The sequence below is a fragment of the Pseudomonas sp. PsB genome (assembly GCF_043658375.1).
In the GTDB taxonomy this organism is placed as follows: Bacteria; Pseudomonadota; Gammaproteobacteria; order Pseudomonadales; family Pseudomonadaceae; genus Aquipseudomonas; species Aquipseudomonas putida_Z.
This window is the reverse complement of sequence record NZ_JBIGLU010000020.1, coordinates 1-97,377: the sequence shown is the minus strand read 5'-3', so window position 1 is coordinate 97,377 and position 97,377 is coordinate 1. Positions and strand designations below refer to the sequence as shown.

The following is a 97,377-nucleotide window of genomic DNA, read 5'->3' as shown; positions in this document are numbered from 1 at the left end:
GCCCGAAACAGATGTAGGAGCAGCCTTGTGCTGCGAAGCGCCGCGCGGGCGGCGCTCGATCTCACAGGCGCTGCAAAACCCAAGGCATACACCTGTCAGCCCAACCCCTCGCTATACCCCTGCGCCATCGCCACCACCACCTTGCGCTTGCCGGTAAACGGCGACCGCGCATGCGCCGCGAGCATGTTGTCCAGCATCAGCACATCGTTTGCCTGCCACGGAAAGCTGATGGTGCATTCGTCCAGCACCCCGCGCACTTCATCGAGCAGCGAATCCTCGATGGTCGTACCGTCGCCGTAGTACACGTTACGCGGCAGGTCCTCTTCCTCGACGATGTCCATCAACGACTCGCGCACTTCTGGCTGCAGGTTCGACACATGGAACAGGTGCGCCTGGTTGAACCACACATCCTCCCCGGTCACCGGGTGGCGCGCCACCACCTGGCAGCGCTGGCGGGTGCGCAATTCGCCGTCATCCTTCCAGATGCACTCGATGGCATGCTCCCGGCAATAGGCCTCGACCTGGCGCGGGTCTTCAGTGTTGAACACCTGCGACCATTCCACATCAAGGCCGTTGCCGTAGTTGCGCACGTACATCAGCCCCTTATCCACCAGCCGCTCACGAATGCGCGCCGGCATGCGCCGGTACACCTCGCGGCTGTCGGCAATCGGCGTCTCGCCACCGGTCTCGGCGGGGATCACGCTGTAGAACCAGATCTTCATCGGCCATTCCAGGGTGTAGGCCTGCTCGTTGTGCAGGGGGATGCTCTGGTGCGCCGGGTACTCGGTGGAGGTGTACACGCCCTTGGTCACGTTGCTGCGCGGGGTGGAGCCAAACTCGTAGTTGAGCAGCGGGTGACCGAAGGAAGCGGCGAACTGGCGGAAAGCTTCGGCACCACCCACCTCGAAGCCGCGAAACAGGATGCCGCCAGCCTGCAGCAGGTGCCGGTCCACCAGCGGCTGCAACTCGGCAAAGGCTTCCAGCAGGTCGATACCCGGCTCCGGCGCGCGCACCAGCAGTGGCAGGTTGCCGCGTGCGGCGTCCAGGGGTTCGATCGCAAAGCTCAGCAGTTCACTCATGTCCGGTCACCTCAGGCCAGGGCCGCATAGGCGGCGAAATCGGGATGTGCGCCATGTCGGCGCCTGACTGAATGAACGAGCGGGCGATGGGGAAATTCACCTGGGCCGCACACACAGGTAAAGCCGGCGCGCGCCGGTTCGTCTGAACGATGTGCACCCTTCTATCGCCCAGGAACCGTACATGACTCGCCAGCTTCTGCTCCTTGCCCTGCTCGCCGTGGCCCCTGCCGCGTGGTCGGCAGAGCCATGCGCCGTGGAAATCCATGGCACCGACCAGATGACCTTCGACAAGGCCGCCATCACCGTGCCCAAGGCCTGCGCCGTGTTCACCGTCACGCTCACCCACCCTGGCGACATGCCGAAGAACGTGATGGGCCACAACTGGGTGCTGAGTACCCAGGCCGACATGCAAGGCGTGCTCGACGACGGCCAGAAAGCCGGCGAGGCACTGGACTACGTGAAGCCCGGCGACACCCGGGTGATCGCCCACACCCGCCTGATCGGCGGCGGTGAAACAGACAGCATCAGCCTCGACGTCCGGTCGCTGAAGGCAGGTACCGCGTACAGCTTCTACTGCTCGTTCCCATTCCACGGCACCTTGATGAAAGGCTCCCTGACCCTAGGCAGCTGACCCCGCCCCCACCTCACCAGCGAGATCACGCTTCATGAAAACCTCCTCCCCCGGGGCCATCCGCGAACTGCTGGGCCTGCTGAAACCCTACCGCCCGGCGGTAATCGTCTCGGTGCTGCTGGGCATGCTCGGCGGCCTGGCCGTGACCGCCCTGCTGGCCACCGTCAACCAGGGCCTGCATGCCGCTGGCGGCATGAGCCAGGGCGTGATCCTGGCCTTCGCCGGCCTGTGCGTGCTGGCCCTGGTCAGCAGCGTGGCGGCCGACAGCGGCACCAACTACGTTGGGCAGAAAGTCATCGCCAGGCTGCGCAAGGACCTCGGCGCCAAGGTGCTGTCAGCGCCGATCGAGCAGATCGAGCGCTACCGCACCCATCGCCTGATCCCGGTGCTGACCCGCGACGTCGACACCATCAGCGACTTTGCCTTCGCCTTCGCCCCGCTGGCCATCTCGCTCACCACCGTGACTGGCTGCATGGCCTACCTGGCCTGGCTGTCGTGGCCGATCTTCCTCATCACCCTGGCGGCCATCGGCATTGGCAGTGGCATTCAATACGTGGCCAGGCAGAAAGGCGTGGCCGGCTTCAACGCCGCCCGCGATGCCGAAGACAACCTGCAGAAGCACTACTCGGCCATCGCCGAGGGCGCCAAGGAGCTGCGCATCGACCGCCGCCGCCGCCACGCCATGCTGACCCGTAACATCCAGGGCACCGCCGACTTCATCGCCAACACCCATATCCGCGCCATCAACATCTTCGTCGCGGCCAAGAGCCTGGGGTCGATGCTGTTCTTCGTGGTCATCGGCCTGACCCTGGCCCTGCAATCGCTATGGCCGAGCAACGACCCGGCGGTGATGAGCGGCTTCGTGCTGGTGCTGCTGTACATGAAAGGCCCGCTGGAAACCTTGATCGGCAACCTGCCTATCCTCGGCCGCGCCCAGGTGGCGTTCCGCCGCATTGCCGACCTGTCCGAGCGCTTCTCCTCGCCCGAGCCGCACCTGCTGCTGGAGCCGCCGGTCAAGCGCGCCGCCCCGGCCAGCGCGCACTTGGAGCTGCACAACGTCGAGTACGCCTACCCGCCGGTGGACGGCAACGAGCCGTTTCGCGTGGGGCCGGTGAACCTGAGCATCGAACCGGGCGAGATCCTGTTCATCGTCGGCGAGAACGGCTGCGGCAAGACTTCGCTGATCAAGCTGCTGCTGGGCCTGTACACCCCGCAACGCGGCGAAGTGCGCCTGAACGGCAAGGCCGTCGGCCCGGAGGGGCTGGATGACTATCGCCAGCTGTTCACCACGGTATTCGCCGACTACTACCTGTTCGACGACCTGCCCGAGCATGAACACAGCCTGCCCAGCGATGCCACACGCTACCTGGAGCGGCTGGAGATCGCCCACAAGGTGAGCGTGCGCGATGGTGCCTTTACCACCACCGACCTGTCGACCGGCCAGCGCAAGCGCCTGGCACTGGTCAATGCCTGGCTGGACGGGCGGCCGGTGCTGGTGTTCGACGAATGGGCAGCGGACCAGGACCCGACCTTCCGCCGGGTGTTCTACACCGAGCTGCTGCCGGACCTGAAGCGTTTGGGCAAGACCATCATCGTGATTTCGCATGATGACCGGTACTTCGATACGGCTGACAAGGTGGTGCACCTTAGCCGGGGGAAAGTGGTGGAGGCGTTGGAGCCGGCTTGAGGCAGCAAAGGGGGGCTGCGCGCCCCCTCATCAACCACAATCTATAATCGCTCTATAGTCTGTCTATAATTCCCTATAAACACCGCCCCTGTCAGATCTATAATGCCTCTATAATCAATCTATAATCGACTATAAATTGAAACGGAGGGGCCGAGATGCCTGAAACTGTCTATCACCGCCCGGCGCTTGCGTCCCGCCTGTCGAAATTGATCCTGCAAGTCGCCGTGGGCAGCGCAGCAAGCTCTGGTGTGTTTCTCGCTGCGCCACGACGTACCGGGAAATCCACCTTTGCCCGCGAAGACCTGCGCCCTGCCCTCGAAACAGCCGGGGCCATTGTGCTGTATGCCGATCTGTGGAAAGACCTGACCAAAGATCCCGGGCAAGTCATCGTAGAAGCGGTGCGTGAGGCGGTCGGGCGTAACGAAGGCTTCATCACGCGGCTGGCAAAGTCATCTGGCATGGAGAAGGTCACTGTCGGCGGCCTGAATTTCAGCGTGGACAAGATCGGGCTGGGGCAAGATGTCGACCTGACCACCGCCCTTGCGGCGCTCTCCGATGAGTCCCGCAAGATCATCGTGCTGATCATCGACGAAGCACAGCATGCAATCACGACCGAGCAAGGAATAGCGGCGCTGTTCGCCCTCAAGGCAGCCAGAGACGAACTCAACAGTTCGAAGCACCATGGCTTGCGCATCGTTTGCACCGGTTCAAACCGGGACAAGCTGGCCATGCTGCGCAACAGCAAGGACCAGGCGTTCTTCGGCGCCTCCATGGTGCAGTTCCCGACCCTGGACCAGGACTTCATCGACTGGCTGTGCGCCAATATCGACCTGCCATGCGCACTCGATACAACGGAGGTGTTTCAGCTCTTCAAGGAAAGCGGCTATCGCCCAGAGCTATTGGGTGCGGCCGCGGATGAAATCCGCTTCGACTTCGGCATTGAACCCGAGGCCATTCCGGCACGCTTCAGAGAGCTTGTTCAGGCACAAGCCAATGACTTGAACGCAAACCTGAAAAAGGTGATCCACAGCCTCACGCCTATCCAGGCTGCGGTTCTACGTGTCATGTGCGCAAAGGGGAACGACTACGCGCCGTTCGAGGCCCCGACCCTGGCACTGTACGCCAAAGCGATGGAACAGGCTGGCGTGGATGCGAGCGAAGTGAAGGCCGAGGTACCGGGGGTGCAGCAAGCGCTTATCGCCTTGCAGGACAAGAATCTGGTCTGGAAAGCATCGCGGGGGGTGTACGCGGTAGATGAACAGGTGATAGTCGATATCGTGCGAGCGGACGGTTTGCTGGAGGGTCTTGCCTGAGTGGTTTGCTGAGAGGGCGCCGGGGGCGCTTTGCGCCCCTATCGCGACACAAGGCCGCTCCTACAGGAGTACGCAATCACCTGTAGGATCGGCCTTGTGTCGCGATGGGCTGCAAGGCAGCCCCAACAGGCAGAAATCAGAACAACCAGTGATACAACAGGTACACCACCACCGCCGCCAGCACCGGCCGCAGCACGCGGTAGGCCTTGGGGTTGGCGCGCTTGAACTGCTTGACCTGGCTACTGATCCGGTTGCTGAAGCGCTTGCTCCAGGCGTAGGCCTGGTTGATCCCGCCCACACGCTCGTCGTCGGTGTTCTGCGGCGCGGTGGCACGGCCGAGGAAGGCGCTGACCTGGCGGTTGATGCGGGTCATCAGTGGGCTGCTCAGCGGGCGTTCGATGTCGCAGAACAGGATCACCCGGGTAACGTCGGTCTCGTTCTTGACCCAGTGCACGTAGGTTTCATCGAACATCACGTCCTCACCGTCACGCCAGGCATATTCCTCGCCATCGACGTAGATGCGGCAAGCATCGGAGTTGGGGGTGGACAGGCCCAGGTGGTAGCGCAGGGAACCGGCGAACGGGTCGCGGTGCGGGTTCAGGTGGCTGCCGCCGGGCAGCAGGGCGAACATCGCGCCCTTGACGTTGGGTATGCTGCTGACCAGCTCGACGGTACGCGGGCAAAGGGTTTCGGCAGAAGGCAACGGTTTGTCGTACCACTTCAGGTAAAAGCGCTTCCAGCCTTTCTTGAAGAACGAACCGAAGCCTGCGTCGTTATCCTTCTCGGCGGCGCGGATGTAGCCCTCGTCGAACAGGCGCATGGCCTCTTCGCGGATTTCCTGCCAGTTGTCCTTCAGCACGTCCAGCTCGGGGAAGCGCTGGCGGTCCAGGTAGGGCTTGGACGGTACGCCGGAAAACAGGTACATCAGGCTGTTATAAGGGGCGAACAGCGCCGAATGGTTGACGAACTGGCGCAACACCGGCAAGCGAGCCTTGCCGCGCAGGTGCACGAACAGCACGCTGCCAAAAAACACCAGCAAGACACCCGCCTTGGCTGCAAAGGAAAAGGTCATGCTTTCACTCCTTGAGGAAGAAACAGGGCTGCGCGCCCTGCACTCCGATAAATCATCCTGCCATCATAAACTGATGCCGCCAGGGTAAAAACAGCCCTGGCAGCAACTCAATCATGAAGATTTTGCAATAAACCAAGCCGCCGAACGTTGCGCGGGATCAGCGGCAAGGCCATTACTGCTGGTTTTCCTGCTCGCTGAACATGTCGCTGAACAGCATGCTCGACAGGTAGCGCTCACCGGAGTCCGGCAGAATCACGACGATGGTCTTGCCCTGCATTTCCGGCTTTTCGGCCAGGCGCACGGCCGCTGCCATCGCCGCACCACAGGAAATGCCACAGAGGATGCCCTCTTCCTGCATCAGGCGGATGGCCATGGCCTTGGACTCTTCGTCGGTCACCGTTTCCACCTGGTCGACGATCGACAGGTCGAGGTTCTTCGGCACAAAGCCTGCGCCGATGCCCTGGATCTTGTGCGGGCTGGGCTTGAGCTCTTCGCCGGCCAGGGTCTGGCTGATCAGCGGCGATGCCACTGGTTCCACCGCCACCGACAGGATCGCCTTGCCCTGCGTATGCTTGATGTAGCGCGAAACACCGGTGATGGTGCCGCCGGTGCCGACGCCCGCCACCAGCACATCGACCGCGCCGTCAGTGTCGTTCCAGATTTCCGGGCCGGTGGTTTTTTCGTGGATCGCCGGGTTGGCCGGGTTTTCGAACTGGCCCGGCAGGAAGTACTGGGCCGGGTCGGAGGCGACGATTTCGTTGGCCTTCTCGATGGCGCCCTTCATGCCCTTGGCCGGGTCGGTCAGCACCAGCTCGGCCCCCAGCGCCTTCAGCACCTTGCGGCGCTCCAGGCTCATGGAGGCGGGCATGGTCAGCATCAGCTTGTAGCCACGGGCGGCGGCGACGAAGGCCAGGCCGATGCCGGTGTTGCCCGAGGTGGGTTCGACGATGGTCATGCCCGGCTTGAGCTTGCCGCTGCTTTCGGCGTCCCAGACCATGTTCGCGCCGATGCGGCATTTGACCGAATAGCCCGGGTTACGCCCTTCGATCTTGGCCAGGATGGTCACGCCGCGCGGGGCAATGCGGTTGATCTGCACCAGCGGCGTGTTACCGATGGAGTGGGCGTTGTCTGCAAAGATACGGCTCATGGCAGGGGTCCTTGGCATGAAAAAAAGCAGGGAAAGACCTCAAGGGTAAGCCCGGGCCGGTGGCCCGTAAAGCCTGTTCGAACTGACGCGGACTCGTTGCGGTCAACCGCATATCCTGCGTTGGAGACACTTCGATGAGAGCCCGTTATCGCTGGCCGCTGATCGGCCTGGCCAGCCTGATCGTGCTGTTGGTGGCGCTGCATCTGGCCCTGCCCTACCTGGTGCGCGACTACCTCAACGACAAACTGGCCGACATGGGCGACTACCGTGGCCAGGTGGCCGATGTGGACCTGGCCTGGTGGCGCGGCGCGTACCAGATCAATGGGCTGAAGATCGTCAAGACCACCGGCAAGGTACCGGTGCCGTTTCTCGACGCGCCGCTGATCGACCTGTCGGTGAGCTGGCACGCCTTGTGGTACGACCGCGCAGTAGTTGCCGAAGTGGTGTTCGACCGGCCGGAGCTCAACTTCGTCGATGGCGGCAACAAACAGAACTCGCAGACCGGTCAGGGCACCGACTGGCGCCAGCAACTGGAAAAACTGCTGCCGATCACCCTTAACGAGGTTCGCATCGACAAAGGCGTGCTGACTTTCCGCAACTTCAACTCCAAGCCACCCGTCAACCTGAAGGCCACTCAGCTCGATGCCAGTATTCGCAACCTCACCAACATCCGTGACGAAAAGGGCCGACGTGATGCCAGCTTTGATGGCACGGCGCTGATCGTAGGCGATGCCAAGGTGGAAAGTCGCGCCACCTTCGACCCGTTCAGCGATTTCGACGACTTCGAGTTCCGCCTGCGCGCCACGGGTATCGAGTTGCGCAAGCTCAACGACTTCGCCAGCGCATACGGCAAGTTCGACTTCAATGCCGGGCACGGCGATGTGGTGATAGAGGCCGAGGCGACCAACGGCCGATTGAATGGGTACATCAAGCCACTGTTGCGGGATGTGGATGTGTTCGACTGGCAGCAGGATGTGCAGGAAAAGGACAAAGGCTTCTTCCGCTCAGTCTGGGAAGCGATGGTGGGCGCGACCGAGACGGTATTGAAGAACCAGCCGAAGAACCAGTTCGCGACCCGGGTAGAGCTCAGCGGTAGCGTGCACAAGCAGGATATCAGCGCCTTCGAGGCGTTTCTGCAGATCCTGCGCAACGGGTTCATTCAGGCGTTCAATGCGCGGTATGAGCGTGACGCGCCGGATTCCGACTAGGATCGAGTGACGGGGCATTCAGGGACTGAATACCTGGTCTGCGTTTCCAGTCGGCGAACCCCGCGTTATAGTCGGTGACAAATCGAAAACAGGTGTTGGGCCTCTTCGCGGGCACGCCCGCTCCCACAGGTACCCCACAGATCCGGAAGTTTGTGCAATTCCTGTGGGAGCGGGCGTGCCCGCGAAGAGGCCCTGACAGGCATACGGCAGAGGACAGACCCATGAAGTTCGAAGGCACCCGCGACTACGTCGCCACAGACGATCTGAAACTGGCGGTAAACGCGGCCATCACCCTCGAACGCCCCTTGCTGGTCAAGGGCGAACCCGGCACCGGCAAGACCATGCTCGCCGAGCAGCTGGCAGCCTCGTTCGGTGCGCGCCTGATCACCTGGCACATCAAGTCCACCACCAAGGCCCACCAGGGCCTCTACGAGTACGACGCGGTCAGCCGCCTGCGTGACTCGCAGCTGGGCGTGGACAAAGTCCACGATGTGCGCAATTACCTGAAAAAGGGCAAGTTGTGGGAGGCCTTCGAGGCCGAGGAACGGGTCATCCTGCTGATCGACGAAATCGACAAGGCTGACATCGAGTTCCCCAACGACCTGCTGCAAGAACTCGACAAGATGGAGTTCTACGTCTACGAAATCGACGAGACCATCAAGGCCAGACAGCGCCCGATCATCATCATCACCTCCAACAACGAAAAGGAGCTGCCGGACGCTTTCCTGCGCCGCTGCTTCTTCCACTACATCGCCTTCCCCGACCGCACCACCCTGCAGCAGATCGTCGACGTGCACTACCCGAACATCAGCCAGTCGCTGGTCAGCGAGGCGCTGGACGTGTTCTTCGACGTGCGCAAGGTACCAGGCCTGAAGAAAAAGCCGTCCACCTCCGAACTGGTCGATTGGCTCAAGCTGCTGATGGCAGACAACATCGGTGAAGCGGTGCTGCGCGAACGCGACCCGACCAAGGCCATTCCACCGCTGGCCGGCGCGCTGGTGAAGAACGAGCAGGACGTACAACTGCTCGAGCGCCTGGCCTTCATGAGCCGGCGCGGCAACCGCTGACAGGAGCCGGGCCATGCTGCTCAACCTGTTCAATGAAATGCGCGCGGCCAAGGTGCCGGTGTCGGTACGCGAACTGCTCGACCTGCACCAGGCCCTGCAAAAGCGCGTGGTGTTCGCCGACATGGACGAGTTCTACTACCTCGCCCGCGCCATCCTGGTGAAGGACGAGCGCCACTTCGACAAGTTCGACCGCGCCTTCGCCGCCTACTTCAAGGGCCTGGAAAACCTCGATCGGCATATCGAGGCGTTGATTCCCGAAGACTGGCTGCGCAAGGAGTTCGAGCGTTCGCTGACCGATGAGGAGCGCGCGCAGATCCAGTCGCTGGGCGGCCTGGACAAGCTGATCGAAGAGTTCAAGAAGCGCCTCGAGGAGCAGAAGGAGCGTCACGCAGGCGGCAACAAGTGGATCGGCACCGGCGGCACCAGCCCGTTCGGCTCGGGCGGCTTCAACCCCGAGGGCATCCGCGTGGGCGAGGCCGGCAAGCGCCAGGGCAAGGCGGTGAAGGTGTGGGACCAGCGCGAATACAAGAACCTGGACGACCAGGTGGAGCTGGGCACGCGCAACATCAAGCTGGCCTTGCGCCGGCTGCGCAAGTTCGCCCGTGAAGGCGCCGCCGAAGAGCTGGACATCGACGGCACCATCGACCACACCGCGCGGGATGCCGGGCTGCTGAACATCCAGATGCGCCCCGAGCGGCGCAACACGGTGAAGCTGCTGTTGCTGTTCGACATCGGTGGCTCGATGGACGCCCACGTCAAGGTCTGCGAAGAACTGTTCTCGGCGTGCAAGACCGAGTTCAAGCACCTGGAGTACTACTACTTCCACAACTTCGTGTACGAGTCGGTGTGGAAGAACAACCTGCGCCGCACCTCGGAGCGCTATTCCACCTTCGACCTGCTGCACAAGTACGGCGATGACTACAAGGTTGTGTTCGTCGGCGACGCGGCCATGGCGCCCTACGAGATTACCCAGCCGGGTGGCAGCGTGGAGCACTGGAACGAAGAGGCCGGGTATGTGTGGATGCAGCGTTTCATGGAAAAATTCAGGAAGATCATCTGGATCAACCCGTACCCGAAGCAGGCCTGGGACTACACCGCATCGACCCACCTGGTGCGGGACTTGATCGAGGACAAGATGTACCCGCTGACCTTGCAGGGGTTGGAGGAAGGGATGCGCTATCTATCCAAGTAAGTATGGGGCCGCTTTGCGGCCCTATCGCGACACAAGGCCGCTCCTACAGGAGATCGCGTAACCTTGTAGGAGCGGCCTTGTGTCGCGATAGGGCTGCAAGGCAGCCCCAAAAATCTCAATGCCAACGCGCACCGTAAGCCTGCTGCTCCCGCCACGCCTCATCCTGCACCACCGCCCGGAACCGCACCACCGCCCCCGGCATGCACTGCGCCAGTTGCGCCAGCGCCAACGGCGTCAATGCCCCCAGCCGCGGATAGCCGCCAATGGTCTGCCGGTCATTGAGCAACACGATCGGCTGCCCATCCGGCGGCACCTGCACCGCCCCCAGCGGAATCCCCTCGGAAATCATCGGTGCGCCCTGGTAGACCAACTGCGGCCCCAGCAGGCGGATGCCCATGCGGTCGGCACGGCTGTCCAGCGTCCACTCGCGGTTGAACGCCTCGAACAGGCTGGTACCGCTGAAGTCACCGATCTGTGCGCCGATCACCAGGTCAAGCACAGGCTTTTGTGCGTACTGTGGCCGCAGCGCTGCCGGTACCTCACGCAAGGCCGCTGAAGCGCTGGAAAATGCCAGCAGCTGGCCTTTGCCGAGCGCAGAGCCCTGGCCATCGATACCGCCCAGTTCCTCCCGCACGACCGTGGCACGGCTGCCCAGCACATCCTCGCCCAGGAAGCCGCCAGGTGCTGCCAGGTAGGCCCGCACGCCCTGCTTCGGCTGCTTCAGGGTCAACCGCTGCCCCTTGACCAACGCAAAGCTGCGCCAGGGCGCCAGCGGCTGATCATCGACCCGCGCATCCAGGTCGGCACCGGCCAGGGCCAGCACACAATCCTGCTCTGCGACCACACAGAAACCACCTAGCGCCACCTCGACCACCGGCGCCGCCAACGGGTTGCCCAGCAGCCAGTTGGCCCAGTGCATCGCCACCCAGTCCAGCGCCCCGCCCTGGGTCACGCCCAGGTGGCGTACGCCGAAGCGCCCGGCATCCTGCAACTGGCACAGCGGCGTACTGGCCTCGATCTTCAACTGCTTCATGCTTGTGCCTCCACATCACCGCCCAACACCACGAACTCGCTGCGCGAAACCGGCACGAAGCGCACCCGGTCACCGGGTTGCAACAGGCTGTAGCCCTCGCGTTCACGGTCGAACAGGCGCACCGGGGTACGCCCGATCAGGTTCCAACCCCCCGGCGATACCGCCGGATAGGCCGCCGTCTGGCGCTCGGCAATGCCGACGCTGCCGGCCGCCACGCGCTTGCGCGGGGTGCTAAGGCGCGGGCTGGCCAGGCGTTCGTCCACCAGGCCCATGAAGCCGAAACCGGGGGCGAAACCCAGGGCGAACACCGGGTACTCGCGCTCGCTGTGCAAACGGATCACCTCTGCTTCACTCAAGCCACTGCGGGCCGCCAACACCGGCAGCTCCGGGCCGACGCTGGCGTCGTACCACACCGGGATCTCATGGCGGCGGCCACCGCTGCCCGTGTCTGGCTGCAAGCCCTCCAGCGCACGGATGATCAGTGCCCTCGCCTCACCCGGTGGCAGGTCGAACTGCACCATCAGCGTGGTGTAGGACGGCACCAGGTCCAGCAAGTGCTCGCCGAACGCTGCACGCAGGCGCTGGCTGGCGGCAAGCATCCACGGCATGTTGCCCTCGTCGATCGAATCAAACAGGCGCACCATCAGGCTGTCGATGGCCACAACTTCAATACGCGGCTTCATCGCGACTCCAGGGCATCGAGGGCCTGGCGAATCTGCCGCACTGCCGCAACCGAACTGTCGTTGTCGCCGTGTACGCACAGGGTGCTGGCCGCCAGCCTCAACGCACTGCCATCGTCCGCCACCAGCGTGTCGCCACGGGCCAGGCGCACGGCCTGCTCCACCACCAGCGCCGGGTCGTGGTGCACCGCGCCGGGCAGGCGCCGCGACACCAGGTGCCCACTGGCGGTGTAGGCGCGGTCGGCGAATGCTTCGAACCACAGCGGCACGCCAATCTCATCACCCAGGGCCTGGGCGGCGCGGTTGTCGGCGGTGGCCATCAGCATCAGCGGCAGGCCGCCGCCATAGGCCGCCACTGCCTCCAGTACGGTACGCAGCTTGAGCGGGTCGGCCATCATGTCGTTGTACAGCGCGCCATGGGGTTTCACGTAGGCCACGCGGCCGCCCAACACTTTGCAGATGCCGTCCAGCGCACCGATCTGGTAATGCAGCAGGTCGCGGATTTCCTCCGGGCTGCAGGCCATGGAGCGGCGGCCGAAGCCGACCAGGTCCGGGTAGGCCGGGTGCGCGCCGATGGTCACGCCGTGCTCCAGCGCCAGGGCCACGGTGCGGCGCATGATGCTGGGGTCGCCGGCGTGGTAGCCGCAGGCGATGTTGGCGCAATCGATGTAGGGCATGACTTCGGCATCCAGGCCCATGCGCCAGCTGCCGAAACTCTCGCCCATGTCGCAATTGAGTAGCAGGCGTTCCACCGCACGGCCTCCGTTGTCGTTGTTCATATGCCTACCTTAACGCGCCTGCAGCTGTTTGCCGCGGGTTTCCGGCAGGCTCAGCGCCGCCACGATCACCACCCCGTAGGACACGGCGGAGAACACGCCGATACCCAGGCCCAGCGGTACCTTCTGGCCGAGCACGCCGATCAGCAGCGGGAACAGTGCCGCGATAACCTTGCCGATGTTGTAGCAGAAGCCCTGCCCCGAACCGCGGATACGCGTGGGGAACAGTTCGGTGAGGAACGCGCCCATGCCGCTGAAGATGCCCGAGGCGAAGAAGCCCAGCGGGAAGCCCAGCCACAGCATCACGCCGTCGCTGACCTGCATTTGCGTGTACAGCAGCACGATGACGAACGAGCCCACGGCGAACAGGATGAAGTTCTTCTTGCGCCCCAGCAGGTCGGACAGGTACGCACTGACCACATAGCCGACGTAGGAGCCGACGATCACCATGGCCAGGTAGCCACCGGTGCCCAGCACGCTCAGGCCGCGCTCGTTCTTGAGGAAGGTCGGCAGCCACGAGGTAATGGCGTAGTAGCCGCCCAGCGCGCCGGTGGTCAGCAGGGACGCACGCACGGTGGTCCAGAGCATGCCCGGGGCGAAGATCTCGTAGAACTGCGCAGGTGCCTCGGCGTTTTCCACCGCCTTGGCCTCGCGGTATACCTCGGGGTCCTTGACCAGGCGGCGGACGAAGATCACGAAGATCGCCGGTACCAGGCCCAGCAGGAACAGCGCGCGCCAGGCCTGCTCTGTCGGCAGCCAGGAGAACAGCAGCGCGTAGAGGATGGCGGTGAGGCCCCAGCCAAGCGCCCAGCCGGACTGCACCATGCCCACCGCCTTGCCACGGTCCTGGGCGCGGATCACCTCGCCAATCAGCACCGCGCCGGCGGTCCACTCACCGCCAAAGCCGAAGCCCATCAGGGTACGGGCGATCAGCAGCTGTTCGTAGTTCTGGGCGAAGCCGCAGAGGAAGGTGAAGAAGGCAAACCACACCACCGTCAGTTGCAGGGTGCGCACGCGGCCAATGCGGTCGGAGAGAATGCCGGCCACCCAGCCACCCACGGCCGAGGCGATCAAGGTGCTGGTGTGGATCAACCCGGCTTCGGTGGTGGTGATGCCCCACAGCATGATCAGCGTCGGAATGACGAAGCTGAGCATCTGTGTGTCCATGCCATCCAGGCCGTAGCCGATCTTGCAGCTCCAGAACGTCCGGCGCTGCTGTGAGTCGATGTCGCGATACCAGGCGAAAGGCCCGGACGAAGATGGGGAACTGACCTGCTGCTGCACGCCGGTGGGGTTCATGCTTGCCTCGGCTTGTTGGTATTGTTTTATGGGCGACAATGAGTCGCGGCCTGGCTGCCATTGTTCAGAGGCCGCGCCATTTGCGTCCAACGAGAAAAACCGCCGGTCTGGAACAAGAAAAACTGATCATGAACCTTCGCTTCCTCGAAACCTTCGTCTGGGTCGCCCGGCTCAAGAGCTTTCGCCTGACCGCGGAAAAGCTGTTCACCACCCAGGCCTCGGTGTCCAGCCGCATTGCCGCGCTGGAGGCTGACCTGGGCGTTAAGCTGCTGCTGCGCGACTCACGCGGCGTCAGCCTGACCCCGGAGGGCGGCAAGGTACTGGAATATGCCGAGCGCATGCTGGAAACCGCCAAGGCCATGAAACAGTCGCTGGACAGCGACCGGGCCAAGGTCGGGCGCATCCGTATCGGGGTGATGGACACGGTGATCCACACCTGGATGAGCGCGCTGGTGGCGGAGCTGACCGAGCGTTACCCGCAGGTGGAAATCGAACTGGTGGCCGACACTGCACTGAACCTTCGCGAGCAATTGCAGAAGGGCTTTCTCGACGTGATCCTGCAGACCGACCTGCTGCGCGAGCAGTCGATCCGCAGCCTGGACCTGGCGCGCTACCCGATGGGTTGGGTGGTGGCCGCCGGCTCGCACCAGCACCGCGACTACGCCTCACTGGCCGAGCTTGGGCGTGAGCGCATCATCACCTTCTCGAAGAACTCGCGGCCGCACCAGGAAGTGCTGAGCCTGCTGCTGAGTACCGGGGCCGAAACGCCGCGGCTGAACTGCGTGAACTCGGTGGCGGCGATTACCCGGCTGTTGCGCGACGGGTTTGGCATTGGTGCGTTGCCGCCGGCGCTGGTGGATGCCGAGTTGAGCCGGGGTGAACTGGTATTACTGCAGGGGCTGCAACCGCCGCCGAGCCTGGAGCTGGTGGTGGCCTGGCAGACCGGGGTGGCGTTGGTGGATGAAGTGGTCGGGGTTTGCCGGCAGGTGCTGGAGAGGTATGCGCGGGATGTGGGTGGGCAGCGGATCGTGTTGGTCTGACTGAATACCTTTTCACCTGCTGACTCACTTTTGAACGACTGGCGCAGCCCCTGTAGGAGCGGCCTTGTGTCGCGAAAGGGCTGCAGAGCAGCCCCAGCAATTAGTGCAGCGCTGCAGAACCCTGTGGCCGCTTTGCGGCCATTTCGCGACACAAGGCCGCTCCTACAAGGACCGCGTCGCTCGGGCAAATCGAATCAGCTCAGCGCCAGCTCTCTTTCACCGCCCCACGCCGCCCGCCCAGGATCACCCAGCCAATCGCCAGCAACAGGCTCTCGACCACGAAGGCCAGCACAAACCCTGCACCAAGCCCCCAGCCAATCGCCTCGGGCACCAGCAGGATCTGGTAGCTGTAGCCATTGAGGGTTTCTTCGCGCAACTGCGGGTCGGCCTGTACCAGCACGTGCCAGGTACGCTGCGCCCATGGCGCTTGCAGCGCCTGCCATTCGTTTTCCAGCAGTTCGTTGCGGATCATCAGGCTTTCGATGCTGTTGGCATCACTGTTGAACACCGGGTCGTCGCTGCTGCGGTAATGCCGCAGCAGCGCCTGCAGGTCACCATTGAAGAAGCGTTCGGCGGTCTGCCGGAAGCCGTCGAGCGCCTCGCGTGATTCGAACAGGTGCGCCTCGACCCGTTGGCTGTAGTCCTTCACCAGCCCCGGGACCTGGATACCGGCCAGCAGGCCGAAGGTAAACAACAGCAACCGCAGGTAACTTCTGAACATGCCGCGTCCTTAGCTTTGGCCGTGCGCCACGCACTCGCCGTGCCGCCACAGGGCCCACTGACCCGGCTCATAGCGCTGCCAGGTCTCGTTCTCGGTCAAGGCCTCGGTGGCGATCACCGTGACCACGTCGTTAGGGGTGGTTTCGGTGTGAAAATCGACGATCAGGTCGACATCCTTCAACCGCGCCGCACCAAAAGGTGCCCGGCGGGTAATGTGCACCAGCTTGGTCGAACAGAAGCAGAACAGCCAGTCGCCGTCGCTAAGCATGCAGTTGAACACGCCCTGGCCGCGGTAGCCGGCACAGGCTTCGACCAGCACCGGCAGCAGCTGTTCCACCGGCACGGGCTCGGGGAAGGCGCTGCGGATGCGGTTGAGCAGGTCGCAGAAGGCCGCCTCGCTGTCGGTATCGCCCACCGGCCGGTAGAAACTGGCCTGGCCCTTGAAGTCGCCCAGCTGGCCATTGTGCGCGAAGCACCAGTTGCGGCCCCACATCTCCCGCACGAACGGGTGGGTGTTGGACAGGCACACCTTGCCCACGTTGGCCTGGCGGATGTGGCCGATGACCACTTCGCTCTTGATCGGGTAACGCTGCACCAGGTTGGCCACTTCCGACTCGCTGCTCGCGGCCGGGTCCTGGAACAGGCGCAGGCCACGGCCTTCGTAGAAGCCGATGCCCCAGCCGTCACGGTGCGGGCCGGTACGGCCGCCGCGCTGCATCAGGCCGGTGAAGCTGAAGACGATGTCGGTGGGGACGTTGGCACTCATGCCCAGCAGTTCGCACATAGGCGTGTCTCCGCTTACAGACGGGGCTCGACCCGGCCGCCGCCTCGGGAGACGGCTGGGGCGGCAGGGGGTGGCGCATCACGGTAACGGTCGCGGCGCTCTGCGGCCAGCGGGCCCTGGGCGCCAAGCTGGTCATCTTCGGCAGCCTGGCGCTGGGCAGCGGCCTCGGCCTGCGCGCGGCGCTCGCGGGCGCGCTTTTCCAGCGGCAAGCGCAGCAGTACGAAAAGGAAATACAGGGAAAACGCGCCCATGCCGTACATGGCGAAGTCGGATACCGCGCGCCAGGCGTTGTTGCCGACCTTGAAGGCGACATCCAGGGCGGTGATGGCAATGGCCGGGGCAAAACTGTCCTTGACCGGGTCGACGATGGTCGGGGTCAGCAGCAGCACCGCCAGCACCACCCGTAGCGGTTCGCGCAGCCAGCGCCACATCCAGCCGGTGAGCTTGAAGCCCACCATCAGGCAGCCCAGGGCGGCAACGGCGTAAAGGCCCCAGGCGAGGGTGTAGTCGTTCTCGGTCATGGTGTTCGTGCAAGCCAGGCAAAGAGATGCCTATGATAAACACTTTTCCGGGCGCAGACAGCGTTTGCCTGTACCGGCCTCTTCGCGGGTAAACCCGCTCCCACAGGATCACCACAGATCTTGAAACTGTGCAGTGCCTGTGGCTCTCACAGGAACACCACAGTTCTTGAAAGCTGTGCGGTCCCTGTGGGAGCGGGCAAGCCCGCGAAGAGGCCGGCACAGGCAACCCCAATCAAGAGATCCTCAATGCCAACCAAGCCCCAACCCCCGATTGCCCACCAGGCCCAGGCCAGCGACCCGTACGCCTGGCTGCAACAGCGTGACACCCCCGAGGTGCTTGCCTACCTGCAGGCCGAGAACGCCTACCAGGAAGCCTGCCTGGCCGACCAGGCGCCGCTGCGCGAACAACTGTTCGAAGAGATCAAGGGCCGCATCCTGGAAACCGACCTGTCGCTGCCGGCGCCCTGGGGCCCCTACCTGTACTACACCCGTACCACCGCGGGCGACGAGTACCCGCGCCACTACCGCTGCCCGCGTCCGGCCGACGACTCCAACACGGTCGATGAAAGCCAGGAGCAACTACTGCTCGACCCCAACGCCCTGGCCAATGGCGGCTTCCTGTCCCTCGGCGCGTTCAACGTCAGCCCCGACCACCGCCTGCTGGCCTACAGCCTGGACACCAGCGGCGACGAAATCTTCACCCTGTACGTGAAGGACCTGGCCAGTGGCAGCGTCACTACCCTGCCCTTCGACGACTGCGACGGCAGCCTGACCTGGGCCAACGACAGCCAGACGCTGTTCTTCGCCGAACTGGACGACACCCACCGCCCGTGGCGCCTGCGTCGCCACACCCTGGGCAACGAAGGCGCGCAGACCGTGTTCGAGGAGCCCGACGGGCGCTTCTTCCTGCACTGCTACCGCACCAGCTCCGAACGCCAGCTGGTGCTGCTGCTCAACAGCAAGACCACCAGCGAAGCCTGGGTACTGGACGCGGAAACCCCGCAGGCACCGTTCACCTGCCTGGCGCCACGGGTCGAAGGCCACGAGTACTTCCCCGACCACGGCCAGCTCGACGGCCAGTGGCGCTGGTTCATCCGCACCAACCAGGACGGCATCAACTTCGCCTTGTACCACGCCCCGGTCGCACCGGTGCCCAGCCGTGAGCAATGGCAGGTGCTGGTAGCGCACCGCGACGCGATCATGCTCGAAGGCCTCAGCCTGAATGCCGGCGCGCTGACCCTGAGCCTGCGCGAAGGCGGCCTGCCGATCATCGAGGTACGCCCGCAGGGCCTGGCGGCCTACCGCGTCGAACTGCCCGACGCGGCCTACAGCCTGTACGTGCAGGACAGCCTGGAGTTCGCCAGCCCACGCCTGCGCCTGCGCCTGCGCTACGAAGCACTCAACCGCCCGGCCCAGGTACGCCAGCTGGAGCTGGCCAGCGGTGCCCAGGCGGTGCTCAAGCAAACCCCGGTGCTGGGGCCGTTCGATGCCGACGACTATGTCAGCGAGCGCCTGTGGGCTACCGCAGCGGACGGCACCCGGGTGCCGATCAGCCTGGTGCGCCGCCGCCAGGACCTGGGCCAGACCGTGCCGCTGTACCTGTATGGCTACGGCGCCTATGGCGAAAGCCTCGACCCGTGGTTCTCGCACGCGCGCCTGAGCCTGCTGGAGCGCGGCGTGGCCTTTGCCATCGCCCATGTGCGTGGCGGCGGCGAACTGGGCGAAGCCTGGTACCGCGCCGGCAAGCAGGAGCACAAGCACAACACCTTCAGCGACTTCATCGCCTGTGCCGAGCACCTGATCGCCGAGGGTGTCACGGCTGCCGACCGCCTGGCCATCAGTGGCGGCAGCGCCGGTGGCCTGCTGATGGGCGCGGTGCTCAACCTGCGCCCCGAGCTGTTCCGCTGTGCGATTGCCGAAGTGCCGTTCGTCGACGTGCTCAACACCATGCTCGACCCCGAGCTGCCGCTGACCGTGACCGAGTACGACGAATGGGGCAACCCTGAGGAACCGGAGGTGTATGAGCGGATCAAGGCCTACGCACCATACGAGAACGTGAAGCCACAGGCCTACCCGGCGATGCTGGTAGTGGCGGGCTACAACGACAGCCGCGTGCAGTACTGGGAAGCGGCCAAGTGGGTGGCGCGGCTGCGTACGCACAAGACCGACGACAACCTGCTGCTGCTCAAGACCGAGATGGGGGCTGGGCATGGCGGGATGAGCGGGCGGTATCAGGGGCTCAAGGATGTGGCCTTGGAATATGCGTTCGTGTTTGGTGAGCTAGGTATCGTTTGAGAAAGCTGGGGGCGCTTTGCGCCCCTTTCGCGACACAAGGCCGCTCCTACAGGGATAGCGCATGTCCTGAATCCTGCGCGATCCCTGTAGGAGCGGCCTTGTGTCGCGATGGGCTGCAAAGCAGCCCCAAAATCCCAAAGCCAACACGGCCCTCTAAGTCAATCATCCTGCACCGCCGGCTTCGGCGGGTCCTGGCGCAACCCCGGCAATGGCTGGTCCTTCGGCGGCCCGGGCACCGGCATCGGCGGCAACAGTGGCGCCCCCGGCTGGCTGTCATAGGCCTTGGGCGGCGTACTCGGGGTAATCTGCGGATATGGCGTAGGCGTAGGGGTACCCGGTGCACCGGGCACCGGCGTGCTCAACCGGGGTGGCGTGCTGGCAGCTTCGGCCATGGGCAGGCCGGCGAACAACAGCACAACGAGGATCGCGCGAAACATCAGCAACCTCCTGTCGGGAACCTTCCTACAGGCTACGCCTAAATCACGGCTTTCGCCTGTCCGCCTGCCCCGCAAGCGCGCTAGACTCAATGCATAACCGTCATTTGCCTGATCAGAACAAAGGAAACACCATGAGCTCCACCTCTTCCGCCGCCGCCACCGCGCGCCTGGACCGCATCCTGGCCGATGCCAAGCGCGACAAGGAAATGGGTTACCGCGACAAGGCCCTGAAAATGTACCCGCACGTCTGCGGCCGCTGCGCCCGCGAGTTCTCCGGCAAGCGCCTGAGCGAGCTGACCGTGCACCACCGCGACCACAACCACGACAACAACCCGCAGGACGGCTCCAACTGGGAGCTGCTGTGCCTGTACTGCCACGACAACGAGCACTCGCGCTACACCGACCAGCAGTACTTCAGCGAAGGCTCCACCAGCACCCCGAGCATCGCCAAGGCCACCCACAACCCGTTCGCCGGGCTGGCGGGCATGCTGAAGAAAGACTGACCATCGATTCGCCCCCCGCTGCTACCGGGCAGCCCGTATAATCGCGCTTTTTTTCGCGAAGGGCCCCGGTACGTGGCAAACAAACGATACAGCTGCATCGGCCTGTTCAACCCCAAGTCGGCAGAAAACGTCGGCTCGGTGATGCGCGCCGCGGGTTGCTACGGCGTCAATTCGGTGTTCTACACCGGCAAACGCTACGAGCGTGCCCGTGACTTCGTCACCGACACCAAGCGCGTGCACTACGACATCCCGCTGATCGGCATCGACGACCTGCAGCGCATCATCCCGCTGGGCTGCACGCCGGTGGCTGTGGAATTGGTGGAAGGCGCGCGGCCATTGCCGGAATACACCCACCCGGACCGGGCCATCTACATCTTCGGGCCGGAAGACGGCAGCCTCAGTGCCGATGTGCGGGCGTGGTGCGAAGAGACCATCTACATTCCGACCGAGGGCTGCATGAACCTGGCAGCGACGGTGAATGTGGTGCTGTATGACCGCATGGCCAAGGGGCTGAATACCCGTTCGGGGCCCAAGTTCAAGTAATAAAAAAGCCGCCACTGCGGCAGCAGGACCGGCCCTTTCGCGGGTAAACCCGCTCCCACAGACTGTGCATTCGCTGTGGGAGCGGGTTTACCCGCGAAGAGGCCGGCACTGACAACACAGGGCGGCCAGGTGCCGAACTCCGTCAGAACAGCACCGGTCTTGCTCAGGTCACGAAGCGTTGATCCAGATGGTCTTCAGCTCCGTATACTGGTCATGGGCCCAGATGGACTTGTCGCGCCCACCGAAGCCGGACTCCTTGTAGCCACCGAACGGCGTGGTGACATCCCCTTCGCCGAAGCAGTTGACCGTAACCACGCCCGCGCGGATTTCACGCGACAGGCGCAGCGCATTGCGCAGGCTGCCGGTGTAGGCCGAGGCCGCCAGGCCGTAGACGGTGTCGTTGGCCAGCTCGATCGCCTCGTCGATGGTCTCGAAGCTGGTCACGCTCAGCACCGGGCCGAAGATTTCCTCGACGAACAGCTTGTTGTCGCGGCCAACGTTGTCGACGATGGTCGGCTGCACGAACACGCCGTCCTCGGTCTCGCCACCCTGGACGATACTGAGCTTGTGCTCGGCGGCGTATTCCAGGTACGACTTGACCTTCTCGAAGTGCGACTTGCTGACCATGGCGCCCAGGCGGTTGTCCGGGTCCAGCGGGTCGCCCAGCTTCCAGTCCTTCAGGTGCTTGGCGATCAGGCCCAGCAGCTGGTCCTTCACGTCCTTGTGCACGATCAGGCGCGAAGAAGCGGAGCAGTTTTCGCCCATGTTCCAGAACGCACCGGCGGTGACGAACTGGGCCACTTCGTCCAGGTCCTCGCAGTCGTTCATGACCACGGCCGGGTTCTTGCCACCCAGCTCCAGGACGATGCGCTTGAGGTTGGACTCGGCGGCGTACTTCAGGAACAGGCGGCCGGTGTCGGTGGAGCCGGTGAAGCTGACCATCGGGATGTCCATGTGGCGGCCAATGGCCTCGCCCACTTCACGGCCACCGCCAGGTACCAGATTGAACACGCCTGCAGGAATACCCGCCTCATGGGCCAGTTCGGCCACGCGCAGGGCGCTGAGGGTGGTTTCCTTGGCTGGCTTGACCACGATCGAGCAACCGGCGGCCAGCGACGGGGCAATCTTCCAGGCCAGCATCAGCAGCGGGAAGTTCCACGGCAGTACCAGGCCGACCACGCCGATGGCCTCGCGCACCACCATGGTCACGGCGGCATTGCCGGTCGGGGCCGTGGCGTCGTAGATCTTGTCGATCAGCTCGGCGTGCCAGCGGATGGTGTGGATGGTTTCCGGCACGTCGACGTTCTGGCACTCGCTGACCGGCTTGCCGCTGTCCAGCGCTTCCAGCACGGCCAGTTCATGGGCGTTGTCTTCCAGCAGCTGGGCGAACTTCAGCAGCACGTGCTTGCGGTCGTTCGGCTGCATCTTCGACCAGGTGCCCTGTTCGAACACGCGCTTGGCGGCGGCCACGGCCACGTTCACGTCGTTGACATCGCAGGCGGCGACTTCGGCCAGCTGCTTGCCGGTGGCCGGGTTGGTGGTGACGAAGGTGTTGCCCGAGATGGCATCGCGGAACTCACCGTCGATGAACGCCTGGGTACGCAGTTGCAGTTCGGCGGCGAGGGCCGCGTATTGTTCCTTGCTCAGCAAATCGGCCATTTTCAAGCACCTCCGGTGATCTGTGCGATGTTGCGCTTGAGTTCAGTGACCACGCGCTGCAGTTCCTGCTTCTCGGCCGCATCCAGGTCATACAGCGGCTTGCGTACGCCACCGGTGCTCAGGCCATTGAGGGCGCAGCCGTACTTGATCGACTGGACGAACTTGCCGCCTTCGAGGAAGTCCATCAGCGGCATCATGGCGCCCATGATCTTGCGGCCTTTGTCGAAGTCCTTCTCGATCACACAGGCCTCGTACAGGGCCACGTGCTCGCGCGGGATGAAGTTGGAGCCGGCGCAGACCCAGCTCTTGGCACCCCAGGCAAAGAACTCCAGGGCCTGGTCGTCCCAGCCGCACGACAGCTGGATGTTCGGGCGCTGGATAGCCAGGCGGTGCAACTGGCCCATGTCACCGGAGCTTTCCTTGATGGCGACGATGTTCTTCACGTCGGCCACGGCGTCGAAGAACTCTTCGCCCATGCTCACGCTCATGCGGCCCGGGTAGTTGTAGAGCATGATCGGCAGGCCGGCGGCAGCGTCGACAGCTTTGACGTGCAGGGCGATTTCCTGCTGGGTCGGCAGTGCGTACGGCGGGGTGCCCACCAGCAGTGCATCGGCCTTGATTTCCTTGGCGTGCTGGGCGAAAGCCACGGCGTCTTCGGTGCGGATGCCACCGGTGCCGACGATCAGTGGCAGGCGGCCGGCCAGCACGTCCTTGGCCTGGGCGGCCAGGTCGATGCGCTCCTGGGTGGTGTGGGCGTAGTACTCGCCGGTGGAGCCACCAATGATGACGCCGTGGATTTTCGACTCGACCAGGTATTCGAGGACCTCGGCGAACGCCGCCTTGTCGATCGAGCCGTCCGCAGCCAGCGGAGTGATTGCCGGGGTGTAGATGCCTTCGAATTTCACGGTAGGTTCTCCAGTGCGTTGCTCAGTGTTGTAAAGGCCGCAGCGGATCGACGCTGCGGCGGGTCGTCATGAATTCAGCTCAGCGAAGCCGCTTGTTGCAGGTTGAGCGAGCGGGTTTCCGGGGCCAGGGCAACGGAGAAGGCCAGGCCGACGAAGGTCACCGCGGCGGCGGCATACATGGTGGCGCCGATGCCATAGCTATCGAGGGCGATGGGCACCAGCCAGGTGCCGACCGCGGCACCGACCCGCGACATCGAGGTGCCCACACCAACGGCACCGGCACGGATTTCGGTAGGGAACAGTTCGTTGGGGTACACCAGCTGCAACACCTGGGCGCCACCGATGAACAAGGCGTAGGCGCCGAACAGGGCGAGGATCAGCATCTCGTTGCCGTTGCTGAAAGCGCCCAGGCCCAGCAACGCCAGCCCCGACCAGAAGAAGCTGTGCAGCAGCGTGGTGCGGCGGCCGATGGTGTTCAGCAGGCGGGTGCCGATGATGCAACCGACCACGAACAGGCAGGTGATGGCGACCGAGCCGATGGCGGCCCAGTCCCCTTTCAGGTTCAGTGCACCCAACACTTTCGGAGCGAAGGCGTAGACGGCGAACACCGGGATCACCGAGCAGGTCCAGAACATGGTGACGAACAGCATGCGCTTGCCGTAGCCGGAGTGCAGCAGGCTGAGGAACGACAGCTTGCGGGTCTTGGGCTCTTCCGGCAGGTTCTTCAGCGAGAAATCTCTGCCGTAGACGCGCTTGATCACCTGCTCGGCTTCGGCCGAACGGCCTTTGCTGATCAGCCAGCGCGGCGATTCGGGGGTGCCTATACGGATCGCGAACAGCAGCGCGCCGATCACCGAGGCACTGGCCAGCACCAGGCGCCAGGCATCGTCGCCACCGTGGCGCAGGATCGCTTCACCGACCATGTAGGCGCAGGCGGCACCGGCGAACCACAGCACGGTCAGGGTGGCCAGGCGTGGGCCACGGTTCTTCTTGGGCAGGAACTCCACCAGCAGCGAGGTGGCCACCGGGTATTCGATGCCCACCGCGATGCCGATGGCGAAGCGCAGCAGGAACAGGACCATCGCCGATTCCACCCAGAACTGCGCGATCGAGGCCAGGATGAACAGGGTCGGGCCGACGAAGAACACGCGCTTGCGGCCGAAGCGGTCGGTCAACCAGCCGCCGAAGAAGCCACCGAAGAAAATGCCGATCAGCGCCGAAGCGGCGATCATGCCCTGCCAGAAACTGGTCAGGTTGAGGCCTGCCGACATCTGCACCATGGCAACGCCGATGATGCTCAATACATAGCCATCGACGAACGAGCCGCCACCGGAACGCAGGGTCAGCAACTGGTGAAAGTTGTTGATCGGTACATCTTCAATCGAAACATTTGGACTTGTCATTGTTGTTCCTGCCACTTCTGTTACATGCACATATTCAAGGCGAGCGTGCCCGCGAAACTGAAAACAGCGTTCAGCCCCGGGTGACCGGCCTGTTGGCCGATCATCAATTTCGGGCAAAGGGTGCCCGTGCCGGCTAAATCGCCACCGGCATCAAGTGTTCAAAGTTGCAACGCCGTCAGCGGTCAGCTTTCTTTGCCAGCGCGGAACTGCCCCCACATCAGGTTGGCGTTCAAGCCCAGGGAAACCAAGGGCTGCGGCGGGTTTGCACAAGGCCCGGGAGCGTTGAGCAAGAACTCGATCAGTTCGTTCTTGTCGCCGGCCAGCCAGTCGGCCAGCAACTTGCCGGTGACAGTGCCACGGGTAACACCCAGGCCGTTGCAGCACAGTGCGCCGACAACATTGGGCGCCAACTTGCCAAAGAACCCCATGTGGTTGCGCGACAGTGCCAGTGCACCGCCCCAGGTATATTCGAAGTTCACCCCGGGCAGCATCGGGAAACGCCGGGCGAACGATTCGCGGTGGCGCTGGACGAAGCGGTCCAGGTATTTGCGGTTGCTGCGCCCGTCGGGGTTGTAGCTGAAGCTGTTGCGGATCAGCAGGCGGTTGTCGACGGTGCGGCGCATGGTGGTGCCGAACGGGTCGGCCGGGATCACGCCCCAGTAGGGTTTGCCGCCCAGGCGCGCCTGCTCTTCCTCGGTCAGCGGGCGGGTGATGCTGCCGTAGGTGAACACCGGCAGCATGCGGCCCTTGAGGAAGCCGAAGCTCATGCCGAAGGCGTTGGTGGTGAGCACCAGCTTGTCGGCGGTGATCGAACCGTTGGCATGACGCAGCACTACCTTGTCGCCGTAGTCGACCTCGGTGATGGGCGTGCGTTCATACAGCGAAACGTTGGACGGCAGGCTGTCGGCCAGGCCTTTGACCAGCGCCGACGGCTGCAGCAGGGCGGTGCCGGGGGTGAACAGGCCCTTGCGGTAGAAATGCGTGCCGATGTGCTCGGGCAGGTCGCGGCCTTCGATCACTTCGTAGGGCTGGCCGAGCTTGTCCAGGCCGCGGCGGTAGGCATCCAGCACGGCGATGCCGCGGTCTTCGACGGCCGCCTGGTACTTGCCGCAGTGGCGGAACTGGCACTCGATATCGTAGCGCTCGATCAGCTCCTTGATGTAGGACTGGCCACCCAGGTTGAGCTTGAGGATGGTCTTGGCGATGTCGATGTCGCCGATGTAGTCCTCGGCGCCGATGTCGTGCGGCAGGTCGATGGCAAAGCCGGCGTTGCGCCCGGAGGTGCCAAAGCCGACCTCCTGGGCCTCGATCAGCACGATCTCGTCGTCCGGGAAGTTCGTTGCCAGCTGCCGTGCGGCAGCCAGGCCGGTGAAACCGGCGCCGACCACCACCCAGCGCGCCTGGCTGTGGCCACTGTGGGCCGGCCTTGGCGTGCGGGGCTTGCTCAGGTGATACCAGCCACAGGTGGCATCATCGGCAGGTAACGAACTAATTCTTGTCATGTCACTAACCTGGTTCTTGTTGTCGACGGGTGGTCAGCGCCAGTTGCCTGACCTTGGTAACTCATATCTGAATCGGTACATCCAGCCCTTGCGGCGCGGCGTACTCGGCCATGCGCCGGCGCGACAGCTCGAAGTGCTCGCGCACCAGCTGGCCGGCAGCTTGCGGGTCGCGGCGCTCGATGGCCTGGATCATCTGCTCGTGCTGCTCGCAGGCGATCTCGAGGTCGTGCTGCATGTCATCGGTGGTCGGGTGGCGGTAGAAAATCTTGCCCAGCCGGGTGTGGTCGATCAGCAGGCGACGCAGGCTTGGCAGCAGGTAGTCGTTGTGCGCCATCTTGCCGATTTCCAGGTGGAAGGCGTCGTTGTAGAGCACACGGTTTTCCACGTCGCGCTCTTCGATGGCCTGGCGGAACAGGGCCTGGATACCTTTGAGCACTTCGATCTCGGCGGCGCTGGCATAGGTGGCGGCCAGCTGGGTGGTGGCGATGTAGATCAGCGGGGCGGCGACGAAGAAGCTGTGCAGCGACTCGTGGTTCATGGCAGCGACACGTGGCGCGCGGTTGGCTTCCAGTTCGATGTAGCCTTCGGCGGCGATCTGGCGCAGCAGCTCACGCACTGGCGGGCGCGACAGGCCGAACTCGTCGCACAGGGCCAGTTCATCCACCACCGCGCCCGGGGCCAGTTCCATGCTGAGGATCCGGCGGCGCAGCGCTTCGGCAAGGACGGCCTTGCGGTCCTGCGGCACTTCTGCACTGAGTGGTTGGACGGTGGCTTTCATGGCGGCCTTCTTTGTTGTCATAGAGCTGTGTCTACTATTTGTATAACGACTATAGGGCACTGTTAGACAATATGTCTACAGCATTTTCGATGAACGGTGAAATCTGTCTGGGCCTTTGTTTTCAGGGGGTCCAGCGGGTTCAGGGGTGAGATTAAACACCCCTTGGGGCTGCATTGCCAAACCGGGCAGAAAATTATCCAGATCAGACAAATGGGCAAAATTTGCCGGCCCTTTCGCGGGTAAACCCGCTCCCACAGGATCACCACAGGACCTGAGCACAGTGGTACCCCTGTGGGAGCGGGTTTACCCGCGAAAGGGCCGGCACAAACAAAAAAGCCACCTGCAGGCAGGTGGCTCTCTTCCATTCATACAAATCCCTTCACGCGGTTGCCAAGGCCTCCCGCCGCGCATGCCGCTTGCTGGTAATCACCCCCAGCACCAGGATCACCAGGGCCAGCGCCAGGGTCAGCGATACCTCCATGCGGTGCTTGGGCATGACGAACATGGTGCCGAGGGCAAAGATGATGAAACCGATCACTGCATAGGTCAGCCATGGGTACAGCCACATGCGGAAGGCAATCTCGACATTCTGCCGCTGCAGGATGGCGCGCATGCGCAGTTGCGAGAAGGCAATCGCCAGGTACACCAGCAACGCGATCGACCCGGAACTGGCCAGCAGGAAGGCAAACACCTCGGCCGGGGCAAAGTAGTTGACGATCGTCGCCAGCATGCCGATCAGCGTGCTGCCGATCACCGCCGCACGTGGTACGCCCACCTTCGAGGTGCGCTGGATGAAGCCTGGCGCATCACCGCGCTTGCTCAGCGAGTAGAGCATCCGCGACGAAATGTAGATCGACGAGTTCAGGCAACTGGCCACCGCCACCAGTACCACGATGTCCACCAGCTGCTTGGCGTAAGGAATGTTCATGACTTCCAGCGCTCGCTGGTACGAACCTTGTACCGGCAGCAGCGGGTCGTTCCACGCCACCACAGAGATGATCACGAAGATCGACAGCAGGTAGAACACGCTGATGCGCCAGATCACCGAACGGGTGGCCTTGGCGATGTTGCGCGCCGGGTCTTTCGATTCGGAGGCGGCGATGGTGACCGCTTCGGTGCCCAGGTAGCTGAACATGGTGGTCAGCAAGGCGCCGATGATCGCGGTCCAGCCATTGGGCATGAAGCCGCCCTGCTGCTCCAGCAGAAGTGGCAGGCCACTGACTTCACGCCCCGGCAATACGCCGGCCAGGGCTGCGGCGCCGAGGGCGATGAAGGCGACGATGGCGATGACCTTGAGCATGGCGAACCAGAACTCGAACTCGCCGTACTTGGCCACGCTGAACAGGTTGGTGGCGGTCAGCAGCACGGTCATGCTCAGGGCGAAGAACCAGGCATCGATGTGCGGGAACCAGTTGTTGAGCACCACGCCGGCGGCAATGGCTTCGATGGGAATCACCAGCACCCAGAACCACCAGTACAGCCAGCCGATGGTAAAGCCGGCCCAGCGGCCGATGGCGCGGTCTGCGTAGGTGGAGAACGAGCCGGTATCGGGGCTGGCGACGGCCATTTCCCCGAGCATGCGCATCACCAGCACCACCAGCGCGCCGGCCAGTGCATAGGCGACGATGGCTGAAGGGCCGGCCGCCGCAATGGCGTGCCCGGAGCCGATGAACAACCCGGCACCGATCACCCCGGCGATGGAGAGCATGGTCACATGGCGTTGCTTGAAGCCTTGCGCCAGCTGATTGCTGGCGCCACTCGCGCTTGTCGTTGTCATCCTGATCCCTGCTTTTGTTTTCTTTGTGGGGGGGACGTGAAGCTCCTGGATCGAAACCCAGCGTGGATGAGCTTCGCGCCCGGTCACGGTACGCCAGCGAGGGGGCGGTCAAGTTGCCTGGATCCGCCACGGACTTGACCATAAGTGACATCGGCTCCTTTGAAAGGTGCATGGCAGAGCCTTCTATGCGACAGGGGATGTCGTTCGGCATACCGAGTGAACGATGACGGCGGCCAGCGGGTCAGCTGCTTACACTTCACGAGGAGGCCTTGCCATGCTCGATATCCATTCCGCGACGGCATCGTCGCAGCACAATGTTCATGGGCTGGAACGGGTCAGCTCGCTGGCCGGGGGGGCGCTGATGTTCAGCAAGGGGATGCGCCATGGCGGCCTGGTCGGCTTGCTGCAGATGGTGGTGGGAGGTTTGGCGGTGGCCCGCGGGGTCAGCGGGCATTGTTCGACCAAGGCCTGGTGGCAGCGGCATCGCCAGGAATACCAGCGGCTGCGTGCGGACATCGAGCGCAGTGCGGAGGAGCTGGAGGCGTTGCGGGCCAGTGCCGACGCGGCGACGCAGGGGGTGACGGTGACCGGGAAGGATCCGTTGGCTGGCAGTTGAGTTTTGCACTGCCTGTGCCGGCCTCTTCGCGGGTGAACCCGCTCCCACAGGGACGGCGCCGTCTTGAGGGCAGTACATTACCTGTAGGAGCAGCCTTGTGCTGCGAAAGGGCCAGTATGATCAAAGAGGGTCTGCGGCTGTAATTGCCTCTTCGCAGCACAAGGCTCCTCCTGCAGGGCAACGAGAAACCTGTGGGAGCGGGTTCACCCGCGAAGAGGCCGGTACGGGCGAAAGAGGTGCTCAGCGCAACGCCTTGCTCTGCAACACCTCGGAGCGCCGCCCCAGCACGTTCTCGCTGATCTGTATGAAGTCTTCGGTGCTGACGCTGGGCAGGCGCATCAGCCCGCGCGCCACATCGTCCAGCGAGCGTTTGGCCTGGGTGTGGATGCGGATTTCCTTGTCCAGCGCCTGCAGCAACATCACCCCCCGCGCCACTTGCGCCGGGGTGGCATGCTCGCCCTTGAGCCGGGTGACCTTGGCGCCCTGCTTGCTCAGGCGCGCCTGCCAGGCCTGGTAACGGTCGTCACTCACCCCGCCCGAGCGGCGCAGCAACTCGCTGGCGTAGTAGTCGGTCAGGCTTTCCACCAGCCAGTCACTGCCGTCACGCCCATGGATCTGCGCAAACAGTTGCACCACTTCGCGCAGCAACGGGCTGCTGCCGTTCTCGCTGACCATAGGCCGGGCACTGTGCAGGTACAACGAGCCCTGCGCGGCCATCGCCCCGCGCCACATGCCGTCGCGGGCACCGACCAACAGCAGCTTCGGCGGGTTGCGCGGGAACACCGCCTGCAATTGCGGCCAGACAAAGGTCAGCAAGGTCAGGTTGTCCATGCGCCGCATACCCTGCCCCACCGGTGCGGCCACGGTGACGTCGGTTTCGCCCAGGCGGGCGCGGCGGCTACCCAAGTCGCCGGCGAGCATCCAGCCGGTGGGGCGGTCGAACAGGCGCGAAACGTTGTCGATGCGGAACTTGTCCTTGCCGATGCGCGGCCAGGAAGTCTCGATGCTCTTCCAGCCTTCGGGCAGGTCGAACGCCAGCCGCGCCACCAGCTCGGTGCCATCCTGCTGGTCGAGGCGCGCAGGCGGTACCAGCTGGTCGCCGAGGAACAGCGCCCAATGCGGGGTGATGCGCGACGAATAGGCGCCGCTGCCGCGTTTCTGGTCCAGTTGCACGCGGTAGCTGAGGCTGGTCTTGCCGGCCGCCGGTTGCCACACGCCGCGCTGGCCCTGCAGTTGCCATTGGCCATCAGCCTGGAAGCCGCTGTAGGCGCCGGCCTTGCCCAGGTCGAAGTCCAGGCTGCGCACGGCACTGCCTTCGGCCAAGGTGAGGCGGACCTCCGCCTGGCCACTGGCCGGCAACAGGCGCACCTGGTAGTCGAGGTCGACCTTTTTCGCCCAGGCCGGCGAACTGGCCATCAGGCCAAACAGCAACAACAGCTGGCAACGCATACAGAAACTCCTTGTTTCCCCGTGGCAGCGGGCCGCGCCGGTCAGCTGGCGCGGAAGATCAGGTGGTCTTCCCAGTCGTCTTCGTGCACATCGTGTTCACTGAGCATGCGCCCCGACTGGGAAATGCGCTGTTCATGGACCTGCTGGCGATCGCCGCAGACCAGGTGGTGCCAGGCCGGCAGGTCCTTGCCCTCACTGACCAGGCGGTAGCCGCAGGTGCTCGGCAGCCACTTGAACTGGTCGGCCTTGCCCGGGGTGAGCTGGATGCAGTCAGGTACCTGGGCGAAGCGGTTGGGGTAATCGCTGCACTGGCAGGTGTGCAGATCCAGCAGTTTGCAGGCGATGCGCGTGTAATAGACGCTGTTGTCGTCCTCGTCCTCGAGCTTTTGCAGGCAGCACAGGCCGCAGCCGTCGCACAGCGACTCCCACTCTTGCGGGCTGAGTTGTTCGAGGGTCTTGCGCCGCCAGAACGGTGCGTTTTCAGCGATCATGACACGGGTTTCCTGCATTCATCTTGGGGCCACGGCGCGCGGCGGCGCCAGTCTAGAGCCTGGCCTTCGGCAAAGCCAGACCGCTTGTCAGTCGCGACGCGACGCAGTAGCGTGCGCGTTTCCCGTCCTTTTGCAGGAGCCGCCATGAGCGCCAACCCCCGCATTGCCGATTACGCCATCAACGAGCAATTCATCAACCGCTGGTCGCCACGTGCCTTCACCGCCGAGCCGATCAGCGAAGAAACCCTGCTGAGCTTCCTCGAAGCCGCACGCTGGGCACCGTCGGCGTACAACTCGCAGCCTTGGCGCTTCCTGTATGCCCGCCGCGACACGCCGAACTGGGAGCGCTACCTGAACCTGCTGGTGCCGTTCAACCGCAGCTGGGCGCAACAGGCTTCGGCGCTGGTGCTGGTCATTTCCAAGACCACCTTCGCGGCACCCGGCGCCACTGAAGAAAAGCCGGCGCTGTGGCACACCTTCGACACCGGTTCCGCCTGGGGGCACCTGGCCCTGCAAGCCAGCATCAGCGGCTGGCACACCCATGGCATGGCCGGCTTCGACCAGGAACTGGCGCGTCAGGAGTTGAAGGTTCCGGAAGGCTACGTGCTGCATGCCATGGTGGCGATTGGCAAGCTGGGTGACAAGGCCAGCCTGGACGAAGCCCTGCAGGCGCGTGAAGTACCGAGCCCGCGCAAGCCACTGAGCGAGCTGGCTGCCGAGGGTGATTTCAGCCTGTAAGCCTTGCATTGGCTGTACCGGCCTCTTCGCAGCACAAGGCTGCTCCTACAGCAAAGTGAAAAACCTGTAGGAGCAGCCTTGTGCTGCGAAGAGGCCGGTACAGGCACTATAAAATCAATAGCCCCGGGCGAAGTCCACTTCACCTCGCAACCCCTGCCCCGCCTCATACGCCCGCACATTCTCGACAAACAACCGCACCATCGCCGCCGGCGAGGTGGGCGCCGAGCTGTGCCCGGTCAGCAGCAAGCCCCACGCCGTCCAGAACGGGTGTTGCCTGGGCAACGGCTCCTGCCGGCAGACATCGATCACCGCCCCCGCCAGGTGCCCTTCCTTCAGCGCCTCGACCAGGTCAGCGTCGACCACCGCCGCCCCACGCCCGGCATTGATGAACAGCGCCGTGGGCTGGAAGCACTTGAACAGTGCCGCGTCATACAGGTCGTGGGTTGCCGGGGTATCCGGCAGCAGGTTGAGTACGTAATCGACCTGACTCACCAGGCGCGGCAGGTCGGCCAGCGCCGCTACCTCGACGAACGGCGCCTGCTCGCGGGCGCTGCTGGCAACGCCATACAGCACCACGCCAAACGCCTGCAGGAACTCGGCCACCCGCTGGCCAATGTCGCCAGTGCCGACGATCAGCACCTTGCGCCCTTCCAGGGTCCGCCCCGGGCGGTCGTCCCAACGACGCTCGACCTGGCTGACCAGCCGCGACAGCACCTCGCGCTCATGGCCGAGCATGTAGGTGAGCATGTACTCGGCCATCACCTGGCCAAAGATGCCCACGGCGCGGGTCAGGCGATAGTCGCGCGGCAGGCCCTCGGCCAGCAGCGGGGTGATACCGGCCCAGGTGGACTGCATCCAGCCCGGCTTGTGGCCCTGGCGCAACAGGCTTGCCAGCAGGTCCGGCTGGCCCAGCCACACCGGGCACTGTGGCGCCTGGCGTGCCAGTTCGGCGGAGTCGCCGCTGGTCAGGACTTCCAGCTCAGGCGCGGCTGCGCGCAAGATCTCGGCGTATCGAGCATGATCATGCTCAGCAATCAGTACTCGCATGATCAGGCAGGGTCGTTACGGCGCAGCAACTCTTCGGGCAGGTGCTCGATGTAGTCGTCTTCCGGCGGCGGCATCTGCAGGTGGTAACCCTGGTTGTCGAGGTTTTCCAGCACCTTGGCGATATCCTCGCGGGCCAGCTTGCGCTCGGGGGTAAGCACCAGGTCGAAGGCGTGCACGGGGGTGCCGAAGAACGGCAGCAGGCCTTCGGGCACGCGCTCCAGGCCGTCGGCCTTGAGCACGTACAGGTACATTTCGTTCTTGCGGGGGCTCTTGTAGATAGAGCAAATGCGTTTCATCGGGTCTCTCCGGCGCCTGCCAGGCTGTCCAGCAGGGCCTGGCCCATGCGCTCACGGCGCCAGCCGCGCAGCGAATCGGGCAATTGATAGGGGCCATTGGGGTAGCCGCTCTTGAGCAGCGCTTCCAGGGCTTTTTTGCGCAGCATCAGCTCGGGGGCAATGCCCAGGCGCTCACCTTCGGCCTGGCCGATGGCACGCAGCTGCTTGAGGATACCTGCGGCCTCGATCGGCAAAGGCTCGGGCAAGGCCTGTGGCCATTGCTCGGCTGGCAGGCTGGCGGCACGCTTGATCAGCTGGATGAGGAACTCACCGTCCTGACGAATGGTGCGCGGATGCATCTCGTCGATCTTGGCCAGCGCCGACAGGTTGCTCGGCTGGCTCTTGGCCATCGGCCACAGCGAGTGCTCCTTGAGGATGCGATTGCGCGGTACGTCGCGGTTGCGCGCTTCACGCTCGCGCCAGGCACACAGCTCACGCAGCACTGCCAGTTGCTGGGGGGCCAGCTTCCAGGCCAGCTTGACGTCGCGGTACAGGCTTTCGGGCTCGACTTCGCGGCGCAATGCAGCCACCAGCTCGGCGCCGTCCTCCAGCACCCAGGCGTACTTGTCGTCACTCAGGCGCGGGCGCAACACGGTGAACAGCTCGGCCAAGTGCACGGCATCCTCGGCGGCATAGCTGACCTGGGTTTCCGAGAGCGGGCGCTGCAGCCAGTCGGAGCGGGTTTCGCCCTTGGGCAGGTCGATACCCAGCACATCCTGCACCAGGCGCGAATAACCCATGGAGAACCCCAGGTTCAGATAACCGGCCGCCAGTTGGGTGTCGAACAGCGGCTGTGGCAGCTTGCCGGTCAGGCGCAGCAGCACTTCGAGGTCTTCGCTGCAGGCGTGCAGCACCTTGACCACACCGCTGTCATCCAGCAGTTCGGCCAGGGGTTGCCAGTTGCCGATCAGCAACGGATCGATCAGGAAGGCACGCTGGCCATCGCCGATCTGGATAAGCCCGGCTTTCGGGTAGAAGGTGTCGACCCGCATGAATTCGGTGTCGACGGCGACAAAGGGCAGCTGATGCCAGTCGCGGCAGTGTTCGGCCAGGCTCTGGTCGTCACGGATCCAGTGTATTTCGATGGCCACGAGGCTCTCCCACTAACATTGGCGCGCAGTATATACGGCGCGGGCACTGCTGGTGAAACCTGCGCCATCCCTGGAATAGATAAACGGTGCTGCACCGGCGCGTTTTTTTTGTAGGAGCAGCCTTGTGCTGCGAAAGGGCCGGAGCACTGATCATGGTGCTGTATTGGCTGTACCGGCCCCTTCGCAGCACAAGGCTGCTCCTACAGTGCCCGCGTGCAGTCAGACTCAGCGCTTGGCCGCCAGCCACGGCCGGCAGCTGGCGAACATGTCCAGCGATTGCTGGTAGACCTCGGTACGCACCTGCAACAGGCCGAGCATCGAGTGGAACAGGTTGTCCTGCGACAGCGGCGCATCGCTGAGCTTGGCCAGGCAATCGGTGTCGACGCCGAAGTCCTCCTTGTAGCTGTCGGAGAACCAGGTCAGCAACGGCACATGCTTCTGCTGCTCGGGGGCGATGGCGTAAGGCGTGCCGTGCAGGAACAGGTTGTACTCACCCAGCGACTCGCCATGGTCGGACAGGTAGATCATCGCCGTGTCGACCTTGTCCTGCTTGCTGCGCAGGGTATCGATCAGCGAGGCCAGCACCTTGTCGGTATAGGCCAGGGTGTTGTCGTAGCCGTTGACGATTTCCTGTTCGCTGCACTGGTCCAGCGCGTTGCTCTGGCACACCGGGGCAAAGCGCTGGTCGGCGCCGGGGTAGCGCTTGAAGTATTCAGGCCCGTGGCTGCCCATCTGGTGCAGCACCAGCACGGTGTCCTTGTCGAGGTTGTCGATCAGCTCACCCAGGCCCTGCAGCAGGATCTGGTCATGGCATTCACCATCAGCGCACAACTGCGGGTCCTGGAGTTTGCTGACATCGATGAACTGCACGCGGTCGCAGGTACCCTTGCAGCCCGATTGATTGTCACGCCACTGCACCGCCAGGCCGGTCCGCTGGAGGATGTCCAGCAACCCTTCGCGGTTCTTCGCCACGCGGGCATCGTAGTCCTTGCGCTTCATGCCAGAGAACATGCACGGCACCGAAACGGCGGTTTCCGTGCCGCAGGAGTGAACATCGGAGAACGCCAGCAGGCCCTGCTCCCTGGCAAGGTTCGGTGTGGTATCGCGGTTGTAGCCGAGCACGCCGAAGTGATCTGCCCGCGCACTTTCACCCACCACCAGCACAGTCAGCGACTTGCGTTCATGCTTTTGCCAGGCAGCGTCACGCTTGGCATCTTCGCCGTAATGCTGGAAGGGCCGTGATGCGGTACCGACGCGCTCGCTGACATAACCGATGGAGGCACCCACGATATTGCTGGGGGTGAGCATCAGGCGCAGTTCGTGGTGGTTGCGAAACAGCGACGAAAGGCCCTGGTAGTTGACCAGTGCCACCGAGCCCAGGGCCACCACGCAGGCACCGCCAACCACCAGCTTGCCGAGCAGTTCACGGTGCCAGGCGCGATAGGCGATCGGCGCCTTCCACAACAGCAGCGAAGGCACTACACCGAGGCCCAGGATATACAAGGCAAACTTCAACGAAAGCAGGTCACGCACTTCCGCCACGTTGGTTTCCGCAATATTGCGGAACATGCCCGCGTCAATGAGTACGCCGTACTGGTTCATGAAGTAAGCCACACCCGCGCCACTCATGAACAACACGATAAGTATTGGCTTCAATACATAACGGAAGGCGAACAACGTAAGGATCAGGTTGAACGCGAACAGCATCAGCACGGCAAACGCCAGGCTCAGCCAAAGCCCCGGCAAACCGGGCGGCACGACCTGTTCGAGATGCTGCCAGAGGAAGACATTGAAGCCTATCAGCAGGTAAAGGCTGGCCAGCAGCGTGACCCATTCAGTCCGCAGGGATTTGAAGTTGAGCATCAGTGTTCGCAATCAAGAGTGATTATCAGCCCGAGGGCCTGCGCGGCACCGGGGAAACTTGGCTGAACTCTAGAAAGCGTGCCATCAATATTTTGTGAAAAAGACGCCAACAAATTCGTGAGCAGGCGCCTTTTCTACATTAAAAGAAGTTCATTCAGCGCTTGTTCAGCCTGGCAGGCGTGCCTTGGCATACGGCTCGCGGTCGATGTCCAGCACTTCCACGCACAGCTGGATGTCCAGCCCAGGTTGCTTGGGGATGGCCTCACGCAGCACATCCAGCAGGCTGCCGGACAGTTGCTTCTTCACCTCGGGCGAGCGCCCGCTGAGGATGGCCAGGCGCACATGGGCAAAGGCACGCTCGCCGGGCGCAGTGCCCACTCGATAGTGCTCGAAGGCTTCGGCGCGGCTTTTGATATCGGCCTCGTCGGCGAACTGGCCACTGCCGACCAGGGCATGGTTCAGGCGCAGCAGCAGGACGTCGACATTCAGCTCACTCAGGTTGTCGCTGTATTCGAGGTTCAGGTGAGGCATGGCGCAGGTTCCGGGTCACGGGGGAGATGCGACAGCCTACCCCAGTCCCCTACCTGCGCAAAGACGACTATCCTCAAAGGTCAGAACCATCCGCCAACCCCCGACAGAGGTGAAGAAATGCCAGTTCCGCATGATCTGCTCGCTGACCTGCACGTTACCGCTGATGCATTCCAGGCGCTCATGGACAAGGACCAGACGCTGCACTCACTGCACAAGGAATACAACGCAAAAGACAAAGAGGTGGTCGCTGCCGAAGGCAACGGCACCAACGACGAAACCGTCAACCGCCTGCGCAAGGAGCGCTTGCTGATCAAGGACAAGATCGAACGGATCATTCATCCGCCCAAATCCTGATAGATACCACAGGTCTGCACGGCCCTTGTAGGAGCGGCCTTGTGTCGCGATGGGCTGCGCAGCAGCCCCGAAAATCTCGACATAGACATAGATTTTGGGGCTGCTGCGCAGCCCATCGCGACACAAGGCCGCTCCTACAACCGCATCATCACGAGCCAGCAGCCGCAGCCTTCAGCGCCCCATCCAGGTCCTCGACCAGGTCACGGTAATCCTCGATCCCCACCGACAACCGCAGCAGGTTCTCGCTGATGCCCATCACGCCCTTCTGCTCCGGGCTCAGCGAGCAGTGCGACATGCTCCAGGAGTGGTTGATCATGCTTTCCACCCCGCCCAGCGAGTCGGCCAGCACGAAGATCTGCAGCGCCTCCACCAGGCGGTTTAGCGCGACCCGGTCGCCCTTGACCTTCATCGCCACTACCGCCCCGCCACTGCGCATCTGCCGTTTGCACAACTCATGTTGCGGGTGGCTTTCCAGCCCCGGGTAATACACCTGCTCGATCTGCGCGTGGCTTTCGAGGAAGCGTGCCACCTGCAGGGCATTGGCACACTGGCGCTCCATGCGCACATCCAGGGTCTTCAGACCGCGCAGGGCCAGGTAGCAGTCGAACGGCCCCTGCACCGCGCCAATCGCCATGCTGATGCGGCGCAGGCGCGCCAACAGCGCATCATTGGCAGCTACGACCACGCCACCGGTGAGGTCGGAGTGGCCGCCGATGTACTTGCTGGCCGAGTGCATCACCAGGTCCACGCCCAGGGTGATCGGGCGCTGGTTCCACGGCGAGCAGAAGGTGTTGTCGATGCAAGTGAGGATGCCCCGTGCCTTGGCCAGGTCGCACACCGCCTTGATGTCGACCAGGTGCAGCAACGGGTTGGTCGGCGATTCGATCCAGATCAGCTGGGTTTCCGGCTTGATGGCGGCGGCCACCGCCTCGAGGTCGTTGAGGTCGACGTAGGTGGTGGTCAGGCCCGAGGTGCGGCTGCGGTAGTCTTCCATGATGCGGAAGGTACCGCCGTACACGCCGTTCATCACCACCACGTGGGCATCCTTGGGCAGCAACTCCAGCACGGTGGCGGTGGCGTTCACACCCGAGGCGCAGGCGACCGCGCCAACGCCCTCTTCCAGGGCGGCGACACAGGTTTCATAGGCATGCCGGGTGGGGTTGCCGACGCGGCTGTAGGAGTATTCCGGCTTGTCGTCCAGGCTGCGCTTGGTGAACGAGCTGGCGGTGACGATCGCCGGGAAAATAGCGTTATCGGCGACGCTGAACTGCTCACCGGCGTGAATGGTACGGGTGGCGAAATTGCGCGGCTTGTCGGACATGGTCAGGCCCATTGGCAGAGTGAAAGCTGCAACTATCGCACAACCCAAATCTTCTAGCCTTGGGGTAATCTGTGAAATATTTTTCTCCACGGCCCACGCGCGATATGGACAGCTTCGACCAGCACATTCTCACCCTGCTTCAGCGCGACGCCTCGATCTCGCTCAAGGACCTGGCCGAGGCCGTCAACCTCTCCACCACGCCGTGCTGGAAGCGGGTCAGGCGCCTGGAAGAAGACGGCTACATTGTCGGCCGTGTCGCCCTGCTCGACCCGGAACGGCTGGGGCTGGGGCTGACGGTGTTCGTCCAGCTCAAGACCCAGCGCCACGACAGCGCCTGGCTGGAGCAGTTTGCCGCGACCGTGACCGGGTTCGAGGAAGTGATGGAGTTCTACCGCATGTCGGGGGACTGGGATTACATGCTGCGGGTGGTGGTGGGGGATATTGCGGCGTATGACCGGTTTTATAAAAAGCTGATCACCAGTACTGATGGGCTGTCGAACATCACTTCCAGTTTTGCCATGGAGCAGATGAAGTACACCACGGCCTACCCGGTGCATCGTTCCTGATCGGTGCTGGATTCTTCGCGGGCTTGCCCGCTCCCACAGGAGTACCACAGGTGCTGAAAACTGTGGGGTCCCTGTGGGAGCGGGCAAGCCCGCGAAGAGGCCAGCACAGGCAACCGATCAATCCGCGGCAAGCACCGCCGCAATCCGGTTCCCCGCCTTGGCTTTCTCGACCTTGATCGCCACGAACTTCGAGGTCGGGGTATAGGTCCCCTCGCCATAGCTTTCCAGCGGCACCAGCGGGTTGGTCTCCGGGTAATAGGCCGCCGCCTGCCCCTCGGGCACGTCATAAGCCACCAGGCGAAAGCCCGAGACCCGCCGCTCCACGCCATCCTCCCACAGCGACACCAGGTCCACATGCTCGCCCGGCTCGAAGCCCATCCGGCGGATGTCCACCTCGTTGACGAACACCACTTCACGCAGGCCAAACACCCCGCGATAACGGTCGTCCAGGCCATACAGGGTGGTGTTGTACTGGTCGTGCGAGCGCAGGGTCTGCAGGATCAGGTCGGGCTTGTCACCGCGCGCCAGCACCTTGGCATTCACCAGTTGCTCCGGCAGCTGGTGCGGGCTGAAGCGCGCCTTGCCTGTGGCCGTGCGCCAGGTACGGTCGGCGGCATTGTTGCCCAGGTGGAAGCCGCCCGGGTGCTGCAGGCGCTCGTTGAAATCGGCAAAGCCGGGGATCACATCGGCAATCATGCTGCGGATACGGCCATAGTCGGCAACTGCGTATTCCCAGTCGATCGGCTGCTTGCCCAGGGTCGCCTGGGCCATGCCGGCGATGATCCACGGCTCCGAGCGCAGGTGCGGCGAGCGCGGGCGCAGCTGGCCGTGGGAGATGTGTACCATGCTGAAGGTGTCCTCCACGGTCACGCCTTGCGGCCCGCTGGCCTGCATGTCGATTTCGGTACGGCCCAGGCACGGCAGGATCAACGCATCGCGGCCGGTGACCAGGTGCGAGCGGTTGAGCTTGGTGGAAATCTGCACGGTCAGCGCGCAATTGCGCATGGCCGCATGAGTGCGCGGCGTATCCGGCGTGGCTTGGGCAAAGTTGCCACCCAGGCCGATGAACACCTTGGCCCGTCCCTCTTCCATGGCCTTGATAGCCAGCACGGCGTTATGCCCGTGGGCACGCGGCACGCGGAACCGGAAGCGTTTTTCGATGGCATCGAGCAGGGCCGCCCCGGGCTTCTCGTCGATGCCCATGGTGCGGTCGCCCTGCACGTTGCTGTGACCGCGCACCGGTGACAGGCCGGCACCGGGCTTGCCGACGTTGCCGCGCAGCAGCTGCAGGTTGACGATTTCCTGAACGGTCGGCACCGAGTGGCGATGCTGGGTGACGCCCATGGCCCAGCACATGATTACCCGTTCGGCCTTGCGGTACATGCGCGCGGCCAGTTCGATCTCGGCCTGGGTCAGGCCCGATTGCTCGACGATGTGCGCCCAGGGCGTGGCATCCACGGTTTCCAGGTATGCGTCGATGCCACTGGTGTGCTCGGCGATGAAGGCATGGTCGAACACCGCCGGTTCGCCATTGGCCTGGGCTTCGCGTTCCCACTGCAGCAGGTACTTGGCAATGCCACGCATCACTGCCATGTCACCGCCCAAGGCCGGGCGGAAGTAGGCCGTATTGGTTGGTTCGGAGCCATTGCTGAGCATCTCGAACGGGTGCTGGGGGTGCTGGAAGCGCTCCAGGCCGCGCTCCTTGAGCGGGTTGAAGCAGACCACCTGGGCACCACGCTTCACCGCTTCACGCAGCGGTTCGAGCATGCGCGGGTGGTTGGTGCCGGGGTTCTGGCCGATGACGAAGATGGCATCGGCCAGTTCCAGGTCGTGGAACACCACGGTGCCCTTGCCCACGCCGAGGGTTTCCGACATGCCCACGCCGCTGGCTTCATGGCACATGTTCGAGCAGTCGGGGAAGTTGTTGGTGCCGTAGGCGCGGACGAACAGCTGGTAGAGGAACGCCGCCTCGTTGCTGGCCCGGCCCGAGGTGTAGAACTCGGCCTGGTCGGGCGATTCGAGTGCGCGCAAGTGTTGCGCAACCAGCGCAAAGGCTTCTTCCCAGCTGGTTTCGACATAGTGGTCGGTGGCCGCGTCGTAGCGCATCGGGTGGGTCAGGCGGCCCTGGTACTCCAGCCAGTAGTCGGTCTGCTCGGCCAGCGCACTGACGCTGTACCTGGCGAAGAATGCCGGGTCCACCGAGCGGCCGGTGGCTTCCCAGTTGACCGCCTTGGCGCCGTTCTCGCAGAACTTGACCATGTCGTTTTCCGGCGACTCGCCCCAGGCGCAGCCTGGGCAGTCGAAGCCGCCGTTCTGGTTGGTCTTGAGCATGGCCCGCAGGTTCTTGAAGGCATTGTCGCTGCCCAGCCAGCTCTTGGTCACGCTCTTGAGCGCCCCCCAGCCGGCGGCGGCGCCCTTGTAGTCCCTGATGTGTTGGTCCTGGCTCATGCGATGAATCCTCACGCTTCGATGCTTTTTTTCAGCCTATGGAGCGTGGGGTAGAGCCGTCCAATCGAAAGATCTTACGGGGTGATAGGTGGTATCGATCACGGGTATTTTCTGAAGACGTGTTGGGCTGCCAGGTGCTTGCCACAGTATCTTCAGCGCCTATGAGATCGAGCGCCGCCCGCGCGGCGCTTCGCGGCACAAGGCCGCTCCCACATTTGTTTCGGGCCAGTCACTCCTGTGGGGGCACCTCTGTCCGCCTTGTTTGTTCCATTCGATATCGAACGGTACGCCACTGGACCCGATCAATCTCCAGCCATGCACCAAAGCTGCAACCCACCTGGCACAGTAATAACTGGCCCGAAACAAATGTGGGAGCGGGCCTTGTGCCGCGAAGCGCCGCGCGGGCGGCGCTCGATCTGATAGGCACTGAAAATGCTGCGCCAAGTGATAGAGGCCATCGATCAATCGGTCGGACAAAGCAATTTGACGGCCCTGCGCCCAAGTTATAGCTTGAATCGAGTCCCTACCCATTCGAGCGCGAACGTGGAACAGAACAGCCGGGCCCTGATCGACGGCTTCAACCGGAAAATCGACTACCTGCGGATGTCGGTCACCGACCGCTGCGACTTCCGTTGCGTGTACTGCATGGCCGAAGACATGCAGTTCCTGCCGCGCCAGCAAATCCTCAGCCTCGAGGAACTGTTCCAGGTGGCCGAGCGCTTCGTCGCCCTCGGCACCCGCAAGATCCGCCTGACCGGCGGCGAGCCGCTGGTGCGCCAGGGCATCGTCGACCTGTGCGGGCGCATCGCCGCCCTACCCGGCCTGCGCGAATTGTGCCTGACCAGCAACGGCTCGCAACTCGGGCGCCTGGCCCAGCCGCTGTTCGACGCCGGGGTCACGCGCCTGAACATCAGCCTCGACAGCCTGGACGCCGAGCGCTTCAAGCAACTGACCCGCACCGGCGACCTGCACCAGGTCATCGCCGGCATCGACGCCGCCCGCCAGGCCGGCTTCAAGCGCACCAAGCTCAACTGCGTGGTCCTCAAGGGCCGCAACGATCATGAACTGGTCGACCTGGTACGCTTTGCCATCGACCGCGAGCTGGACATCACCTTCATCGAAGAAATGCCCTTGGGCGTGATCAGCGAACATGAACGCGGCGAGTCGTTCTGCTCCAGCGATGAAGTACGTGCGCTGCTGGCCGAGCAGTTCACCCTGGTCGAATCGACCGAGTCGTCCCAGGGCCCGGCCCGCTACTGGCGCCTGGCCGAAGCCGCCAACACTCGGGTCGGCTTCATTTCGCCACACAGCCACAACTTCTGCGCCACCTGCAACCGCGTACGCCTCACCGTCGAAGGCCGCCTGCTGCTGTGCCTGGGCAATGAACACTCGGTAGACCTGAAGCAGGTGCTGCGCGCCCACCCCGGCAACCCCGAACGCCTGGAAAAGGCCATTCGTGACTCGCTGCACCTCAAGCCCTACCGCCATCATTTCGAAGTCGGTGGCGACGTGCAGATTCTGCGCTTCATGAACATGACCGGCGGCTAGGCAGCCGTCTCTGGATTTCCATGATCGTCCACCCCACCCCCGATGTGCTGCGTGTGCTGTTCACCCTCAAGGGTTCGATCGTCAAACGCATTGCCCTGCGCTGCCTGACGGTCACCCTGCTGGCCGCACTGATCGTGTTGGTCGAGCGGCATTTCCCGGCGTTTTTCTACCCGGTCAGCGCCACCCCGTTCACCTTGCTGGGCCTGTCGCTGTCGATTTTCATGAGTTTTCGCAACAACGCCTGCTATGACCGCTGGTGGGAGGGGCGCAAGGCCTGGGGCAAGCTGATCATCGAAACCCGTTCGTTCGTGCGCGAAAGCCTGGTGATTACCGACAAAACCCTGCGTGCCGAACTGTTGCGCAGCCTGTGCGGCTTTGCCCATGCGCTGAATGCACGGCTGCGCAGCGAGGACGAACTGACCGCCGCCCGGCCCTGGCTGGCCCGGCCCGAAGCGATCAGCCCGCACAACGTGTGCGACGCCATCCTGCGCGAAATCGGCGGGCACTGCTCGCGGCTGGCAACACAGCAGCAGATCAGTGACTGGCGCTACAGCCTGCTGGAGCAGCGGCTGGTGGGCCTGACCGAAGTGCAGGCCACCTGCGAGCGGATCAAGGGCACACCGTTGCCGTTCCCCTACACGCTGTTGCTGCACCGCACCATCTACATCTTCTGCCTGCTGCTGCCGTTTGCCCTGGCCGAGCCGCTGGGCTGGCTGGCGCCGCTGTTCACCACCATCGTGGGGTACACATTCTTCGGGCTGGACGCGATTGGCAACGAACTGGAAGACCCATTCGGGCGCGATGAGAACGACCTGCCGACCGATGCCATGGTGCGGACCGTGGAGCGCGATGTGCTGGCGGGGTTGGGGGAACAACAGCTACCGCCGGCGTTGTTGCCGGTGGACCATGTATTGAGCTGACTGAATGCAGTGGCCTGTGCCGGCCCTTTCGCGGGTAAACCCGCTCCCACAGGGCCCCCACAGGTTTCGAACCCTGCGCGGTACCTGTGGGAGCGGGTTTACCCGCGAAGAGGCCGGTACAGGAGAAAACTCAACCCCGGCTTGCACAGGCCTCGATCGGTTTCAGGTGCTTGACGAAGTTGCACGGCCGGTGCCGCGCATCCAGCTGCTCCGCCAGGATGCCCTCCCACGCCGTACGGCAGGCCCCGGTGGAGCCCGGCAGGCAGCACACCAACGTGCGGTTGGACAGCCCGGCCAGCGCCCGGCTCTGCACGGTCGAGGTGCCGATATCGAGAATCGACAGGGCCCGGAACAGTTCGCCAAAGCCATCGATGCGCTTGTCCAGCAGGCACTCGACCGCTTCCGGCGTGCTGTCACGCCCGGTAAAACCGGTACCGCCGGTGATCAGCACCACCTGCACCTGCTCGTCGGCAATCCAGGTGGCGACCTGGGCGCGGATCTTGTAAAGGTCGTCCTTGAGCAACGCCCGCGCCACCAGGCGGTGGCCGATCTCCACCGAGCGGCTGGCCAGCAGCTCACCGGAGGTGTCGTTGTCGTAGGTACGGGTGTCGCTGACAGTCAGCACGGCGATATTGAGCGGTACGAAGACCGCGTCGGGTTGGACGCGCACGGTGGGGCTCCTCGAGTGGCATTGCCGCCACGCTAGAGGCATGGCCCGGGGGCGTCCAATCGATATGGCGTACCGACTGATCAATGACATCTATCGCAGACGTGGGTTAAGGTCTGCATAACCCGATACCAGGCACTTCCATGGACATCAAGCAGCTCAAATTCCTCATCGCGCTCGACCAGACACGCCACTTCGGCCAGGCGGCGGCGCTATGCCATATCACCCAGCCGACGCTGTCCATGCGCCTGCGCAACCTGGAGGACGAGCTGGACCTGGTGCTGGTCAAGCGCGGCCAGCGCTTCGAAGGTTTCACCGAGGCCGGCGAGCGCATCCTGGCCTGGGCCCGTACGCTGCTCGCCGCCCACGACGGCCTGCAGGCCGAGGCCGCCAGCTGCCGCGGCCAGGTGGTCGGCAGCCTGCGCCTTGGCACGGTGCCGCTGGCCAGCTTCAACCCCATGCACCTGCTGCTGCCGCTGCGTGAAAAATACCCCGAGCTGCACTTCCAGATCAGCTCGCTCAGCTCGGAACAGGTCATCGACGGGCTCAGCCGCAACCAGCTCGACCTGGGCATCTGCTACCTGGACCAGGTCAACACCAGCTTCTTCGAAGTGATCGAACTGGGCACCACCACCATGGGCCTGCTGCACGATACCCGGCACTTCAAGTTCACCAGCGACACCCTGCGCTGGGACGAGCTGGGCGGCATTCCGCTGGGCCTGCTGAGCAAGGGCATGCACTACCGCCAGTCGCTGGACCTGAGTTTCCGCAGCCGTGGCCTGGAGCCGAATGCGGTACTGGAAAGCGACTCGAGCTTCCAGCTGATCCAGGCCATCAACACCGGCATGTGCTGCGCGGTCATGCCGCTGGACTGCGGCCTGGAAGACTTGAGCGAACACCTGCGCATCCTGCCGGTGGCCGACGCCGCCATCCACAGCCCGGTCGGCCTTCTGCTGCGCCGCAGCGAGCCGCGTTCGGCAATTGCCGAGCAGTGCTTCGATGAGGCACGGGCGCTGTTTCAGGCCAACTGATCGCTGGTTGCCTGGCGGTACTGGCGCGGGGTGAAGCCGGTCAGTTGCTTGAACTGGCGGCTGAAGGCGCTGTGGTCGGTATAGCCGCAGCACATCGCCACTTCAGTGATCGGTAGTTCCGAGTGCAGCAAACGGTGGGCGTGCTCCAGGCGCGCCTTGTGGATCATCTGCCGTGGCGTGAGGTGGAACACCCGCTTGCAGTAGCGCTCCAGCTGGGCCACGGAAATGCCGGCGATACGGGTCAGCTCGCCCATGCTGATCGGCTGGTGGAAATGCCGACGGATGTGCTCGTCCACCGCCGCCAGGCGCTGGTAGGCGGGGTGGCTGTCGGCGGCTGACTGCAAGTCGACCGAGATGCCGACCAGGCCGATGATCTCGCCGGCCTGGTTGTACAGCGGGCGCTTGTGGGTCAGGCACCAGCCAGGCTCGCGGCTGCCGTACAGGTGCAGCTCCAGCTGGTCTTCCAGCACCAGGCCTTCCTTGAGAACGCGACGGTCCTGCTCGGTGTAGCCGGGGCCCAGCTGTGCCGGGAACACTTCGGCACTGGTCTTGCCCAGCAGCGGTTGCAGGCGCTTGAGGCCACAGCGCTGGACCAGGGTGTTGTTGGCCAGCACATAGCGGGCGGCCGGGTCCTTGATGAAGATCGCGGCGTTGGGGATGGCGTCGAGGATCGGCAGCAGCAGGGACACACCGGCGAGCAGGACCTCGAGGTTGGCGGGGCGGTGCTGGTCGAGGGACTGGTACAGGGTTGCCAGGGGGGTGTCGGTCATCTGTCGGTTCTCTGTTGGCTGTGCCGGCCCTTTCGCGGGCACGCCCGCTCCCACAGGTCCCCCACAAATTTCGAAGCCTGTGCTGTACCTGTGGGAGCGGGCGCGCCCGCGAAGAGGCCAACGATACCCACATACCTCTACAGCCCTTGCTCGGTATGGCTTACAGCCTATCCACCACCCTGCCATCCCGCCATTTCTTTTTTGCAACTGTGCCGATTTCGTCATCCCCCCTGCAGAAAACCATCAAGAACCGCCGCCCCGATCGGTCCACTCTATGCCCCACGCAAGCCGCCCCAAGTCCTACAAGAGCGCGGCCCAAAAAGCCGCATCTCGTGACATCAGACCTGCCTATCCAATAACCAACAAAAAGGCGAACCCATGTCAGGCAAATTCAAAAAACAGTTGTCATTGCTGGACCTCACCTTCATCGGCCTAGGCGCCATCTTCGGCTCCGGCTGGCTGTTCGCCGCCAGCCACGTCTCGGCCATCGCCGGCCCGGCCGGCATCCTGTCCTGGTTTCTTGGCGGCTTCGCCGTACTGTTGCTGGGCATCGTCTATTGCGAACTGGGCGCCGCCCTGCCGCGTGCCGGGGGCGTGGTGCGCTACCCGGTGTACTCCCACGGCCCGCTGCTGGGCTACTTGATGGGCTTCATCACCCTGATCGCCTTTTCCAGCCTGATCGCCATCGAAGTGGTCGCTTCGCGCCAATACGCCGCCGCCTGGTTCCCCGGGCTGACCAAGGCCGGCTCCAGCGACCCGACGGTACTCGGCTGGCTGGTGCAGTTCGCCCTGCTGGGGCTGTTCTTCTTCCTCAACTACCGCAGCGTGAAAACCTTCGCCAAGGCCAACAACCTGGTCAGTGTGTTCAAGTTCATCGTGCCGCTGCTGGTGATCGGCGTGCTGTTCACCTTCTTCAAGCCGGAAAACTTCGAGGTCCAGGGCTTTGCCCCGTTCGGTCTGTCCGGCGTTGAAATGGCGGTATCGGCCGGTGGCATCATCTTCGCCTACCTGGGCCTGACGCCGATCATTTCGGTGGCCAGCGAGGTGAAGAACCCGCAACGCACCATCCCCATCGCGCTGATCCTCTCGGTACTGCTGTCCACCGCGATCTACGCCCTGCTGCAACTGGCCTTCCTCGGCAGCGTGCCGACCGAAATGCTGAGCAACGGCTGGGCCGCGGTGACCAAGGAACTGGCCCTGCCCTACCGCGACATCGCCCTGGCCCTGGGTGTGGGCTGGCTGGCCTATCTGGTGGTGGCCGACGCGGTGATCTCGCCCAGCGGCTGCGGCAACATCTACATGAACGCCACCCCGCGGGTGGTCTATGGCTGGGCGCAGACCGGCACCTTCTTCAAGTACTTCACCCGTATCGACGCCGAGTCCGGCATCCCGCGCCCGGCGCTGTGGCTGACCTTTGGCCTGTCGGTGTTCTGGACCCTGCCGTTCCCGTCCTGGGAAGCGCTGATCAACGTGGTTTCCGCCGCCCTGGTACTGAGCTACGCCGTGGCCCCGGTCACCGTCGCCGCCCTGCGCCGCAACGCCCCCGACATGCCGCGCCCGTTCCGGGTCAAGGGCATGGGCGTGCTCGGCCCGCTGTCGTTCATCATCGCCGCGCTGATCGTGTACTGGTCGGGCTGGAAAACCGTGTCGTGGCTGCTGGCCCTGCAGATCGTGATGTTCGTGCTGTACCTGCTGTGCGGCCGCTTCGTGCCGACCCAGCACCTGTCGCTGGCCCAGCAAGTGCGCTCGTCGGCGTGGCTGATCGGCTTCTACGCGGTGACCATCCTGCTGTCGTGGCTGGGCAGCTTCGGCGGCCTGGGAGTACTCGGCCACCCGTTCGACACCGTGGTCGTGGCCGCTTGTGCGCTGGGCATCTACTACTGGGGCGCTGCCACCGGCGTGCCTGCCCACCTGGTGCGCCTGGAAGGTGAGGACGAAAGCGAAGCCTCCTCCGAAAGCTGCCCAGGCCAGCGCCCTGCCGCCGTCGCCTCCTGACCCACTCTCGAATGGATATGCCCATGAAACACGTTCACGTCATCGACTCGCACACCGGCGGGGAACCGACCCGCCTGGTGATGAAAGGCTTCCCGCAACTGCATGGCCGCAGCATGGCCGAGCAGCGCGACGAGCTGCGCGAGCTGCACGACCAGTGGCGCCGCGCCTGCCTGCTGGAACCACGTGGCAACGATGTGCTGGTCGGTGCGCTGTACTGCCCACCGGTATCGGCCGACGCCACTTGCGGGGTGATCTTCTTCAACAATGCTGGCTACCTGAACATGTGCGGCCACGGCACCATCGGTCTGGTCGCCTCGCTGCAGCACCTGGGCCTGATCGCACCGGGCGTGCACAAGATCGATACCCCGGTCGGCCAGGTCAGCGCCACCCTGCATGAAGACGGCGCCATAACCGTCGGCAACGTGCCGTCCTACCGCTACCGCCGGCAGGTGCCGGTGGACGTGCCCGGCCATGGCCTGGTGCGTGGCGACATCGCCTGGGGTGGCAACTGGTTTTTCCTCGTCTCCGAACACGGCCAGCGCATCGAGCTGGGCAACCGCGAGGCGCTTACCGAATACACCTGGGCGATGCTCAAGGCCCTCGAAGCCCAGGGCATCACCGGTGAAAACGGTGCCCCCATCGACCACGTCGAACTGTTCGCCGACGACGCCAACGCCAACAGCCGCAACTTCGTGATGTGCCCCGGCAAGGCCTACGACCGCTCGCCCTGCGGCACGGGCACCAGCGCCAAGCTGGCCTGCCTGGCCGCCGACGGCAAGCTCGACGAAGGCCAGACCTGGGTACAGGCCAGTATCACCGGCAGCCAGTTCCAGGGCCGCTACGAGCGCGACGGCGAACGCATTCGCCCGTTCATCACCGGCCGCGCCTACATGACCGCCGACAGCACCCTGCTGATCGACGAACAGGACCCGTTCGCCTGGGGCATCTGACCCCGGCTTTTTCCAAAAAATCGAATATCGCGAGGAGTGACAACAATGACCAACAACATCTTCACCGGCACCATGCCCGCCCTGATGACCCCCTGCACCGCCGAGCGCAAGCCGGACTTCGACGCCCTGGTGCGCAAGGGCCGCGAGCTGATCGAGGCCGGCATGAGCGCCGTGGTGTACTGCGGCTCGATGGGCGACTGGCCGCTGCTGACCGAAGCCGAGCGCCAGGAAGGTGTAGCGCGCCTGGTGGCCGCCGGCATCCCGACCATCGTCGGTACCGGCGCGGTGAACACCCGTGAGGCGGTATCCCACGCCGCTCATGCGGCCAAGGTTGGCGCCGCCGGCCTGATGGTCATCCCCCGCGTGCTCAGCCGCGGCGCCTCGCTGATTGCCCAGAAGCACCACTTCTCGGCCATCCTTGCAGCCGCGCCGAAGCTGCCGGCGGTTATCTACAACAGCCCGTACTACGGCTTCGCCACCCGCGCCGACCTGTTCTTCGAACTGCGCAGCGAGTTCCCCAACCTGATCGGCTTCAAGGAGTTCGGCGGTGGCGCCGACCTGCGCTACGCCGCCGAGCACATCACCTCCAAGGATGACGACGTGACCCTGATGGTCGGCGTCGACACCCAGGTGGTGCATGGCTTCGTCAACTGCAACGCCACCGGCGCCATCACCGGCATCGGCAACGCCCTGCCGCGTGAGGTGCTGCACCTGGTGAGCCTGAGCAAGCAGGCGGCCAAGGGTGATGCCAAGGCCCGCCGCCTGGCGCGTGAGCTGGAGGCGGCGCTGGCGGTGCTGTCGTCGTTCGATGAAGGCTGCGACCTGGTGCTCTACTACAAGCACCTGATGGTGCTGAACGGTGACAGCGAATACAGCCTGCACTTCAACGAGACCGACGTGCTGACCGACGCCCAGTGCAACTATGCCGAGCAGCAGTACGCGCTGTTCCGCAACTGGTACGCCAGCTGGTCGGCTGAGCAGAACATCGCCTAAGCAGCCACTGCTTTCTCTGTGGGAGCGGGCATGCCCGCGAAGCAGGCGACTCGGTGCCTGGCACCGGCTTTGCCGGTGTTCGCGGGCTCGCCCGCTCCCACAGGTTTGGTGCGAGGCTCAGAAAGTGCCCGCTCCCACAGGGTAAGCAGTACACCCTTGCAACTGCATGTAATTTCCAAAGGAGGCTCCATGACCCTCACAGGCAACCTGCTGATCGGCCAGACGCCGGTAACCGGCAGCCGCGACGCCATCCGTGCCATCGACCCGGCCACCGGCCAGGCGCTGGAACCGGCCTACCTCGGCGGCACCGGCGAACACGTGGCCCAGGCCTGCGCCCTGGCCTGGGCGGCGTTCGATGCCTACCGCGAAACCTCGCTCGAGCAACGGGCACAATTCCTCGAAACCATCGCCACGCAGATCGAAGCGCTGGGCGATGCCCTGATCGATCGCGCCGTGGCCGAAAGCGGCCTGCCCAAGGCGCGCATCCAGGGCGAACGTGGCCGCACCTGCACCCAGCTGCGCACCTTCGCCCGTGTGGTGCGGGCCGGCGAATGGCTGGACGTGCGGGTCGACAACGCCCTGCCTGAGCGCCAGCCCCTGCCGCGTGCCGACCTGCGCCAGCGCCAGGTGGCCCTGGGGCCGGTGGCGGTATTCGGCGCCAGCAACTTCCCATTGGCCTTCTCGGTGGCCGGTGGCGACACCGCCTCGGCCCTGGCCGCCGGTTGCCCGGTGGTGGTCAAGGCCCACGGCGCCCACCCGGGCACCAGCGAGCTGGTCGGCCAGGCAGTGGCAAAGGCCGTGAAGCAGTGCGGCTTGCCGGCCGGTGTGTTTTCGCTGTTGTACGGCTCTGGTCGTGAAGTGGGCATTGCGCTGGTCAGCGACCCGCGCATCAAGGCCGTTGGCTTTACCGGCTCGCGCAGCGGTGGCATGGCGCTGTGCCAGGCGGCCCAGGCCCGCCCGGAGCCGATCCCGGTGTACGCCGAAATGAGCTCGATCAACCCGGTGTTCCTGTTCGACACCGCCCTGCAGACCCGCGCCGAGGCACTGGCACAAGGCTTCGTCGCCTCGCTGACCCAGGGTGCCGGCCAGTTCTGCACCAACCCCGGCCTGGTGATTGCCCGCCAGGGGCCGGCGTTGCAGCGTTTCATCGACGCCGCCAGCGAACACGTGCGCCAGGCTGCGGCGCAGACCATGCTCACCCCGGGCATCTTCAGTGCCTACCAGGCCGGTGTCGGCGCCCTGGCCGCAAACGCCAATGCCCAGGCCGCCGCCAGTGGCCAGGCCGGGCAAGGCCCCAACCAGTGCCAGGCGCAGCTGTTCGTGACCCAGGCCGAAGCGTTCCTCGCCGACCCGGCGTTGCAGGCCGAAGTCTTCGGCGCGGCGTCGCTGGTGGTGGCCTGCGCCAACGCTGAGCAAGTCCGCCAGGTGGCCGAGCATCTGGAAGGCCAACTGACCGCTACCCTGCAACTGGACGATGCCGACATCGACAGCGCCCGCGCCCTGCTGCCGACCCTTGAGCGCAAGGCTGGCCGCATCCTGGTCAATGGCTGGCCGACCGGTGTAGAGGTATGCGACGCGATGGTCCACGGCGGGCCGTTACCGGCCACCTCCGATGCCCGTACCACTTCGGTGGGCACGGCGGCGATCCTGCGCTTCCTGCGCCCGGTGTGCTACCAGGACTTCCCCGATGCCCTGCTGCCGCAGGCGCTGAAACACGGCAACCCGCTGCAACTGCGGCGCCTGCTCGACGGTAAACGGGAAGGCTGAGCATGGTCGAAACCGCTGAAACCGATATCGCCGTGGTCGGCGCCGGCATTGTCGGCGTCGCCTGTGCCCTGCAACTGGCCCGCCAAGGCCGCCGGGTAACCCTGGTCGACCGCCAGGCACCCGGCCAGGGCGCGTCCTACGGCAACGCCGGGCACCTGGCCACCGAGCAGGTATTCCCGATTGCCGACCTGTCGATTCTCAAACGCCTGCCGCGCATGCTGCTGGACCCGATGGGCCCGCTGCGCCTGGACTGGAAGTACCTGCCCAAGGCCATGCCGTGGTTCACCCGCCTGCTGCTCAACCTGCGCCCGGGCCCGTTTCAGCGCAGCGTGGCCGGCATCCGCACGTTGAACGAAGGCAGCCTGGGTGCCTGGCAGCGGCTGCTGGGTTCGATCGGGCGTAGCGAGCTGTTCCAGGAAGATGGCTCGTTGCTGGTGTTCGAGCGGCCGGAGTCGCGCCAGGCCCTGGAGGCCTTGCGCGCACGCATGCAACAGCAGGCGGTGCCGGTGGACTTCTGGTCGGCCGACACCGTGCGCGAGGCGGCGCCGCAACTGAGCCCGTCGTTGCAGGGTGGGCTGTTCTTCCCACGTACCGGGCACTTCATCGACCCCTACCGGGTGGTGTGCGAACTGTTCGAAGCGGCCAAGGCCAGTGGCGTGCGCTTTGTACAGGCGCAGGTCGATGGCGGGCGGCTGCACAGCGGCGGGGTCAGCCTGGCCAGCGACCAGGGCACGCTCGATGCCCGCCAGGTGCTGATCAGTTGTGGCGCGCATTCTGCGCGGTTGACCGGCGCGCTGACCGGCAAGCAGGTGCCGCTGGACACCGAGCGCGGCTACCACCTGATGTTGCCTGGCGAGCATCAGCGTTTGCCGTTTGCAGTCACATCGTTGGAGCGCAAGTTCATCATGACGCCCATGGCCGAGGGCTTGCGCCTGGCCGGCACGGTGGAATTCGCCGGGCTGGACGCGCCGCCGAGCATGCAGCGGGCGTGGCAGTTGCACCGCTTGAGCAAGGGGTTGTTCCGGAGGGACCTGAGTGTTGAGGGAGCGACGCCGTGGATGGGCTTCCGGCCTTCGTTGCCAGATTCATTGCCGGTGATCGACCGGGTGTGTGATGGGCGGGTGCTGTTGGCGTTCGGGCATCAGCACCTGGGGTTGACCCAGGCGGCGGTGACGGCGGAATGGGTGGGGCGGTTGGCTGACAGGGAGAGTGGGGCTGATATGGCGGCTTACCGGTTGGATCGGTTCTAGATTCGGGGGCCGCTGTGCGGCCCTTTCGCGACACAAGGCCGCTCCTACAGGGGACCGCGTACGCTTGTAGGAGCGGCCTTGTGTCGCGAAAGGGCTGCGCAGCAGCCCCCGGCATCACTCAGCGATAACGCTCGAGCCAGTGCGCATACGGCGCCGGCAAGGTCCAGGAGGCTTTCTCCACGCCCAACTCCTTGGCCGCAAAGTAAGCCCAGTGCGGGTCTGCCAGGTGCGCACGCCCTACCGATACCAGGTCCAGCTGGTTGGCCTGCAGCGCAGCTTCCGCCAGTTGCGGCGTACCAAACCCCCACGCCGAGGTCACCGGCAGCTTCGCCTCACGACGCACGCGCTCGGCAATCGGCCCCATGAACGCCGGGCCCCACGGGATCTTGGTGTCGGGAATGGTGAAGCCGACACTCACGCTCAGCAGGTCGAGGCCGCCAGCCTTGAAACGGCGCGCCAGTTCGATCGACTCTTCCAGGGTCTGCTCATCGCGGCCGTCGTATTCCAACACACCAAAGCGCGCGGTCAGTGGCAGGTTCTCTGGCCATACCTCACGCACCGCTGCCAGGGTTTCCAGCAAGAAGCGGCTGCGGTTGTCGAAGCTGCCACCGTAGGCGTCGGTACGCTTGTTGGAGTGTTCGGAGAAGAAGCTCTGGCCCAGGTAGCCATGGGCAAAGTGCAGCTCGATCCACTCGAAACCGGCATCGCGCGCACGGCGGGCGGCATTGACGAAGTCCTGCTTGACCCGGGCGATGTCGTCCAGGGTCATCTCGCGCGGCACTTGTGGCAGGTGCGCGCCGAAGGCGATGGCGGACGGGGCGATGGTTTCCCAGCCGCGGGCGTCGTCGGCGGCAATGTGGTCGTCACCTTCCCACGGGCGGTTGGCGCTGGCCTTGCGCCCGGCGTGGGCAATCTGGATACCCGGCACGGAACCGGCGGCCTTAATTGCCTGCACCACCGGCACGAAAGCCTGGGCGTGGGCATCGCTCCAGATACCGGCGCAACCGGGGGTGATGCGCCCTTCCGGTGCCACGGCAGTGGCCTCGACCACCAACAGGCCAGCACCGCCACGGGCCAGGCCGGCCAGGTGCACGTGGTGCCAGTCGTTGATCATGCCGTCCTCGGCCATGTACTGGCACATCGGCGGAATGGCAATGCGGTTGCGCAGGGTGACGTCCTTGAGGGTATAGGGTTCGAACAAGGCGGACATGAGCAAGCTCCCGGGCTGTCTGATTACGATAGTTCGATCATAATCGAACTATGGCAATTAATGATAGCCCCGTTATCATGACGACCATGCGAGCCTATCAACATCCCAACTCTGAAGACCTTACCCTGGAACGCCTGCTCTATGCCCTGAGCGACCCGGTGCGCCTGGGTATCGTGCGCCACCTGGCGGGCGTGGCCGAAGCCAGCTGCGGCGAGCTGGACGGCGGCCGGCCGAAGTCGAGCATGTCCCACCATTTTCGCGTGCTGCGTGATGCGGGGTTGGTGCATACCCGCAATGTGGGGACTACCCATATGAATTCGTTGCGTAGCGAGATGCTGGGGGAGCGGTTTCCCGGGTTGCTGGACTGCATTCTGCGCCAAGTTTGATCTGCCAGGCTGACACGGTCCTTGTAGGAGCGGCCTTGTGTCGCGAAAGGGGCGCGTAGCGCCCCCAGATTTTCAGCTTCGCCGCTCAAATTGCCGGGGCCGCTTTGCGGCCCTTTCGCGACACGAGGCCGCTCCTACACTGACCGCATCAGCCTGCAGGTTTGGAATGGACAGCAGGGTTATTTTTGCCCAGGGCAAACCGGCACACCTGCCCTCCCCTGAGCATGCACTCCTCATGGCTGACCTCGGCCCCACCCAAGGCCCCGATCAGCGCCAGGTCCAGCTCGCACACCACCGGGTGCGCCTTGGCCAGGTGATGGAATACGCAATTGTGCGCAACGATCTGCGGCTCGCCCCCCGAGCGGAAGAACACCTGCGCCTCGTACCCGGCATTGTTCATGTGCTCGACGATGCGTGCTTCATCCACCACTTGATGCTCCAGGTCCGCCGCCAGCTTGCGCCCCAGCTGGCGCATCAGCGCCAGCAACGCCTCCTGCCCCAGCAAGCCGGCCACTTCCGCAATCAGCAGGTTGGCCAGCAACGGATACTGCCGCGGGAACAGTTCGCGGGCCTGTTCGGTCAGCTCGTGCAGCTGCTCCGGGCGGCGCCCGGTGGGCCGGGTAGCGCCACGCTTGACCAGGCCGTCGCGCTCCAGAGCCGCCAGGTGCTGGCGCACCGCCGTGCGGGTGATGGCCAGGGCCTGCGCCAGGTCGTCGATGCTCATGCCGGCCGGCTGGAGCAGCAACGCATGGAGCAGGTCCTGTTGGGTACGGCCCAAGCCTTCGAGCATCAGAATTTGTCCGGGAACTGTTTGACCAACGCCGCAGCCAGGGCGTCGGACAGGGTCAGAATATGCTCGCGCATCATCGCCCAGGTGCGCGCCTCGCCCACGTAGTCAGCGGCCGCCAGCTGGTCGATCTGGGCCACGTGGTGCCCGCCGTGGGCGCTGAGCAGCGTCAGCAGGGTCGGTTCGGGCAGGTTCGGGTTGGCCTTGGCCAGGAACGCAGCGATGCCCTTGGCATTGCTGGTCAGCTCATTGACCGCGGCTTGCTGGCCTTTTTTGTCCTTGGCCACGGTGGCGTCGCTGTAGTGCTTGATGGCGCCCCAGTGGCCGGCCAGCAGTTTCAGCAACTGATCGGCGGCGGGCTGGCCGTACAGCGGGGCAATGCTGTTGGCGATCCTGGTAGCGTCGGTAACCACTTCCTTGGCAGCGACTTCAGCCTCGTTGGCGTTGCCGGCCTGGTTGGCGACAGCATAGTTGCGCACCCAGAAGATGTGCTCGACCCAAAGGTCGCGCAGGGCCATGCGCGTGGTCATTGCAGCAGATTCGGCGGGTTTGGCGGCGGGGGTTTCGCTTGAGTAGGAGTAGCTTTGGCTCCATGCCGGCTGGGCGCACAGGGCGAGCAGCAGTAAGGCGGCAATCTTGATGTTCATGACGGCACCCTCCTGGAGGGGGATCGACTGACAAGATTAATTTAAGCATAAAAATATGTTTTTATTGAGGTTGAGCTGGGTTTCCGATCAGTGGTTTCCTGAACTGGCCTCTTCGCGGGTAAACCCGCTCCCACAGGGATAGCGCCAAGCCTGTGGCCAGCGCGGTCCCTGTGGGAGCGGGCGAGCCCGCGAAAGGGCCGGAACCGGCAACAAAAAAGCCACGAGGTCTCCCCCGTGGCTTCTGTCACAACAATGGCCGCTTACAGCGCCATGTCATTCTCAGGCTTGCTTTCGACCGGCTGGCTCGGTGCAACCGTGGTACCGACGCTCTCATCGATCACCGGTGGCTTCTCGAGCTGCAGCACTTCAGCGGTGTAGTTCCACTCTTTCTGGGTGGCCGCCGCCGAGTCGTTCAGCTTGGTGCCGTAGCTCGGCACGATCTGCTTGATCTTGGCCTGCCACTCAGGGGTAGCGACCTTCTCCTTGAACACGGTTTCCAGCACGTTCAGCATGATCGGTGCCGCAGTCGATGCACCTGGCGATGCACCCAGCAGGCCGGCGATGGTGCGGTCTTCGGAAGCGACCACCTCGGTGCCCAGCTTCAGCACGCCGCCCTTCTCGGCATCACGCTTGATGATCTGCACGCGCTGACCGGCCTGCCACAGGCGCCAGTCTTCCTTCTTGGCGTTCGGGAAGTAGGTGCGCAGGGCTTCGAAGCGGTCGTCGTCAGACAGCATCAGCTGGCCAGCGAGGTATTCCACCAGCGGGTACTGATCGATGCCGACCTTGGTCATCGGCCACACGTTGTGGGTGGTGGTGCTGCTCAGCAGGTCCAGGTACGAGCCGTTCTTCAGGAACTTGGTCGAGAAGGTGGCGAATGGGCCGAACAGGATCACGCGCTTGCCATCCAGCACGCGGGTGTCCAGGTGCGGAACCGACATGGGTGGCGCACCGGTCGAGGCGATGCCGTAGGCCTTTGCCATGTGCTGCATGGCCACGGTCGGGTTCTCGGTCACCAGGAACGAGCCGCCCACCGGGAAGCCTGCGTATTCCTTGGCTTCAGGAATGCCCGACTTCTGCAGCAGCTTCAGCGCGCCGCCGCCGGCACCGATGAACAGGAACTTGGCATCGGTGGCCGATTCGCTACCGTCCTTCAGGTTCTTGTACTCGACATGCCACGAGCCGTCCTTGTTGCGGGTGATGTCCTGCACTTCGCTGGACAGCTTCAGGTCGAAGTTTTCCTGGGTTTTCAGGTGGCCGACGAACTGGCGGGTGATCTCGCCGAAGTTGACGTCGGTGCCGATTGGCGTCCAGGTCACGGCCAGCTTCTGGTTAGGGTCGCGGCCTTCCATCATCAGCGGGACCCACTTGGCGATCTGCGCGTGGTCCTCGGAGTACTGCATCGGTCGGAACAGCGGGCTGGCCTGCAGCGCGTCGTAACGCTTCTTCAGGAACTTGATGTTGTCATCGCCCCACACGAAGCTCATGTGCGGCGTGGTGTTGATGAACGAGTGCGGGTTCTTCAGCACGCCCTGGCGGACCTGCCACGACCAGAACTGGCGGGAGATCTGGAAGGCCTCGTTGATTTCGATGGCCTTGGTGATATTGACGTTGCCGTCCTTGTCTTCCGGGGTGTAGTTCAGCTCGGCCAGCGCGGAGTGGCCGGTACCGGCGTTATTCCAGCCGTTGGAGCTTTCTTCGGCCACGCCATCCAGGCGCTCGACCATTTCCATCGACCAGCTTGGCTCCAGCTCGTGCAGCCACACGGCCAGGGTCGAGCTCATGATGCCGCCGCCGACCAGCAGCACATCTACTTTCTTGGTTTCTGCGGCGTGCGCTTGCATGACGCTTGCAGCGACAGCCAGACCCAGCAAGGTCTTGCCAGCTTTCTTGAACATTGATCGATTCCAGTCAGGAGAACAGGGGGTGGGCCTGTGGCTGGCCCAAGTAAAGCATGTTCTGCAGCGCAGGCTTGTTGTTGATCATTGTTCAGCAGCCAGAGAACCAGAAAACGACTCGGCCTTTTGTCGAATTGACCGACAGGGCTGAATCGTTTTTCCGATTGTAGCTTAAATGCCAGCACAAACAAATTGCCACCCGGAGCGTCAAGGCGACGGGTTGCCTCAGTGGCAGATTGTCACGCGGAAAAACAAAAACCCCCAATCACGTAAAATGACCGGGGGCCTTGGATCACGCCGCAAGCGTCGCGATCAGGGTACCGCCAAGATTACTGCTGCTGAGGCAGTTTATCGATCGGGCCGCAGCCACCGATGATCTTGGAGATGGAAACCGAAGGGTGGAACAGGTAGTCGTAGGTGCAGTTTTTCGGCTGGTTGTAAACCTGGCCAGTGCAACCCGACAGCAGGGCAACACCCGAAACGACAGCAACGGCTACGGTAGCCTTGAACAGCTTTTTCATACTAAGTCCTTTAAATGAATCATCTTCGGCCATCATTCTGATGGCGGCGGGATGATACAGAACCCAGGCATTGGATCCAAGCCGCAAAGTGCACTGGCTGGTTGCACGTGTGCAACAACAAGTTGCCCTTGTAGGAAATTTCTCGCACTTCTGAAAATTCAGAGCTTGTTTCCAATTTCCTGGTAGACGGTTGAAAAGCAGGCCGGTGGCGACGATAGTCTTGAGCTCTGCCTACGCACCACCAACAGGAGTTCCCCATGCTCGGCGTCACCGACTACGGCGCGTTCGTCATCGCCTTCATCATCGTCCTGGCCATCCCCGGCCCGGGCAACTTCGCCCTGATCACCGCCACCGGCAAGGGCGGGATCAAGGCCGGCATGGCCGCGACCTGCGGGGTGATCCTGGGTGACCAGGTGCTGCTGTGGCTGGCGGTGGCTGGCGTTGCCACCCTGCTGGCGGCCTACCCTGCCGCCTTCCACGTGGTGCAGTGGGCCGGTGCTGCGTACCTGGCCTACCTGGGCCTGCGCATGCTGCTGAGCAAACCCGGTGGCGCGCCACGGGCCAGCCGCATGGACAACGGCCAGTACCTGCGCCAGACCATGATGATCACCCTGCTCAACCCCAAGGCGATCATGTTCTACATGGCGTTCTTCCCGCTGTTCGTCGACCCGGTGAAGCACCAGGGGCTGGTGACCTTCGGCTTCCTCGCGGCGACAGTGGCGGTGGTGACCTTCCTGTACGGGTTGATTGCCGTGGTGCTGACGCACCAGTTGGCCGAGCGCATGCGCGCCAATCCACGGATTGCCAATATGTTCGAGCGGTTGGCGGGGGCTTGCCTGGTGGGGTTTGGTATCAAGCTGGCGGCAATGCGCTGAAGGCCCTGGGGCGCGGTGCCCCCCTTTCGCGACGCAAGGCCGCTCCTACAGGGCCATGAGCTACCCTCCTGGTACTGCGCTGAACCTGTGGGAGCGGGCATGCCCGCGAAGAGGCCGGCCCAGGCAATCAGATACGGAAGCTGCCCACCAGTTCGCGCAGACGCTGTGCCTGAGCCTCGAGGTCGGCACAGGCTCGCAGGGTGGCCTGCAGGTTCTCTACACCCTCCTGGTTGAGCATGGTGATTTCGGTAACCTCACGGTTGACCATATCCACCACCGAGGTCTGCTCTTCTGTGGCGGCGGCGACCGACTGATTCATGCCATCGATTTCACCGATCCGCCCGGTCACGGCCAGCAGCCGCTCACCCGCCTGGTTGGCGATCTGCACGCTCTCGATACTGCGTTGCCGGCTTTCGGCCATGGTGTCGACCGCGGTGCGGGAACCGACCTGCAGCTCCTCGATCATTCGGTGGATTTCCTGCGCGGAGGTCTGGGTACGATGCGCCAGGTTGCGCACCTCATCGGCAACCACAGCGAACCCTCGTCCGGCCTCCCCGGCCCTCGCCGCCTCGATGGCGGCGTTGAGTGCCAGCAGGTTGGTCTGTTCGGAAATGCCCTTGATGACGTCGAGGATCTGCCCGATGTTGGCGGTCTTGCCATTGAGCGCTTCGATATGCCCGCGCGAACCCTCGATGCTCGCCGACAGGTCGTTCATCGCGGCAATGGTACGCGCGACCACCAGGCGCGCCTTATCCGACTGCACCCGGGCGTCCGAAGCCCTGGACGAGGCATCCGCGGCGTTGTGGGCGATTTCCTGGGCCGCGGCCCCCAGCTCCTCGATGGCAGTGGCAACGCTGTTGGTACGGGCCGCCTGGCCGTCGGACTTGGTCAACGAAGAGTTGGAGGCCTCCAGTACTTGCCGGGCGACCTCGCCGAGGCTGGAGGTGGTAGTGGCTACCTCGCAGATCGAGGTATGTATCCGCTCGACGAAACGGTTGAAGGCGCCAGCCAGCCGACCGAACTCGTCGTTGCTGCGGACGGCAAGACGCCGGGTCAGGTCACCCTCGCCATCGGCGATATCCTGCATCGCACAGTCCATGGCACGCAGCGGCCTCATCAGCAGGCGAATCCACATGCCCAGCAGCAACAGGGTGATGAGCACGGCAACCAGCGTGGCAACGACCGCGGAAACTCGGAAGTCGGTCAACGCGGCATAGGCCTTGCTCTTGTCCAGCGAGAGCCCGACATACCACTTCACCGAGGGCAGCCCCTGTACTGGCACAAAACCGACCAGACGGAAGGAGCCATTCTCCGTCACTTCGCTAAAACCGCCGTCGAGGGATGGCGAACCTGCCGAAAATAGCTCGGCGAGACTTTTGCCTACCCATTGCTTGTCCGGGTGGACAAGGATCTTGCCGTCGGCGCTGACCAGGAAGGCATAGCCCACGCCATCGAAGTTCTGCGCGTTGATCATCTGCGCCATCCTGTCCAGGTTCAGGTTTACGCCCAGCACACCCAGCGTCCGGTCGCCGGCGCGGATCGGCGCCGCCTGGGTGATCACCAGGTAATCTGTACCGGCACCTATATAGGGTGTGGTAAGAGCCGGACCGCTCTTCAGCGCGTCCTGATACCAGGAGCGCTGTCGGGCATCGTAGCCATCGGGCATGGTCCGCGGCGGATAGATGGCGAACTCGCCGCTCTCCCGCCCGACGTAGCTCGCCACGAAAGTGTCAGTCAGCGCCGGCGACTTGAGCAGGGCCAGCACGCGCTCCCGCGAGTCGTCCACCGCTATCGCCTGGGCCATCCCCTGCGTAAGCAGCAGCCGCCCCGACAACCAGCTCTGGATGTTCAGCGCCAGTACCTCGCCAATGTTGCGCAGGCTGTGTTCGACCTCGTAGCGGATCTCGTTGCGCTGGCGGTAATCGTTGTAGCCGGCGAACACGACGAAAACGAGGATGATCACCGCAGAGGCAGCCAGCAGGATCTTCTGGCTGAACTTCATCGGCAGGGTCATGGCGTATCGACTCCTCATGAGAAAACGCGATGTGGCAGATAATGGCGATCCCGGTCGGAACGGCCGGGCAGAGCCCGCGCTACCAGAGGGCCAGGCTGTAGCTGAGGATCAGGCGGTTCTCATCCAGGTCGTTGCCGAAATTCGAACGCACCGTGGCGTTGCGCCACTTGATGCCGACGTTGCGCAACGGGCCGCTCTGGATGACGTAGCCAATGTCCATGTTGCGCTCCCATTCCTTGCCCGAGTTGCTGCTGCCGACCAGTACGTTGTCGCCGGAGATATAGCGGGTCATGAAGGTCAGCCCCGGAATACCGAGGGAAGCGAAATCGTAGTCGTAGCGCAGCTGCCAGGAGCGCTCCTGGGTGTTGCCGAAATCGTTGATCTGCACGAAGTTGACCAGGTACGGGTCGCTGTTGGCGATGTACGGGAAGGGGTCGTCGCCGTCCATGCGCTGGTAGGCAGCGCCAAAGGCGTGACCAGCCACGGCGTAGGTCACCATGGCGCCCAGCGCCTTGTTGTCCAGGTCACGGAAGTTGCCGTCCTCGGTACTGCGGGCATAGCGCAGGTCGAGCTTGAGCGAACGCTTGTCGGCCAGCGGCAGCAGGTACTGCAAGCCGCCGTAGTATTGCTTGTAGATGTCTTCGAGGTTGCCGTAGTGCAGGCTGGTGGTGAGTTGCTGGGTCAGCCGGTAGTCGCCGCCGGCAAACACGAACGAATCGCTGGTACCACCGATGCGGTTGGCGGACATCTCGACGAAGTCGGATGAGCTGTTGAACTTGATCCGGTCGATCTTGCCGCCCTGCAGGGTCAGGTTGTCGACATCCTGCGAGGTAACCATTGCCCCGCGGAAGGTACCGGGCAGCAACCGCGTGTCGTTGTTCGACACCACCGGGCTGCGGAACGCCAGCGTGCCGATACGCGCAACCGACTTGCCAACCCTGGCCTTGGCGGTCAGGCCGAGCTTGGAGTACTCATCCTGCGAACCACGCCCATGGGCCGAACCGAGATCAGCCGGGAGCAACCCCGTACCGCCGGTACCATCGCCCCCGTCAAGCTTCACTCCGAGCATGCCCAGCGCGTCGAGACCGACACCGATGGTGCCCGGGGTGTAACCCGACTCGAAGCGGAACATGAACCCTTGCGCCCACTCCTCAGCCTTGTCGCGCTGGCTGGTTGGCGGCCCATTACGGAAGTCACGGTTGAAGTAGAAATTGCGCAAATCCAGGCTGGCCTTACTGTCGGCGAAGAAGTCAGCGTGGGCGAGGCCCGGCAAGGCACTGCCTGTGATCAATATGCCGGCGAGGCGCTTCAAGGGAGTCATGCGGTGTGGTCTCCTGGCTCCAGGACGCGCGGCAAGGGGCGTTTGCCTGCCTGGCTGGGCGCATTCCGGATACTGTTCTTGTGATTGTTTTTCGCTTGCTGGTTTCCCGGCCGCCGGGCGATTATTTGGAGGTAGCCTTTTGCCGTCCAATGAGAAAATCCGGCCGCATGCCATAAAAATTTTTCGTTGTCCCCGCACTCGCCAGATGCGTGAGGCTGGCGCACCACTTGATCCCCACGCCAAAACGTTTTTCTCTGGATGCGACACAGCGGCCAGGCGCCGGAGGGCTATTTCCCGTGAACATGCGTTTTCTAGAAACCTTCGTCTGGGTCGCCCGACTGAAGAGTTTCCGTCTCACCGCCGAGAAGCTGTTCAGCACTCAGGCCTCGATCTCCAGCCGCATCGCCGCGCTCGAAGACGAGCTGGGCGCACGCCTGTTCCTGAGGGATTCCAAAGGCGTCACCCTGACACCCGAAGGGCAGCGGGTACTCGAATACGCCGAGCACATGATGGATACGCTGCAGGCACTGAAGCGGTCGATCAGCAATGCCGGCAACGTGAAGGGGCTGGTACGGCTGGGCGCGATGGACTCGGTGATCCACACCTGGCTGAGCCTGCTCGTGACGCAGCTGATGGAGCGCTATCCGGGCGTGGAGATCGAGCTGACTGCCGACACCGCGCGCAATCTCAACGAACAACTGCACAAGGGTTATCTGGACCTGGTGTTCCAGACGGACGTAGTGCGCGGCGATACCCTGCGCAACCAGGCGCTGGCCCATTATCCGGTGGAGTGGATCGTCTCCACCAACTCGCTCTACCACCGTACCTACAACTCACTGGAAGAACTCACCCGGGAGCGTGTGGTGACCTTCTCGAAGAACTCGCGGCCGCATCAGGACATCCTCAACCTGTTGCACACCAGCAACATCGCCAACCCACGCATCAACTGCGTGAACTCGGTAGCGGCCATGACACGGCTGATTCGCGACGGCTTCGGCATCGGCGCCCTGCCCGCTTCGCTGGTCGCCGAGGAGCTGGAGCAGGGCAGGATGACGGTGCTGGAAAATGTACCCAAGCCGGCGGCGATGGAAATCATCGCCACCTGGCGCAGCGGGGTCGGGCTGGGGCTGGTGGAGCAGGTCGTGCGCCTGGCCCAGGAAGTCGTCCAGCAATATGCCGAGCAAATGGGCCCGCATCGCGTCACACTCGCCCACACGGGCGAGGTAGCGAATCTGTAGCAGGCCACTGTGCCAAAACGAACAAGCCCTGCTGGTGCAGGGCTTGCTCGTTTTCATACCTGCGGCAATGCGCTACATCAGCACGTACAGCAGCACCACGTTGCAGGCGAGCACCATCAGGGCCGTAGGTACCTGGGCCTTGATCACCGCGTTTCGGTCAGGCAGGTTCAGCAATGCCGCCGGTATGATGTTGTAATTCGCGGCCATGGGCGTCATCAGCGTGCCACAGTAGCCGGAGAACATGCCGATCGCCGCGACTACCGCCGGGTTGCCGCTGAAGTGGCCTATCAGCACCGGCACACCGACACCACCGGCCATCACCGGGAAAGCCGCAAAACCATTGCCCATGATCACGGTGAACAGCGCCATGCCGAGCACGTACACCAGTACCGCGACCAACTTGAGGTCCATGTCGATATAGGCGGTGGCAACATGGGCAACGGCTTTGCCGACGCCAGCATCGTTGAACAGCAGGCCGAGCATGGCCAGCAGTTGCGGCAATACCAATGCCCAGCCCAGCGCCTCGGTCAGGCGTCGCGACTCGCGCAGCCCCTGCACGGGGCCTTCCCGGACCATCCAGCAAGCCATGCAGAAGGCGACCAGGCTACCAATCCCCAGTGAAACGAAAGTGATGTTCTTCGGGTCCAGCAACGGCATACCAGCGATCGAGAAGTCCTTGCCGACCAGGGTGCCGAATACGGTGACGACCGGAATGGCCAGTGCCGGGATAAACAGTCGGCTGCCCAGCCGTCGCGCGCTGGCCTGGCGCTTCTCGGCGGCGAGTTCGCCATAGCGCCCCAGGCCGACGCCGCCGAATCCGGCGATCAGCGCCATGAGCAGAACGCCTGCGCCCACCAGCACCGGCGGCAACTGGTCGCCCACCAGGAAGGCCAGGGCAAACAGGCTCCAGAACAGGCCGGTGCTCCAACGCTTGCCATGTTGCTTGTCGGCAAAGGTCATTGCCGCGGTGATGGCCAGAACGACGCCCGCCAGCCAGTACAGGTATTGAATCGAAAGGATCATGGCATCACTCCTGGATCGCGGCCAGCGACTGCGGTTGCATCTGTGCGGGGGATTGCGACTGTAGCCGGCGCTCCAGGCGGGTATTGAATCGGTGTATACGCGCGGCATGGATGAGGAAGGCGCAGATCGCCGTGGGGATACCCCAGAGCGCAATATGAATCGGCTCCACATCGATGCCGTTGCCGATCAGGAAGGTATGCATCAGGGCGATGGCACCAAAGGCGACGAAGATGTCCTCGCCGAAGAACAACCCTACGTTATCGGTCGAAGCGCAGAAGGCGTGGAGCTTGTGGCGCAGGTCGTCAGGCAGCTTGCCGTAGCGGTTCTCCACCGCACCCTCGGCCATCGGCGCCAGTAATGGGCGCACCATCTGAGCATGCCCGCCCAGGCTGGTGAGCCCCACCGCCGCGGTCATTTCCCGGACAAACAAATAGAGCACCAGCAGGCGCCCGGCGGTAGCGGTCTGGATACGCGAGATCCAGTTCTGCGCGTGTTCGCGCAAGCCATGCCGCTCGAGCATGCCAATGACTGCCAGAGGCAGGAGGATGATCAAGGGAAGCATGCGGGTCTTGATGAAGCCATTACCGATGGAGGCCAGGATCGTCTCCACCGGCATGGCAGCGGCAAGGCCGGTCACCACGGCGGAAAGTACGACTACCAGCATCGGGTTGAAACGCAGGATGAAGCCGATGACGATCACAAGGACGCCAAGCAGCGGCCAGAGACTGACTGCAGTTTGCATAGGGAACTCCCGTGCGCCGAGTCGACCAAGGCAGAGTGGCCGCGCGGCGGGTGGGAAGCGTAGAAGCTTCCCTTTCTTGTTTAGGTGGACGCCGAAAGGCGCTTGTTGTTGTTCTACTGACTCGACGCCCATGTCGGCACGGGGTGCTGTACAGGGCAACCGTCCAACCGTTCAGGATCACGCTTGGCCGGTTGGCGTACTTAACGAAAGACACGCCCAGGTCGTCCAACAAATAAAAGTGTTCACCCGCGATATGGAACCCCGGGGGTTGGGTGATCAGCGGTATTTTCGAACGGCTTTCAAATAGATTTTATTCAGCCTTTACGCCACCCGACAGAAAATCAACAACAACTTGATCAGCAAAGCCGATAGGCTCTCATGACTTGGAAAGTCGGTAATTTCGAGTGGCAATACCTTGCCCCAAGAAAGTCCGCTTGCCCTCTGCTTTAAAAGCCATCTTGCAGGACAGAGCCTATGGAAAGCCCAGATATCGCATTATTCATACTGGCATTGATTGCCATTACAGGGACACTTATCAGTTTGTTCGAGCACCGCACCATCAAGCCAGGAAAGCCTCAAATGAAGAGCAAGGCCACCAAACTTCAGCAGCGGCCTTGAAGAACTTACCCCCCTGCTGATATCACTACCTTGGCGTCCTCGCAACACTATGTTCGAGTGGTTGGCAGCGATGCGCCGAGGGGCGCTTTGCGCCCCTTTCGCGACGCAAGGCCGCTCCTACAACCGATCGCACCAGGCTGGACCTGTGCGCAATCCCCTGTAGGAGCGGCCTTGTGTCGCGATGGGCCGCAAAGCGGCCCCCGGTCCTACAGCTGAAACTCAGAATTATCCCCTTCCCTGTAGGCCATTTCCCAAACATACTGCCAACCCGCTCAAACTGTTGCGACGGATTGGGTCGCGCTCTAGTCTCGGCTTGTCGTTGTCAACTCAACGACCGGCTTTGACAGGCCGACAACTTCTCCGTGCACGTACACCCGTTATGGCGGCAGTACGTGGGGCACCTCGTGTGCGCCGAGTCTCCGGAGTCCTCGGTCTGTCAACCCGCGTACCGCTGCCACCCTCTTGTTTGACAGCAAGTCCGTAGCAGCTCGACTGACTCTGGAGCTAACTATGCGCAAGATGGTCCCCGATCCACCCCACTCCCTCGATTCCACCCAGGCTCTGCAAGACACCCTGGTCCAGTCCTCAGAGTACGTACTCTGCGCCCTGTTCGTGGCCCGCCAATCCGTGCAACTCAAACCCACGGCCCCGAGTTCGATCGTGATGCAGGCCGTGATCCATGAAATGGAGGCGGTACAGGGCCTGGTCGAGTCGGCATTGATGCAATTGCAGATGCAGGCCCATTTACCGGCTGAGCCACGAACTTTGCACTAGCAGGCCTGGCCTCTTCGCGGGCACGCCCGCTCCCACAAGGGTAATCATTGCCCTCAAGTACTGCGCCGTACCTGTGGGAGCGGGCGCGCCCGCGAAGAGGCCGGCACAGACACCCAAGATTCCAGGGAGAAAAACAATGCCCACCGACGACACAAAGCAACCCACCACAGTCGGCAAGACCTGCTTCTACCAAGGCGAAAACAACACCCACCCGCTGTTCCGCATCGAACCCGGCATCCCCTGCCAGGACGCCCGCGAACAGGCATCCGAACTGATGGGCTACGTCCGCGACCTGATCATCACCGGTTTGATGGATGGCGACCAGAAGCTGATCTGGGCCTCGCATTACCTGAGTGCGATGGCCAAGGCGCTGCTGGATGATGCTGAATTGGGGATGATGAAAAAATAAGAAATAAAGAAGCCCTTGGAAACGCAAAACACCCAGGGGCTTCATTCATCGCATCTCGTCGCGATCACACCCAAATACGCTCCGGCCCCATGCGGTAATACGATCTCTTCCATCGCGATGTAGTCCATTTCCCAAACAAACAGCAAACCCGCTGTATTCGTTGCCAGTGCACAGCCCGCACCTTAGCCTCGTCTCTTCATCGCCATTCAGACCAACGCAGGAAGGCGATCGTCGGGCTAGGCGCAACCAACCATTGCGTAATGGCCTCCACCTCGTTTCCGCAGGACCACTCGGTCACTCATTCATCGACAAGGAGTAGCCACTAGGCTACATTTAATGCATGCCGAATCAGATCGACACAACGTCTGAATTTGAAGATTGGCTGGATGGCGTAAAAGACCCAATCGGCAGAGGTGCTGTCACCTCAAGGATTGCCAGAGCCGAAAATGGCAGCTTCGGTGATACCGAATCGGTTGGCGATGGTGCCAGTGAGATGCGCGTGTTTGTCGGCCCCGGATATCGAATCTACTTCGTACGAACGGGCCCAACCCGCTACCTGATGCTCTATGGCAGCGATAAAACGGATCAACACAGAGCCATCAAACGAGCCAAGGAAATCCTTGATGCAGTACGAGGTAAAAAACGATGAGCGACAAGTCCACCCCTGAAGACATGCCAATCCTTGATCTGGACTTGAGCAATACCAAACGATTCGAGGCATCCCGGTTTCTCGACAGCCCAGAAACCATCGCAGCATTTCTGGCAGAGGCTATGAAGGCTAACGATGCTCAAATCCTGATGCATGCCCTGGGTGAAGTGGCAAAAGCCAAGGGCGTGAACCAGTTTGCGCAAGACGCTGGCGTCAATCGCGAGTCTCTCTACAAAACTTTGAAGGGCGGCGATAAAACCCGATTTTCTACAATTCAGAAGCTGATGCTTGCCTTGGGCGTAGAACTCACCGTCAGGCCGCTCAAGAAGCTCCCCGCGTCTTCATAGGCTCGCCCGCGCAATTGGGATGTTCGCTACAAACAACTTCGCGCCACACAACGAAAAAGCCCCTGGAAACTTTCGCTCCCAGGGGCTTCATCTTGTATGGCGGAGAGATAGGGATTTGAACCCTAGGTACTGTTGCCAGTACAACGGATTTCGAATCCGTCCCGTTCGACCACTCCGGCATCTCTCCAATGCCGCGCATCATACCAGCGTTCTTTTAAAACGCAAACCTTTTTTTTAAAAAAATCGCGTGGTATCAGGCGCTTGCGTGAACGTACCGCTTACAACGGCACGCCCAGGCGCTTGGCAACTTCTTCGTAGGCTTCGATCACGTCGCCCAGGCCCTGGCGGAAGCGGTCCTTGTCCATTTTCTTGCGGGTCTCTTTGTCCCACAGGCGGCAGCCGTCCGGGCTGAACTCGTCGCCCAGCACGATCTGGCCGTGGAATACGCCGAACTCCAGCTTGAAGTCGACCAGCAGCAGGCCGGCGTCATCGAACAGCTTGCTCAGCACTTCGTTTACCTTCAGCGACAGCTTTTTCATTTCGGCCAGCTGCTCGGCGGTGCCCCAGCCGAACGCGACAACGTGGGATTCGTTGATGAAGGGGTCGCCCTTCTCGTCGTTCTTCAGGAACAGCTCGAAGGTGGACGGCTCCAGCTTGATGCCCTCCTCCACGCCCAGGCGCTTGACCAGGCTGCCGGCGGCGTAGTTGCGCACCACGCACTCGACCGGGATCATGTCCAGCTTCTTCACCAGGCACTCGTTGTCGCCCAGCAGCTTGTCGAACTGGGTCGGCACGCCGGCTTCTTCCAGTTTCTGCATGATGAAGGCGTTGAACTTGTTGTTCACCATGCCTTTGCGGTCGAGTTGTTCGATACGCTTGCCGTCGAACGCCGAAGTGTCGTTACGGAACAGCAGGATCAAGCGGTCGGCGTCGTCGGTCTTGTAAACCGATTTGGCCTTGCCGCGGTAGAGTTCGTCGCGTTTTTCCATGATTGGGCTCCGCTTGCTTGAGGTGTTGGGCTAGGCGATTTCGCGCCAGTCGAGCCCGTGTTCCTGATTCGCCACCTGGAGCCAGTCCGGGTCGCACCCAAGGGTGTCGACGAAGCACTGGCGAGCCAAGTGTGGCAGGTTGTTCTTGCTGCTGAGGTGGGCCAGCACCAGGTGTTGCAGGTTGCTCCAGCCCAACTCGTGCACCAGGCGCGCGGCCTGGTGATTGTTCAAATGCCCTTGCATGCCACCCACCCGCTGCTTCAGGAAGGCCGGGTAGTGACCGCGTGCCAGCAGGTCGCGGCAGTGGTTGGCCTCGATCAGCAGTGCATCCAGGCCCTGGTAACGCTCCAGCAGCAGCGCGTCGTACGAGCCCAGGTCGGTCAGCATGCCGAAGCGCCGCTGGCCGTCGCTGACCACGTACTGCAGCGGCTCGTAGGCGTCGTGCTCGACCCGCGCCGCGGTCACTTCCAGGCTGCCGATACGCAGGCTTTCGCCACAAGCGAGAAAACCGGCCACCTCCACCGGCTTGCGCATGCCGCGCAAGGTCCCCTGGCTGAGGTAGACCGGTACATTGTAGCGCCGTGACAGCAAGCCGACTCCATGCACGTGGTCCGCATGTTCGTGGGTGACCAGTACCGCACTGAGCTGGGCCGCCGACACGCCGAGCAGCGCCAGGCGCCGCTCGGTCTCGCGCAGGGAAAACCCGCAATCGACCAGGATGAACGTGTCACCACTGGCGATCAGCGTGCCGTTTCCCTGGCTGCCGCTTCCGAGTACCGCGAAGCGCACTTAGCCCAGGTGGTCCTGAATGGCGCTCAGCACGCGGCGGGCGACATCGGCCGGGGCCACGGTGTTGATGTTCTTCTCGACCGTGACCTGCACGCTCTCACCCACCTTGCTCAGGCGAACCTGGTAGCGCTCGGCACGGGCTTCACGCTCTTCCTTGGTAGGCTCGCTGCCGAACATGCGGCCGAAGAAGCCAGGCTGGTTCTGCTTGTCTTCAGGCTTTTCAGACAGGTTGATGTAGTACAGGCCCAGGCTGCGGTTGATGTCCTCGACACGCCACTCGCCACCCTGCTCCAGGGCACGGCCCACGCTGGACCAGGCGCGGTCCAGGTCGGCGCCCAGGTACAGCACCGGGTTGCCGCTGCCGTCTTCGCTCAGGCTGACGCGGCTTGGCGCGTCGAAATCGCGCGCGGCCAGCAGCGATACCGAACCGCCCTTCTCGGCGCTGCGGTTCATGCTGGCAAGCATTTCGTCGACCAGCAGGGCATCGGCACCGGTGTTGCTGGAGGTGGACGGGAAATCGGGCTCGGCTGTGCTGCCGGCCGGGCGCTCGACGCTGACCACATACACCTCGGAGGTGTTGCGCTGCACGCCAGGCTCCATGCGTACACGCACGCGCACTTCGCTGTCAGCGCTGCTGGCAGTGCTGGCCAGGCGCTGGCCGAGCGAAGCCGACAGTTCGTCGAAACGCTGCCAGGTGGTGTTGAATTCACCGGTCTGCGGGCGCTCTTCGGCGATGCGGAAACCGTTGTCCTCGAAGAACTGGCGAGCCACCGGCCATACCTCGGCCGGCGAATGCTGGGCCAGCACCCAACGGCTGCTGCCGCTGCGCTGCAGGCTGTAGTCGGTAACCTGGGCGGCGCCACCGGTCATCGGTTGCGGGCGCGGCACCTCGAACTCGCCGGTGGCGCTGTCGTCGGCGACGTTGCGCGGGATCGGCAGCAGCGGGTCAAGGCGCTTGACGTTGCTGGCGTCCGGCGGCAGCTGCATCGGCGCAGTCGGGCGCGCCTGCAGGTAATCGCTGCCGCGGTCGCGGAAATAGCCATCCTCGCCCCACAGCCAGCCACACCCACTGGTGCTGGAGATGATCAGGGCAAGGGCGGAAAGACCAGCCAGTCGCTTCATGCGGTGTACTTCCTCTTAAACCAGTACGCCGGACTGGCGCAAGGCAGTACGGACTTTTTCGTGGCAGCCTTCGCTCAGCCAGGTCAGCGGCAGGCGAATGCCTTTGTGCATCAGGCCCATTTCGACGAGTGCCCATTTCACCGGGATCGGGTTGGACTCGCAGAACAGGTCTTTGTGCAGCGGCATGAGTTTTTCGTTGATTGCGCGGGCCTTCTCGGCATTGCCCTCAAGGGCGGCCTCGCACAGGTCGGCCATTTCGCGCGGTGCGACGTTGGCGGTGACGGAAATGTTGCCCTTGCCGCCCATCAGGATCAGCTCGACGGCGGTCGGGTCGTCGCCGGACATGACGATGAAGTCTTTGTCGACGCCATCGAGGATGGCCTTGGCGCGTACCAGGTCGCCGGTGGCTTCCTTGATACCGATGATGTTCTTGACCTTCGACAGGCGGATCACGGTATCGGCCTGCATGTCGCAGGAGGTGCGGCCGGGTACGTTGTAGAGGATCTGCGGGATGTCGACGGCTTCGGCGATGTGCTTGAAGTGCTGGTACAGGCCTTCTTGCGTCGGCTTGTTGTAGTACGGCACTACCAGCAGGCAGGCGTCGGCGCCGGCGCTCTTGGCGTTCTGGGTCAGGTGCACGGCTTCGGCAGTGGAGTTGGCACCGGTACCGGCGATGACCGGAATGCGGCGGGTGCTGCGCTTGACGCGCTCGACCACGTGCTTGATGACCAGGATGTGTTCTTCGACATCCAGCGTGGCGGACTCACCGGTGGTGCCGACAGCGACGATCGCATGGGTGCCGTTTTCCAGGTGGAAGTCTACAAGTTTGTCGAGGCTTTCCCAGTCGAGACGCCCTTGTGCATCCATGGGAGTGACCAATGCCACCATACTGCCCGCAATCATGTAACTGCTCCTGCCGGAAAAAGAGAGCGGTAATGGTACTGGGGGCATCGGCCTTGCACAAGCGAAGCAGGCGGGCGGAGCATTCCCCTCGGCGCCTTATTTCGCTACCCTTGATGCTTTGATCGGTGCAGCGCGGCCCGCCGGGCCGTCGACCTTGCTCCCCGCCAGCGTCCACGACCTCGCATGCGAGCCCCGGGCCCTGCCGACAGGAGGCTTTCGCCCGTCCTGTGCCGACCGCTCATCGCTTTAGGAATGCTGCATGTCCACCCCCACCGTCCGCGAACAATTCCTTGTCATCAGTGCCCTGGGCCCCAACCCCATGGAGCTGGCCAACGTCCTCAGCCGCGCTGCCTTCGAAAACCGCTGCGCGGTGGTCACCTCGCGCCTGAGCCGCCACGGCGAGACCAGCGCCCTGGTACTGCAGGTAGGCGGCAGCTGGGACGCCCTGGCGCGCCTCGAAGCCATGCTACCGGGCCTGGGCAAGAAGCACGGCCTGACCCTGGACGTGGTGCGCAGCGCCGACCAGGAAGTGCGCCCGCAGGCCCTGCCCTACGTGGCCTACGTCAGCGCCGCCTACCGGCCGGACATCATCAACGAGCTGTGCCAGTTCTTCCTCGACCACCGCGTCGAGCTGGAAGCCATGACCTGCGATACCTACCTGGCACCGCAGACCGGCAGCAGCATGCTCAATGCCCAGTTCACCGTGATTCTGCCGGCCGGCACCCAGATCAGCTGGCTGCGTGACCAGTTCCTGGACTTTGCCGATGCCCTGAACCTCGATGCGCTGATCGAGCCATGGCGTCCACAGAACCCAATGTAAGGAAACCGACCATGGCCGTAGCACTCGACCAACCCGTTGCCGACTTCCAGGCCCAGGCCACCAGCGGGCAAACCGTCAGCCTGGCCGAGCTCAAGGGCCAGCAAGTGGTGGTGTACTTCTACCCGAAGGACAGCACCCCGGGCTGCACCACCGAAGGCCAGGGTTTCCGTGACCAGCACGATGCCTTTGCCGCAGCCAACACCGTGGTGTTCGGCGTGTCGCGCGATGGCATCAAGTCGCACGAGAACTTCAAGGCCAAGCAAGGCTTCCCGTTCGAGCTGATCAGCGACAAGGACGAAGCCCTGTGCCAGCTGTTCGATGTGATCAAGCTGAAGAAGCTGTATGGCAAGGAATACATGGGCGTTGACCGCAGCACCTTCCTGATCGACAAGGACGGTGTGCTGCGCCAGGAATGGCGCGGGGTGAAGGTGCCCGGGCATGTAGATGCAGTACTGGCTGCTGCCCAGGCCCTGAACAAGGCTTGAGATCGTCGGGGGCGCTTTGCGCCCCTTTCGCGACACAAGGCCGCTCCCACAAGGTCCCGCGTACACCGATCAATGTGGGAGCGGGCGCGCCCGCGAATGGGCCGCAAAGCGGCCCCTATTGCACTCAGAGCATCGGCGAAACGCTAGGCTCCTGCCGCGGCCAGGCATCCAGCACAGCCTTGATCAGCGTCGCCAGCGGGATGGCAAAGAAGATCCCCCAGAACCCCCACAACCCGCCAAACAGCAACACCGCGCAGATGATCGCCACCGGGTGCAGGCTCACCGCCTCGGAGAACAGCAGCGGCACCAGCACGTTGCCGTCCAGCGCCTGGATGATCGCGTACACCGTCATCAGGTAGATGAACTGGTCACCCCAGCCCCACTGGAACAATGCGATCAACGTCACCGGCACGGTCACCACCACCGCGCCCACGTAAGGCACCACCACCGACAGCCCCACCAGCAACGCCAGCAACGCGGCGTAGTTGAGCCCCAGGCTGATGAAGGCGATGTAGGTGGCAATGCCGCAGATCAGGATCTCGATGCCCTTGCCGCGGATGTAGTTGGCGATCTGCCGGTTCATCTCGCTGCCCACCCGGTTCAGCAGGCTGCGCTGGCGTGGCAGGTAGCCGCTGACCCAACGGCCGATCAGTTCGCGGTCCTTGAGAAAGAAAAACACCAGGATCGGCACCAGCACCAGGTAGATCATGGCGTTGACCAGCAGCGGCAGGCTCGATAGCGAGAACGTCAGTGCCCACTGGCCGAACTTGCCGATTTCCCCGCGCACCGACTCGATGGCATGCAGCACCTGCTCGTCCGACACCAGGTGCGGGTAGCGCTCGGGCAACAGCAACAACAACGACTGCCACTTGCCGAGCATGCCCGGCAGCTCGTTGAACAGGGTGATCAACTGGTGCCACAGCAGCGGCACCAGCACCAGCATGAACACCGCCAGCGCGCCCATGAACAGGGCGAACACCAGCATCACCGCCAACCGGGTGGGTACCCGCAAGCGCTCCAGGGCATTGACCAGCCCCTGCATCAGAAACGCCAGCACCATGCCCGCCAGCACCGGCGCAAGCATGCCACCGAGGGTGAGTACCGCAGTAAAAGCCAGGAACAACAGGACCGCCAGCACCACCGCTTCCTCATCGGAGAAGTAGCGCTGCATCCAGTCGCGAAGCACTTTGAACATTGACGATCCTTGGAAAGACTCAGGCCTTGCGCAGCCAGTAAGTGTAGGTACCGGCCTCGGCCGTTTCCCGCAGCAGGGTATGACCGGCCAACTGGGCGAAAGTGCGGAAGTCGCGCTGGGAGCCGGCGTCGGTGGCGATTACCTTGAGCACCGCGCCGCTGGCCAGGCGGTTGAGCTCCATCTTGGCCTTCAGCAGCGGCAAAGGGCAATTCAGCCCGCTGGCGTCCAGTTCGGCGTCACAGGTCAGGGTTTCACTCATTGCGGGGCTCTCCAAAGGCATTGCCAGGCTGTATCTGGATTTGGCCGGCTAGGATAGCGCCACTGGTCGCCAACGTGTGAGCCCGCTACAGTAGGTATCTTTGACCGACGCGAGCTTCATGCATGAATCTACTGCGCCCTACCCTGCTGACGCTGGCCTGCCTGTTGGCCCTTCCCGGCCATGCTGACGACCTGCCATCACTGGGCGACGCCAGTTCCGCGATCGTCTCGCCACAACAGGAGCACCAGCTCGGCCGTGCCTGGCTGAGCCTGCTGCGCGGCCAGGTCAACCAGCTCAACGACCCGCAGCTGAAGGACTACGTCGAAACCAGCGTGTACCGCCTGGCCGAAACCAGCCAGCTGCAGGACCGCCGCCTGGAATTCATCCTCATCGATAGCCGCGAGCTCAACGCCTTTGCCGCCCCCGGCGGCATCGTCGGGGTCAACGGCGGGCTGTTCCTCAACGCCCAGACCGAAGGCGAGTACGCCTCGGTACTGGCCCACGAACTGGCGCACTTGTCGCAACGCCACTTCGCCCGCGGCGTAGAGGCCCAGCAGCGCATGCAACTGCCGATGATGGCAGCGCTGCTGGCCGGTATCGTGCTGGCGGCCGGTGGCGGTGGTGATGCCGGTATCGGTGTGATCGCCGGCACCCAGGCGGCGGCGATCCAGGAACAGCGGCGCTTCTCGCGGCAGAACGAACAGGAAGCCGACCGCATCGGCATCCAGAACCTGGAAAAGGCCGGCTACGACCCGCGCAACATGCCGACCATGTTCGAGCGCCTGGCCCGGCAGTACCGCTACGACGCCAAGCCGCCGGAGTTCCTGCTGACCCACCCGGTAACCGAGTCGCGTATCGCCGACACCCGCAACCGCGCCGAGCAGGCCCCCAAGGGCGGCGTCGAGGACAGCATGCGCTACCAGCTGATCCGTGCCCGGGTGGCGCTGACCTACGAAGGCACCCCGGGGCTGGCGGCCAAACGCTTCCGCGCCCAGCTGGACGAAGACCCCAAGCTGGACGCCGCGCGTTACGGCCTGGCCCTGGCGCAGATCAAGGGCGGCCAGCTGAACGAGGCGCGTGAACTGCTCAAGGCGCTGCTGGCCAAGGCACCCAACGACATTACCTACAACCTGGCGCAGATCGACCTGGACATCACCAACAACCGCCTGGCCGACGCGCAGCAGCGCGCCGAACGCATGCAGGGGTTGTACCCGGGCAACTACCCGCTGAAACAGGTGCGTGCCGATCTGCTGGTGAAGCTGAACAAGCCCGCCGAGGCGGAAAAGGTGCTGAACGAACTGGTGAAGAGCCGGCCGGATGACCCGGACGTGTGGTACGACATGGCCGAAGTGCGCGGCCTTTCGGGTAATACCATTGGCTTGCACCGGGCGCGGGCCGAGTACTTCACCCTGGTGGGCGATTTCGACCAGGCCATCCAGCAGCTGGATTACGCCAAGCGCCGGGCGGGCGGGAACTTCCCACTGGCATCACAGATTGACCAGCGCCAGCGCGAGATCATGGAGCAGCAGCGCATGGTTCAGGAAATGATGGGGCGTTGAGGGCCATTCGCGGGCACGCCCGCTCCCACAGGTACTGCACCGCTTGTAAGGGCGGTGCAGTACCTGTGGGAGCGGGCGTGCCCGCGAAGAAAGCGACGCGGTATATCGTCAGGCGTTACCAGACAACTTCAGGCGCGCTGCCTGGGTAAAGTCCAGCATCCGGTTCAGCGGCTTGATCGCCTTCGGCACCAGCGCCGGGTCGACAAAGATCTCGTTCGTGCCATTACGCAGGCAATCCAGCACACGCTCCAGGGTGTTCATCGCCATCCACGGGCAGTGCGCGCAGCTGCGGCATGCCGCGCCGTTACCGGCGGTGGGGGCTTCGACGAACTCCTTGTCCGGGCACAGCTGCTGCATCTTGTAGAAGATGCCGCGGTCGGTGGCGACGATGAAGGTCTTGTTCGGCAGGGTCTGGGCAGCCTTGATCAGCTGGCTGGTGGAGCCCACCGCATCGGCCAGCTCGATCACCGCTTCCGGCGACTCGGGGTGCACCAGAATCGCCGCATCCGGGTACAGCGCCTTCATGTCGGCCAACTGGCGCGACTTGAACTCTTCGTGAACGATGCAGGCACCGTCCCACAGCAGCATGTCGGCACCGGTTTGCTTCTGGATGTAACGCCCCAGGTGCTGGTCCGGGCCCCAGATGATGGTTTCGCCGTTGTCCATCAGGCTTTCGACGATTTCCAGTGCGCAGCTCGAGGTCACCACCCAGTCGGCGCGGGCCTTCACGGCAGCGGAAGTGTTGGCGTAGACCACCACGGTACGCTCGGGGTGCTGGTCGCAGAAGGCCGAGAACTCTTCTACCGGGCAGCCCAGGTCGAGCGAGCAGGTGGCCTCCAGGGTGGGCATCAGCACGCGCTTTTCCGGGGTGAGGATTTTCGCTGTTTCGCCCATGAAGCGCACACCGGCAACGATCACGGTTTCGGCCGGGTGGTTCTTGCCGAAGCGGGCCATTTCCAGCGAGTCGGACACGCAGCCGCCGGTTTCTTCGGCCAGCGCCTGGATGACCGGGTCGCAGTAATAGTGGGCGACCAGCACGGCGTTCTGGGCCTTGAGCTCGGCAGCGATGGCCGCACGGTATTCGGCCTCCTGCTCGGCTGTCAGCGGGTTTGGCTGCTTGGCGTCGAGGTGGGCCTGAACCAACAGGCGTTCGGAAATCTGGGTCATGATCGCTGGACCTGCAGGCGCGTGCGCGCGTCAAATCGAGTGTATCACCCGGCCCTGACAGATCGGCTAAGGGTGCCGGACGGCACGAAGGCCGCCACGGCCCTCTGCGGGCGCGGATTATTATCGGAGGCCGAAGGCTACAGACAATCCAGCGATTTCTAAAGTGGTTTTTGTGTTGCCTGTGCTGGCCTCTTCGCGGGCACGCCCGCTCCCACAGGTACAGCGCTGCCCTCGGGGGCAAAGAGTAACCTGTGGGAGGAACAGGAGAAACGATCAGCCCTGCGGCGACAGGGCCGCCAGCTGCGCCGCCATGAGCATGGCGAACTCTTCCACGGTCATCTTCTTGCCGTTGAAGTCGACCATGCCGTCGGCATAGTGCAGGCTGCTCACCACATCATTGCCCTGCACGGTGGCCATGCCACTCTGCAGCGCCATCATGCCGACCATTTCCCCGGCCTGGCTCGATTGCATGGCAATGGCCTGGGCGTCGGTCTGGCCATCCAGCAGTGCCTGCAAGGTTGCCAGGTCACCAATCATCGGCTTGGACAACGACAGCTTGCTCTTCACCTCGGTGATCAGTTGCTTGCTCATTTGATCAGGCGGCAGGTCGAAGCTGGCCGGGGCGGCGAAGCCCATCGACAGGTCAAAGCGGCTTTCGCCATTGGCGGTCCTGAACGACAGGTTTTCCACCGCCACCCGGGGCTTGGCAGCCAGCAGTTTCTGCAGCTCGCCCTGGAACCTGGCCTTCTCCTCATCGTCCATCTGGATTTCCGGCACCGGCTGGCCAGCCGCAGCCGCGGCCTCGAATTCCGGCAGGTGCGCCTGGTACCACGTCGACAGCGCCTGTAGCGCCGGCGCGTTGACCGACGTGATGCTCACCGCCATCTGCGCCTTGCCCACCGCACGACCATCCCAGGTGATATCCCCTACCTTGTACTCCACGCGGCCACCCACGGTATCCGGGCCGTCAAGGGTTTGCAGGGCATTCTGCTCCAGCCCCTTGACCACCAGCACCTGCTGTTTGGGCCCCAGGGTGACCTTGGTTTCAGCCAGCGCCAGGTCGACGTTGCCCACGTAGATGGCCTGGTGCGCGGTGGCCGCCAGCTGGCCGCCGACCTTCAGGCCATTGAGCTCGAAGGTGGCAGGCGGCTGGTCATCGCGTACCAGTTTCATCACGAACCGATCGGCCTGGCCGTGGAAGCTCGAGGCCTTGCCTTCCTGGTCACCACTGACTTGCAGTTGCATGCCCGAGAAATCGAGGCTGTTGCCATCCGCTTCGTCGAGCTTGACCGGTGCCAGCTGCACCTGGCTGACCACATTGCCGTCGTAGCCCAGGCTGGTCTGTGCGCTGACCGGGGCCTGCTCGCCCACTGCTGCGAACCACGGCGCGGTGGCGTCGTCCTTCTGCAGCGTGCTGTTGCTGACTGCCAGCACCGGCATCAGCTTCAGTGCCTTTACCCGCGACCAGGGGAACGGGCCGTGCTCGATCTGGTCGGTCACGCCAACGTCGAAATTCAACACTTCGCCTTCGCCCAGGTTGATATCGCGGGCTTTGAGCCGGTACTGGGCGGTACTGCTGAAGAAATGCTGCTCCAGCGACACCCGTTCGATGCTCATGCTGCCACCGGTACTCACCAGGGCCTTCTTGAGTTCCGCGTTGCTGCGGACCAGGGCGTTGTCCAGCTCCGCAGGCAGCTGCTTGCCGGTGTACCAGGCGCCAGCGGTGGTTGCGACGGCGATGGCGATAGCCAGGCCGGAAAGGATGCCAACTGATTTCTTCATGAATAGAACCGATTGCTGTCCATATGGGCTTCGTAGGCGGCCAAGGGCCACACAGGACGCCAAGAGTACCACTGCAGCCCAGCCCTGGCGCTGGCCAGGCTCGAGAAATCCGGTTTTTGGGAAACGCCTGACATACCTTCCGAGGGGAACCGGCATTCGTTAATTTTTGCGAACACCAGAATTGATCATAACCGCAAAAAAACGCGCAAAAACCGAACAAAACCCCACTTTAATCGATAAATATTTCAATCCAGCAACATCTTGTCATGTTTAACTTGACACTAAGCTACCCATCGTTTTTTATTTTCACCACTTTGCGCGCTCCCCCGCGTCCCCGCTGCTCCAACAATAAAGGTGAACAACATGGAGCCCACCCGCTCGCCCTTGCCGCATGCGCAGTACACCGTGCCCGCCGTTTACGCCCAGCCGCAGGAGCCATGCCAGCATGCAGCCTGACCACAGCGCTTCCGGCAACGGCCAACTCCGTAAAACCCTGCGTCTCTGGCACGTGATCATCATCGGTCTGGCCTACCTGACCCCGATGACCGTGTTCGACACCTTCGGTATCGTTTCCGGGATTACTGCCGGTCACGTACCCAGCGCCTACATCCTGGCACTGGCCGGGATCCTGTTCACCGCCGTGAGCTACGGCACCCTGGTAAGGCGCTTCCCGCAGTCGGGCTCGGCCTACACCTACACACAGCGCGCGATCAACCCGCACGTCGGCTTCCTGGTCGGCTGGTCGTCGTTGCTGGACTACCTGCTGCTGCCAATGGTCAACGCCTTGCTGGCCAAGCTGTACCTTTCGGCCATGTTCCCGGAAGTACCGGAGTGGATGTGGGTGGCCGGCTTCGTCACCCTGATCAGCCTGATCAACATGCGCAGCGTGAACCTGGTGGCGCACTTCAACCTGCTGTTCGTGGCCGTGCAGGTGGCGATCATCGCCGTGTTCATCTACCTGTGCGTGCGCGGCCTGGACCAGGGTGAAGGGCTGGGTACCGCCTGGAGCCTGCTGCCGTTCGCCGACGACCAGACTCAGCTCAGCGCCCTGGCCGCCGGTGCGACCATCCTGTGCTTCTCGTTCCTCGGCTTCGACGCAGTCACCTGCCTGTCCGAAGAAACCCGCGACCCGGGCAAGACCATCCCTCGCGCGATCTTCCTCACCGCCCTGATTGGCGGCTTGGTGTTCATCACCGTGTCGTACTTCATCCAGGCCTACTTCCCGACCATGTCCCGCTTCCACGACCAGGAAGCGGCACTGCCGGAAATCGCCCTGTACGTCGGCGGCAAGCTGTTCCAATCGATCTTCATCGCCTGCACCGTGATCAACACCATCGCCTCGGGCCTGGCCTCGCAGACCAGCGTGTCGCGCCTGCTGTACGTGATGGGCCGCGACAACGTGATCCCGGCCAGCCTGTTCGCCCGCCTGCACTCGCGCTACAAGACGCCGGTGCTGAACATCGCGGTGGTGGGGCTGATTTCGCTGTCGGCGATCTTCTTCGACCTGGTCACCGCCACCTCGATCATCAACTTCGGTGCGCTGGTCGCGTTCAGCTTCGTCAACCTGTCAGTGATCAACCACTGCTACCTACGCGAAGGCAAGCGCCAGGGCCTGGCCAACCAGCTGACATACCTGGTGGCACCCACCATCGGCTTCTGCATCATCGTCTCGCTGTGGCTGGATCTGAATGCACACTCGCTGCTGTTCGGTGGCGTCTGGGCACTGCTCGGCCTGCTGTACCTGGCCTGGCTGACCAAAGCCTTCAGGGACTCCCCGCCCAACTACATCGCTGAATGACCCATGCTGCCGACAACGCCCGCGCCTGATCGCGGGCGTTGCATTTGATCGAAAAGGAAAGCCCTCATGCCGCTGCGTCGCCTCTCCATCCAGTGGAAGATCACCCTGCTCGCCGGCCTGTGCCTGCTGGCCATTGTCGCCCTGCTGGTAACCACATCGCTGGCCCAGGCGCGGCGCAGCGCGGCATTGGTCAACCAGGCCAACACCGAAATGCTCGACAGCAGCGCACGCCTGCGCCTGCAGGCCCATGCCGAAACCCAGGCCCTGCGCATCCAGCGCTATTTCATGGACGCCTACCAGTACGGCAATGGCTTTGCCCGCCTGGTGCAGGTGCTCAAGGCCCGTGGCGGCAACGACCTGCGCGCCGAACTGACGCGCCAGGCCCGCGCCAGCCTGGCCGGCAACCCGGATGTGATCGGCCTGTACCTGGTGTTCCAGCCCAACGCCCTGGACCCGGACAGCCAGTACCTCGGCCAGGATGCAATGGGCAGCAATGAGAGCGGGCGCTTCTCGCTGTATTGGTCACAACCCCGCCCCGGCACCCTGGAGCTTGAAGCCATGCCGGAATCGATGCTCGGTGACGCCAGCATCGGCAGCAACGGCGTGGCGAAGAACCGCTGGCTGACCTGCCCGCAGGACACTGCCAGAACCTGCATGCTCGAGCCATACCTCGACGAAGTGAATGGCCGCCAGGTGCTGATGACCAGCATCGCCCTGCCGCTGCTGGAGCACGGCAAGGTGGTCGGCGTGGTCGGCCTGGACATCGGCCTGGCCAACCTGCAACAGCTGAGCCTGGACGGGCGCCGGGAGCTGTTCGACGGCCAGGGCCAGGTCAGTATCGCCAGCGCAGCCGGCCTGCTGGCCGGCAACAGCCGCGACGACAGCAAGCTCGGCGAGCCCATGGACGAGGCGGTAGCCGACGGCCTGCTGCGTGTTGCCCACCCGTTCACGCCAATCCCTGATGCCGCCCCTTGGCAGGTATTGCTGGAACTGCCGGAAAGCGTGCTGCAGGCGCATGCCGTCGCCCTCAACCAGCGCCTGGATGCGCACAACCACAGCGCCAACCTCACCAGCCTGCTGGTTGGCCTGGGCGCTGCGGTAGTCGGTTTGCTGCTGGTGTGGCTGACCGCGCGCGGGGTGACTCGGCCAATCCTGGCCGTGGCCGCGCGCCTGGAAGACATCGCCAGCGGCGAAGGCGACCTCACCCGCCGCCTGGAGTATGCCCGCCAGGACGAACTGGGCCAGCTCACCGGTTGGTTCAACCGCTTTCTCGACAAACTGCAGCCGGTCATAGCCCAGGTCAAAGGCTCACTGCAGGAAGCCCGCGGCACCGCCGACCAGTCCGCAGCCATCGCCAGCCAGACCAGCAACGGCATGCAGCAACAGCACCGCGAAATCGAACAGGTGGCCACCGCCGCCAATGAAATGAGCGCCACCGCTCTGGATGTCGCCCATAACGCTTCGCAGGCGGCCCAGGCCGCACGCGCTGCCGACCAAGCCAGCCGCGAGGGCCTGCAACTGATCGACAGCACCCGCCAGGGCATCGACCGCCTGGCCGCCGGCATGAACACCGCCATGGGCGAGGCACGCGCGCTGGAAGGCCGCAGCGGGCAGATCGGTTCGGTGCTGGAAGTGATCCGCACCATTGCCGAGCAAACCAACCTGCTGGCACTCAACGCCGCCATCGAAGCTGCCCGCGCAGGCGAAGCCGGGCGTGGTTTTGCCGTGGTGGCCGATGAAGTGCGTGGCCTGGCCCAGCGCACCCAGGTGTCGGTGGAGGAAATTCGCCAGGTCATCGAAGGCTTGCAGCAAGGCACCCAGGATGTGGTGGGTGCCATGCACGAAGGCCAGCGCCAGGCCCAGGACAGCGCCGCGCGGATGGAACAGGCGCTGCCGGCGCTACAACGTATTGGTGAGGCAGTGGCGGTGATCAGCGACATGAACCTGCAGATTGCCTCGGCGGCTGAAGAGCAGAGCGCCGTAGCCGAAGAGGTGAACCGTAATGTGGCCGGCATTCGCGATGTGACCGAATCGCTGGCAGGCCAGGCCGATGAGTCAGCGCGGATCAGCCAGGCCCTGAACCGGCTGGCCAACCAGCAGCAGGCGCTGATGGAGCAGTTCCGCGTCTAACCTGTCAGGGCCGGTGCGCCTTCTTCGCGGGCATGCCCGCTCCCACAGGAAATGCCCAGCCCTTCGGGGTGCACCATACCCAGTGGGAGCGGGCGAGCCCGCGAAGAGGCCCCAACAGGCAATACAGCATTATTGATTTTATCGAGCACAACCTATGCAAAACCCAACCCGCTCCACCTTCTTCGACATCACCAGCGAACAGGGCCTGTTACGCACCTCGATCGCCGTCACCCTGTTCATTGCCATCATCGGCATCGCCTTCGGCCTGGCCTCCGGCTCGTTCTCCATCGTGTTCGACGGCGTCTATTCGCTGGTCGATGCCAGCATGAGCGGGCTGTCGCTGGTGGTGGTCAGGCTGATTACCGCGCACACCACCAGCGTGCAGATGTCACGCAAGTTGCGCGAGCGCTTCACCATGGGCTTCTGGCATCTGGAGCCGATGGTGCTGGCACTCAACGGCATCCTGCTCAGCGGCGTAGCCATCTATGCGCTGATCAACGCCGTCAGCAGCCTGCTGCAAGGCGGGCGTCACCTGGAGTTCGGCATCGCCATGGTCTACGCGGTGCTGACCGTGATCGCCTGCGTGACCATCGCCATTGTCGAGGCCCGCGCCAACCGCAAGCTGGGCTCGGATTTCGTGCGCATGGACGTCAAGGGCTGGGTGATGTCGGCCAGCATCACCGCCGCGCTGCTGATCGCCTTCTGCTTTGGCTATGCGGTGCAGGGCACATCGCTGGAGTGGGTGTCGCCGTATATCGACCCGGCGGTGCTGGCGCTGGTCTGCCTGGTGATCGTGCCGTTGCCGATGTCGGTGGTGCGCCAGGCCCTTTCGGAAATTTTCCTGGTGACCCCTGGCGACCTCAAGCTGCACGTGGATGAAGTCGCCAAGGCCTTCGTCGCACGCCATGGGTTGCAGTCGTACCGCGCCTATGTGGCCAAGGTCGGGCGCTCGCGGGAGATCGAACTGTATTTCATCGTGCCGAAGGCCATGGCCGCGAAAACCATCGATGAATGGGATGCGTGGCGTAACGAGATCGGTGATGCCGTGGGTGGTGAAGGGCCGGACCGTTGGCTGACCGTGGTATTTACCGGGGATCCGGAGTGGGCTGAGTAAGACATCTGGAGTCTGCGCAGCCCCTGTAGGAGCGGCCTTGCGTCGCGATCGGGCTGCGCAGCAGCCCCAGCAATTTGTGCATTTTTGCTGAAACCCTGGGGCTGCTGCGCAGCCCGATCGCGACGCAAGGCCGCTCCTACAGGCGATCGCGCAAACCGAGCAATAAAACTCGGCCAACGGAAAACGAAAAAGCCCGCCACCGTTGCCGGTAGCGGGCTTTGACGTACTGCATATGGTGGGTCGTGTAGGATTCGAACCTACGACCAATTGGTTAAAAGACAATTGGGATCTAGGCCGATAATTCCACCTAGGGAGGGGTTTTCAGCACCATTCCGCGCCTAGGCACGCAGCCTCTAATGAAATCCACATTAGAGGCATGGCAATGACACATCCGAAGAAAGCAAAACGAGCAGGTAAGGTTTCAACCAAAGGCGGCACCGGTAAATCCACCGGCTCCACCAATCTGGGGGCATTCACAGCAGACGCTGGGTTGCGCACCCTCCTCATCGATCTGGACCCCGTCCAGCCTTCCGCATCCTCCTATTTCCCCCTGGAGTACACTGCCCCGGGCGGCATTTTCGAGCTGCTGTCGTACAACGAGACCGACCCGGCCAAGATCATCTCCCGCACGTCGATCAAGAATCTCGACGTCATCATTTCGAACGATGCCAACAACCAGCTCAACAACCTCATACTGCAGGCGCCTGATGGCAGACTGCGACTAGCCAACCTGATGTCGGCTTTCGATGCCGATTACGATCTCATCCTCTTTGACACCCAGGGCGCCCGCTCTGCGATGCTGGAGATGGTCGTTCTTGCATCTGATATCATCCTCTCCCCCCTCCCCCCGAACATGTTGGCCGCGCGCGAATTCAGCCGTGGAACCATCCATATGATGGATGGCCTGCGCAGTTACGCTCGTCTCGGCCTCACCATTCCCCACATCAACATCATCATCAACGGCCTGGATGAAACTGCTGACGCGCGCGAGATCCACCGCACCGTCCGTGAAATCTTCGACGGGAACCCAGACTACACCGTCCTGCAATCGATCATTCCAGATGCCGTCATCTTCAAGAAAGCCGCGAGCCAAGGCGTGCCGGCGCATCGGCTTGAATATCGTCAACCTTCGAACCGTAAGTCGCCGGCGGCGCTGAACATCATCCGCAGCTTGGCGATCGAGGCCTTCCCTGAGTGGACGGACCGCTTCGAGGCAATGACCGAAGAGCGTGTAGCCCAAATCGTCAAAGAAGGGCGCTGAGATGGCCAAGAGACCCATCGTCATCACCGATGCCAGCGACATCACTACCGAACTGGTTCTGCAACTCGGGAGAACGCACTCCGCCAAGGACCTTCGCAGCGTCCAAACCCGGCTCACCTCCATCGCAGGTGATCTGCGCAAGTTCGGGTATCACTGGAATAAAGAGTCTGGGCTACTCGGAAAACTCGGAGAGCACCTGACCGATGCTCAACGGCAGCTTCTGCTCGACGCATCGCGCCTGGTTGAATCCATCGGCAACAACGTTACTCATGCCAAGGAAAAACTTGTTCGGACCGAGAAGGACACGAAACGCCGGCAAGATGCCCGTGATGCACTGGCGAAGCAGCTCGTTGCGCGTACATTCCCCTTGCCCACCGAAACCCATGAAGAACGGCTCGAGACGATCAAGGCTGCACTCATCCTGAATCGTGCACGACAGTTCCATACCTCCTACAACCCATCTGAATTCAACCTCTACGTCAGGAGCGATCTGAAGACGCCTGATCGACTCTACGGGGCCTCACCTGAGCAACACCGGGTCGGGAATATCCAAACACTCCGTTACTTCATGATCAGCGACCTGACCAGCCACCTTGCTTATGACGATGGTTCGTCGGTTGAGGAACGTCTGCGACTCCTGCAGGAGAAAGTGGCCGAAGCTGTTGGCCTGGCTGCCTTGACAGCAGACGAACGCGAGACCCTGCGCCTGTGGAAAGAGGCTCTCTCCCCCGATGGGGCGAAGCAGGAGGGCCAAGCATGAACAACGTCAGCCAACAGCAGCTCGACCTTCTCTGGCACACCTTGGGTCTGTCCGCCGAAAACAGACACCGGCGCACAGTTAGCCGCAATTACTTTCTCACAAGCCCAGGTTGCAGCGATGCACGACAGCTCGACGTGCTCGTCGCAGCAGGGCTCATGTCGTGCGGAAAGCCTCCAGCTTTTTGTCCCCAGGATGAAGTTGTTTATCGCGCTACGAGTCAGGGCCAGCACTTCGCAGAGACCAGCCTCCCTCCGCTACCAAAACTCACTCGGTATGACGAGTTTCTGGATGCAGACAGCGGGCTTGAGTTTCACGAATGGCTCGGGATCGAAAAACCCACGATTGAGCATCGTTGTAAGTCATTCGGCTACAGCGAAGTGGGCAGCCTGATCTCTATAGAGTCCGGCTGTCGCATGAGCTCAAGCCGTGCTACGGGCGAGTGGTGCAAGACCAAGAAAGACGCCAAGGCCAGTTACAAAGCGGCCTTAGCGGCTTCGAAGGCTCATCGCGCGGAGGCTGCATGATGAATCCTGCCTCTATTTCCCAGTTCGCTGGCACGCTTTGCCTGTACCTCATGAACTGCTCTGTGGCACTGGCGACCGCCTATGGCTTGGGTTCGATCTTCAAAGCCCCGCTCGCCGAAATCGCTCTGCAGGGTTCGGTCTACTCGGCCTATGCGCTCGGCACGGTCGGGACGCTGAATCTCCTGGTGCTGATCGCATCAGCTATGCGTGGACAACCTCGCCAACTTGGGGAGGGCTCCTGATGGACAAGCAGAAGATCCTCGACAAAGTCACCAAGCTGATGGCCTTGGCCAACAGCCCAGGGGCAAACACGAACGAGGCAGCAATCGCATTGCGCCAGGCCCGCTCGCTCATGGCCCAGTACAACATCGACGCAGACGAACTGCGGGCCAGCCAAGTTCTTGAAGCAAGTATCCCCACGGGCACACGTCGATCCCCAGCGGATTGGTTGCATGCCCTCGCCGGAACATGTGCAGCCGCATTCGACTGCAGCCACCTCTCTTACTACCACCCATTGAAGGGTTACTGCTTCAAGTTCCTGGGCAAGGGTATCGGTCCGGATCTGGCTGCCTATGCCTACAGCAGCCTCGTCCTGCAGTTACAGAAAGCACGTCGCGAGCATGTCTCGCAGCAGAAACGGTGCCAGCTGAAGACCAAACGACGCCGCGGCCAACTGTTTGCGGAGGGTTGGATTGGAGCAGTGGCCTACAAAGTTCGAGAGTTCGCGGGTGACCTGGCTCCGGAGATCAAGGCTGAGATCACGGCCTACTTGACCGTGCATCACCCTGACTTGAAGCAAAGCGACATCACGCCAAGCGAAGCCAAAGGCCACGATCGTAGCTCTCTGTACGCAGGTATTCGGCAAGGCCGGCATGCTCAGCTCCACCACGGAGTTGGCCGCACCGAACAGCCTGGCATTTCCCACGGGGGTGCCAGATGACCGACCTGAGCTATTCACCTCCTCACTCCATGGAGGCGGAACAGGGCGTCCTGGGCGGGCTGATGCTGGACAACGAAGCCTGGGATCTCGTCGGTGACCTACTGCAGGCAGATGACTTCTTTCGGGGCGAACACAGGCTGATTTTCACCGCTATCCAAGAACTGTCAGAGAAAAACAGCCCTTTCGACGTGGTCACGATTTTCGAGCAGATGGCCGTCCCCGAGGAGGTTGGAGGACTTTCCTACCTGGCAGAGCTGGCCAAGAACACCCCGTCTGTAGCGAATATCCAATCGTATGCGGAGATCGTGCGTAATCGCGCACACCTTCGTCGCATCATGTCCCTGTGTTTCCAGGGGACACGGGATGCAGCTGAACTTGCTGCTGACGCGGCGGAGGTTCAGGACACGCTCGAGCAGAAGCTGTTCGCGCTGGGCGAAGGTCGCGTTGTACGTGAATTCGCCAACATGAACGAGGCACTGCTCTCTGTCGTCGACAAGATCGACGCGAATTTCAACGGTCATGTGACCGTAACGGGGGTGCCAACAGGCATCACCGATCTCGATGAAATGACGCGCGGCCTGCAGCCAGCAGACCTGATCATCGTCGGCGCGCGCCCATCCATGGGCAAGACCTCGTTCTGCTTGAGCATCGTAGATGCCGCGCTGAACAGTAAGCCTGACGAGATCGTGCTGGTTTTCAGCATGGAGATGCCTACCGAGGCCCTCATCTACCGAATGCTGGCAATTTTGGGCCACATCGACCTGAGCAGGCTCCTGTCCGGTCAGTTGCAGGACGAGGACTGGCCCAAACTCTCCGCCGCCGTGCATCGCATGAGCGCATACGGCAACCGTCTGGTCATCGATGACAGTGCAAACCTCACTCCTGCTGCGATGCGCGCCAAGGTTCGACGCGCTAGCCGGCGCTTTGGGAGGCCCTGCTTGATCATGGCGGATTACCTGCAACTCATGCGCTGCCCTGGGCAAGAGAACCGGGCCAATGAGATCAGCGAGATATCTCGTTCCCTCAAGGGAATCGCGAAGGAATTCAACTGCCCCTTCGTAGCTCTTTCTCAGCTCAACCGGGCTCTGGAGCAACGTCAGAACAAACGACCAGTCAACGCCGATCTGCGCGACAGCGGAGCGATCGAGCAAGACGCCGACATCATCCTCTTCGTGTACCGAGACGAGGTGTACAACGAAAACACCGAGTTCAAGGGGATTGCCGAGCTGATTATCGGCAAACAACGCCAAGGGCCTACGGGCTATGTACGCGCAGCCTTTATCGCCAACCAAACTCGCTTCGCAAACCTCACTGCTGACCATTGGCAAGGAGCTGCCGCATGACGCTCACAGAATCCCATCTGATTACGCATGGCTGCCTTAACTGTGGCCGGCACTTCGCGCTTCATCAGGTACGGCAGGTGCATCCTGCTGAGCATACCCCTGAAGGTGAGGCAGAGGTTCTGGTATGCCCGGTCTGCGGCAGCTATGACCCCGTTCCTCTCTCGGAGGTGCCCAATGCAGGCTGAGCAGATCTACCCTTCGATCCCTGCAATCGCAAACACCGACCAATCGGCCTTGGCATTCGCGCACCAGTCTGGCGTAAACGCGGTTTGGCTGGATGCTCTCAGCCAGGTTGTCTCACGGCTCACCCAGTTCGGTGAAACCACGGTGCCTGTTGAGCTGAATGAGGCTCTGCAAGAGCTTGCACAGCTGCAGTACGTCGAGCTGGAAAGCCATGATGCTGGAACGCTGGCAGCGACCCTCCTTGGCCAACCAGCCCTGCTGACCAATTACTTCTGGTCAGTATGGGTACCAAGGCACCTCCTGAGCTGCGGTCTGAAGGTTGCAGTAACCCCCCATCTGACCAGCTCCGTGGACGAGGCTCATCACTGCACCGTGGTCTTCCGGATTCCTGGATCGCGCGAGACTGCACGTGAGTTCCTCACCGACCTGGCCACCCAATATCCGGGCTGCACCCCGGAAATCGTGGCCATCCAAGCGGGTGATGCACTTTGCCCGAAGGAGGCCGGATCCAATGCGTAACCTTCTTCGCGGCGCCCACGACAGTGTCCGCCGGCTTGCTGAGTTTGCCCTCTCCGAGGGCTGGACTCTCTCCAGGTCCAATAGCGGCCACCTGAAGTTCAGCAAGTCCGGCTTCGCACCGATTTTCACTTCCTGCACACCTAGCGACCACCGTTCCGAGCGCAACACCCGGGCGTTGCTTCGACGTGCGGAAGTCCAAAACAGCTCCTCGCGGGGGATTCAATAATGCCGATCCGACACGTAATTATTCACCAGCTCGACAAGCAGCCCGACGGCAGCCCCGCCGTCCTTCATGCCCGTGACACTGAGCTCCCACCGTCCGATGCTATCGTGAGTCTCCAGGGCGACCTGAACGACAGCTACAACGCCAAGCAAGGCAAAGCGTGGGGCTTCTTCCATGGGGAGTCGGGTGCGTACCCATTCAGCGGTTGGCTGAAACAGTACCTGGAGGAGCAGCAAGACTTCACCAGCTTCAGCCGTGTGTCTGTCGAACACCTGCAGAAACTGCTTGAAGAGGTCAACCTGTCCACCGGTGGCCACGTGTTCTTCAGCCATTACCAACAAGGCTTGACTGAGTACTTGATGATCGCTGTCCTCCAGCAGGTCGAAACCGTCAGCCTGGACGGTGATCTTAATGTTGTAGCCTCTCGCTACCTGGACACCAGCAACTTCTCCTGCGCGGCCCGGATCAACCTGAGCGAGTGGCGCAACAACCCTAACTCGAAGCAGTACATTTCCTTCGTTAAAGGCAAAAACGGCAGGAAGAGTTCGGACTACTTCCGCGACTTCATCGGGTGCCAAGAAGGCGTCGACGGGCCAGGTGAAACCCGCACGCTTCTCAAGGCATTCACCGACTACGTCGAGAAAGAGGATCTCCCAGAAGAAAGCGCCCGGGAGAAAACCCACGCGCTGCTCGACTATGCCACCACCCAAACGAAGCTGGGGCAGCCCCTCTCTCTTCAAGAGCTGTCCCAGACTCTCGATGAAGACCGCCCTCAGGCGTTTTACGACCACATCCGCAATAGCGACTACGGCCTATCCCCTGAGATCCCGGCCGATAAGCGCACACTCAACCAGTTCCGCCGTTTCACCGGCCGCGCCGAAGGTCTGTCGATCAGCTTTGAGGCGCACCTGCTCGGTTCCAACGTCACCTACGACGCCGACACCGGCTCGCTGACGATCAAGAACCTGCCCACTCAGCTCACCGACCAACTCAAACGCCGCCAGTAAGGAGAACCACCATGAACGCAACCAATTCCCGTACCGCTGACAAGTTCGTGGTTCGCCTGCCGAATGGCATGCGTGAACAAGTGGCAGAAGTCGCCCGCAAGAACCATCGTTCCATGAACAGCGAAATCATCGATCGCCTCGAGCAATCGCTACTCAACGGTCAATTTGAGCCGGCGCAGAAAGCCCAGGGCGACGGCGCCAACGCAGAGGAGTTGAGATCCGAGCTGACCCGCGCATACCGGATCATCGATCGCCTGTTGCAAAATGCTGTTCCAACTCAAGACGACATTCAGGAAGTGCTGCACCTGGTTCGCCACTCTCCTCTGGCTCACCCGCACGTTGCTGCGGTAGGAGCTTGAGATGGCCGCTACAGACCTCAAAGCCAAGCTTCTCGCTCCAGGCTTCACCCCTACAGGCACCACCGCGGCCATGAGTGACCCTATCGCGGACACCCCATTGGTGCTGACTGTCGAGCAGGTCCTCCCTTGGGAGGATAACCCTCGTACCACTCGCAACCCACGATACGATGAACTCAAGGAGTCGATCCGCCACCGTGGCCTCGACACCCCTCCGCCTGTAACACGCAGACCTGGAGAGGAAAAATACCGGATCCGCAACGGTGGGAACACGCGAATCACAATTCTGAAGGAGCTGTTCCAGGAAACTGGCGACGAAAGGTTTCAGAGGATTAATGTTCTGTTCCGCCCATGGGATCAGATCCGAGGCGAGATCGTGATGCTCACCGGTCACCTGGCCGAGGATCTCAAAGGTGAGCTCAAATTCATCGAGAGAGCTGTCGCGGTGGGTCGAGCGAAGGCGCTTTATGAGGAGGAAAGCGGCGAGACCATTTCCCAGCGCGAGCTCGCTCGACGCCTATCTAAAGATGGGTACCCTATTTCTCAGTCCCATATCAGCAGGATGCTGGATACCCTGCAATTTTTGCTGCCTGCAGTGCCTGGTTTGCTCTACTCCGGTCTCGGTATCGACCGGATCACGAAAATAATCGCGCTGAGAAAATCTGCATTGGCTTGCTGGGACAAGCATTACAGCAATGAAGGCGTTGACTTCGAAATGCTGTTCCAGGACGTCCTTGCCCAGTTCGAGGGAGAAGCGGAAGAATTCCTGTTCCAGCGCTTCCAGGACGAGCTCATCGGCACGATGAAAAAATCGCTGCAGCTCGGCTACGAGGACATTCTGCTGGAGATTACCCAGCAGCAGGATAAGCTCCGTCGCTCAACGCCAGTGGTAGAAGTGCCGAGTACCGGCAAGTCCAGTAATCATCCCGCCAGTCTTTTGGGTACTGGTACAGCTTCACCGGTACCGGTACCGGCATCGCAACAGCTACCTGAAGCTACTGGGAGTTCGCCGAAGCCTTCTCAGCCTCCCCACCAGCCAGCTGCTCCAATGCCGGGAGCTTCGCTCACACCAGAGCAAGAGCAGGAACGGATTGCAGGGCATATCGCGTCCCCAACGAACCTCAGCCAGCGGGTGATCGAGACAAAAGCGAAGGTTGCCGCCCTCAGCGGGGAAACGCTGCCCGATTTCAACTCGAACTGCCTGGTCGCCATCCCCGTGCAAGCCGGCGGACTGCACCCCATTACCGACCTCTGGTACATCGAGCGTCAGATTGACCAACCTGGCGAGTTGCGCAACCAGGTAGCCCAACTGGCCGTGGAGATCCTCGAATCTGTCAACGGCCCTGGCGATATCCAGGTAATCGATGGAGGGATCGGGTTCAAGTACAAACAGCCGGAGACCGAAGTTGAAGTCACTGCAACAGCTCAACATACGCTGACACTGCTTCAGTCATTGAGCGGTGCGATGGCTATCGCACTCAAGATGCTGAACGAGCAACCAAACCCTGCCAGTGCATTGGGCGAATTTGAGTTTGCTGCCGGCCTGGGCCAACTGCTGCTGGGCCAACCTCTGGGTGCTGAGCAGGCACCAGGTGACGAAGGTCGTTTGAGTGACGGTGCGCTGGTCAAGTTATTCCGCATCATTCGGCTGGCTCGACGCCTGATCGACTTGGAAATCGAAGAGTTCAAACGGTCCTCGCCAGTCCAGGACAACTGAACACTCGATGAGATGAATGGGAGGGAGTCTCAATGTCCAAGTCAACACTTAACGAAGCGGTTCTCTCACAGCTGCTTGACCTCATGCGTAACGGTCAACTTCAGCGCTGTGTAGAGATGGGAGTTGAACCAGAGGTGCTGGGCCAGATCCAGCACCCAACAGTCCTCAGTTTGCTCCGCAATACCCCTGTTTCATGGGTCAACGTGTCAATCAACAGCTCAATGATCCTCAAGCTGCTGACCGGCGCCGCGCGTACAGAAGAGGAAACTCGGCTTATCGAGCGCGCGATCCGGCTGGGGGCCACGACCAGCTTGCTCGGCAAGTTCTTCGGGCTCACACCTCAAGAGATAGCCTTGCAGCGTACCGTCATTGGGGTGCGTGCCCCACGCGGTCGATGGCCAGAGCTCTCTGAAGATCAGGATCACCATATTTGGCATCGCTGGACCAAGTTGATGGATGAGCACCGCGTCGAGCTCGAGGACAGCTTGGCCATGCTCGACGTGGCCATGCTGGTTGCCGAGGAGCTGAGCACGGACGGTCTCACGCTTGCGCAGATCTGGTCACGGATCACTCAGTGGGTCGAACAAGGCTTGTATCCAGGCAGCACTGAACGCTCCCGAGTCACTGAGCGACGACAGCTCACCCTTTTGGATGAGGGCGGCCTACGTCATGTCGATGAAAGCGGCACCGCCTCTATCCATCCTGGAGAAGGCGATCAGAGAAGATGAAGCTCACACGGTTCCCGATTTCCACGCTCCTAGATTCGGCCTCGGGGCAACTCGAGGCCCATGTGCAGAAGAAGAGAGCTGAGGACACCGCCCCTACTGCAGCGCCTGCTACACCCTACTCCGGGATAATTTTCAGCGGAAATCCGCATGAAACGGTCCCGCGTAAACTCCTACTCGACAATCGGTTGACCCCCTTGGAACGCAATTGCTGGCAAGTCTTTCGACTGCTGGTCAATGAAGATGGAATCACGGCTTTCCCCACCTATGACCAACTGCGGCCCTACCTCGGCATGAATCCAGGTAAACACGCCTCTAGAGAAACCGTGGCAAAAGCCTTGACGGTGCTCCGTCTGACCCGCTGGTTAAGCCTGGGCCGGACGGTGCGGAATGAGATCAACGGCCAGGTTCAGGGGAACGTCTACCTCCTACACGACGAGCCTGTCACGCCGGCGGAGGCCCTGGAGTTCGACAAGGACTATATGACCTTGCTGATGCAATCCATGGAGCATCAGAACAAAGCGATCAAGGACATCGCGGCAATTACCTGGAGAGAATTCACCAGCGATCCAGACGTTGGGCGACGACTTCCCTCGCGCATTGACACGATTAGCGATCGACTGAACGCCCAGACCTGGGCAGTTGAAACCAAACAAAATGCACTGCCTGCGCCTGAGTTCGGAATCCGAACTCAGCAAGACTTAGCCGTGGATGGACTGAGTTCGGAATCCGAACTCAGTACGAACTCAGCGAAACAGGGGGCCCTCCCCCTCAGTTCGGATTCCGAACTCAGCCTGAAACCACTGAGTTCACCCTCAGTTCGGATTCCGAACTCAGCTAGTACGTATACAAATACAGACAAGTCTGTATCTAAAAGCTCTGTACAACCGCGCGAGAGTGCAGGTGTGAACTGGTTACTTGCCCTAGATCTCCTCAAGCCAGAGGACCGTGTGAAGGCACGTGAGATCATGGGGCCGGTACCGGAGAATCTCCGAGAGGCGGTGATCAACCAGTGGAAGCATCGCTGTACTAGCGGGAGTGTCGCCAAGCCCCTCGCGTACCTGACGAGCCTTGCAGGCAAGGCCATACGGGGTGACTTCAACGCAGAGTGGAGCCCTACAGCGCCTGCTGCAACTCCGACGTCATCGCCAGCGGCCAGCGTGGTAGCACGGCCCACTCAGCCCGCCGTTCCCAAGCCGGCACCGACAGCGACTGCGATGCAGACAGCAAATTCCGCGCTGACCTCGCTGCAGGCCCTGCTTGACCCTCGACGCCGCGTGGAGCCCACCGATGAGTGATTGGATGGGTTCTACGATCACCCTGGGATTTGCCTCTGTTGTGATTGGTATGCTGGCGGGCCGCGTTTGTACCTGGGGCGCTTGCTGCCTACCTGCACTCCTCAAGCGCCAATGGCAGCGGGATGCACGGGAACTGCTGGGGCTGGATTCAGAGAAACATTCCGACCTTCAACCGGCCAGAACCCCTTCGCGAGTAATCTGGACCGCGCAGATTAGCTGCGCTGCGTTGTCACTCGTGGTGACAATGCATTTTGGGCCAACTATGCAGGCCTTCTGTGCCCTGCTGTTTACCTGGATGCTTCTGGCTTTGAGCTTGATCGACAGTGAGCACCACCTACTGCCGGATTCGCTGGTAATACCAGGACTCTGGGCCGGCTTAGTCCTCAACTCCTTCGGACTGTTCACGGTACTGCAGGACGCTCTTTGGGGGTGTGTCGTTGGCTTTGGCTTCTTCTGGTCTGTGAGTCAACTAACCGGACTAATCACTGGCCGAGAAAGCATCGGTAGAGGCGACATTAAGCTGTTGGCATTGATGGGTGCGTGGGGTGGCCTACAGGTACTTGGCTGGACTGTAGTTTGCTCTCTGCTAGGTGCAGGTCTAGCCGCAATGCTTCTCATACTCCTGGGAAAGCGATCTACCGACGCAAGAATTCCATTTGGTCCGTTCATCTCCGCCGCAGGCTGGAGCGCATTTGTGATTCTAACTCATTGATTAATAACCCATGGACCATTAGTCGAGTGATGCGGCCCGCATCATTCACCGGCATCGACACCGGCGCGAGCCAGGTCGAGTGGTTCCACCGGAATCCCCTGATAGTGAGGCCCGCATCATTCACTGGCACCGACACCGGCGCGAGCCAGGTCGAGTGGTTCCACTGGAACCACCTGACAGTGATGCGGCCCGCATCATTCACCGGCACCGGCACCGCCGTGAGCCAGGTCGAGTGATTCCACTGGAATCGCCTGATAGTGATGCGGCCCGCATCACTCACCTGATTCGACACCGGCGCCGAGGCCGGGTCGAGTGGTTCCACCAGAATCCCCTGATAGTGATGCGGCCCGCATCATTCACTGGCACCGGCACCGGCGCGAGCCAGGTCGAGTGGTTCCACTGGAACCACCTGACAGTGATGCGGCCCGCATCATTCACCGGCACCG

95 protein-coding genes, 1 tRNA gene and 2 pseudogenes are annotated in these 97,377 nt (G+C 62.9%); 50 read left to right on the top strand and 48 right to left on the bottom strand.

Annotated elements, in window-relative coordinates; translation table 11 throughout:
- Positions 1 to 95 precede the first annotated feature (95 nt).
- Positions 96 to 1,079: a TauD/TfdA family dioxygenase gene (locus tag ACGLHT_RS21545; protein WP_137164620.1), complete on the bottom strand. Its 984-nt coding sequence runs from the start codon at positions 1,077 to 1,079 to the stop codon at positions 96 to 98.
- Between the two features lie 181 nt (positions 1,080 to 1,260).
- Between ACGLHT_RS21545 and azu the strand changes: the two genes are divergently transcribed.
- The 3 genes from azu (at position 1,261) to ACGLHT_RS21530 (ending at position 4,710) form a co-directional block, all read left to right on the top strand.
- Positions 1,261 to 1,710: an azurin gene (gene azu / locus ACGLHT_RS21540; protein ID WP_025340201.1), complete on the top strand. Its 450-nt coding sequence runs from the start codon at positions 1,261 to 1,263 to the stop codon at positions 1,708 to 1,710.
- 34 nt (positions 1,711 to 1,744) lie between these two features.
- Positions 1,745 to 3,397, top strand: coding sequence for a cyclic peptide export ABC transporter (locus ACGLHT_RS21535; protein ID WP_013973744.1), 1,653 nt, complete (start codon positions 1,745 to 1,747; stop codon positions 3,395 to 3,397).
- Between the two features lie 155 nt (positions 3,398 to 3,552).
- The gene (locus ACGLHT_RS21530; protein ID WP_137164623.1) at positions 3,553 to 4,710 is read left to right on the top strand and encodes an ATP-binding protein; all 1,158 of its coding nucleotides are present in this window, start codon (positions 3,553 to 3,555) and stop codon (positions 4,708 to 4,710) included.
- A 136-nt stretch (positions 4,711 to 4,846) separates the two neighbouring features.
- Here the strand turns inward: ACGLHT_RS21530 and ACGLHT_RS21525 are convergent, their stop codons facing one another.
- Positions 4,847 to 5,782 (bottom strand): aspartyl/asparaginyl beta-hydroxylase domain-containing protein, encoded by a 936-nt coding sequence (locus ACGLHT_RS21525; protein WP_015271337.1) that lies wholly within the window; start codon positions 5,780 to 5,782, stop codon positions 4,847 to 4,849.
- A gap of 172 nt (positions 5,783 to 5,954) precedes the next feature.
- Positions 5,955 to 6,929 (bottom strand): cysteine synthase A, encoded by a 975-nt coding sequence (gene cysK / locus ACGLHT_RS21520; protein ID WP_013973746.1) that lies wholly within the window; start codon positions 6,927 to 6,929, stop codon positions 5,955 to 5,957.
- 134 nt (positions 6,930 to 7,063) lie between these two features.
- On the opposite strand from cysK, the gene ACGLHT_RS21515 reads away from it, so the two are divergent.
- The 3 genes from ACGLHT_RS21515 (at position 7,064) to ACGLHT_RS21505 (ending at position 10,396) form a co-directional block, all read left to right on the top strand.
- Entirely contained in the window at positions 7,064 to 8,137 is a 1,074-nt protein-coding gene (locus ACGLHT_RS21515; protein ID WP_274121046.1) for a DUF748 domain-containing protein, read from the top strand.
- 221 nt (positions 8,138 to 8,358) lie between these two features.
- Entirely contained in the window at positions 8,359 to 9,204 is an 846-nt protein-coding gene (locus tag ACGLHT_RS21510) for a MoxR family ATPase (RefSeq protein WP_013973748.1), read from the top strand.
- A gap of 13 nt (positions 9,205 to 9,217) precedes the next feature.
- Complete coding sequence (locus tag ACGLHT_RS21505) at positions 9,218 to 10,396, top strand: VWA domain-containing protein (protein WP_013973749.1); 1,179 nt, start codon at positions 9,218 to 9,220, stop codon at positions 10,394 to 10,396.
- A gap of 115 nt (positions 10,397 to 10,511) precedes the next feature.
- On the opposite strand, the gene ACGLHT_RS21500 is transcribed toward ACGLHT_RS21505, so the two are convergent.
- From ACGLHT_RS21500 to ACGLHT_RS21485, 4 genes are read right to left on the bottom strand one after another with little or no spacing between them, the layout of a single operon-like run.
- Positions 10,512 to 11,429, bottom strand: a complete 918-nt coding sequence (locus ACGLHT_RS21500; RefSeq protein WP_137164625.1) for a biotin-dependent carboxyltransferase family protein — start codon at positions 11,427 to 11,429, stop codon at positions 10,512 to 10,514.
- Complete coding sequence (gene pxpB / locus ACGLHT_RS21495) at positions 11,426 to 12,112, bottom strand: 5-oxoprolinase subunit PxpB (RefSeq protein WP_137164626.1); 687 nt, start codon at positions 12,110 to 12,112, stop codon at positions 11,426 to 11,428. Before pxpB ends, ACGLHT_RS21500 begins: the two co-directional genes overlap by 4 nt.
- A complete protein-coding gene (locus ACGLHT_RS21490) occupies positions 12,109 to 12,888 on the bottom strand; it encodes a 5-oxoprolinase subunit PxpA (protein WP_085665286.1) in 780 nt (259 codons plus the stop codon). Before ACGLHT_RS21490 ends, pxpB begins: the two co-directional genes overlap by 4 nt.
- A 9-nt stretch (positions 12,889 to 12,897) precedes the next feature.
- Positions 12,898 to 14,184: an MFS transporter gene (locus ACGLHT_RS21485; RefSeq protein ID WP_274121047.1), complete on the bottom strand. Its 1,287-nt coding sequence runs from the start codon at positions 14,182 to 14,184 to the stop codon at positions 12,898 to 12,900.
- Between the two features lie 128 nt (positions 14,185 to 14,312).
- On the opposite strand from ACGLHT_RS21485, the gene ACGLHT_RS21480 reads away from it, so the two are divergent.
- Positions 14,313 to 15,224, top strand: a complete 912-nt coding sequence (locus ACGLHT_RS21480) for a LysR family transcriptional regulator (protein ID WP_274079911.1) — start codon at positions 14,313 to 14,315, stop codon at positions 15,222 to 15,224.
- A 199-nt stretch (positions 15,225 to 15,423) separates the two neighbouring features.
- Here the strand turns inward: ACGLHT_RS21480 and ACGLHT_RS21475 are convergent, their stop codons facing one another.
- The 3 genes from ACGLHT_RS21475 to ACGLHT_RS21465 are packed head-to-tail and all read right to left on the bottom strand — an operon-like array spanning position 15,424 to position 17,249.
- Positions 15,424 to 15,945 (bottom strand): DUF2937 family protein, encoded by a 522-nt coding sequence (locus ACGLHT_RS21475; protein WP_137164628.1) that lies wholly within the window; start codon positions 15,943 to 15,945, stop codon positions 15,424 to 15,426.
- A 9-nt stretch (positions 15,946 to 15,954) separates the two neighbouring features.
- A complete protein-coding gene (locus ACGLHT_RS21470; protein ID WP_013973756.1) occupies positions 15,955 to 16,728 on the bottom strand; it encodes a class II glutamine amidotransferase in 774 nt (257 codons plus the stop codon).
- Between the two features lie 14 nt (positions 16,729 to 16,742).
- Positions 16,743 to 17,249, bottom strand: coding sequence for a hypothetical protein (locus tag ACGLHT_RS21465; RefSeq protein ID WP_025340210.1), 507 nt, complete (start codon positions 17,247 to 17,249; stop codon positions 16,743 to 16,745).
- 246 nt (positions 17,250 to 17,495) lie between these two features.
- Between ACGLHT_RS21465 and ACGLHT_RS21460 the strand changes: the two genes are divergently transcribed.
- Positions 17,496 to 19,544, top strand: a complete 2,049-nt coding sequence (locus tag ACGLHT_RS21460; protein WP_274121048.1) for a S9 family peptidase — start codon at positions 17,496 to 17,498, stop codon at positions 19,542 to 19,544.
- Positions 19,545 to 19,702: 158 nt separating this feature from the next.
- On the opposite strand, the gene ACGLHT_RS21455 is transcribed toward ACGLHT_RS21460, so the two are convergent.
- Positions 19,703 to 19,981: a hypothetical protein gene (locus ACGLHT_RS21455; RefSeq protein ID WP_085618071.1), complete on the bottom strand. Its 279-nt coding sequence runs from the start codon at positions 19,979 to 19,981 to the stop codon at positions 19,703 to 19,705.
- Positions 19,982 to 20,112: 131 nt separating this feature from the next.
- Here ACGLHT_RS21455 and ACGLHT_RS21450 point away from each other — a divergent pair, with 131 nt between their 5' ends.
- Together ACGLHT_RS21450 and ACGLHT_RS21445 are read left to right on the top strand one after the other, a co-directional pair.
- A complete protein-coding gene (locus tag ACGLHT_RS21450; protein WP_003259546.1) occupies positions 20,113 to 20,484 on the top strand; it encodes a YajD family HNH nuclease in 372 nt (123 codons plus the stop codon).
- Between the two features lie 72 nt (positions 20,485 to 20,556).
- Positions 20,557 to 21,027, top strand: a complete 471-nt coding sequence (locus ACGLHT_RS21445; RefSeq protein ID WP_025340213.1) for an RNA methyltransferase — start codon at positions 20,557 to 20,559, stop codon at positions 21,025 to 21,027.
- Positions 21,028 to 21,195: 168 nt separating this feature from the next.
- Here ACGLHT_RS21445 and ACGLHT_RS21440 read toward each other — a convergent pair whose 3' ends face one another.
- The 6 genes from ACGLHT_RS21440 to gabP form a co-directional block, all read right to left on the bottom strand.
- Positions 21,196 to 22,686: an aldehyde dehydrogenase gene (locus ACGLHT_RS21440; protein WP_025340214.1), complete on the bottom strand. Its 1,491-nt coding sequence runs from the start codon at positions 22,684 to 22,686 to the stop codon at positions 21,196 to 21,198.
- 2 nt (positions 22,687 to 22,688) lie between these two features.
- On the bottom strand, positions 22,689 to 23,591 hold the full coding sequence (locus ACGLHT_RS21435; protein WP_025340215.1) for a dihydrodipicolinate synthase family protein: 903 nt from the start codon (positions 23,589 to 23,591) through the stop codon (positions 22,689 to 22,691).
- A 74-nt stretch (positions 23,592 to 23,665) separates the two neighbouring features.
- The gene (locus ACGLHT_RS21430) at positions 23,666 to 24,994 is read right to left on the bottom strand and encodes an MFS transporter (protein WP_025340216.1); all 1,329 of its coding nucleotides are present in this window, start codon (positions 24,992 to 24,994) and stop codon (positions 23,666 to 23,668) included.
- 182 nt (positions 24,995 to 25,176) lie between these two features.
- The gene (locus ACGLHT_RS21425; protein WP_274079730.1) at positions 25,177 to 26,496 is read right to left on the bottom strand and encodes an FAD-binding oxidoreductase; all 1,320 of its coding nucleotides are present in this window, start codon (positions 26,494 to 26,496) and stop codon (positions 25,177 to 25,179) included.
- A 61-nt stretch (positions 26,497 to 26,557) separates the two neighbouring features.
- Positions 26,558 to 27,274 carry a GntR family transcriptional regulator gene (locus tag ACGLHT_RS21420; protein ID WP_075046029.1) on the bottom strand — a complete coding sequence of 239 codons (717 nt, stop codon included), beginning with the start codon at positions 27,272 to 27,274 and terminating at the stop codon, positions 26,558 to 26,560.
- A 379-nt stretch (positions 27,275 to 27,653) separates the two neighbouring features.
- On the bottom strand, positions 27,654 to 29,051 hold the full coding sequence (gene gabP / locus ACGLHT_RS21415; protein WP_274120817.1) for a GABA permease: 1,398 nt from the start codon (positions 29,049 to 29,051) through the stop codon (positions 27,654 to 27,656).
- A 274-nt stretch (positions 29,052 to 29,325) separates the two neighbouring features.
- Between gabP and ACGLHT_RS21410 the strand changes: the two genes are divergently transcribed.
- On the top strand, positions 29,326 to 29,667 hold the full coding sequence (locus tag ACGLHT_RS21410) for a DUF2892 domain-containing protein (protein WP_025340220.1): 342 nt from the start codon (positions 29,326 to 29,328) through the stop codon (positions 29,665 to 29,667).
- Positions 29,668 to 29,907: 240 nt separating this feature from the next.
- Here the strand turns inward: ACGLHT_RS21410 and ACGLHT_RS21405 are convergent, their stop codons facing one another.
- Complete coding sequence (locus tag ACGLHT_RS21405) at positions 29,908 to 31,116, bottom strand: hypothetical protein (RefSeq protein WP_274120818.1); 1,209 nt, start codon at positions 31,114 to 31,116, stop codon at positions 29,908 to 29,910.
- Positions 31,117 to 31,157: 41 nt separating this feature from the next.
- Positions 31,158 to 31,607: a YcgN family cysteine cluster protein gene (locus tag ACGLHT_RS21400; protein ID WP_025340222.1), complete on the bottom strand. Its 450-nt coding sequence runs from the start codon at positions 31,605 to 31,607 to the stop codon at positions 31,158 to 31,160.
- A 144-nt stretch (positions 31,608 to 31,751) separates the two neighbouring features.
- Here ACGLHT_RS21400 and ACGLHT_RS21395 point away from each other — a divergent pair, with 144 nt between their 5' ends.
- Entirely contained in the window at positions 31,752 to 32,345 is a 594-nt protein-coding gene (locus ACGLHT_RS21395; RefSeq protein WP_085618059.1) for a nitroreductase family protein, read from the top strand.
- Positions 32,346 to 32,459: 114 nt separating this feature from the next.
- Here the strand turns inward: ACGLHT_RS21395 and ACGLHT_RS21390 are convergent, their stop codons facing one another.
- The 5 genes from ACGLHT_RS21390 to ACGLHT_RS21370 all read right to left on the bottom strand — a co-directional run bounded on the left by ACGLHT_RS21390 (position 32,460) and on the right by ACGLHT_RS21370 (position 37,212).
- Positions 32,460 to 33,392, bottom strand: coding sequence for a D-2-hydroxyacid dehydrogenase (locus ACGLHT_RS21390; RefSeq protein WP_274120819.1), 933 nt, complete (start codon positions 33,390 to 33,392; stop codon positions 32,460 to 32,462).
- Positions 33,393 to 33,394: 2 nt separating this feature from the next.
- Positions 33,395 to 33,688, bottom strand: a complete 294-nt coding sequence (locus ACGLHT_RS21385; protein ID WP_015271354.1) for a YcgL domain-containing protein — start codon at positions 33,686 to 33,688, stop codon at positions 33,395 to 33,397.
- Positions 33,685 to 34,818 (bottom strand): ribonuclease D, encoded by a 1,134-nt coding sequence (gene rnd / locus ACGLHT_RS21380; RefSeq protein ID WP_013973768.1) that lies wholly within the window; start codon positions 34,816 to 34,818, stop codon positions 33,685 to 33,687. Before rnd ends, ACGLHT_RS21385 begins: the two co-directional genes overlap by 4 nt.
- A 225-nt stretch (positions 34,819 to 35,043) precedes the next feature.
- A complete protein-coding gene (locus ACGLHT_RS21375) occupies positions 35,044 to 36,681 on the bottom strand; it encodes a phosphoethanolamine transferase (protein ID WP_013973769.1) in 1,638 nt (545 codons plus the stop codon).
- Between the two features lie 165 nt (positions 36,682 to 36,846).
- Positions 36,847 to 37,212 carry a 5-carboxymethyl-2-hydroxymuconate Delta-isomerase gene (locus ACGLHT_RS21370; protein ID WP_024087577.1) on the bottom strand — a complete coding sequence of 122 codons (366 nt, stop codon included), beginning with the start codon at positions 37,210 to 37,212 and terminating at the stop codon, positions 36,847 to 36,849.
- Between the two features lie 117 nt (positions 37,213 to 37,329).
- Here ACGLHT_RS21370 and ACGLHT_RS21365 point away from each other — a divergent pair, with 117 nt between their 5' ends.
- Positions 37,330 to 37,566, top strand: coding sequence for a YdcH family protein (locus tag ACGLHT_RS21365; protein ID WP_003259536.1), 237 nt, complete (start codon positions 37,330 to 37,332; stop codon positions 37,564 to 37,566).
- A gap of 148 nt (positions 37,567 to 37,714) precedes the next feature.
- Here ACGLHT_RS21365 and ACGLHT_RS21360 read toward each other — a convergent pair whose 3' ends face one another.
- The gene (locus ACGLHT_RS21360; RefSeq protein ID WP_274120820.1) at positions 37,715 to 38,899 is read right to left on the bottom strand and encodes a PLP-dependent aspartate aminotransferase family protein; all 1,185 of its coding nucleotides are present in this window, start codon (positions 38,897 to 38,899) and stop codon (positions 37,715 to 37,717) included.
- 92 nt (positions 38,900 to 38,991) lie between these two features.
- Here ACGLHT_RS21360 and ACGLHT_RS21355 point away from each other — a divergent pair, with 92 nt between their 5' ends.
- Positions 38,992 to 39,453, top strand: a complete 462-nt coding sequence (locus ACGLHT_RS21355) for an Lrp/AsnC family transcriptional regulator (protein WP_038410090.1) — start codon at positions 38,992 to 38,994, stop codon at positions 39,451 to 39,453.
- Between the two features lie 117 nt (positions 39,454 to 39,570).
- Here the strand turns inward: ACGLHT_RS21355 and ACGLHT_RS21350 are convergent, their stop codons facing one another.
- Positions 39,571 to 41,901, bottom strand: a complete 2,331-nt coding sequence (locus ACGLHT_RS21350; RefSeq protein WP_038410091.1) for an FdhF/YdeP family oxidoreductase — start codon at positions 41,899 to 41,901, stop codon at positions 39,571 to 39,573.
- 543 nt (positions 41,902 to 42,444) lie between these two features.
- Here ACGLHT_RS21350 and moaA point away from each other — a divergent pair.
- Complete coding sequence (moaA, locus tag ACGLHT_RS21345) at positions 42,445 to 43,449, top strand: GTP 3',8-cyclase MoaA (RefSeq protein WP_075046042.1); 1,005 nt, start codon at positions 42,445 to 42,447, stop codon at positions 43,447 to 43,449.
- A 20-nt stretch (positions 43,450 to 43,469) separates the two neighbouring features.
- Positions 43,470 to 44,369: a bestrophin family protein gene (locus ACGLHT_RS21340; RefSeq protein WP_274120821.1), complete on the top strand. Its 900-nt coding sequence runs from the start codon at positions 43,470 to 43,472 to the stop codon at positions 44,367 to 44,369.
- A 130-nt stretch (positions 44,370 to 44,499) separates the two neighbouring features.
- Here the strand turns inward: ACGLHT_RS21340 and moaB are convergent, their stop codons facing one another.
- Positions 44,500 to 45,039 (bottom strand): molybdenum cofactor biosynthesis protein B, encoded by a 540-nt coding sequence (moaB, locus tag ACGLHT_RS21335; RefSeq protein ID WP_003259533.1) that lies wholly within the window; start codon positions 45,037 to 45,039, stop codon positions 44,500 to 44,502.
- Between the two features lie 140 nt (positions 45,040 to 45,179).
- On the opposite strand from moaB, the gene ACGLHT_RS21330 reads away from it, so the two are divergent.
- Positions 45,180 to 46,067, top strand: coding sequence for a LysR family transcriptional regulator (locus ACGLHT_RS21330; RefSeq protein ID WP_137164639.1), 888 nt, complete (start codon positions 45,180 to 45,182; stop codon positions 46,065 to 46,067).
- Here ACGLHT_RS21330 and ACGLHT_RS21325 read toward each other — a convergent pair.
- Positions 46,055 to 46,837, bottom strand: a complete 783-nt coding sequence (locus ACGLHT_RS21325) for an AraC family transcriptional regulator (protein ID WP_137164640.1) — start codon at positions 46,835 to 46,837, stop codon at positions 46,055 to 46,057. The two genes, ACGLHT_RS21330 and ACGLHT_RS21325, sit on opposite strands and share 13 nt — an antisense overlap.
- A 378-nt stretch (positions 46,838 to 47,215) precedes the next feature.
- On the opposite strand from ACGLHT_RS21325, the gene ACGLHT_RS21320 reads away from it, so the two are divergent.
- From ACGLHT_RS21320 to ACGLHT_RS21300, 5 genes are all read left to right on the top strand, one after another.
- Positions 47,216 to 48,832: an APC family permease gene (locus tag ACGLHT_RS21320; RefSeq protein ID WP_137164642.1), complete on the top strand. Its 1,617-nt coding sequence runs from the start codon at positions 47,216 to 47,218 to the stop codon at positions 48,830 to 48,832.
- 23 nt (positions 48,833 to 48,855) lie between these two features.
- Complete coding sequence (locus tag ACGLHT_RS21315) at positions 48,856 to 49,782, top strand: 4-hydroxyproline epimerase (RefSeq protein WP_274079739.1); 927 nt, start codon at positions 48,856 to 48,858, stop codon at positions 49,780 to 49,782.
- A gap of 45 nt (positions 49,783 to 49,827) precedes the next feature.
- Complete coding sequence (locus ACGLHT_RS21310; RefSeq protein ID WP_274079740.1) at positions 49,828 to 50,775, top strand: dihydrodipicolinate synthase family protein; 948 nt, start codon at positions 49,828 to 49,830, stop codon at positions 50,773 to 50,775.
- Positions 50,776 to 50,964: 189 nt separating this feature from the next.
- Positions 50,965 to 52,542 carry an aldehyde dehydrogenase (NADP(+)) gene (locus ACGLHT_RS21305; RefSeq protein ID WP_274120822.1) on the top strand — a complete coding sequence of 526 codons (1,578 nt, stop codon included), beginning with the start codon at positions 50,965 to 50,967 and terminating at the stop codon, positions 52,540 to 52,542.
- Positions 52,543 to 52,544: 2 nt separating this feature from the next.
- Positions 52,545 to 53,792: an FAD-binding oxidoreductase gene (locus tag ACGLHT_RS21300; protein WP_085692564.1), complete on the top strand. Its 1,248-nt coding sequence runs from the start codon at positions 52,545 to 52,547 to the stop codon at positions 53,790 to 53,792.
- 118 nt (positions 53,793 to 53,910) lie between these two features.
- Here ACGLHT_RS21300 and xenA read toward each other — a convergent pair whose 3' ends face one another.
- The gene (gene xenA / locus ACGLHT_RS21295; RefSeq protein ID WP_137164646.1) at positions 53,911 to 55,002 is read right to left on the bottom strand and encodes a xenobiotic reductase XenA; all 1,092 of its coding nucleotides are present in this window, start codon (positions 55,000 to 55,002) and stop codon (positions 53,911 to 53,913) included.
- Positions 55,003 to 55,052: 50 nt separating this feature from the next.
- Here xenA and ACGLHT_RS21290 point away from each other — a divergent pair, with 50 nt between their 5' ends.
- Positions 55,053 to 55,388: a helix-turn-helix transcriptional regulator gene (locus ACGLHT_RS21290; RefSeq protein ID WP_025340241.1), complete on the top strand. Its 336-nt coding sequence runs from the start codon at positions 55,053 to 55,055 to the stop codon at positions 55,386 to 55,388.
- 148 nt (positions 55,389 to 55,536) lie between these two features.
- Here ACGLHT_RS21290 and ACGLHT_RS21285 read toward each other — a convergent pair whose 3' ends face one another.
- The 4 genes from ACGLHT_RS21285 to ACGLHT_RS21270 form a co-directional block, all read right to left on the bottom strand.
- Positions 55,537 to 56,178, bottom strand: a complete 642-nt coding sequence (locus ACGLHT_RS21285) for a metalloregulator ArsR/SmtB family transcription factor (RefSeq protein WP_025340242.1) — start codon at positions 56,176 to 56,178, stop codon at positions 55,537 to 55,539.
- A complete protein-coding gene (locus tag ACGLHT_RS21280) occupies positions 56,178 to 56,822 on the bottom strand; it encodes a hypothetical protein (protein ID WP_137164647.1) in 645 nt (214 codons plus the stop codon). Before ACGLHT_RS21280 ends, ACGLHT_RS21285 begins: the two co-directional genes overlap by 1 nt.
- Before the next feature lie 260 nt (positions 56,823 to 57,082).
- A complete protein-coding gene (gene mqo / locus ACGLHT_RS21275; RefSeq protein WP_075046052.1) occupies positions 57,083 to 58,720 on the bottom strand; it encodes a malate dehydrogenase (quinone) in 1,638 nt (545 codons plus the stop codon).
- A 329-nt stretch (positions 58,721 to 59,049) separates the two neighbouring features.
- Complete coding sequence (locus ACGLHT_RS21270) at positions 59,050 to 59,241, bottom strand: YhfL family protein (RefSeq protein ID WP_003254720.1); 192 nt, start codon at positions 59,239 to 59,241, stop codon at positions 59,050 to 59,052.
- 257 nt (positions 59,242 to 59,498) lie between these two features.
- Between ACGLHT_RS21270 and ACGLHT_RS21265 the strand changes: the two genes are divergently transcribed.
- Entirely contained in the window at positions 59,499 to 60,116 is a 618-nt protein-coding gene (locus ACGLHT_RS21265) for a LysE family transporter (protein WP_025340245.1), read from the top strand.
- Positions 60,117 to 60,243: 127 nt separating this feature from the next.
- Here the strand turns inward: ACGLHT_RS21265 and ACGLHT_RS21260 are convergent, their stop codons facing one another.
- The 3 genes and pseudogenes from ACGLHT_RS21260 to ACGLHT_RS21250 all read right to left on the bottom strand — a co-directional run bounded on the left by ACGLHT_RS21260 (position 60,244) and on the right by ACGLHT_RS21250 (position 63,451).
- Positions 60,244 to 61,008 (bottom strand): methyl-accepting chemotaxis protein, encoded by a 765-nt coding sequence (locus ACGLHT_RS21260; protein WP_394520252.1) that lies wholly within the window; start codon positions 61,006 to 61,008, stop codon positions 60,244 to 60,246.
- A gap of 93 nt (positions 61,009 to 61,101) precedes the next feature.
- Positions 61,102 to 62,118, bottom strand: a pseudogene (locus ACGLHT_RS21255) (cache domain-containing protein); the annotation flags it as partial.
- Positions 62,119 to 62,209: 91 nt separating this feature from the next.
- Positions 62,210 to 63,451, bottom strand: a complete 1,242-nt coding sequence (locus ACGLHT_RS21250) for an OprD family porin (RefSeq protein WP_137164650.1) — start codon at positions 63,449 to 63,451, stop codon at positions 62,210 to 62,212.
- Between the two features lie 296 nt (positions 63,452 to 63,747).
- Between ACGLHT_RS21250 and ACGLHT_RS21245 the strand changes: the two genes are divergently transcribed.
- Entirely contained in the window at positions 63,748 to 64,689 is a 942-nt protein-coding gene (locus tag ACGLHT_RS21245) for a LysR family transcriptional regulator (protein WP_025340248.1), read from the top strand.
- 72 nt (positions 64,690 to 64,761) lie between these two features.
- Here ACGLHT_RS21245 and ACGLHT_RS21240 read toward each other — a convergent pair whose 3' ends face one another.
- Both ACGLHT_RS21240 and ACGLHT_RS21235 read right to left on the bottom strand, forming a co-directional pair.
- Positions 64,762 to 65,712 carry a DUF979 domain-containing protein gene (locus ACGLHT_RS21240; protein ID WP_137164651.1) on the bottom strand — a complete coding sequence of 317 codons (951 nt, stop codon included), beginning with the start codon at positions 65,710 to 65,712 and terminating at the stop codon, positions 64,762 to 64,764.
- 4 nt (positions 65,713 to 65,716) lie between these two features.
- Positions 65,717 to 66,454, bottom strand: a complete 738-nt coding sequence (locus ACGLHT_RS21235; protein WP_025340250.1) for a DUF969 domain-containing protein — start codon at positions 66,452 to 66,454, stop codon at positions 65,717 to 65,719.
- Positions 66,455 to 66,928: 474 nt separating this feature from the next.
- Here ACGLHT_RS21235 and ACGLHT_RS21230 point away from each other — a divergent pair, with 474 nt between their 5' ends.
- The 5 genes from ACGLHT_RS21230 (at position 66,929) to ACGLHT_RS21210 (ending at position 69,251) form a co-directional block, all read left to right on the top strand.
- Positions 66,929 to 67,072 (top strand): hypothetical protein, encoded by a 144-nt coding sequence (locus ACGLHT_RS21230; protein ID WP_170978869.1) that lies wholly within the window; start codon positions 66,929 to 66,931, stop codon positions 67,070 to 67,072.
- 510 nt (positions 67,073 to 67,582) lie between these two features.
- Positions 67,583 to 67,846 carry a hypothetical protein gene (locus ACGLHT_RS21225; RefSeq protein WP_025340251.1) on the top strand — a complete coding sequence of 88 codons (264 nt, stop codon included), beginning with the start codon at positions 67,583 to 67,585 and terminating at the stop codon, positions 67,844 to 67,846.
- Between the two features lie 136 nt (positions 67,847 to 67,982).
- Positions 67,983 to 68,255, top strand: coding sequence for a DUF3077 domain-containing protein (locus ACGLHT_RS21220; protein ID WP_025340252.1), 273 nt, complete (start codon positions 67,983 to 67,985; stop codon positions 68,253 to 68,255).
- Positions 68,256 to 68,595: 340 nt separating this feature from the next.
- Positions 68,596 to 68,904, top strand: coding sequence for a type II toxin-antitoxin system RelE/ParE family toxin (locus ACGLHT_RS21215; RefSeq protein WP_274120823.1), 309 nt, complete (start codon positions 68,596 to 68,598; stop codon positions 68,902 to 68,904).
- Entirely contained in the window at positions 68,901 to 69,251 is a 351-nt protein-coding gene (locus ACGLHT_RS21210) for an addiction module antidote protein (protein ID WP_085590631.1), read from the top strand. The genes ACGLHT_RS21215 and ACGLHT_RS21210 overlap by 4 nt, the downstream gene beginning before the upstream one ends.
- Positions 69,252 to 69,348: 97 nt before the next feature.
- Here ACGLHT_RS21210 and ACGLHT_RS21205 read toward each other — a convergent pair.
- From ACGLHT_RS21205 to dapA, 5 genes are all read right to left on the bottom strand, one after another.
- Positions 69,349 to 69,438 (bottom strand) — tRNA-Ser (locus ACGLHT_RS21205).
- Positions 69,439 to 69,529: 91 nt separating this feature from the next.
- Positions 69,530 to 70,240: a phosphoribosylaminoimidazolesuccinocarboxamide synthase gene (gene purC, locus ACGLHT_RS21200; protein ID WP_004375217.1), complete on the bottom strand. Its 711-nt coding sequence runs from the start codon at positions 70,238 to 70,240 to the stop codon at positions 69,530 to 69,532.
- 30 nt (positions 70,241 to 70,270) lie between these two features.
- Positions 70,271 to 71,029 (bottom strand): MBL fold metallo-hydrolase, encoded by a 759-nt coding sequence (locus ACGLHT_RS21195; protein ID WP_012273748.1) that lies wholly within the window; start codon positions 71,027 to 71,029, stop codon positions 70,271 to 70,273.
- Entirely contained in the window at positions 71,030 to 72,151 is a 1,122-nt protein-coding gene (bamC, locus tag ACGLHT_RS21190; protein ID WP_004375223.1) for an outer membrane protein assembly factor BamC, read from the bottom strand.
- Positions 72,152 to 72,166: 15 nt separating this feature from the next.
- Positions 72,167 to 73,054 carry a 4-hydroxy-tetrahydrodipicolinate synthase gene (gene dapA / locus ACGLHT_RS21185; protein ID WP_025340253.1) on the bottom strand — a complete coding sequence of 296 codons (888 nt, stop codon included), beginning with the start codon at positions 73,052 to 73,054 and terminating at the stop codon, positions 72,167 to 72,169.
- A gap of 259 nt (positions 73,055 to 73,313) precedes the next feature.
- Here dapA and ACGLHT_RS21180 point away from each other — a divergent pair, with 259 nt between their 5' ends.
- Both ACGLHT_RS21180 and ACGLHT_RS21175 read left to right on the top strand, forming a co-directional pair.
- Positions 73,314 to 73,874 (top strand): glycine cleavage system protein R, encoded by a 561-nt coding sequence (locus ACGLHT_RS21180; RefSeq protein ID WP_013973793.1) that lies wholly within the window; start codon positions 73,314 to 73,316, stop codon positions 73,872 to 73,874.
- 11 nt (positions 73,875 to 73,885) lie between these two features.
- Positions 73,886 to 74,359 carry a peroxiredoxin gene (locus ACGLHT_RS21175; RefSeq protein WP_003254742.1) on the top strand — a complete coding sequence of 158 codons (474 nt, stop codon included), beginning with the start codon at positions 73,886 to 73,888 and terminating at the stop codon, positions 74,357 to 74,359.
- A 124-nt stretch (positions 74,360 to 74,483) separates the two neighbouring features.
- Here the strand turns inward: ACGLHT_RS21175 and ACGLHT_RS21170 are convergent, their stop codons facing one another.
- Both ACGLHT_RS21170 and ACGLHT_RS21165 read right to left on the bottom strand, forming a co-directional pair.
- Positions 74,484 to 75,554, bottom strand: a complete 1,071-nt coding sequence (locus ACGLHT_RS21170) for an AI-2E family transporter (RefSeq protein WP_015271461.1) — start codon at positions 75,552 to 75,554, stop codon at positions 74,484 to 74,486.
- A 19-nt stretch (positions 75,555 to 75,573) separates the two neighbouring features.
- A complete protein-coding gene (locus ACGLHT_RS21165) occupies positions 75,574 to 75,813 on the bottom strand; it encodes a sulfurtransferase TusA family protein (protein WP_004375233.1) in 240 nt (79 codons plus the stop codon).
- Positions 75,814 to 75,935: 122 nt separating this feature from the next.
- On the opposite strand from ACGLHT_RS21165, the gene ACGLHT_RS21160 reads away from it, so the two are divergent.
- Positions 75,936 to 77,372 (top strand): M48 family metalloprotease, encoded by a 1,437-nt coding sequence (locus ACGLHT_RS21160; RefSeq protein WP_274120824.1) that lies wholly within the window; start codon positions 75,936 to 75,938, stop codon positions 77,370 to 77,372.
- Positions 77,373 to 77,480: 108 nt separating this feature from the next.
- On the opposite strand, the gene nadA is transcribed toward ACGLHT_RS21160, so the two are convergent.
- A complete protein-coding gene (gene nadA, locus ACGLHT_RS21155; protein WP_003254747.1) occupies positions 77,481 to 78,539 on the bottom strand; it encodes a quinolinate synthase NadA in 1,059 nt (352 codons plus the stop codon).
- 273 nt (positions 78,540 to 78,812) lie between these two features.
- Entirely contained in the window at positions 78,813 to 80,321 is a 1,509-nt protein-coding gene (locus tag ACGLHT_RS21150) for a YdgA family protein (protein ID WP_274120825.1), read from the bottom strand.
- A 445-nt stretch (positions 80,322 to 80,766) separates the two neighbouring features.
- On the opposite strand from ACGLHT_RS21150, the gene ACGLHT_RS21145 reads away from it, so the two are divergent.
- The 17 genes and pseudogenes from ACGLHT_RS21145 (at position 80,767) to ACGLHT_RS21065 (ending at position 96,931) form a co-directional block, all read left to right on the top strand.
- The gene (locus ACGLHT_RS21145; protein WP_075046057.1) at positions 80,767 to 82,119 is read left to right on the top strand and encodes an APC family permease; all 1,353 of its coding nucleotides are present in this window, start codon (positions 80,767 to 80,769) and stop codon (positions 82,117 to 82,119) included.
- A 66-nt stretch (positions 82,120 to 82,185) separates the two neighbouring features.
- A pseudogene (locus tag ACGLHT_RS21140) lies at positions 82,186 to 83,391 on the top strand (HAMP domain-containing protein); the annotation flags it as partial.
- Positions 83,392 to 83,493: 102 nt separating this feature from the next.
- A complete protein-coding gene (locus ACGLHT_RS21135; protein ID WP_371858046.1) occupies positions 83,494 to 84,249 on the top strand; it encodes a methyl-accepting chemotaxis protein in 756 nt (251 codons plus the stop codon).
- A gap of 154 nt (positions 84,250 to 84,403) precedes the next feature.
- Positions 84,404 to 85,363, top strand: a complete 960-nt coding sequence (locus ACGLHT_RS21130; protein WP_085600994.1) for a cation diffusion facilitator family transporter — start codon at positions 84,404 to 84,406, stop codon at positions 85,361 to 85,363.
- A 382-nt stretch (positions 85,364 to 85,745) separates the two neighbouring features.
- Complete coding sequence (locus tag ACGLHT_RS21125) at positions 85,746 to 86,624, top strand: ParA family protein (protein WP_023628762.1); 879 nt, start codon at positions 85,746 to 85,748, stop codon at positions 86,622 to 86,624.
- Position 86,625: 1 nt separating this feature from the next.
- Entirely contained in the window at positions 86,626 to 87,384 is a 759-nt protein-coding gene (locus ACGLHT_RS21120) for a hypothetical protein (protein WP_023628763.1), read from the top strand.
- Entirely contained in the window at positions 87,381 to 87,908 is a 528-nt protein-coding gene (locus ACGLHT_RS21115) for a hypothetical protein (RefSeq protein ID WP_023628764.1), read from the top strand. Before ACGLHT_RS21120 ends, ACGLHT_RS21115 begins: the two co-directional genes overlap by 4 nt.
- A complete protein-coding gene (locus tag ACGLHT_RS21110; RefSeq protein ID WP_023628765.1) occupies positions 87,905 to 88,150 on the top strand; it encodes a hypothetical protein in 246 nt (81 codons plus the stop codon). The genes ACGLHT_RS21115 and ACGLHT_RS21110 overlap by 4 nt, the downstream gene beginning before the upstream one ends.
- Complete coding sequence (locus ACGLHT_RS21105; protein ID WP_023628766.1) at positions 88,150 to 88,848, top strand: DUF2786 domain-containing protein; 699 nt, start codon at positions 88,150 to 88,152, stop codon at positions 88,846 to 88,848. Before ACGLHT_RS21110 ends, ACGLHT_RS21105 begins: the two co-directional genes overlap by 1 nt.
- Positions 88,845 to 90,191, top strand: a complete 1,347-nt coding sequence (gene dnaB, locus ACGLHT_RS21100) for a replicative DNA helicase (protein ID WP_028692976.1) — start codon at positions 88,845 to 88,847, stop codon at positions 90,189 to 90,191. Before ACGLHT_RS21105 ends, dnaB begins: the two co-directional genes overlap by 4 nt.
- 174 nt (positions 90,192 to 90,365) lie before the next feature.
- On the top strand, positions 90,366 to 90,893 hold the full coding sequence (locus tag ACGLHT_RS21095; protein ID WP_028692975.1) for a hypothetical protein: 528 nt from the start codon (positions 90,366 to 90,368) through the stop codon (positions 90,891 to 90,893).
- Positions 90,894 to 91,118: 225 nt separating this feature from the next.
- Positions 91,119 to 92,123 carry a nucleoid-associated protein YejK gene (gene yejK, locus ACGLHT_RS21090; protein WP_023628769.1) on the top strand — a complete coding sequence of 335 codons (1,005 nt, stop codon included), beginning with the start codon at positions 91,119 to 91,121 and terminating at the stop codon, positions 92,121 to 92,123.
- A gap of 11 nt (positions 92,124 to 92,134) precedes the next feature.
- Positions 92,135 to 92,482: an Arc family DNA-binding protein gene (locus ACGLHT_RS21085; RefSeq protein ID WP_023628770.1), complete on the top strand. Its 348-nt coding sequence runs from the start codon at positions 92,135 to 92,137 to the stop codon at positions 92,480 to 92,482.
- A gap of 1 nt (position 92,483) precedes the next feature.
- Positions 92,484 to 94,196 carry a ParB family protein gene (locus ACGLHT_RS21080; RefSeq protein ID WP_023628771.1) on the top strand — a complete coding sequence of 571 codons (1,713 nt, stop codon included), beginning with the start codon at positions 92,484 to 92,486 and terminating at the stop codon, positions 94,194 to 94,196.
- A 32-nt stretch (positions 94,197 to 94,228) separates the two neighbouring features.
- A complete protein-coding gene (locus ACGLHT_RS21075) occupies positions 94,229 to 94,924 on the top strand; it encodes a DUF2857 domain-containing protein (RefSeq protein ID WP_023628772.1) in 696 nt (231 codons plus the stop codon).
- Positions 94,921 to 96,219, top strand: coding sequence for an STY4528 family pathogenicity island replication protein (locus tag ACGLHT_RS21070; protein ID WP_023628773.1), 1,299 nt, complete (start codon positions 94,921 to 94,923; stop codon positions 96,217 to 96,219). Before ACGLHT_RS21075 ends, ACGLHT_RS21070 begins: the two co-directional genes overlap by 4 nt.
- Entirely contained in the window at positions 96,212 to 96,931 is a 720-nt protein-coding gene (locus tag ACGLHT_RS21065; protein ID WP_023628774.1) for an A24 family peptidase, read from the top strand. Before ACGLHT_RS21070 ends, ACGLHT_RS21065 begins: the two co-directional genes overlap by 8 nt.
- On the opposite strand, the gene ACGLHT_RS21060 is transcribed toward ACGLHT_RS21065, so the two are convergent.
- Entirely contained in the window at positions 96,885 to 97,253 is a 369-nt protein-coding gene (locus ACGLHT_RS21060; RefSeq protein WP_143524245.1) for a hypothetical protein, read from the bottom strand. The genes ACGLHT_RS21065 and ACGLHT_RS21060 overlap by 47 nt on opposite strands.
- Positions 97,254 to 97,377: the final 124 nt, after the last annotated feature.

Bases quoted from the DNA above. Each gene is read 5' to 3' on its own strand.
- ACGLHT_RS21500 (WP_137164625.1), bottom strand. From the start codon at position 11,429: ATGAAGCAGTTGAAGATCGAGGCCAGTACGCCGCTGTGCCAGTTGCAG.
- ACGLHT_RS21360 (WP_274120820.1), bottom strand. From the start codon at position 38,899: ATGGGCCTGACCATGTCCGACAAGCCGCGCAATTTCGCCACCCGTACC.
- xenA (WP_137164646.1), bottom strand. From the start codon at position 55,002: ATGTCCGCCTTGTTCGAACCCTATACCCTCAAGGACGTCACCCTGCGC.
- ACGLHT_RS21535 (WP_013973744.1), top strand. From the start codon at position 1,745: ATGAAAACCTCCTCCCCCGGGGCCATCCGCGAACTGCTGGGCCTGCTG.
- ACGLHT_RS21455 (WP_085618071.1), bottom strand. From the start codon at position 19,981: ATGTTTCGCGCGATCCTCGTTGTGCTGTTGTTCGCCGGCCTGCCCATG.
- ACGLHT_RS21475 (WP_137164628.1), bottom strand. From the start codon at position 15,945: ATGTTCAGAAGTTACCTGCGGTTGCTGTTGTTTACCTTCGGCCTGCTG.
- ACGLHT_RS21065 (WP_023628774.1), top strand. From the start codon at position 96,212: ATGAGTGATTGGATGGGTTCTACGATCACCCTGGGATTTGCCTCTGTT.
- ACGLHT_RS21350 (WP_038410091.1), bottom strand. From the start codon at position 41,901: ATGAGCCAGGACCAACACATCAGGGACTACAAGGGCGCCGCCGCCGGC.
- ACGLHT_RS21250 (WP_137164650.1), bottom strand. From the start codon at position 63,451: ATGACTCCCTTGAAGCGCCTCGCCGGCATATTGATCACAGGCAGTGCC.
- ACGLHT_RS21470 (WP_013973756.1), bottom strand. From the start codon at position 16,728: ATGTGCGAACTGCTGGGCATGAGTGCCAACGTCCCCACCGACATCGTC.
- ACGLHT_RS21085 (WP_023628770.1), top strand. From the start codon at position 92,135: ATGAACGCAACCAATTCCCGTACCGCTGACAAGTTCGTGGTTCGCCTG.
- ACGLHT_RS21160 (WP_274120824.1), top strand. From the start codon at position 75,936: ATGAATCTACTGCGCCCTACCCTGCTGACGCTGGCCTGCCTGTTGGCC.
- ACGLHT_RS21175 (WP_003254742.1), top strand. From the start codon at position 73,886: ATGGCCGTAGCACTCGACCAACCCGTTGCCGACTTCCAGGCCCAGGCC.
- dapA (WP_025340253.1), bottom strand. From the start codon at position 73,054: ATGATTGCGGGCAGTATGGTGGCATTGGTCACTCCCATGGATGCACAA.
- ACGLHT_RS21170 (WP_015271461.1), bottom strand. From the start codon at position 75,554: ATGTTCAAAGTGCTTCGCGACTGGATGCAGCGCTACTTCTCCGATGAG.
- ACGLHT_RS21125 (WP_023628762.1), top strand. From the start codon at position 85,746: ATGACACATCCGAAGAAAGCAAAACGAGCAGGTAAGGTTTCAACCAAA.
- ACGLHT_RS21490 (WP_085665286.1), bottom strand. From the start codon at position 12,888: ATGAACAACGACAACGGAGGCCGTGCGGTGGAACGCCTGCTACTCAAT.
- ACGLHT_RS21115 (WP_023628764.1), top strand. From the start codon at position 87,381: ATGAACAACGTCAGCCAACAGCAGCTCGACCTTCTCTGGCACACCTTG.
- ACGLHT_RS21215 (WP_274120823.1), top strand. From the start codon at position 68,596: ATGCCGAATCAGATCGACACAACGTCTGAATTTGAAGATTGGCTGGAT.
- ACGLHT_RS21080 (WP_023628771.1), top strand. From the start codon at position 92,484: ATGGCCGCTACAGACCTCAAAGCCAAGCTTCTCGCTCCAGGCTTCACC.
- ACGLHT_RS21220 (WP_025340252.1), top strand. From the start codon at position 67,983: ATGCCCACCGACGACACAAAGCAACCCACCACAGTCGGCAAGACCTGC.
- pxpB (WP_137164626.1), bottom strand. From the start codon at position 12,112: ATGAAGCCGCGTATTGAAGTTGTGGCCATCGACAGCCTGATGGTGCGC.
- ACGLHT_RS21235 (WP_025340250.1), bottom strand. From the start codon at position 66,454: ATGCAAACTGCAGTCAGTCTCTGGCCGCTGCTTGGCGTCCTTGTGATC.
- ACGLHT_RS21385 (WP_015271354.1), bottom strand. From the start codon at position 33,688: ATGAAACGCATTTGCTCTATCTACAAGAGCCCCCGCAAGAACGAAATG.
- ACGLHT_RS21225 (WP_025340251.1), top strand. From the start codon at position 67,583: ATGCGCAAGATGGTCCCCGATCCACCCCACTCCCTCGATTCCACCCAG.
- ACGLHT_RS21340 (WP_274120821.1), top strand. From the start codon at position 43,470: ATGATCGTCCACCCCACCCCCGATGTGCTGCGTGTGCTGTTCACCCTC.
- ACGLHT_RS21210 (WP_085590631.1), top strand. From the start codon at position 68,901: ATGAGCGACAAGTCCACCCCTGAAGACATGCCAATCCTTGATCTGGAC.
- ACGLHT_RS21130 (WP_085600994.1), top strand. From the start codon at position 84,404: ATGCAAAACCCAACCCGCTCCACCTTCTTCGACATCACCAGCGAACAG.
- ACGLHT_RS21400 (WP_025340222.1), bottom strand. From the start codon at position 31,607: ATGATCGCTGAAAACGCACCGTTCTGGCGGCGCAAGACCCTCGAACAA.
- ACGLHT_RS21180 (WP_013973793.1), top strand. From the start codon at position 73,314: ATGTCCACCCCCACCGTCCGCGAACAATTCCTTGTCATCAGTGCCCTG.
- ACGLHT_RS21390 (WP_274120819.1), bottom strand. From the start codon at position 33,392: ATGCGAGTACTGATTGCTGAGCATGATCATGCTCGATACGCCGAGATC.
- ACGLHT_RS21530 (WP_137164623.1), top strand. From the start codon at position 3,553: ATGCCTGAAACTGTCTATCACCGCCCGGCGCTTGCGTCCCGCCTGTCG.
- ACGLHT_RS21240 (WP_137164651.1), bottom strand. From the start codon at position 65,712: ATGATCCTTTCGATTCAATACCTGTACTGGCTGGCGGGCGTCGTTCTG.
- ACGLHT_RS21365 (WP_003259536.1), top strand. From the start codon at position 37,330: ATGCCAGTTCCGCATGATCTGCTCGCTGACCTGCACGTTACCGCTGAT.
- ACGLHT_RS21505 (WP_013973749.1), top strand. From the start codon at position 9,218: ATGCTGCTCAACCTGTTCAATGAAATGCGCGCGGCCAAGGTGCCGGTG.
- ACGLHT_RS21355 (WP_038410090.1), top strand. From the start codon at position 38,992: ATGGACAGCTTCGACCAGCACATTCTCACCCTGCTTCAGCGCGACGCC.
- ACGLHT_RS21405 (WP_274120818.1), bottom strand. From the start codon at position 31,116: ATGCGTTGCCAGCTGTTGTTGCTGTTTGGCCTGATGGCCAGTTCGCCG.
- ACGLHT_RS21300 (WP_085692564.1), top strand. From the start codon at position 52,545: ATGGTCGAAACCGCTGAAACCGATATCGCCGTGGTCGGCGCCGGCATT.
- ACGLHT_RS21375 (WP_013973769.1), bottom strand. From the start codon at position 36,681: ATGCTCAACTTCAAATCCCTGCGGACTGAATGGGTCACGCTGCTGGCC.
- ACGLHT_RS21105 (WP_023628766.1), top strand. From the start codon at position 88,150: ATGGACAAGCAGAAGATCCTCGACAAAGTCACCAAGCTGATGGCCTTG.
- ACGLHT_RS21145 (WP_075046057.1), top strand. From the start codon at position 80,767: ATGCAGCCTGACCACAGCGCTTCCGGCAACGGCCAACTCCGTAAAACC.
- gabP (WP_274120817.1), bottom strand. From the start codon at position 29,051: ATGACAACGACAAGCGCGAGTGGCGCCAGCAATCAGCTGGCGCAAGGC.
- yejK (WP_023628769.1), top strand. From the start codon at position 91,119: ATGCCGATCCGACACGTAATTATTCACCAGCTCGACAAGCAGCCCGAC.
- ACGLHT_RS21095 (WP_028692975.1), top strand. From the start codon at position 90,366: ATGCAGGCTGAGCAGATCTACCCTTCGATCCCTGCAATCGCAAACACC.
- cysK (WP_013973746.1), bottom strand. From the start codon at position 6,929: ATGAGCCGTATCTTTGCAGACAACGCCCACTCCATCGGTAACACGCCG.
- ACGLHT_RS21510 (WP_013973748.1), top strand. From the start codon at position 8,359: ATGAAGTTCGAAGGCACCCGCGACTACGTCGCCACAGACGATCTGAAA.
- ACGLHT_RS21370 (WP_024087577.1), bottom strand. From the start codon at position 37,212: ATGCCTCACCTGAACCTCGAATACAGCGACAACCTGAGTGAGCTGAAT.
- ACGLHT_RS21305 (WP_274120822.1), top strand. From the start codon at position 50,965: ATGACCCTCACAGGCAACCTGCTGATCGGCCAGACGCCGGTAACCGGC.
- ACGLHT_RS21480 (WP_274079911.1), top strand. From the start codon at position 14,313: ATGAACCTTCGCTTCCTCGAAACCTTCGTCTGGGTCGCCCGGCTCAAG.
- ACGLHT_RS21135 (WP_371858046.1), top strand. From the start codon at position 83,494: ATGCAGCAACAGCACCGCGAAATCGAACAGGTGGCCACCGCCGCCAAT.
- ACGLHT_RS21280 (WP_137164647.1), bottom strand. From the start codon at position 56,822: ATGAACATCAAGATTGCCGCCTTACTGCTGCTCGCCCTGTGCGCCCAG.
- ACGLHT_RS21425 (WP_274079730.1), bottom strand. From the start codon at position 26,496: ATGACAAGAATTAGTTCGTTACCTGCCGATGATGCCACCTGTGGCTGG.
- ACGLHT_RS21410 (WP_025340220.1), top strand. From the start codon at position 29,326: ATGCTCGATATCCATTCCGCGACGGCATCGTCGCAGCACAATGTTCAT.
- ACGLHT_RS21395 (WP_085618059.1), top strand. From the start codon at position 31,752: ATGAGCGCCAACCCCCGCATTGCCGATTACGCCATCAACGAGCAATTC.
- ACGLHT_RS21265 (WP_025340245.1), top strand. From the start codon at position 59,499: ATGCTCGGCGTCACCGACTACGGCGCGTTCGTCATCGCCTTCATCATC.
- ACGLHT_RS21485 (WP_274121047.1), bottom strand. From the start codon at position 14,184: ATGAACCCCACCGGCGTGCAGCAGCAGGTCAGTTCCCCATCTTCGTCC.
- ACGLHT_RS21460 (WP_274121048.1), top strand. From the start codon at position 17,496: ATGCCAACCAAGCCCCAACCCCCGATTGCCCACCAGGCCCAGGCCAGC.
- ACGLHT_RS21070 (WP_023628773.1), top strand. From the start codon at position 94,921: ATGAAGCTCACACGGTTCCCGATTTCCACGCTCCTAGATTCGGCCTCG.
- ACGLHT_RS21150 (WP_274120825.1), bottom strand. From the start codon at position 80,321: ATGAAGAAATCAGTTGGCATCCTTTCCGGCCTGGCTATCGCCATCGCC.
- azu (WP_025340201.1), top strand. From the start codon at position 1,261: ATGACTCGCCAGCTTCTGCTCCTTGCCCTGCTCGCCGTGGCCCCTGCC.
- bamC (WP_004375223.1), bottom strand. From the start codon at position 72,151: ATGAAGCGACTGGCTGGTCTTTCCGCCCTTGCCCTGATCATCTCCAGC.
- ACGLHT_RS21450 (WP_003259546.1), top strand. From the start codon at position 20,113: ATGAGCTCCACCTCTTCCGCCGCCGCCACCGCGCGCCTGGACCGCATC.
- ACGLHT_RS21230 (WP_170978869.1), top strand. From the start codon at position 66,929: ATGGAAAGCCCAGATATCGCATTATTCATACTGGCATTGATTGCCATT.
- mqo (WP_075046052.1), bottom strand. From the start codon at position 58,720: ATGTTCAAGAAAGCTGGCAAGACCTTGCTGGGTCTGGCTGTCGCTGCA.
- ACGLHT_RS21525 (WP_015271337.1), bottom strand. From the start codon at position 5,782: ATGACCTTTTCCTTTGCAGCCAAGGCGGGTGTCTTGCTGGTGTTTTTT.
- ACGLHT_RS21320 (WP_137164642.1), top strand. From the start codon at position 47,216: ATGTCAGGCAAATTCAAAAAACAGTTGTCATTGCTGGACCTCACCTTC.
- nadA (WP_003254747.1), bottom strand. From the start codon at position 78,539: ATGACCCAGATTTCCGAACGCCTGTTGGTTCAGGCCCACCTCGACGCC.
- ACGLHT_RS21285 (WP_025340242.1), bottom strand. From the start codon at position 56,178: ATGCTCGAAGGCTTGGGCCGTACCCAACAGGACCTGCTCCATGCGTTG.
- ACGLHT_RS21315 (WP_274079739.1), top strand. From the start codon at position 48,856: ATGAAACACGTTCACGTCATCGACTCGCACACCGGCGGGGAACCGACC.
- ACGLHT_RS21290 (WP_025340241.1), top strand. From the start codon at position 55,053: ATGGCAATTAATGATAGCCCCGTTATCATGACGACCATGCGAGCCTAT.
- ACGLHT_RS21330 (WP_137164639.1), top strand. From the start codon at position 45,180: ATGGACATCAAGCAGCTCAAATTCCTCATCGCGCTCGACCAGACACGC.
- ACGLHT_RS21325 (WP_137164640.1), bottom strand. From the start codon at position 46,837: ATGACCGACACCCCCCTGGCAACCCTGTACCAGTCCCTCGACCAGCAC.
- ACGLHT_RS21515 (WP_274121046.1), top strand. From the start codon at position 7,064: ATGAGAGCCCGTTATCGCTGGCCGCTGATCGGCCTGGCCAGCCTGATC.
- ACGLHT_RS21440 (WP_025340214.1), bottom strand. From the start codon at position 22,686: ATGGCCGATTTGCTGAGCAAGGAACAATACGCGGCCCTCGCCGCCGAA.
- ACGLHT_RS21270 (WP_003254720.1), bottom strand. From the start codon at position 59,241: ATGAAAAAGCTGTTCAAGGCTACCGTAGCCGTTGCTGTCGTTTCGGGT.
- ACGLHT_RS21545 (WP_137164620.1), bottom strand. From the start codon at position 1,079: ATGAGTGAACTGCTGAGCTTTGCGATCGAACCCCTGGACGCCGCACGC.
- ACGLHT_RS21120 (WP_023628763.1), top strand. From the start codon at position 86,626: ATGGCCAAGAGACCCATCGTCATCACCGATGCCAGCGACATCACTACC.
- ACGLHT_RS21465 (WP_025340210.1), bottom strand. From the start codon at position 17,249: ATGACCGAGAACGACTACACCCTCGCCTGGGGCCTTTACGCCGTTGCC.
- ACGLHT_RS21165 (WP_004375233.1), bottom strand. From the start codon at position 75,813: ATGAGTGAAACCCTGACCTGTGACGCCGAACTGGACGCCAGCGGGCTG.
- purC (WP_004375217.1), bottom strand. From the start codon at position 70,240: ATGGAAAAACGCGACGAACTCTACCGCGGCAAGGCCAAATCGGTTTAC.
- dnaB (WP_028692976.1), top strand. From the start codon at position 88,845: ATGACCGACCTGAGCTATTCACCTCCTCACTCCATGGAGGCGGAACAG.
- ACGLHT_RS21310 (WP_274079740.1), top strand. From the start codon at position 49,828: ATGACCAACAACATCTTCACCGGCACCATGCCCGCCCTGATGACCCCC.
- ACGLHT_RS21420 (WP_075046029.1), bottom strand. From the start codon at position 27,274: ATGAAAGCCACCGTCCAACCACTCAGTGCAGAAGTGCCGCAGGACCGC.
- ACGLHT_RS21430 (WP_025340216.1), bottom strand. From the start codon at position 24,994: ATGACAAGTCCAAATGTTTCGATTGAAGATGTACCGATCAACAACTTT.
- ACGLHT_RS21110 (WP_023628765.1), top strand. From the start codon at position 87,905: ATGATGAATCCTGCCTCTATTTCCCAGTTCGCTGGCACGCTTTGCCTG.
- ACGLHT_RS21075 (WP_023628772.1), top strand. From the start codon at position 94,229: ATGTCCAAGTCAACACTTAACGAAGCGGTTCTCTCACAGCTGCTTGAC.